The 111,939-nt window shown below is 70.3% G+C and carries 104 protein-coding genes, 2 tRNA genes, 2 pseudogenes and 1 riboswitch (1 of these 109 cut by a window edge); of the genes and pseudogenes, 45 read left to right on the top strand and 63 right to left on the bottom strand.

What is annotated here, in order from left to right; translation table 11 throughout:
• Positions 1-40 precede the first annotated feature (40 nt).
• From ACFV7R_RS20435 to ACFV7R_RS20420, 4 genes are all read left to right on the top strand, one after another.
• Positions 41-718, top strand: a complete 678-nt coding sequence (locus ACFV7R_RS20435; protein WP_385265175.1) for a spermidine synthase — start codon at positions 41-43, stop codon at positions 716-718.
• Between the two features lie 113 nt (positions 719-831).
• Positions 832-1,572, top strand: a complete 741-nt coding sequence (locus ACFV7R_RS20430; protein WP_129800686.1) for a response regulator transcription factor — start codon at positions 832-834, stop codon at positions 1,570-1,572.
• Positions 1,569-2,678, top strand: coding sequence for an ATP-binding protein (locus ACFV7R_RS20425; protein WP_385265172.1), 1,110 nt, complete (start codon positions 1,569-1,571; stop codon positions 2,676-2,678). Before ACFV7R_RS20430 ends, ACFV7R_RS20425 begins: the two co-directional genes overlap by 4 nt.
• Before the next feature lie 281 nt (positions 2,679-2,959).
• Positions 2,960-6,763, top strand: a complete 3,804-nt coding sequence (locus ACFV7R_RS20420; RefSeq protein ID WP_385265169.1) for a multifunctional oxoglutarate decarboxylase/oxoglutarate dehydrogenase thiamine pyrophosphate-binding subunit/dihydrolipoyllysine-residue succinyltransferase subunit — start codon at positions 2,960-2,962, stop codon at positions 6,761-6,763.
• A gap of 62 nt (positions 6,764-6,825) precedes the next feature.
• Here the strand turns inward: ACFV7R_RS20420 and fxsT are convergent, their stop codons facing one another.
• From fxsT to ACFV7R_RS20385, 7 genes and pseudogenes are all read right to left on the bottom strand, one after another.
• On the bottom strand, positions 6,826-9,789 hold the full coding sequence (fxsT, locus tag ACFV7R_RS20415) for an FxSxx-COOH system tetratricopeptide repeat protein (protein ID WP_385265166.1): 2,964 nt from the start codon (positions 9,787-9,789) through the stop codon (positions 6,826-6,828).
• Between the two features lie 100 nt (positions 9,790-9,889).
• A pseudogene (locus ACFV7R_RS20410) lies at positions 9,890-11,093 on the bottom strand (FxsB family cyclophane-forming radical SAM/SPASM peptide maturase).
• Positions 11,090-11,242 (bottom strand): hypothetical protein, encoded by a 153-nt coding sequence (locus ACFV7R_RS20405; RefSeq protein WP_165396591.1) that lies wholly within the window; start codon positions 11,240-11,242, stop codon positions 11,090-11,092. The pseudogene ACFV7R_RS20410 and the gene ACFV7R_RS20405 overlap by 4 nt, the downstream one beginning before the upstream one ends.
• The gene (locus ACFV7R_RS20400; RefSeq protein ID WP_385265163.1) at positions 11,239-14,460 is read right to left on the bottom strand and encodes an SAV_2336 N-terminal domain-related protein; all 3,222 of its coding nucleotides are present in this window, start codon (positions 14,458-14,460) and stop codon (positions 11,239-11,241) included. Before ACFV7R_RS20400 ends, ACFV7R_RS20405 begins: the two co-directional genes overlap by 4 nt.
• 3 nt (positions 14,461-14,463) lie before the next feature.
• On the bottom strand, positions 14,464-15,486 hold the full coding sequence (locus tag ACFV7R_RS20395; RefSeq protein WP_385265161.1) for an AAA family ATPase: 1,023 nt from the start codon (positions 15,484-15,486) through the stop codon (positions 14,464-14,466).
• Positions 15,487-15,634: 148 nt separating this feature from the next.
• Complete coding sequence (locus ACFV7R_RS20390; RefSeq protein WP_385265160.1) at positions 15,635-17,599, bottom strand: trypsin-like peptidase domain-containing protein; 1,965 nt, start codon at positions 17,597-17,599, stop codon at positions 15,635-15,637.
• Positions 17,592-17,954 (bottom strand): CU044_2847 family protein, encoded by a 363-nt coding sequence (locus ACFV7R_RS20385; protein WP_385265157.1) that lies wholly within the window; start codon positions 17,952-17,954, stop codon positions 17,592-17,594. The genes ACFV7R_RS20390 and ACFV7R_RS20385 overlap by 8 nt, the downstream gene beginning before the upstream one ends.
• A 134-nt stretch (positions 17,955-18,088) precedes the next feature.
• On the opposite strand from ACFV7R_RS20385, the gene ACFV7R_RS20380 reads away from it, so the two are divergent.
• On the top strand, positions 18,089-18,268 hold the full coding sequence (locus tag ACFV7R_RS20380; RefSeq protein WP_023586593.1) for a DUF6104 family protein: 180 nt from the start codon (positions 18,089-18,091) through the stop codon (positions 18,266-18,268).
• Positions 18,269-18,324: 56 nt separating this feature from the next.
• Here ACFV7R_RS20380 and ACFV7R_RS20375 read toward each other — a convergent pair whose 3' ends face one another.
• Positions 18,325-19,170, bottom strand: a complete 846-nt coding sequence (locus tag ACFV7R_RS20375; RefSeq protein WP_385265154.1) for a hypothetical protein — start codon at positions 19,168-19,170, stop codon at positions 18,325-18,327.
• A gap of 172 nt (positions 19,171-19,342) precedes the next feature.
• Here ACFV7R_RS20375 and ACFV7R_RS20370 point away from each other — a divergent pair, with 172 nt between their 5' ends.
• Both ACFV7R_RS20370 and ACFV7R_RS20365 read left to right on the top strand, forming a co-directional pair.
• Positions 19,343-20,284 carry a DUF4097 domain-containing protein gene (locus ACFV7R_RS20370; RefSeq protein WP_385265152.1) on the top strand — a complete coding sequence of 314 codons (942 nt, stop codon included), beginning with the start codon at positions 19,343-19,345 and terminating at the stop codon, positions 20,282-20,284.
• A gap of 1 nt (position 20,285) precedes the next feature.
• Complete coding sequence (locus ACFV7R_RS20365) at positions 20,286-21,338, top strand: helix-turn-helix transcriptional regulator (RefSeq protein WP_385265149.1); 1,053 nt, start codon at positions 20,286-20,288, stop codon at positions 21,336-21,338.
• 89 nt (positions 21,339-21,427) lie between these two features.
• Here the strand turns inward: ACFV7R_RS20365 and ACFV7R_RS20360 are convergent, their stop codons facing one another.
• The 4 genes from ACFV7R_RS20360 to ACFV7R_RS20345 all read right to left on the bottom strand — a co-directional run bounded on the left by ACFV7R_RS20360 (position 21,428) and on the right by ACFV7R_RS20345 (position 24,743).
• Complete coding sequence (locus ACFV7R_RS20360; RefSeq protein WP_385265146.1) at positions 21,428-21,991, bottom strand: Clp protease N-terminal domain-containing protein; 564 nt, start codon at positions 21,989-21,991, stop codon at positions 21,428-21,430.
• Complete coding sequence (locus tag ACFV7R_RS20355) at positions 21,991-22,200, bottom strand: helix-turn-helix domain-containing protein (RefSeq protein WP_129802197.1); 210 nt, start codon at positions 22,198-22,200, stop codon at positions 21,991-21,993. Before ACFV7R_RS20355 ends, ACFV7R_RS20360 begins: the two co-directional genes overlap by 1 nt.
• A gap of 101 nt (positions 22,201-22,301) precedes the next feature.
• On the bottom strand, positions 22,302-23,267 hold the full coding sequence (locus ACFV7R_RS20350; protein WP_129802198.1) for a zinc-binding dehydrogenase: 966 nt from the start codon (positions 23,265-23,267) through the stop codon (positions 22,302-22,304).
• A 252-nt stretch (positions 23,268-23,519) separates the two neighbouring features.
• Positions 23,520-24,743, bottom strand: coding sequence for an NADP-dependent malic enzyme (locus tag ACFV7R_RS20345; RefSeq protein ID WP_385265142.1), 1,224 nt, complete (start codon positions 24,741-24,743; stop codon positions 23,520-23,522).
• A 552-nt stretch (positions 24,744-25,295) separates the two neighbouring features.
• On the opposite strand from ACFV7R_RS20345, the gene ACFV7R_RS20340 reads away from it, so the two are divergent.
• Genes ACFV7R_RS20340 through ACFV7R_RS20330 form a run of 3 tightly spaced genes read left to right on the top strand, consistent with a single transcriptional unit; the run spans position 25,296 to position 28,041 of the window.
• A complete protein-coding gene (locus tag ACFV7R_RS20340) occupies positions 25,296-26,258 on the top strand; it encodes an ABC transporter substrate-binding protein (RefSeq protein ID WP_385265139.1) in 963 nt (320 codons plus the stop codon).
• Positions 26,259-26,299: 41 nt separating this feature from the next.
• A complete protein-coding gene (locus ACFV7R_RS20335; protein ID WP_385265136.1) occupies positions 26,300-27,238 on the top strand; it encodes an amino acid ABC transporter permease in 939 nt (312 codons plus the stop codon).
• Between the two features lie 50 nt (positions 27,239-27,288).
• Positions 27,289-28,041, top strand: a complete 753-nt coding sequence (locus ACFV7R_RS20330) for an amino acid ABC transporter ATP-binding protein (protein ID WP_385265322.1) — start codon at positions 27,289-27,291, stop codon at positions 28,039-28,041.
• A gap of 60 nt (positions 28,042-28,101) precedes the next feature.
• Here the strand turns inward: ACFV7R_RS20330 and ACFV7R_RS20325 are convergent, their stop codons facing one another.
• The gene (locus ACFV7R_RS20325; RefSeq protein ID WP_385265133.1) at positions 28,102-28,872 is read right to left on the bottom strand and encodes a methyltransferase domain-containing protein; all 771 of its coding nucleotides are present in this window, start codon (positions 28,870-28,872) and stop codon (positions 28,102-28,104) included.
• Between the two features lie 112 nt (positions 28,873-28,984).
• Here ACFV7R_RS20325 and ACFV7R_RS20320 point away from each other — a divergent pair, with 112 nt between their 5' ends.
• Positions 28,985-29,614: a CGNR zinc finger domain-containing protein gene (locus ACFV7R_RS20320; protein ID WP_385265130.1), complete on the top strand. Its 630-nt coding sequence runs from the start codon at positions 28,985-28,987 to the stop codon at positions 29,612-29,614.
• Here ACFV7R_RS20320 and sodX read toward each other — a convergent pair.
• On the bottom strand, positions 29,518-29,952 hold the full coding sequence (gene sodX / locus ACFV7R_RS20315; RefSeq protein WP_385265127.1) for a nickel-type superoxide dismutase maturation protease: 435 nt from the start codon (positions 29,950-29,952) through the stop codon (positions 29,518-29,520). The two genes, ACFV7R_RS20320 and sodX, sit on opposite strands and share 97 nt — an antisense overlap.
• 145 nt (positions 29,953-30,097) lie before the next feature.
• Here sodX and sodN point away from each other — a divergent pair, with 145 nt between their 5' ends.
• Complete coding sequence (gene sodN / locus ACFV7R_RS20310; protein WP_141312035.1) at positions 30,098-30,493, top strand: superoxide dismutase, Ni; 396 nt, start codon at positions 30,098-30,100, stop codon at positions 30,491-30,493.
• Positions 30,494-30,697: 204 nt separating this feature from the next.
• Here sodN and ACFV7R_RS20305 read toward each other — a convergent pair whose 3' ends face one another.
• Positions 30,698-31,207 (bottom strand): GNAT family N-acetyltransferase, encoded by a 510-nt coding sequence (locus ACFV7R_RS20305; RefSeq protein WP_129802281.1) that lies wholly within the window; start codon positions 31,205-31,207, stop codon positions 30,698-30,700.
• A 102-nt stretch (positions 31,208-31,309) separates the two neighbouring features.
• On the opposite strand from ACFV7R_RS20305, the gene ACFV7R_RS20300 reads away from it, so the two are divergent.
• Together ACFV7R_RS20300 and ACFV7R_RS20295 are read left to right on the top strand one after the other, a co-directional pair.
• Positions 31,310-31,933 carry a LysE family translocator gene (locus ACFV7R_RS20300; RefSeq protein ID WP_385265124.1) on the top strand — a complete coding sequence of 208 codons (624 nt, stop codon included), beginning with the start codon at positions 31,310-31,312 and terminating at the stop codon, positions 31,931-31,933.
• Between the two features lie 21 nt (positions 31,934-31,954).
• Positions 31,955-32,701 carry a VOC family protein gene (locus ACFV7R_RS20295; RefSeq protein WP_385265121.1) on the top strand — a complete coding sequence of 249 codons (747 nt, stop codon included), beginning with the start codon at positions 31,955-31,957 and terminating at the stop codon, positions 32,699-32,701.
• A 67-nt stretch (positions 32,702-32,768) separates the two neighbouring features.
• Here ACFV7R_RS20295 and ACFV7R_RS20290 read toward each other — a convergent pair whose 3' ends face one another.
• From ACFV7R_RS20290 to ACFV7R_RS20275, 4 genes are all read right to left on the bottom strand, one after another.
• Positions 32,769-33,995: an RNA polymerase sigma factor gene (locus ACFV7R_RS20290; protein WP_385265118.1), complete on the bottom strand. Its 1,227-nt coding sequence runs from the start codon at positions 33,993-33,995 to the stop codon at positions 32,769-32,771.
• Positions 33,996-34,025: 30 nt separating this feature from the next.
• Positions 34,026-34,439 (bottom strand): YciI family protein, encoded by a 414-nt coding sequence (locus ACFV7R_RS20285; protein ID WP_385265115.1) that lies wholly within the window; start codon positions 34,437-34,439, stop codon positions 34,026-34,028.
• 109 nt (positions 34,440-34,548) lie between these two features.
• A complete protein-coding gene (locus ACFV7R_RS20280; RefSeq protein WP_385265112.1) occupies positions 34,549-34,773 on the bottom strand; it encodes a hypothetical protein in 225 nt (74 codons plus the stop codon).
• A 26-nt stretch (positions 34,774-34,799) separates the two neighbouring features.
• Entirely contained in the window at positions 34,800-35,384 is a 585-nt protein-coding gene (locus ACFV7R_RS20275) for a dihydrofolate reductase family protein (RefSeq protein WP_385265110.1), read from the bottom strand.
• Between the two features lie 118 nt (positions 35,385-35,502).
• Between ACFV7R_RS20275 and ACFV7R_RS20270 the strand changes: the two genes are divergently transcribed.
• Entirely contained in the window at positions 35,503-36,093 is a 591-nt protein-coding gene (locus tag ACFV7R_RS20270) for a TetR/AcrR family transcriptional regulator (protein ID WP_385265107.1), read from the top strand.
• A 171-nt stretch (positions 36,094-36,264) separates the two neighbouring features.
• Here ACFV7R_RS20270 and ACFV7R_RS20265 read toward each other — a convergent pair whose 3' ends face one another.
• Positions 36,265-37,398: a family 2 encapsulin nanocompartment cargo protein polyprenyl transferase gene (locus ACFV7R_RS20265; protein WP_385265105.1), complete on the bottom strand. Its 1,134-nt coding sequence runs from the start codon at positions 37,396-37,398 to the stop codon at positions 36,265-36,267.
• 130 nt (positions 37,399-37,528) lie between these two features.
• A complete protein-coding gene (locus ACFV7R_RS20260; protein WP_385265102.1) occupies positions 37,529-38,935 on the bottom strand; it encodes a family 2B encapsulin nanocompartment shell protein in 1,407 nt (468 codons plus the stop codon).
• Positions 38,936-39,230: 295 nt separating this feature from the next.
• On the opposite strand from ACFV7R_RS20260, the gene ACFV7R_RS20255 reads away from it, so the two are divergent.
• Positions 39,231-39,821 carry an N-acetylmuramoyl-L-alanine amidase gene (locus ACFV7R_RS20255; protein ID WP_385265099.1) on the top strand — a complete coding sequence of 197 codons (591 nt, stop codon included), beginning with the start codon at positions 39,231-39,233 and terminating at the stop codon, positions 39,819-39,821.
• 22 nt (positions 39,822-39,843) lie between these two features.
• A complete protein-coding gene (locus ACFV7R_RS20250) occupies positions 39,844-40,752 on the top strand; it encodes a 1-aminocyclopropane-1-carboxylate deaminase/D-cysteine desulfhydrase (RefSeq protein WP_385265097.1) in 909 nt (302 codons plus the stop codon).
• A 10-nt stretch (positions 40,753-40,762) separates the two neighbouring features.
• Here the strand turns inward: ACFV7R_RS20250 and ACFV7R_RS20245 are convergent, their stop codons facing one another.
• Positions 40,763-42,355, bottom strand: a complete 1,593-nt coding sequence (locus ACFV7R_RS20245) for a Na+/H+ antiporter (RefSeq protein WP_385265094.1) — start codon at positions 42,353-42,355, stop codon at positions 40,763-40,765.
• Between the two features lie 61 nt (positions 42,356-42,416).
• On the opposite strand from ACFV7R_RS20245, the gene ACFV7R_RS20240 reads away from it, so the two are divergent.
• From ACFV7R_RS20240 to ACFV7R_RS20230, 3 genes are all read left to right on the top strand, one after another.
• On the top strand, positions 42,417-42,677 hold the full coding sequence (locus tag ACFV7R_RS20240; protein WP_385265091.1) for a UBP-type zinc finger domain-containing protein: 261 nt from the start codon (positions 42,417-42,419) through the stop codon (positions 42,675-42,677).
• Positions 42,678-42,938: 261 nt separating this feature from the next.
• Positions 42,939-43,352, top strand: coding sequence for an anti-sigma regulatory factor (locus tag ACFV7R_RS20235; RefSeq protein WP_129802215.1), 414 nt, complete (start codon positions 42,939-42,941; stop codon positions 43,350-43,352).
• A 17-nt stretch (positions 43,353-43,369) separates the two neighbouring features.
• A complete protein-coding gene (locus ACFV7R_RS20230; protein ID WP_385265087.1) occupies positions 43,370-44,512 on the top strand; it encodes an RNA polymerase sigma factor SigF in 1,143 nt (380 codons plus the stop codon).
• Positions 44,513-44,515: 3 nt separating this feature from the next.
• Here ACFV7R_RS20230 and ACFV7R_RS20225 read toward each other — a convergent pair whose 3' ends face one another.
• Positions 44,516-44,968: a hypothetical protein gene (locus tag ACFV7R_RS20225; protein WP_129802217.1), complete on the bottom strand. Its 453-nt coding sequence runs from the start codon at positions 44,966-44,968 to the stop codon at positions 44,516-44,518.
• 227 nt (positions 44,969-45,195) lie between these two features.
• On the opposite strand from ACFV7R_RS20225, the gene ACFV7R_RS20220 reads away from it, so the two are divergent.
• Together ACFV7R_RS20220 and ACFV7R_RS20215 are read left to right on the top strand one after the other, a co-directional pair.
• The gene (locus ACFV7R_RS20220) at positions 45,196-46,164 is read left to right on the top strand and encodes a diacylglycerol/lipid kinase family protein (protein WP_385265084.1); all 969 of its coding nucleotides are present in this window, start codon (positions 45,196-45,198) and stop codon (positions 46,162-46,164) included.
• Positions 46,165-46,482: 318 nt separating this feature from the next.
• The gene (locus ACFV7R_RS20215) at positions 46,483-46,740 is read left to right on the top strand and encodes a WhiB family transcriptional regulator (RefSeq protein WP_003992873.1); all 258 of its coding nucleotides are present in this window, start codon (positions 46,483-46,485) and stop codon (positions 46,738-46,740) included.
• A 190-nt stretch (positions 46,741-46,930) separates the two neighbouring features.
• Here ACFV7R_RS20215 and ACFV7R_RS20210 read toward each other — a convergent pair whose 3' ends face one another.
• The 3 genes and pseudogenes from ACFV7R_RS20210 to ACFV7R_RS20200 all read right to left on the bottom strand — a co-directional run bounded on the left by ACFV7R_RS20210 (position 46,931) and on the right by ACFV7R_RS20200 (position 50,004).
• Positions 46,931-48,397: a sensor histidine kinase gene (locus ACFV7R_RS20210; protein ID WP_129802284.1), complete on the bottom strand. Its 1,467-nt coding sequence runs from the start codon at positions 48,395-48,397 to the stop codon at positions 46,931-46,933.
• A 380-nt stretch (positions 48,398-48,777) separates the two neighbouring features.
• Positions 48,778-48,915, bottom strand: a pseudogene (locus tag ACFV7R_RS20205) (TetR/AcrR family transcriptional regulator); the annotation flags it as partial.
• Complete coding sequence (locus ACFV7R_RS20200) at positions 48,916-50,004, bottom strand: SIS domain-containing protein (protein WP_385265081.1); 1,089 nt, start codon at positions 50,002-50,004, stop codon at positions 48,916-48,918. It abuts the pseudogene before it with no gap.
• 280 nt (positions 50,005-50,284) lie between these two features.
• On the opposite strand from ACFV7R_RS20200, the gene nagB reads away from it, so the two are divergent.
• Positions 50,285-51,070: a glucosamine-6-phosphate deaminase gene (gene nagB, locus ACFV7R_RS20195; protein ID WP_385265078.1), complete on the top strand. Its 786-nt coding sequence runs from the start codon at positions 50,285-50,287 to the stop codon at positions 51,068-51,070.
• Between the two features lie 202 nt (positions 51,071-51,272).
• Here nagB and ACFV7R_RS20190 read toward each other — a convergent pair whose 3' ends face one another.
• From ACFV7R_RS20190 to ACFV7R_RS20175, 4 genes are all read right to left on the bottom strand, one after another.
• Positions 51,273-52,754, bottom strand: a complete 1,482-nt coding sequence (locus ACFV7R_RS20190; protein ID WP_385265075.1) for a glycoside hydrolase family 3 protein — start codon at positions 52,752-52,754, stop codon at positions 51,273-51,275.
• Between the two features lie 8 nt (positions 52,755-52,762).
• The gene (locus ACFV7R_RS20185; RefSeq protein ID WP_129802222.1) at positions 52,763-53,593 is read right to left on the bottom strand and encodes a carbohydrate ABC transporter permease; all 831 of its coding nucleotides are present in this window, start codon (positions 53,591-53,593) and stop codon (positions 52,763-52,765) included.
• Positions 53,590-54,564 carry a carbohydrate ABC transporter permease gene (locus tag ACFV7R_RS20180; RefSeq protein ID WP_129802223.1) on the bottom strand — a complete coding sequence of 325 codons (975 nt, stop codon included), beginning with the start codon at positions 54,562-54,564 and terminating at the stop codon, positions 53,590-53,592. The genes ACFV7R_RS20185 and ACFV7R_RS20180 overlap by 4 nt, the downstream gene beginning before the upstream one ends.
• A gap of 109 nt (positions 54,565-54,673) precedes the next feature.
• Positions 54,674-55,948: an extracellular solute-binding protein gene (locus ACFV7R_RS20175; protein ID WP_385265071.1), complete on the bottom strand. Its 1,275-nt coding sequence runs from the start codon at positions 55,946-55,948 to the stop codon at positions 54,674-54,676.
• Between the two features lie 394 nt (positions 55,949-56,342).
• On the opposite strand from ACFV7R_RS20175, the gene ACFV7R_RS20170 reads away from it, so the two are divergent.
• From ACFV7R_RS20170 to ACFV7R_RS20135, 8 genes are all read left to right on the top strand, one after another.
• The gene (locus ACFV7R_RS20170) at positions 56,343-57,107 is read left to right on the top strand and encodes a GntR family transcriptional regulator (protein WP_129802225.1); all 765 of its coding nucleotides are present in this window, start codon (positions 56,343-56,345) and stop codon (positions 57,105-57,107) included.
• Between the two features lie 74 nt (positions 57,108-57,181).
• The gene (locus ACFV7R_RS20165) at positions 57,182-59,326 is read left to right on the top strand and encodes a carbon starvation CstA family protein (protein ID WP_385265068.1); all 2,145 of its coding nucleotides are present in this window, start codon (positions 57,182-57,184) and stop codon (positions 59,324-59,326) included.
• Positions 59,292-59,498, top strand: a complete 207-nt coding sequence (locus tag ACFV7R_RS20160) for a YbdD/YjiX family protein (protein WP_385265065.1) — start codon at positions 59,292-59,294, stop codon at positions 59,496-59,498. The genes ACFV7R_RS20165 and ACFV7R_RS20160 overlap by 35 nt, the downstream gene beginning before the upstream one ends.
• A gap of 98 nt (positions 59,499-59,596) precedes the next feature.
• On the top strand, positions 59,597-59,860 hold the full coding sequence (locus ACFV7R_RS20155) for a DUF3311 domain-containing protein (protein WP_129802228.1): 264 nt from the start codon (positions 59,597-59,599) through the stop codon (positions 59,858-59,860).
• Positions 59,857-61,467, top strand: coding sequence for a monocarboxylate uptake permease MctP (mctP, locus tag ACFV7R_RS20150; RefSeq protein ID WP_385265062.1), 1,611 nt, complete (start codon positions 59,857-59,859; stop codon positions 61,465-61,467). Before ACFV7R_RS20155 ends, mctP begins: the two co-directional genes overlap by 4 nt.
• Before the next feature lie 80 nt (positions 61,468-61,547).
• On the top strand, positions 61,548-62,054 hold the full coding sequence (locus tag ACFV7R_RS20145) for a GNAT family N-acetyltransferase (protein ID WP_385265059.1): 507 nt from the start codon (positions 61,548-61,550) through the stop codon (positions 62,052-62,054).
• 6 nt (positions 62,055-62,060) lie between these two features.
• Positions 62,061-62,244: riboswitch (cobalamin riboswitch) on the top strand.
• 122 nt (positions 62,245-62,366) lie between these two features.
• Complete coding sequence (locus ACFV7R_RS20140; protein WP_385265056.1) at positions 62,367-64,724, top strand: ribonucleoside-diphosphate reductase subunit alpha; 2,358 nt, start codon at positions 62,367-62,369, stop codon at positions 64,722-64,724.
• Positions 64,724-65,737, top strand: coding sequence for a ribonucleotide-diphosphate reductase subunit beta (locus tag ACFV7R_RS20135; RefSeq protein WP_385265053.1), 1,014 nt, complete (start codon positions 64,724-64,726; stop codon positions 65,735-65,737). Before ACFV7R_RS20140 ends, ACFV7R_RS20135 begins: the two co-directional genes overlap by 1 nt.
• Here the strand turns inward: ACFV7R_RS20135 and ACFV7R_RS20130 are convergent.
• Positions 65,650-65,892 carry a hypothetical protein gene (locus ACFV7R_RS20130; protein WP_385265050.1) on the bottom strand — a complete coding sequence of 81 codons (243 nt, stop codon included), beginning with the start codon at positions 65,890-65,892 and terminating at the stop codon, positions 65,650-65,652. The genes ACFV7R_RS20135 and ACFV7R_RS20130 overlap by 88 nt on opposite strands.
• 94 nt (positions 65,893-65,986) lie before the next feature.
• On the opposite strand from ACFV7R_RS20130, the gene ACFV7R_RS20125 reads away from it, so the two are divergent.
• Positions 65,987-66,949 carry a GlxA family transcriptional regulator gene (locus ACFV7R_RS20125; RefSeq protein ID WP_385265048.1) on the top strand — a complete coding sequence of 321 codons (963 nt, stop codon included), beginning with the start codon at positions 65,987-65,989 and terminating at the stop codon, positions 66,947-66,949.
• A 15-nt stretch (positions 66,950-66,964) separates the two neighbouring features.
• On the opposite strand, the gene ACFV7R_RS20120 is transcribed toward ACFV7R_RS20125, so the two are convergent.
• The 10 genes from ACFV7R_RS20120 to ACFV7R_RS20075 form a co-directional block, all read right to left on the bottom strand.
• Positions 66,965-68,338 (bottom strand): cytochrome P450, encoded by a 1,374-nt coding sequence (locus tag ACFV7R_RS20120; RefSeq protein ID WP_129802234.1) that lies wholly within the window; start codon positions 68,336-68,338, stop codon positions 66,965-66,967.
• The gene (gene cyc1 / locus ACFV7R_RS20115; RefSeq protein ID WP_385265045.1) at positions 68,335-69,420 is read right to left on the bottom strand and encodes an epi-isozizaene synthase; all 1,086 of its coding nucleotides are present in this window, start codon (positions 69,418-69,420) and stop codon (positions 68,335-68,337) included. Before cyc1 ends, ACFV7R_RS20120 begins: the two co-directional genes overlap by 4 nt.
• A 281-nt stretch (positions 69,421-69,701) precedes the next feature.
• Positions 69,702-70,352, bottom strand: a complete 651-nt coding sequence (def, locus tag ACFV7R_RS20110) for a peptide deformylase (protein WP_385265043.1) — start codon at positions 70,350-70,352, stop codon at positions 69,702-69,704.
• A 63-nt stretch (positions 70,353-70,415) separates the two neighbouring features.
• The gene (locus ACFV7R_RS20105; RefSeq protein WP_129802236.1) at positions 70,416-71,396 is read right to left on the bottom strand and encodes a hypothetical protein; all 981 of its coding nucleotides are present in this window, start codon (positions 71,394-71,396) and stop codon (positions 70,416-70,418) included.
• Between the two features lie 178 nt (positions 71,397-71,574).
• Entirely contained in the window at positions 71,575-72,831 is a 1,257-nt protein-coding gene (locus ACFV7R_RS20100) for an HD-GYP domain-containing protein (RefSeq protein ID WP_385265040.1), read from the bottom strand.
• Positions 72,828-74,141 carry an HD-GYP domain-containing protein gene (locus ACFV7R_RS20095; protein ID WP_385265038.1) on the bottom strand — a complete coding sequence of 438 codons (1,314 nt, stop codon included), beginning with the start codon at positions 74,139-74,141 and terminating at the stop codon, positions 72,828-72,830. Before ACFV7R_RS20095 ends, ACFV7R_RS20100 begins: the two co-directional genes overlap by 4 nt.
• A gap of 157 nt (positions 74,142-74,298) precedes the next feature.
• Complete coding sequence (gene rsrA / locus ACFV7R_RS20090) at positions 74,299-74,613, bottom strand: mycothiol system anti-sigma-R factor (protein ID WP_129802239.1); 315 nt, start codon at positions 74,611-74,613, stop codon at positions 74,299-74,301.
• Entirely contained in the window at positions 74,610-75,305 is a 696-nt protein-coding gene (sigR, locus tag ACFV7R_RS20085) for an RNA polymerase sigma factor SigR (RefSeq protein WP_224736785.1), read from the bottom strand. The genes rsrA and sigR overlap by 4 nt, the downstream gene beginning before the upstream one ends.
• A gap of 256 nt (positions 75,306-75,561) precedes the next feature.
• Positions 75,562-76,188 carry an alpha/beta family hydrolase gene (locus ACFV7R_RS20080; RefSeq protein WP_385265035.1) on the bottom strand — a complete coding sequence of 209 codons (627 nt, stop codon included), beginning with the start codon at positions 76,186-76,188 and terminating at the stop codon, positions 75,562-75,564.
• Between the two features lies 1 nt (position 76,189).
• A complete protein-coding gene (locus ACFV7R_RS20075; RefSeq protein ID WP_385265032.1) occupies positions 76,190-77,005 on the bottom strand; it encodes an SOS response-associated peptidase in 816 nt (271 codons plus the stop codon).
• Between the two features lie 49 nt (positions 77,006-77,054).
• Between ACFV7R_RS20075 and ACFV7R_RS20070 the strand changes: the two genes are divergently transcribed.
• From ACFV7R_RS20070 to ACFV7R_RS20055, 4 genes are all read left to right on the top strand, one after another.
• Positions 77,055-77,768, top strand: coding sequence for a M50 family metallopeptidase (locus tag ACFV7R_RS20070; protein WP_385265029.1), 714 nt, complete (start codon positions 77,055-77,057; stop codon positions 77,766-77,768).
• Between the two features lie 87 nt (positions 77,769-77,855).
• Positions 77,856-79,172 carry a 3-phosphoshikimate 1-carboxyvinyltransferase gene (gene aroA, locus ACFV7R_RS20065; RefSeq protein WP_385265026.1) on the top strand — a complete coding sequence of 439 codons (1,317 nt, stop codon included), beginning with the start codon at positions 77,856-77,858 and terminating at the stop codon, positions 79,170-79,172.
• 16 nt (positions 79,173-79,188) lie between these two features.
• Positions 79,189-80,199: a ribosome small subunit-dependent GTPase A gene (gene rsgA / locus ACFV7R_RS20060; protein ID WP_385265023.1), complete on the top strand. Its 1,011-nt coding sequence runs from the start codon at positions 79,189-79,191 to the stop codon at positions 80,197-80,199.
• A 136-nt stretch (positions 80,200-80,335) separates the two neighbouring features.
• Positions 80,336-80,659 (top strand): multidrug efflux SMR transporter, encoded by a 324-nt coding sequence (locus ACFV7R_RS20055; RefSeq protein ID WP_129802245.1) that lies wholly within the window; start codon positions 80,336-80,338, stop codon positions 80,657-80,659.
• Between the two features lie 9 nt (positions 80,660-80,668).
• On the opposite strand, the gene ACFV7R_RS20050 is transcribed toward ACFV7R_RS20055, so the two are convergent.
• Complete coding sequence (locus tag ACFV7R_RS20050) at positions 80,669-81,277, bottom strand: TetR/AcrR family transcriptional regulator (RefSeq protein ID WP_385265020.1); 609 nt, start codon at positions 81,275-81,277, stop codon at positions 80,669-80,671.
• A gap of 150 nt (positions 81,278-81,427) precedes the next feature.
• Here ACFV7R_RS20050 and hisN point away from each other — a divergent pair, with 150 nt between their 5' ends.
• Entirely contained in the window at positions 81,428-82,228 is an 801-nt protein-coding gene (hisN, locus tag ACFV7R_RS20045) for a histidinol-phosphatase (RefSeq protein ID WP_129802247.1), read from the top strand.
• Positions 82,229-82,352: 124 nt separating this feature from the next.
• A complete protein-coding gene (locus ACFV7R_RS20040) occupies positions 82,353-82,745 on the top strand; it encodes a cyclic nucleotide-binding/CBS domain-containing protein (protein ID WP_385265017.1) in 393 nt (130 codons plus the stop codon).
• A gap of 74 nt (positions 82,746-82,819) precedes the next feature.
• Here ACFV7R_RS20040 and ACFV7R_RS20035 read toward each other — a convergent pair whose 3' ends face one another.
• On the bottom strand, positions 82,820-84,292 hold the full coding sequence (locus ACFV7R_RS20035; protein ID WP_385265014.1) for a catalase: 1,473 nt from the start codon (positions 84,290-84,292) through the stop codon (positions 82,820-82,822).
• A 125-nt stretch (positions 84,293-84,417) separates the two neighbouring features.
• Between ACFV7R_RS20035 and ACFV7R_RS20030 the strand changes: the two genes are divergently transcribed.
• Positions 84,418-84,834 (top strand): Fur family transcriptional regulator, encoded by a 417-nt coding sequence (locus tag ACFV7R_RS20030; protein WP_129802250.1) that lies wholly within the window; start codon positions 84,418-84,420, stop codon positions 84,832-84,834.
• Between the two features lie 116 nt (positions 84,835-84,950).
• On the opposite strand, the gene ACFV7R_RS20025 is transcribed toward ACFV7R_RS20030, so the two are convergent.
• The 4 genes from ACFV7R_RS20025 to ACFV7R_RS20010 form a co-directional block, all read right to left on the bottom strand.
• Positions 84,951-85,024 (bottom strand) — tRNA-Met (locus ACFV7R_RS20025).
• Positions 85,025-85,214: 190 nt separating this feature from the next.
• A complete protein-coding gene (locus ACFV7R_RS20020; RefSeq protein WP_385265011.1) occupies positions 85,215-87,032 on the bottom strand; it encodes a sel1 repeat family protein in 1,818 nt (605 codons plus the stop codon).
• A gap of 205 nt (positions 87,033-87,237) precedes the next feature.
• Positions 87,238-87,311, bottom strand: a tRNA-Met gene (locus tag ACFV7R_RS20015).
• A gap of 57 nt (positions 87,312-87,368) precedes the next feature.
• Positions 87,369-90,332 carry a UPF0182 family protein gene (locus ACFV7R_RS20010; RefSeq protein ID WP_385265318.1) on the bottom strand — a complete coding sequence of 988 codons (2,964 nt, stop codon included), beginning with the start codon at positions 90,330-90,332 and terminating at the stop codon, positions 87,369-87,371.
• Positions 90,333-90,495: 163 nt separating this feature from the next.
• On the opposite strand from ACFV7R_RS20010, the gene ACFV7R_RS20005 reads away from it, so the two are divergent.
• A complete protein-coding gene (locus ACFV7R_RS20005; RefSeq protein WP_129802251.1) occupies positions 90,496-91,038 on the top strand; it encodes a PPA1309 family protein in 543 nt (180 codons plus the stop codon).
• A 70-nt stretch (positions 91,039-91,108) separates the two neighbouring features.
• Here ACFV7R_RS20005 and ACFV7R_RS20000 read toward each other — a convergent pair whose 3' ends face one another.
• The 4 genes from ACFV7R_RS20000 to ACFV7R_RS19985 all read right to left on the bottom strand — a co-directional run bounded on the left by ACFV7R_RS20000 (position 91,109) and on the right by ACFV7R_RS19985 (position 94,256).
• Positions 91,109-92,206 carry a PDZ domain-containing protein gene (locus ACFV7R_RS20000; protein ID WP_385265008.1) on the bottom strand — a complete coding sequence of 366 codons (1,098 nt, stop codon included), beginning with the start codon at positions 92,204-92,206 and terminating at the stop codon, positions 91,109-91,111.
• Positions 92,207-92,259: 53 nt separating this feature from the next.
• Positions 92,260-92,424 (bottom strand): hypothetical protein, encoded by a 165-nt coding sequence (locus ACFV7R_RS19995; protein WP_165396464.1) that lies wholly within the window; start codon positions 92,422-92,424, stop codon positions 92,260-92,262.
• Between the two features lie 180 nt (positions 92,425-92,604).
• The gene (locus tag ACFV7R_RS19990; protein ID WP_385265005.1) at positions 92,605-93,063 is read right to left on the bottom strand and encodes a molybdenum cofactor biosynthesis protein MoaE; all 459 of its coding nucleotides are present in this window, start codon (positions 93,061-93,063) and stop codon (positions 92,605-92,607) included.
• 80 nt (positions 93,064-93,143) lie between these two features.
• The gene (locus ACFV7R_RS19985; RefSeq protein ID WP_385265002.1) at positions 93,144-94,256 is read right to left on the bottom strand and encodes an SDR family oxidoreductase; all 1,113 of its coding nucleotides are present in this window, start codon (positions 94,254-94,256) and stop codon (positions 93,144-93,146) included.
• 193 nt (positions 94,257-94,449) lie between these two features.
• Here ACFV7R_RS19985 and ACFV7R_RS19980 point away from each other — a divergent pair, with 193 nt between their 5' ends.
• Complete coding sequence (locus ACFV7R_RS19980) at positions 94,450-95,889, top strand: zinc-dependent metalloprotease (RefSeq protein ID WP_385265000.1); 1,440 nt, start codon at positions 94,450-94,452, stop codon at positions 95,887-95,889.
• A complete protein-coding gene (locus ACFV7R_RS19975; protein WP_385264997.1) occupies positions 95,886-96,407 on the top strand; it encodes an NUDIX hydrolase in 522 nt (173 codons plus the stop codon). Before ACFV7R_RS19980 ends, ACFV7R_RS19975 begins: the two co-directional genes overlap by 4 nt.
• Before the next feature lie 54 nt (positions 96,408-96,461).
• Here ACFV7R_RS19975 and ACFV7R_RS19970 read toward each other — a convergent pair whose 3' ends face one another.
• The 4 genes from ACFV7R_RS19970 to ACFV7R_RS19955 form a co-directional block, all read right to left on the bottom strand.
• Positions 96,462-97,217: an AIM24 family protein gene (locus ACFV7R_RS19970; protein WP_385264995.1), complete on the bottom strand. Its 756-nt coding sequence runs from the start codon at positions 97,215-97,217 to the stop codon at positions 96,462-96,464.
• 16 nt (positions 97,218-97,233) lie between these two features.
• The gene (locus tag ACFV7R_RS19965; RefSeq protein WP_129802257.1) at positions 97,234-97,914 is read right to left on the bottom strand and encodes an AIM24 family protein; all 681 of its coding nucleotides are present in this window, start codon (positions 97,912-97,914) and stop codon (positions 97,234-97,236) included.
• Positions 97,915-97,927: 13 nt separating this feature from the next.
• Positions 97,928-99,667 carry a TerD family protein gene (locus ACFV7R_RS19960; protein ID WP_385264992.1) on the bottom strand — a complete coding sequence of 580 codons (1,740 nt, stop codon included), beginning with the start codon at positions 99,665-99,667 and terminating at the stop codon, positions 97,928-97,930.
• A gap of 146 nt (positions 99,668-99,813) precedes the next feature.
• On the bottom strand, positions 99,814-100,410 hold the full coding sequence (locus ACFV7R_RS19955) for a M48 family metallopeptidase (protein ID WP_385264990.1): 597 nt from the start codon (positions 100,408-100,410) through the stop codon (positions 99,814-99,816).
• A gap of 280 nt (positions 100,411-100,690) precedes the next feature.
• Here ACFV7R_RS19955 and ACFV7R_RS19950 point away from each other — a divergent pair, with 280 nt between their 5' ends.
• Positions 100,691-101,905, top strand: coding sequence for a TOMM precursor leader peptide-binding protein (locus ACFV7R_RS19950; protein ID WP_385264988.1), 1,215 nt, complete (start codon positions 100,691-100,693; stop codon positions 101,903-101,905).
• Positions 101,898-103,286: an ABC1 kinase family protein gene (locus tag ACFV7R_RS19945; RefSeq protein WP_385264985.1), complete on the top strand. Its 1,389-nt coding sequence runs from the start codon at positions 101,898-101,900 to the stop codon at positions 103,284-103,286. Before ACFV7R_RS19950 ends, ACFV7R_RS19945 begins: the two co-directional genes overlap by 8 nt.
• Positions 103,287-103,375: 89 nt before the next feature.
• Here ACFV7R_RS19945 and ACFV7R_RS19940 read toward each other — a convergent pair whose 3' ends face one another.
• The 5 genes from ACFV7R_RS19940 to ACFV7R_RS19920 all read right to left on the bottom strand — a co-directional run bounded on the left by ACFV7R_RS19940 (position 103,376) and on the right by ACFV7R_RS19920 (position 107,303).
• Entirely contained in the window at positions 103,376-103,585 is a 210-nt protein-coding gene (locus ACFV7R_RS19940; protein ID WP_129802261.1) for a hypothetical protein, read from the bottom strand.
• A gap of 136 nt (positions 103,586-103,721) precedes the next feature.
• Complete coding sequence (locus ACFV7R_RS19935) at positions 103,722-104,045, bottom strand: hypothetical protein (protein ID WP_129802262.1); 324 nt, start codon at positions 104,043-104,045, stop codon at positions 103,722-103,724.
• Positions 104,042-104,410 carry a WhiB family transcriptional regulator gene (locus ACFV7R_RS19930; RefSeq protein WP_019072119.1) on the bottom strand — a complete coding sequence of 123 codons (369 nt, stop codon included), beginning with the start codon at positions 104,408-104,410 and terminating at the stop codon, positions 104,042-104,044. The genes ACFV7R_RS19935 and ACFV7R_RS19930 overlap by 4 nt, the downstream gene beginning before the upstream one ends.
• 175 nt (positions 104,411-104,585) lie before the next feature.
• On the bottom strand, positions 104,586-104,909 hold the full coding sequence (locus ACFV7R_RS19925; protein WP_129802263.1) for a hypothetical protein: 324 nt from the start codon (positions 104,907-104,909) through the stop codon (positions 104,586-104,588).
• Positions 104,910-105,074: 165 nt separating this feature from the next.
• Positions 105,075-107,303, bottom strand: a complete 2,229-nt coding sequence (locus ACFV7R_RS19920) for an ATP-dependent DNA helicase UvrD2 (RefSeq protein ID WP_385264981.1) — start codon at positions 107,301-107,303, stop codon at positions 105,075-105,077.
• A gap of 183 nt (positions 107,304-107,486) precedes the next feature.
• Here ACFV7R_RS19920 and ACFV7R_RS19915 point away from each other — a divergent pair, with 183 nt between their 5' ends.
• A complete protein-coding gene (locus ACFV7R_RS19915) occupies positions 107,487-107,729 on the top strand; it encodes a mycoredoxin (protein WP_129802290.1) in 243 nt (80 codons plus the stop codon).
• 60 nt (positions 107,730-107,789) lie between these two features.
• Here ACFV7R_RS19915 and nudC read toward each other — a convergent pair whose 3' ends face one another.
• From nudC to ACFV7R_RS19900, 3 genes are all read right to left on the bottom strand, one after another.
• Positions 107,790-108,734: an NAD(+) diphosphatase gene (nudC, locus tag ACFV7R_RS19910; protein ID WP_165396465.1), complete on the bottom strand. Its 945-nt coding sequence runs from the start codon at positions 108,732-108,734 to the stop codon at positions 107,790-107,792.
• Positions 108,735-108,888: 154 nt separating this feature from the next.
• Positions 108,889-110,292, bottom strand: a complete 1,404-nt coding sequence (locus ACFV7R_RS19905; protein ID WP_385264978.1) for a dipeptidase — start codon at positions 110,290-110,292, stop codon at positions 108,889-108,891.
• A gap of 10 nt (positions 110,293-110,302) precedes the next feature.
• On the bottom strand, positions 110,303-111,939 hold the 3' end of the coding sequence (locus ACFV7R_RS19900; RefSeq protein WP_385264975.1) for an ATP-dependent helicase. It continues 1,921 nt past the right edge of the window; 1,637 of the gene's 3,558 nt are visible here — the last part of the coding sequence; its start codon lies off the right edge, out of view; the stop codon is at positions 110,303-110,305.

Genomic DNA, 111,939 nt, shown 5'->3' with positions numbered 1-111,939 from the left:
TTCCGGCAACATGCCGTCAGAGAAGTGCCAGGATGGGCAGATGGCCACCACCTACGACATCCCCGAAGTCCTGGACCGTCGTGAGGGCCCCTCGGGCGAGGTCGTGCTGCGCCGGCACGGCGCCCTGCTGCAGATCATCGTCAACGGCTGTTTCCTGATGGACACCTCCGACGGACGATCGGAGCGACGGCTGGTCGACGCGGCCCTGAACGCCCTGGACGGCCGGGCGGCGCCCGCGGTGCTGATCGGCGGTCTCGGCGTCGGATTCTCGCTCGCACACGCCGCCGCGAACCCGCACTGGGGCCGGATCACGGTGATCGAGCGCGAGCGTGCCGTCATCGACTGGCACCGCGACGGACCGCTCGCCGAGCTGTCCCGCGAGGCCCTCGCCGACAGCCGTACGGAGATCGTCGAAGCGGATCTGATCGACTTCGTCAATGAGACTTCCGCCACGTTCGACGCGCTGTGCCTGGACATCGACAACGGGCCCGGCTGGACCGTCACGGAGAGGAACGACGGGCTGTACTCCGCGGCCGGACTGGCAAGCTGCGCAAGGGTGTTGAGACCCGGCGGCGTGCTCGCCGTGTGGTCGGCGCAGCCCTCCCCGGAATTTGAAGGATCCTTGCGGAATGCCGGTTTCCGGTGTGTGCGTACCGAAGAGATCCCCGTTGCCCGGGGCGTTCCGGACGCCGTGCATCTCGGCGTACGACCTGGATAGCCGAGCTGCGGTGACTCCCCGTACGCTGCATCCCTGACGCCGATCATTCAAGCGTCAATCGCAGTCATGGGATCACCCCACGGATTCCGGAAAGCACACTTCAGGGGCGGGCGATGGAGCAGACACACACCTCCCACAACGGCACGGCGGCGACCACCCCGGGCGCACAGCGCCGGGTGCTGGTGGTCGAGGACGACGCGACGATCGTCGACGCCATCGCGGCCCGCCTGCGCGCCGAGGGATTTCTCGTACAGACGGCCAGTGACGGCCCGGCCGCCGTCGACACGGCCGAGGCCTGGCAGCCCGACCTGCTGATTCTCGACATCATGCTGCCGGGCTTCGACGGCCTGGAGGTCTGCCGACGGGTGCAGGCCCAGCGGCCGGTGCCGGTACTGATGCTCACCGCGCGCGACGACGAGACCGACATGCTGGTGGGTCTCGGCGTCGGCGCCGACGACTACATGACCAAGCCGTTCTCGATCCGGGAGCTGGCCGCGCGCGTGCATGTGCTGCTGCGCCGGGTCGAGCGGGCCGCGGTCGCGGCCGCCACTCCGCGCACCGGCATCCTGCGCCTGGGCGAGCTGGAGATCGACCACGCACAGCGCCGGGTCCGGGTGCGCAGCGAGGACGTGCATCTGACGCCCACCGAGTTCGACCTGCTGGTCTGCCTGGCGAACACGCCGCGCGCGGTGCTCTCGCGTGAGCAGCTGCTGGCCGAGGTGTGGGACTGGGCGGACGCCTCCGGCACCCGTACCGTCGACAGCCACATCAAGGCGCTGCGGCGGAAGATCGGCGCCGAGCGGATCCGCACGGTGCACGGCGTGGGCTACGCCCTGGAGACACCGACGCCATGAGCGAGGGGCGGCCGGCCGCACGGAGGAGCCCCGGGGAGCCCTGGGGCGGCGTACGCCCGTTCTCGATCAAGACCAAGTTGGGTGCGCTGGTCGTCATCTCGGTGCTGATCACCACCGGGCTGCTGATGATCGCGGTGCGCACCGAGACCGAGCTGCGCTTCATCACGGTCTTCTCGATGATCGCCACCCTGCTGATCACGCAGTTCGTGGCGCATTCGCTCACCGCACCGCTGGACGAGATGAACGCGGTGGCCCGCTCCATCTCGCACGGCGACTACACCCGGCGGGTCCGTGAGAACCGGTGGGACGAGCTGGGCGACCTGGCCGTCACGATCAACCGCATGGCCGACGACCTGGAGGCCCAGGACAACCAGCGCAAGGAGCTGGTCGCCAACGTCTCGCACGAGCTGCGCACACCGATCGCCGGGTTGCGCGCGGTCCTGGAGAACATCGTGGACGGCGTCACGGAGGCCGACCCGGAGACCATGCGGACGGCCCTGAAACAGACGGAGCGGCTGGGACGTCTCGTGGAGACGCTCCTCGACCTGTCGCGTCTGGACAACGGCGTCGTACCGCTGAAGATGCGGCGGTTCGAGGTGTGGCCGTATCTGTCCGGGGTGCTGAAGGAGGCCAACATGGTCGCCTCCGCGCGGGCGGGCATCGCCTCCGGCTCCGGCAGTCACACCCGTACGGACGTCCATCTGCACCTCGACGTGTCCCCGCCGGAGCTGACCGCGCACGCCGACCCGGAGCGGATCCACCAGGTCGTCGCCAACCTGATCGACAACGCGGTCAAGCACAGCCCGCCGCACGGCCGGGTCACGGTGAAGGCGCGGCGCGGGGCGCTGCCCCAGTCGCTGGAGCTCGAGGTCCTGGACGAGGGTCCGGGCATTCCGCGGTCGGAGTGGCACCGGGTCTTCGAGCGGTTCAACCGGGGTGCCGTCAACCGGCCGCACGGTCCGGGCAGCGACGGCGGCACGGGCCTCGGCCTGGCGATCGCCCGCTGGGCGGTGGATCTGCACGGCGGCAAGATCGGTGTGGCCGAATCCGAGCGGGGCTGCCGGATCCTCATCACCCTTCCGGGACTGCCATCCGTGCCAAGTTGACGTAAAGTTCGAAGCGGAGCCACAAGATCCACAGGCGTCCGCACTGCAGGACACGTGTGATCAGGCGAAGGCCCGCGTCTCGTATGCGCCGGGCCCGGGTCAGTGCACCCCTTTCACACCGGAACCACGCTTGTTTCCCGCCATTTCCATCCCCGAAACACCTGCTCAGATGTGACTTACGCGACGATGAACGGGCCCGGCCTGACCTTCTCGGTCATGGAGGCGTAGCCTTGATTCCCGCTGTCCATCACCTTGTGAAGCGGAAGAGGGCGGTTGCCGCCGTGTCGCCACAGTCCCCCAGTAACGCATCGAGCATCTCGACCGACGCCGATCAAGCGGGCAAGAACCCCGCTGCCGCGTTCGGTCCCAACGAGTGGCTCGTCGACGAGATCTATCAGCAGTACCTCCAGGACCCGAATTCGGTAGACCGCGCCTGGTGGGACTTCTTCGCCGACTACAAGCCGGGGGCCCCGTCCGCCCCGGCTCCGGCGGGTACCGCGGCTGCGGAGACCACCACCACGGCTCAGACGCCGGCCCCGGCCCAGGCAGCTCCCGCGGCCCCGGTCCAGCAGGCAGCTCCGGCCGCCCCGGCCGCTCCCGCCGCCCCGAAGCCGGCCGCCGCGCCCGCCCCGGCTCCGGCGAAGGCCGCGGCCCCGGCCCCGGCCGCCAAGCCGAAGGCAAAGGCCGAGCCCGCCGCCGCGCCGACGGCGCCGGAGGGCCCCGAGCTGATCACGCTGCGCGGCCCTGCCGCGGCCGTCGCGAAGAACATGAACGCCTCCCTGGAGCTGCCCACGGCCACGTCCGTGCGCGCGGTCCCGGTGAAGCTGCTCTTCGACAACCGCATCGTCATCAACAACCACCTCAAGCGGGCCCGGGGCGGGAAGATCTCCTTCACGCACCTGATCGGCTACGCGATGGTGCAGGCCATCAAGGCCATGCCGTCGATGAACTGGTCGTTCGGCGAGAAGGACGGCAAGCCGACCCTCGTCAAGCCGCCGCACATCAACCTCGGCCTCGCCATCGACCTGGTCAAGCCCAACGGCGACCGCCAGCTGGTCGTCGCGGCGATCAAGAAGGCCGAGACGCTGAACTTCTTCGAGTTCTGGCAGGCCTACGAGGACATCGTCCGCCGCGCCCGCGACAACAAGCTGACGATGGACGACTTCACCGGCGTCACGGTCTCCCTGACCAACCCGGGCGGCCTCGGCACCGTGCACTCGGTCCCGCGTCTGATGCCCGGCCAGTCGGTCATCATGGGCGTCGGCTCGATGGACTACCCGGCGGAGTTCCAGGGCACGTCCCAGGACACGCTCAACAAGCTGGGCATCTCCAAGGTCATGACGCTCACGTCGACGTACGACCACCGGGTGATCCAGGGCGCCGCCTCCGGCGAGTTCCTCCGCCAGGTCGCGAACCTGCTCCTCGGCGAGAACGGCTTCTACGACGACATCTTCGAGGCCCTGCGCATCCCCTACGAGCCGGTCCGCTGGCTCAAGGACATCGACGCCAGCCACGACGACGACGTCACCAAGGCCGCCCGCGTCTTCGAGCTGATCCACTCCTACCGGGTCCGCGGCCACGTCATGGCCGACACCGACCCGCTGGAGTACCGCCAGCGCAAGCACCCCGACCTGGACATCACCGAGCACGGCCTCACCCTGTGGGACCTGGAGCGCGAGTTCGCCGTCGGCGGCTTCTCCGGCAAGTCCCTGATGAAGCTGCGCGACATCCTCGGCGTCCTGCGCGACTCGTACTGCCGCACCACCGGCATCGAGTACATGCACATCCAGGACCCCAAGCAGCGCAAGTGGATCCAGGACCGGGTGGAGCGCCCGCACGCCAAGCCGGAGCGCGAGGAGCAGCTGCGCATCCTGCGCCGGCTGAACGCCGCGGAGGCTTTCGAGACCTTCCTGCAGACGAAGTACGTCGGCCAGAAGCGCTTCTCCCTCGAGGGCGGCGAGTCGGTCATCCCGCTGCTGGACGCGGTCCTGGACAGCGCGGCCGAGTCCCGCCTCGACGAGGTCGTCATCGGCATGGCCCACCGCGGCCGGCTGAACGTCCTCGCCAACATCGTCGGCAAGTCGTACGCGCAGATCTTCCGCGAGTTCGAGGGCAACCTCGACCCGAAGTCGATGCACGGCTCCGGCGACGTCAAGTACCACCTGGGCGCCGAGGGCACCTTCACCGGCCTGGACGGCGAGCAGATCAAGGTCTCGCTGGCCGCCAACCCCTCGCACCTGGAGGCGGTCGACCCGATCCTCGAGGGCATCGCCCGCGCCAAGCAGGACATCATCAACAAGGGCGGCACGGACTTCACCGTCCTGCCGGTCGCCCTGCACGGTGACGCGGCCTTCGCGGGCCAGGGCGTGGTGGCCGAGACCCTGAACATGTCGCAGCTGCGCGGCTACCGCACCGGCGGCACGGTCCACGTGGTCATCAACAACCAGGTCGGCTTCACCGCGGCCCCCGAGTCCGCGCGCTCCTCGATGTACGCGACGGACGTGGCCCGCATGATCGAGGCCCCGATCTTCCACGTGAACGGCGACGACCCGGAGGCCGTGGTCCGTGTCGCGCGGCTGGCCTTCGAGTTCCGCCAGGCGTTCAACAAGGACGTGGTGATCGACCTCATCTGCTACCGCCGCCGCGGTCACAACGAGTCGGACAACCCGGCCTTCACCCAGCCGCTGATGTACGACCTGATCGACAAGAAGCGCTCGGTGCGCAAGCTGTACACCGAGTCCCTCATCGGTCGCGGCGACATCACCCTGGAAGAGGCCGAGCAGGCCCTGCAGGACTACCAGGGCCAGCTGGAGAAGGTCTTCACGGAGGTCCGCGAGGCCACCGCGCAGCCGGCGACGGTCCAGACGCCCGACGCGCAGGCCGAGTTCCCGGTCGCCGTGAACACCGCGGTCTCCACGGAGATCGTCAAGCGGATCGCCGAGTCCCAGGTCAACATCCCCGACCACATCACCGTCCACCCGCGTCTGCTGCCGCAGCTGCAGCGCCGGGCGTCGATGGTCGAGGACGGCACGATCGACTGGGGCATGGGCGAGACCCTCGCCATCGGCTCCCTCCTCCTGGACGGCACCCCGGTCCGCCTGGCCGGCCAGGACTCGCAGCGCGGTACGTTCGGCCAGCGCCACGCGGTGATCATCGACCGCAGCACCGGCGAGGAGTACACGCCGCTGCAGTACCTCTCCGAGGACCAGGCACGGCTGAACGTCTACAACTCCCTGCTCTCCGAGTACGCGGCGATGGGCTTCGAGTACGGCTACTCGCTGGCCCGCCCGGACGCGCTGGTGATGTGGGAGGCCCAGTTCGGCGACTTCGTCAACGGCGCGCAGACGGTCGTGGACGAGTTCATCTCGTCGGCGGAGCAGAAGTGGGCCCAGACGTCCGGCGTGGTCCTGCTCCTCCCGCACGGCTACGAGGGCCAGGGCCCGGACCACTCGTCCGCCCGCCCGGAGCGGTTCCTGCAGCTGTGCGCGCAGAACAACATGACGGTCGCCATGCCGACCTCCCCGTCGAACTACTTCCACCTCCTGCGGTGGCAGGTGCACAACCCGCACCACAAGCCGCTGGTCGTCTTCACGCCGAAGTCGATGCTGCGCCTCAAGGCCGCCGCGTCGAAGGCGGAGGAGTTCACCACGGGCCAGTTCCAGCCGGTCATCGGCGACGCGACGGTCACGGACCCGGCCGCGGTGAAGAAGGTCGTCTTCTGCGCCGGCAAGGTCTACTACGACCTGGAGGCCGAGCGTCAGAAGCGCGGTGCCACGGACACGGCGATCATCCGTATCGAGCGCCTGTACCCGCTGCCGGGTGCCGAGCTCCAGGCGGAGATCGCCAAGTACCCGAACGCCGAGAAGTACCTGTGGGCGCAGGAGGAGCCGGCGAACCAGGGTGCCTGGCCGTTCATCGCCCTCAACCTGATCGACCACCTGGACCTGGCGGTCGGCGCCGACGTCCCGCACGGCGAGCGCCTGCGCCGTATCTCCCGCCCGCACTCGTCGTCGCCGGCGGTGGGTTCCGCCAAGCGGCACCAGGCGGAGCAGGAGCAGCTGGTGCGTGAGGTGTTCGAGGCCTAGGCCCTACGGCACCGAGGGCCCGGTCCCGAGTCGCTGTGACTCGGGGCCGGGCCCTCGCCGTTTCAGATCGGCTGGGGCTCGAAGTCCCAGTAGGGGCGGTGGCGTTCGAGGATGTAGTGGGTCTGGGGGTGGTCGGGGCCGAGGACCGTGGTGAGCCGGGTGACGGCGTCCCGGTGCAGGGTCTCGGCCTCCTCGACCTCGCCCAGCTCGGCGAGGTCGAGGGCGAGACCGGCCCGCAGGCTGATGGTGAGGACATGGCTCTCGCCCAGCGCCCGGGCGGAGCGTTCGGCGGCGTCGCGGCCGAGCGCGGCCGCGGACTCGGTCTCCCCGGCGGCGGCGAGCGCGGCCACCCCGTTCTTGGCGCAGCCGATCGCCCACGGATGCTCCCGGCCGACCGCCTGCTCCATCTCCTGAACGGTCCGCAGGGACAGCTCCAGCGCGCTGCGGGTCTCTCCCATGTCCCGCATGACGGTGGCGACGTTGTCCCGCGCCCCGATCGCGTAGGGGTGGCCCTCGCCGAGCTGGGCCGCGTACTGCGCGGCGGTGAGCTCGGCGAGTTCCCTGGCCTCCGCGGTCCGCTCCAGCTGGCGCAGCAGCATCGCGTAGTCGCAGGAGACCATCAGGGTCTCCGGGTGCAGGGCACCGCGCCGGCGCAGCAGCTTCTCCCGGACGCCGCGCATCATGACGTGCGCGAACTGCAGGTCCCCGTCCCGGCGGGCGCACAGGGCGAGGTTGTGCTCGGCGTGCAGGGTCTGGCTGTGGTTGCGGTCCAGCACCTGACTGTGGACGCGGGAGTTGTGGCCCTGGATGGCCAGCGCCTCCCGGTAGCGGCCGAGCAGTCTCAGCATCCAGGCGCTGCGCAGCGCCGAGTTGAGCGTGGCCGCGTCCTTGCCGCCCAGCAGTTCGACCCGGGCCTCGAAGATCCGGCGGTGCTGGACGAGCGATTCGGCGTAGTGGCCCTGCAGACCGACGGCGACGGCGAGGTTGCTGCGGATGCTGAGGGTGCGCGGGACGTTCTCGCCGCCGAGTTCCTCCGCGGCGCTCGCGGCGGCCTCCTCGAACAGGGTGCGCGCCTCGGTGTACCGGCTGAGGGCCATCAGCGTCCCGCCGAGTCCGTCCTTGGCGCGGATCAGCTCGATGGGCCGGACCTGCCCGGCGCCGCTCAGCCGCCGCAGGTTCTCCCGGCCCACCTCCTCCGCCTCGGCGTACCGGCCCAGCCGGCGCAGCATGTTGGCGAGCTGGTGGACCGCGACGAGCACGGAACGGTCGGTGTCGCCGAACTTGGGCCGCCAGTTGTCCACGGCCAGCCGGCTCAGCCACCAGCCGTCGTGGTACTCGCCACGCATCCGCAGGTACTCGACGCAGTTGAGCACCAGGTCACGTACGTCGTCGTCGGCCGACTGCAGCGCGCCGGACGGCTCCAGGTGCGGGATGATCTCGGCGTAGCGCGCCCAGTTGCCGGCCTGGGCGGAGTCCCGCGGGTCGGCGGAGACCAGGACCCTGCGGGCGGCGGCCGAATAGCGTTCGGCGTCGTCGGGCGCCTGTACGGAGCGGACGTAGCGGTGGAAGAGGCGGTGCATGCGCAGGGTGCCGACGGTCTGGGTGTCCAGGCGGCGGGGGCCCTGCTCGTACTCGATGCGCATGGAGGTGATCTCGGAGAGCTTGCGCAGCGCCGTGTTCCAGCTGCTGGGCTCGCTGATCAGCTCGGCCAGTTCGGGCGGCAGGTCACCGTGCCGGGCCGTCTGCAGCAGTCGTACCGGGACGACGTCGGGTGAGAAGCAGACGAGCAGGTTCAGCAACTGCCAGGCCGGTTCGGACCCTTCGCGCAGGGAGTTGATGAGCTTGGCCCAGGCGACCTCGAACTTCGGGTACTGGCCGGAGGCCATGACGCCGAACCGGTCCGGCCGGCCCTCCCGGATGTCGCGTACGTAGTCGTTCACCGACACCGTCGGGTTCAGATCCAGCCAGGCAGCCATCTGGTCGAGGAGCAGCGGCATGTCCTCCACGGCCTCGGCGAGCCGCTGCGCCTGGTCGTCGGTGAGCCGGGCCGCGCGGCGCCGGAGGAACGCGACGCTCTCCCGGCGTTCGAAGGGCGGCACCTCGATGGTCTCGGCGTGCGCGGCCCACTCGCCACGATGGGTGGTGACCAGGACGTGCCCACGGCCCTCCGGGACGAGGTCGCGCAGCGGCTCGGGGTCGCCGGCACCGTCCAGCACGAGCAGCCAGGGGCGTGCGGTGTCGTCGAGTTCACGCCGTACGGCCTTGATGGTGGCCGCCAGGTCCCCGGCGTCCGTCAGGCCCATCTCGGGTGCGAGCTCGGCGAACTGCTGGCGGGCGGTGACGCGCTGGGCGGCGCTGATCCACCAGACGATGTCGTACTCGCCCGCGAACCGGTGCACGTACTCCGCGGCGAGCTGGGTCTTGCCGAAGCCGCCCGGCCCGCGCAGGGCCACGGTGGCTCCGTCGCGGCCTGCGGCGGACAGCGTCGCGTACACCTGCTCCAGCAGCTCGGTGCGTCCGATGAACCGGCGGTTGCGGCGCGGCACCCGGCGCCACACCTCCGGCGGGTCGTCCGGGAAGCGGGGGCCGCGGCGCAGGTCGATCAGGGCGCCGGGGGCCGGTACTCCCGCGCATTCCAGGACGCGGCTGCGGGCCACCTCGGGCCTGAGGCCGCGCAGTTCGACGGGGGCCAGCGCGATGACGGCATCGGGCATCGGCTGGGCCGTGACGCTGACGGCGGCGATCCGGTCCCGGTACTCCGGCAGCGTCTGGCGCAGGACGCCGGCCCAGGCGTCGAACCGGCTGCGTTCCAGGCGCTCGTACCAGTCGTCTATGACGAGCAGTATCCGGCCCGGGGCGCTCATCAGGTTGCCGAGGGCCTGCACGGTGGGCGGGCGGCGCAGCGGGTTCCAGCGCACCAGTGTCGTGCGGCGTCCCGCGGCCCGGATCTGGTGGTCGATCCACTTGGCCCAGGATTCGCTCTGCCCGGCGAAGACCACCGTGACGTGTTCGAGCTGCGCCGTCATCCTGCAGTCCCCTCACTGAACCTGTCACGACTGTGCACAGGTTAGTCAATTGTGCGTCAAAACGGCTTTGTGGGTGTCCAGTTGGGCGAGAGCACCGGCATCACGTTCCGTCCCGCGTCGTTCCGCGCGCCGTCCGGTCGAGCCGGCCGGCGACATGCCGGACGAGTCGCTCCAGGTCGGCGCAGTAGACACTGGGGTGCCGGAAGCCGGTGCCGGGCGCGTACCGGTGCACGTAGTTGCCGCCACCGCACACCCGGCCGACCGGACAGTCCAGGCACTCCGGGGCCAGCGCCCGCTCTCCGACCTGCCGGGCGGCGATCCCGGGATGGCGCAGGGCCCGGTCGAAGGAGTGCCGGAAGACGTCGAGACCGGTCTCGGCGGCGCCCGCGTAGGCCGACCTGAGCGAGTCGACCTGCTCGATGCCGCCGTCCGTCTCCACGACGACCGCGGCCATCGGCGAGAGTCCGACGGCCTCGGCGCTGCTGGGGGCGCCGAGGAGCAGGGCGGCGATCTCCTGGAAGAGCCGCACCCGGGTGCGCAGCCGCCCCGCCCCCACCCCGTACGGCGGCGAGCCAGTCGCCGTACGGGGTGGGGGCGGGGCGGTGCCGGGCCGGGCGCCGGGACGGGAGTCCCAGGGGCGGGTGGGCCCAGTTGGCGTGCGGGAGCAGGAAGTCCACGCCGGGGGGGTCCAGGTCGAGCAGGGACCGGTAGACGTCGTGCGGATCGGTGGCCGGGTCGATGGTGCAGAGGATGCCGGCGTACGTCTCCGGGCGGGCGGCGAGCCGCCGGGCGGCGGCCCGGGCGGCGGGCCAGGCCGGGCGGCCGGCGTGGTCGACGCGGCGGGCGTTGTGCGCGGCCCGTCCCCCGTCGAGGCTGAGGCCGACCCGGACGCCGGCCCCGGCCAGGCGGTCCAGCGCGGCGGCCGTGAGCCGGGTGCCGTTGGTCTGGACGGTGGCGGTGACCCGGCAGTCGGCGGGGACGGCCTCCCGTACCGCGCGCACGTAGGCGAGGACAGGCTCGGGGCCGGTGAGGAGGGGTTCACCGCCGTGGAGTTCGACCCGGATGCGGTCGAGGCCGTGTTCCCGGACGTGCTCGGCGATCCGGGCCGCGGTGCGGCGCATCGTCGGCTCCGGCGTACGGGGCGGACGCTCGCGCCAGCCGTCGTCCCGGCCCCGGTAGACGTAGCAGTAGGAGCAGTCCAGGTTGCAGCGGCCGTGCACCTTCAGCACGAACTGACGGAAGGGCGTCGGGCGGTGCGCCGTCGGGTCCAGGACGGCGTGCGGCCACTGGGGGTGTGTGGTCATGGGGCGTCTTCGTAGTGGGCGACGACGGTGGACTCCCCGTCCCGGGTGCGTAGTTCGGCGAGGATCGCCGCGAGAACCGGGTGGTCGGTCCGGTCCGGCCTGGGGATGTCGGGGAGGGGTGTGCGGGTGTCCTCCGGGCGTGCGGTCACTCGGGGGCCGTTTCGGGGTCCGGGCGGGTGGTGGGGGTGCGGGCCGGCCCGGACCTCAGGGTGCGGAGCTGCTCCCGCAGCTGCTCTCGGGTCTGCAGCGCCGTGGCCAGCAACTCGTCCATGCCTTCCTCCCGCGCCAGCTCGACGGCCTGCCCGTAGCACTCGATCGCCCGGTGCAGATGCGTGAGCGTGGCCGTCCTGGAGTAGAGGGACGTGAGCATGGCACCGCGGGTGGTCCAGCAGCGTACGAGGAACTCGGGCTGATCGGCGCAGCGGATGGCTTCGCCCAGCAGCCACTCGGCCTCGTACAGGTCGGACAGCACCTCCTGGAGCTCGTACCGCCTGTAGTGGGCGAGGCTCAGGTTCTGCCAGCGCACCGGGATGTCCGGATGCGCCATGGGCGTCTCCTCCACGGCCGAGCGCAGCACCATGACGGCCCGGCTCGCGGTGGCGGGGGCGTCCTGGAGCTGAGCCTGCTCGAGCAGGGCGGCACCGAAGGCGGCCAGCACGTCCGGCCGGTCGGGGTGGTCCTCGCCCAGCAGCCGTTCGGCCTGCGTCCACGCCCCGAGGGCGGCTGCCAACTGGTGTTCGTGGCGCTCGTGCTGGTAACCGCTCCAGGACATGCGTGCGATCAGCAGGAGGCATTCGAGGCGCAGTGCTTCGTCCTGGCCCGCGGCGTCCAGCGCCTCTTGCAAGGCGTCCACCAGCGGGGCACCCGCGTCAGAACCGCTCACCGACGCGGCGAGCTCGGCGGCCGACGCCACCGCCAGCCAGGCCCGGCAGCGCTCCGCGCCCGAAAGGACCGGTTCGCCCGTGAGCGCGGCCAGGAAGTCCTCCCTGGCCTGCCGTACCGACTCCGCCGCTCGCTCCGGCACGGGCGAGTGCCGTGCCAGGTCGAGCCACAGACCTCCCCGGACGAGCAGGGCGTGTTCCCGTTCCGGGTACATGAGCCGAATGTCGGCCGCCGAGACGGCCCGTTGCAGATGTGCCGGATACCAGTGCCCGGGATCCACCGCCTGGTAGGGGCCCGCCCCGGCGTACTCCCGTCCCGCCTCCGCGATCGCCCGCCGCACGTGCATCAGCGTCTCGGAGGCGACCATCGCGTCGGGAGTGTCCGCCCGATCCCGCATCGCCAGACCGAGGTCCCGGTCCGCCAGATACAGCAGCACCGCCCGGGCAGCGACCTCCTTGCCGGACGCCGTCCTCCTCGTCCAGTCCCGCAGACTGTCGGGAATCCCCTCGAAGTCGAGCCCCCGACTGCTCAGCTCACCGGCCAGCACCCAGCACACCAGGCCCCGCACCAGCCGCCCCCGCGCACCGACCTCCTCCGGCTCGCCCACCGCCTCCCACGCATCGCGGAGGTCCTCCCCCACCCCCTTCACCCGCCACCGCGTCAGCAACGCGTCGGCCAGCTCCACGGACGCCGACTCCCGCTCGGCACCCGTCCGCGACACCTCCACCGCCTGCTGCAAGTACCGCACCGCAGCGTCGAGTTCGCGGGTCAGCCCCTCCCCCTCGAACCGCCCGATCGCCTCCCACGCCTTGTCGACCAGCTCCTGAGCGCCCAGCTCGGGCAGTACCGCCGCGACCGGGATCCGTGCGCCGATCTCCCGCAGCACATCCGCCGACACCTCGGCGAACGCCCGCAGCCCGGCCGGCTCCTCCGCCCCCGGGCCGGCCGGCGGCGACGCACCGGCCGCCCCCGGATCCACCGCCCCGCGCAGGAACGCCGCCGCCAGCGCCGGGAAGTTGCGCACACTGCGCCCGAACTTCCGCTCCACGTACGCGGAGCAGTGCTTGAACAGCAGCTCGACGTCCTCCACGGCCAGCCGGGTGCGCAGCTCGCCCCCCACACCCGGCAGGAACTCGTACCGCACGGCCCGCGGGTCGTCCGGGTCCTCCCGGCGCCGGAGCAGCCCGCTGAGCAGCACCTCGGACAGCGCCTCGGGCCCGCTCCCGGCGAGCATGGCGTGCTGCACGAGCTGCATCACCGGCAGGTACAGCGGCACCGCGGACAGATACACCGCGAGCCGGCGCGCCTCCGGGGAGGCGGAACGCCAGAAGGCCCGCACCCGTTCCGTACCGCTCAGGTCCTCCTGGGCCCGCACCCGCGCACGGGAGGGGGCGTGGTCGGCGCGTACCCAGCCGGCCGCGGTGGCCAGCGACCCTCCCGTGGCGCCCGACACCAGCCGCGCCCAGCCCTCCACCGAGCCGCGGCGCAGCGCCAGCACCGGGACGGGCAGCGCCTGCCCTTCGACGGGCCCCTTGTCCGGCAGGAACTCCAGCGTTCCGGCGGGCCCTTCGCGCCGCCGCAGCAGTCCGCGCCGGGCCGGCAGATGGGTGCGCAGCCACATGCGCTGCGGCAGCGGCTGGACGACGGCCACGGGCGCCGTCGCGGCCCAGCCGTGCAGCAGCCGCTGGATACGGCCGCTGCGCCACATGGGGCCCGCGCAGTCGCTGAGGACGAGCGTCAGCCGGCGTCCGGTCGGGTCGCTGAGCTGTCCGGGCGCGTGCAGCGGGCCGGTGTGCTCCGGCGTGGCGGCGTAGCCGGGCCGCCCGTGGGTGTCCTCGTGCAGGTACTGCACCTGCACCTCGCGGAAGGCGCCGGCGCGCTCGCAGACCTGGCGCAGCTCGTCGAGGGCCTGCTGCCACACCACGGTCGACGTGGAGACGTCCATCAGGAGCAGCAGGCGTGCCTCGCGGCGCCGCTCGGTGCGCAGGACGGGCAGGACGAGCCCGGATTCGGCGGCCTGTTCGGCGGTGGCCCGCTCATCGAGGGTGCGCGGCACGGGGCGTACGGGTGCGCGGTACCGCTGGAGGGGGCGTAGTCCGCGTTGCAGGGCGAGGGGTTCGGGCAGGGCGGGGGCGGCGGGGACGCGGACGGGGGTCATCCGGGCGCCGGTCTCCTCACCTCCGGAGCCCGGGGCGAACATCCGGACGCTGTCGGGCCGTTGCTCCTCGGGCGTACCGGTCGGGGTGGGCGGGGCGGCCGGCAGGGACGGGAGGGCGTCCGCGGGCCCGTGGGGTGTGCCGGGTGCGGTGGGTGTCGTGCGGTCCGGCTCCTGCCGCGCCGGTGCCGGCAGCCGGCGGGCCAGCCACAGTGCGTCCGCCAGCTCCTCGACGTCCGGGGCGAGGCCCGCGTCGCGCAGACGCGCGACCAGCGCCGTGAGCACCTCGCTCACGGCGCCGGCCGGGGTGCCGGGAGCCGGTGCGGACATCGGCTACCTGGGCCCGCGGTCCAGGGGCTGCATCAGCAGCGCAGAGATCTCCTCGCGCCGGACCGCGTCCCGGGCGGCGTGCACGGCGAGGAAGATGGCGTTGAGGAGCTGGTCGGTGGGGCGCAGCGCACCGTCCGCCTCGGCCTCGACGAACTGGTCGAGGATGTCGCGGTGGATTTCGTGCGCGTTCTCACCGAAGTGCGCCTGGACGAGCGCGGCGAGGCCCTCGTTGCGCGGGGCCTGGAGATCGAGCGGGATGCAGCGGCGCAGCAGGGGCGCGGGGAACTCGCGCTCCCGGTTGCTGGTCAGCACGACGAACGGAAAGGCGCGGCAGCGCACCTGACCGCCCGTCACGGCGACCTTGCGTCCGTCGTCGGTGAGCACCTCCACCACCGGTGTCCGGTCGGCGATCCGCTCCAGCTCGGGGATGGCGAACCTGCCTTCCTCCAGCACGTTCAGCAGGTCGTTCGGCAGGTCGATGTCGCTCTTGTCCAGCTCGTCGATGAGCAGGACGCGGGGGCGGTCGGCGGCGAGCAGCGCGGTGCCGAGCGGACCGAGTTTGATGTACCGGCCGATGTCCTCGGACTCCGGTCCGGACCCCGTGGCCCCGGCCTGAGCGGCACGCCGGAGCTGGGCGTCCTGGAGGCGGCCGATGGCGTCGTACGTGTAGAGCCCGTCGCGCAGTTCGCTGCGGCTCACGATGGGCCACTCCAGGACCCGGCCGAGTCCGAGTTCGTACGCGACGGAGTGCGCCAGCGTCGACTTGCCCACGCCGGGCTCGCCGGTGACGAGCAGGGGGCGCCTCAGGTAGAGAGCGGCGTTGACGAGTTCGAGAGTCCTGTCGCCCTGGACGGGCAGGGGTACGGCGCCGGCGCCGAGCCTGCGGCGGGTGGAGGAGTCGAGAGCCGGGACGTCGTACGACACGACCGGGGCGTCGAAGTTGCGCCACGGGGGCGGTGCCGGGAGCCGGTCGATCCTGGCCGGATCCGGGCGGCCGTTGCCCTGGTAGACGAACCACTCGCTCATGGTGCGCTCCTCGTCGACGGTCGGTGGTGATCCACGTCCTGGCCGACGGGGGCGTTGTGCACCCACAACGGGCCCCTGGAAATGTACCCAGGACAGGCCTGCCACACGGGTGTTTTCGGCCATCCGCCGCGGATGTTCTCCGGGGTGCTCACAGGGGTGCGTCCAGGGTCTCGGTCTCCTCCGCGGGCAGTGGACGCCGCGGGTCGTCGTACAGGAGTGCGAGCGGCTCGGCCCAGGCGCGGTCCGCGCAGTGCTCGCTGATGTCCTGCCGGAGGTGGCGCAGCCGGTCGGGGAGTTCGGCCAGCGAGCCGAGGGTGCCGAGGAGTTCCTCCGCCTTGGCGTGGAGGGTGTCGCACGCCTCGGCGCAGGTGCGGGTGGCGTGGCCGTCGATGTGCCAGAGGGCCACGCCGTGCCCGTTGTCCAGGGCGAGCTTCATCGCGGTCCGGCCCGGTCCGCGCCCGGCGGGGCGGCACATCACGGGGATGTGGTCGAAGGCCGCGTCGCGATAGCTGCCGGCGCTGGACGCGACGCCGCGTTGCGGGGTGCGCCAGCCGGTGAAGTGCTGCTGGGCGGTCATGGCCTGCCAGCGTTCGGCCCACAGCTTGTCCGGTTCTCCCCGGCGTGCAAGGGAGCGCAGCACCACCCGGCGGCGGGCGCCGAGGTGTGCGGCATCGTCGAGCTGGGCGATGTCGTCGAACCGCCAGCGGTGCACGGCGGTGTCGAAGTACTCGGCGGGCAGGGCGACTTCGAGCGGCACGGGCAGGCCGGCGCGGTCCTTGGCGCGCAGCAGTTCGCTCAGCGGGCCGCGCAGAGCCTGGACGAGTTCGCCGGGGAGGTGGCCGTGGACGGAGTCGTCCGTCTGCCACAGCTCCGGTTCGTCGGACCCGTCACCGTCGTCGAACCAGATCTGCCAGAAGAAGCGGGTGGGCTGCGAGCCGATCACCGGGTCGAGCAGCACGGCGACCGTGGGGCCCTCGCCCGGGCCGGGATAGGGGATCACGATGCGCTCCGGTCCGTCCGCCACGGTGGGCCGGACCGCTTCGGGGAGCGTTGCGTCCCGGACGAAGTCGTGCATGTCCCGGCGTGGGTCCCGGCGCAGCCGCCGGTCGATCCAGTCGGCGAGCTGCGAACAGTCCCCGCCCCGGCAGCGTATGTACGCCTCGACGAACTTCAGATAGCGCAGGAAGGTGAGTGAGTCGAGCGGATGCGGGCCTTCGTAGAGCAGGCCGTGACCGTCGCGCCAGGTCTGCAGTTCGGGGGCCCGCCCCGGCCACCTCCGGCCGCTGCGGGCGCGGCTCGCGAGGACCTCCACGGTGGGCGCGTCGGGCGGGGCGGGCAGTGCGGCGAGCAGACGCAGCGCGGTGCGCCGGTCGTCCGGCGTCCACCGCTCACCGCCGTCGGCGGCGGGACCGGACTGCAGGTCGATCCAGTTGTCCCCGCTCTCGGAGAGCGGCTCGGTGCCGTGCCACCGGTCGTGGGCGGCGATGACGGTGCGGTACGTCTGTCCGAAGCGGCGCAGCGCCGATATGGCGACCGCCTTCCCGCCGTCCTGCTGCCGGCGACGGGACTTGACCAGTCCGACCACGGCTCCGGTGTCCGGATCGAGCAGCGGACCGCCGGAGACTCCGGCCGGGAAGTCGATGTCGGGCTTGATGATCAGCCCGTAGCCGTCCTCGTGGCCGTTGATCTCGGCGTCCACCGCGCGGGCGTGGGTGTGCGGCGGCTCCGGGTAGTAGCCGTACACCTTGACGGCGCCGGAGTGCCGTACGTCCCGGTCGGCGAGCCACACGCACTCGTGCTGGTGCTCGTCGGCGTCGCCCGCGAGCCGCACCAGGGCCAGGTCCTCCTCCAGCGGTACGACGGGCCGCTCCGGATGCGTGAGCAGCCAGGCCTCGAGCCGGGCCTCGGCGTCGACGCCCTCACCGCACACCCGGAACGTCAGGTCGCGACGGGCGGCGAGGTACGGGCGCACCACATGGGCGGCGGTCAGCACCCAGCCCGGGGCGACGAGGAATCCGCTGCCCCACAGCGGCTTGTCGTCGCCCTCGGCGGACAGCAGGTGGACGGTGGCGGCCTTGGCCAGGGCGTGCAGGCGTTCGGTGCGCTCAGTCATGCGCGGCCGGGTCCGGCGCGGCGGGGGCCTCGGCGGGCTGCCGGTCGAACTGCCACGTCAGCGTGACCTGCAGCGAGGCCTTGGCCTCTCCCCTGGCGAGCACGGCGACCGCGAGCCCCTCCTTGGCGGTCAGCTCCACCCCGAAGCTGATGGCGGCCTCGTCGGGCCGGGCCGAGCGCGCGGCGTCGAGCACGGTGCCGCCGACGGCCTTGATCAGCTCCTGGAGCTGTTCGACCTTGGCGAGGGCGGCGTCGGTGAAGCCGACGTCCTCCTGCTCCCCGTAGGCGTCCGCGCTGCCGATCCGGGCGGTGACGACCGTGCCGTCGGGCAGTTCGATGTCCTGGATGTGACTCATGCCGCTCCCCCGTCGAGCTTGCGTCCCGTCCAACCGGCCGCAGCCGGACCACACTTGAGCTGCGACGAGGCTAGCCGTACCGACGGTTCCGGTGCGAGTCCCCCGACCGGCCGAGTGGCGCATATTCTGAGGACATGTACTTCACCGACCGAGGCATCGAAGAACTGGAGAAGCGGCGCGGCGAGGAAGAGGTCACGTTCGAGTGGCTCGCCGAGCAACTGCGGACCTTCGTCGACCTGAACCCCGACTTCGAGGTACCGGTGGAGCGGCTGGCGACGTGGCTGGCGCGGCTGGACGACGAGGACGAGGAGTAGGTCCGGCCGGGGTTTGCCTGTGCGGGGCGCCTCGTTTGTGTGCGCCCGCTCGGCCGTCAGTCGCGCGGTCGGCCCAGCTCGTACGCCAGGCCCAGGGTGCCGTGGGCCAGGAGGAGCGCCCCCGCTGTGGTCCAGCCGCCGCTGTGATGGCGTAGGCCCCAGGCGGTGAGGGGGAGGCCCGCGGCGAGCTGGGCGAGGGCGAGCGCGCGGGCCCTGGGGTCGCCGGACCAGGGGAGGTACGGGCCGAGGCGGCCGTCCCCGACGTCGGGTTCCGTGCGGGACGCCGCGGGCCGGTCCGTCCCCTCGACCGTGCGGGCGTCCGGCTGGGCGCGGGCGGCCGCGCGGAGGCGGTCGGCGGATTCGCCGGGGCCGAGGCCTGCCGGCAGACGGACTCCCGCGCGCGTGAGCACGGCGAGCAGACCGCGCAGGCGGGCCGGGGCGTCGGCCGAGGGGTCGGGTTTCGTCAGGCGGTCCAGGGACCGCATGTCGAGGGCCGGGTCCAGGCCGAGGCACGCGGCGAAGGTGTGCATGGCCTCGTCCTCGCCGACCGGGGTGCCGCCCGAGAGCCAGACGTAGCCGACCGGGCGCCGGAAACCGGACGCGAGTGTGCAACCGGCGCGGTCCGCGTCCCACCACAGGGCGAGTACGGGCCAGGGGGCGCCGACGGCGAGAGCGGTGGCCCAGCCGGTGAGCACCCGGTCGACGGGCTCGGTGCCGTCCAGCCAGGGCCCGCCCTCCGGGACGAGGACGCTCCAGTTCTCGCCGGCCCGGGTGAGCACCATCCGGGCCCGCAGCAGACGGGCGGCGGGGGCCACGGCACGGGGGTGCGCCCGGCAGAGCAGCAGGGCGCCGGGAGCCACGGGATCGGCCCGGCCGTCGGCCCGGAACTCTTCCGTCGACATGCTCACACGCTAGGGCATTTGTCCCGGTTCGGAGACGGGCTGGTCACCAGAACGAGTGTCTTGACTTCCCGCGCCCACGATATATCGTGTTTTACGGAAGACGCGATATGGCGTGTCGAGGTCCGTCCGTCCGGTCCCGCGTGCGGCCCGGCAGGTCGAGGAGGTCAGCACCATGTCCGAGTGGTCCGTCGCCGAGCCGAGCAAGCTCACCTTCGACGACCCCGTGCGCGAACTTCACGTACGCATCGTCGACGGAACGGTGAACGTGGTGGGGACGGACGAAGGTTCCGCCCGCCTGGAGGTCAGTGAGATCGAGGGACCGCCCCTGGTGGTCACCCAGCAGGGCGGCACGCTCACCGTGGCGTACGAGGATCTGCCCTGGAAGGGCTTCCTGAAGTGGCTCGACCGCAAGGGCTGGCGCCGCAGCGCCGTCGTCTCGCTGGCGGTGCCGGTGAGCACGCGCGTCGAGGTGGGCGTGGTCAGCGCCGCCGCCGTGGTCTCCGGCGTCGAGGGGCGCGCGGAGGTGAAGGGCGTCTCCGGGGACACGACACTCGTGGGGCTGGCGGGCCCGGTCCGCGCGGACACCGTCTCCGGGAACGTGGAGGCCCAGGCCCTCTCCGGCGACCTGCGCTTCAACTCCGTCTCCGGTGACCTCACCGTCGTCGAGGGCGCCGGCTCCTCCGTCAAGGCGGACTCGGTGAGCGGATCGATGATCGTCGACCTCGACCCGGCGGGCAGCCCCACCGACGTCAGCCTGACCAGCGTCTCCGGCGAGATCGCCATCCGGCTGCCGCATCCGGCGGACGCGGAGGTGGAGGCCAACACCGCGAGCGGAGCGGTCTCCAACGCCTTCGAGGACCTCCGGGTCACCGGCCAGTGGGGCGCCAAGCGCATCACCGGCCGCCTCGGCACGGGCAGCGGCCGGCTGAAGGCCACGACCGTCTCCGGCTCCATCGCCCTGCTGCGCCGCCCGCCGGTGGAGGACGGGCCGTGGGACGGGCCGGCGGGCGGTCCACAGGACGACTCGGGGGACAATTCGGCGTCCGGCCGGAGCGAGGACACGACCCCGTCCAGCGCCCCGGCCGACGGTTCGACCGACAAGAAGGTGCTCTGACATGCCCCCCGTCTTCGCTCATGGCCGCCTCCGCCTCTACCTGCTGAAGCTGCTCGACGAGGCCCCACGCCACGGCTACGAAGTGATCCGCCTCCTCGAAGAACGCTTCCAGGGGCTGTACGCACCGTCGGCGGGCACGGTGTACCCGCGCCTGGCCAAGCTGGAGGCCGAGGGCCTGGTCACGCACACCACCGAGGGCGGCCGCAAGGTGTACGCCATCACGGACGCGGGCCGTGCCGAACTGGCCGACCGCAGCGGCGAACTGGCCGACCTGGAGCTGGAGATCCGCGAGTCGGTGGCGGAACTGGCCGCCGAGATCCAGGCCGATGTACGCGGCGCGGCGGGCGACCTGCGGCGCGAGATGCGGGCGGCGGCGACCGAGGCCCGCAAGGGCACCCAGGGCCGCGGCGCCGCCGGGGACTTCGGCGACTACGGTGACTACGGCGAGAAGGAAGCCTGGCGCCTCGCCAAGGAGGAGATGCGCCGGGTCAAGCAGGAGTGGAAGGAACAGGCCCGGCGCGCCAAGGACGAGAGCCGCAGGGCGCGCGAGGAGGCCCAGCGGGCCCGCCGCCAGGCCAAGGAGGCGCAGGACCAGGCCCGGGCGCAGGCGCAGGAGGAGGTGCAGCGCATCGCCCAGCGGGTCCAGGAGCAGGTGCAGGACCACTTCGCCCGGGGCGACTGGCCGACGGGGGTGCGCGAGGGCCTGACGGAACTGGCCAAGGAGTTCGGCGAGTTCGGCAAGGACTTCGGCATGGAGTTCGGCAAGGACCTCGGCTTCGGCCGCGGCAACGCCGCCAAGTCGACCGCGGGGCCGGAGCACTCGACGACACCGGAGGACTTCCCGGCCGGCTACGAGCCGACCTGGGCCCACGACACAGCCCCCACCGGCGACCCGGTCCGCGATCTGGACCGTCTCCTCGACCGCTTCCGGGACGACATCCGCGACACGGCCCGCGACCACGGCGTCACCGCGGACCAACTCCGCGAGGCCCGCCGCCATCTGTCGACGGCGGCGGCACACATCGGGGCGCTGCTGAGGACACCGAAGCGGTAGGCACAACCACAGCCGAAGGGCGGGGCCACCACCCCAACGCGCCCCGCCGCAGGCAAGCCGTCGTCCACCCTGAGGGCAACCGCCCCGGTTCAGCCCGTCCGGGTCTCTCCCCCGCCGTAGAGCACCCGCGTCACCGACTCGTACGTGACCCCGTGGTCGGCGAGGACCTCCGCTGCGACGCCCGGGCGGGACGTGAGCGCGAGCAGGATGTGCTCGTCGCCGATGCTCCGGTCCCGGCGGGCGACGGCGACACGCAGGGACTTCACGAGCACGTCCTTGGCGTCCGGGCCGAAGGAACGGTGCCCGCCCCACCACCCCCTGTCCTTCCGGTCCCCGGACATGGCACCCACGCCATGCGCCTCCTCCACCCGCGAAACGATCTCCGAGACATCGATCCCCAGCCCGGCCAGCGCATCGGTCTCGGCCTGCGACAGTCCCGCGCGACGCCGGGCCTCCTCCAGCGCCCCCGCCACCGACTCCGCACGCTCGGCGAGCCCCAGAGCGGCCAGCGCGAACGCACCCTTGCCGGCGCCCCGCTCCATCAGCGCGAGCAGCAGGTGCTCGGCATCGACGGTCTGCGCCCCCGACCTCTCGCACTGCTCGACGGCCCCCTTGACCACCGAACGGGCGTCCTCCGTAAACCGTTCGAACATCATCGCCTCCCGTACTTCTTGTGCACGGCCTGCCTGCTCACACCGAGTTCCGCGGCGATCTCCTGCCACGACCAGCCCTGGTTGCGCGCGCTGCGCACCTGGACGGCCTCCAACTGCTCCAGCAGCCTGCGCAGCGCGGCGACGGCCCGCAGCCCGACCCGCGGATCGCGGTCACCCGCTCGCTCGGCGAGTTCCGTAGCTTCGGTCATGATGTCAACCTAAATTGACACACACTCGCTCGTCAACCCCGGTTGACAACACAAACGACCGGCCCGAGACCCGGACCGGCCGTTGCAGTACCCGCACACCGTCAGCTGTTGGTGAGCACGATCTTCCCGAACTGCTCGCCCGACTCCATCCGTTCGAAGCCCTCGCGGGCCCGGTCCATCGGCAGCACCTCGTCGATGACGGGCCGCACCCCGGTGGCGGCACAGAAGGACAGCAGGTCCTCCAGTTCCTCCTTGGTGCCCATCGTCGAGCCGACGACCTTCAGCTCCAGGAAGAAGATCCGGGTCAGTTCGGCATGGGAGGGCCGGTCACCGCTCGTGGCGCCGGAAATGACCAGCGTGCCGCCGGGACGCAGGGACTTCACCGAGTGCGACCAGGTGGCCGCCCCCACCGTCTCGATCACGGCGTCCACCCGCTGCGGCAGCCGCGCCCCCGGCTCCACCGCCTCCACGGCCCCCAGCTCCAGGGCACGCTTGCGCTTGGCCTCGTCCCGGCTGGTCGCGAAGACCCGCAGCCCCGCGGCCTTGCCGAGCACGATCGCGGCCGTGGCGACACCACCACCGGCGCCCTGCACCAGCACCGAGTCACCGGGCCGTACCCCGGCGTTGGTGAACAGCATCCGATACGCCGTCAGCCAGGCCGTGGGCAGACAGGCGGCCTCCTCGAAGGACAGCTCCTTGGGCTTGGGCAGAACGTTCCACGTCGGTACGGCGACCCGCTCGGCGAACGTGCCCTGGTAGCGCTCGGTCAGGATGGACCGGGGTTCCTTCGGGCCGACGCCATGGCCGGTCTGGCCGATGACGGAGTGCAGGACGACCTCGTTGCCGTCCTCGTCGACACCGGCGGCGTCGCAGCCGAGGATCATCGGCAGCCGGTCCTCCGGGAGGCCCACGCCGCGCAGGGACCAGAGGTCGTGGTGGTTGAGGGAAGCGGCCCTGACATCGACGACACTCCAGCCGGGCCGGGCCTCGGGGGCCGGGCGCTCCCCCAACTCCAGGCCTGCGAGCGGCTGGTCACGATCGATTCGGGCGGCGTAGACAGCGAACATGAGCCCGACGATAGGTTCCCACTCCCCCCAACGGAACCGTACGCCCCTGTGACACACACCCACTTGCCAGAAACCGCCCACGACGCCCCAGCCACACCCGCACCCGCACCCGCACCCGCACCCGCACCCGCACCCGCCGACGGCGCCCAGCCCCCACAAGCGACGTCCACCCCTCAACGATCCGAACGGGTGGGCGGGTGGGAAAAGAAAAGAAAAATGGCCCCGCCCAACCGGACGGGGCCATAAAAACCCTCAGCGCCGAGCCACACCCTCCGCCCGCGCCGCCGCCGCAACCGCCGCGGTCACCGCGGGAGCGACCCGCTCGTCGAACGGCGACGGAATGACGTAGTCCGCAGCGAGGTCGTCCCCCACCACCCCCGCCAACGCCTCGGCCGCCGCGATCTTCATCCCCTCGGTGATCCGCGACGCCCGCACCTGCAGCGCACCCGCGAAGATCCCCGGGAACGCCAGCACGTTGTTGATCTGGTTGGGGAAGTCCGACCGCCCGGTCGCCACGACCGCCGCGTACTTGTGCGCCACATCGGGGTGCACCTCGGGATTCGGGTTGGCCATCGCGAACACGAACGCGCCCTCGGCCATGGAGGCGACCGCCTCCTCCGGCACCGTACCGCCGGAGACCCCGATGAAGACGTCCGCGCCCGCCAGGGCCGCCTCCAGCGACCCGGAGAGCCCCGCCTTGTTCGTGAAGGAGGCCAGCTCCCGCTTGACCGGCGTCAGGTCGTCCCGATCGGCCGACACGACACCCTTGCGGTCCGCGACCGCGACATCGCCGATGCCGGCCTCGATCAGCATCTTCGCGATGGCGACCCCCGCCGCGCCGGCGCCCGAGATGACGGCCCTGAGCTCCCCGAGCTCCTTCCCGCTCAGCCGCGCCGCGTTCCGCAGCGCGGCCAGCGTCACGACCGCCGTACCGTGCTGGTCGTCGTGGAAGACCGGGATGTCCAGCCGCTCCTGGAGCCTGCGCTCGATCTCGAAGCACCGCGGTGCCGAGATGTCCTCGAGGTTCACACCGCCGAAGGACGGGGCGAGCCGGACCACGGTCTCGATGATCTCGTCCACGTCGGTGCACGCCAACGCGATCGGCACGGCGTCCACGCCGCCGAACTGCTTGAACAGAATCGCCTTGCCCTCCATCACCGGGAGGGAGGCCTCGGGCCCGATGTCACCGAGCCCGAGCACGGCCGTGCCGTCGGTCACGACGGCGACGACGGACGACTTCCACGTGTAGTCGTGGACGAGGTCCGGCTGCTCGGCGATCGCGGTGCACACCTTCGCGACGCCGGGCGTGTACGCCAGGGACAGGTCGTCCTTGTCCCGGACCGGCACGGTGGCCTGCACGGCCATCTTGCCGCCGCGGTGCAGCGCGAACGCCGGATCGAAGGAATCGAGGGGCTCTGCCCCGCCCTCCTGCTCCGTATTGCTGTCGCTGCGAGGATTGACGATCTCCGCTGCCACTTTGTTTTACCCCTTAAGTCTTCATGGTTTGAGGGTTGACCACTCCTGGTGAGGGGTGGGCGGGCACCGCGTACGGCCCTGGGGAGTGATGCGTACGGGCACATACGCGACGGGCGCGCCGCACACGCGCCCTGAGCCCCGGATGAGGGGTGTAAAGAACCTTCTTACCTGACGGAGGGTGTCGTCGACGAGTCGATAGCGCGAAGCTCACATGCCAGTGACATGACTCATGCCCGAATATGGGGACAAGGCCTCGACAAACCGCCGACAACCACTCAACGGACACAGGACACCGGCTATCGAACAGCCGCATCCTGAGACACACCGAAGATCTTCCTGCCGGAACCGGGGATTCCCGTAGAAGATCCGGTCGGGATGTCCCGGAGTGGTCCGGTTCGAGGGACACTCGTTATCCGATTTTGACATCGCGGGTCACCTGAATGGTCCAGTCCGAATGGCAAGATGCGGTAATCACACGAGGTCGCGACACCCGAAGCTGTGTGTTCTCGTCGACCCATCGGCAACTCCACCCATCCGCCGGAGGAACCCACAATGACCGCCAGCTCCACCCGTCGTACGACCGCCGCGCGTTCCCGGCTAGCCGCGGTCGGTGCGATCGCGGTCGCAGGTGCCCTGCTGCTCACCGGCTGCGGTGACCAGACGGAGAACGGCGGCGGCTCGGACAGCACGGACGCGACGACCGTGGCCGCCCCGCTGGCCGACAAGCTGCCCAAGGAGATCCGCGACAAGGGCGTCATCAAGGTCGGTTCGGACATCGCGTACGCGCCGGTCGAGTTCAAGGACAGCTCCGGCAAGACGGTCGGTATCGACCCCGACATCGCCGCCGCCATGGGCAAGCAGCTCGGCGTGACGTTCCAGTTCGAGAACGGCACGTTCGACACCCTCATCACCGGTCTGCGCTCCAAGCGCTACGACATTGCCATGTCCGCGATGACCGACACCAAGGACCGCCAGGAGGGCATCGACTCCGACACCGGCAAGAAGGTCGGTGAGGGCGTCGACTTCGTGGACTACTTCACCGCCGGTGTCTCGATCTACACCAAGAAGGGCGACGACCAGGGCATCAAGACCTGGTCCGACCTGTGCGGCAAGAAGATCGTGGTGCAGCGCGGCACGGTCTCCGAGGACCTCGCCAAGGCCGAGGCGAAGAACTGCCCGAAGGGCAAGAAGCTCTCCATCGAGGCCTTCGACAACGACCAGCAGGCCCAGACCCGCCTGCGCGCGGGCGGCGCCGACGCCGGCTCCTCCGACTTCCCGGTCGCCGCGTACGCGGTGCAGACCTCCGGCGGCGGCAAGGACTTCCAGCTCGTCGGCGAGCAGGTCGAGGCCGCCCCGTACGGCATCGCGGTCGCCAAGAACAACACCCAGCTGCGGGACGCCCTGCAGGCGGCCCTGGATGCGATCATCGCGAACGGCGAGTACGACAAGATCATAAAGAAGTGGGGCGTCGAGGACGGCGCCGTCGACAAGGCCGCCATCAACGGCGGCAAGTGATCGCTCGGTCGGCGACCAGCGACCACTGAAAGGCAACACCCGTGACTGTTGACATCGACAAGACGACGGGTCCGGCCGACACGCCCCCGGCCGGACCGGAGGCCATCAAGGCCATCCCGGTCCGGCACTACGGGCGGTACGTCTCCGCCGTCGTCGCGATCGCACTGCTCGGTGCGGTCGTGTACGCGTTCTCCCAGGGCAAGATCAACTGGGACGCGATCCCGGACTACTTCTTCGACGACCGCGTCCTCAGCGGTGTGGGCAAGACGCTGCTGCTGACCGCCCTGTCCATGGCGATCGGCATCGTCGGCGGCATCCTGCTCGCCGTGATGCGGCTGTCGAAGAACCCCGTGACCTCCGCCATCGCGTGGTTCTACATCTGGTTCTTCCGCGGCACCCCGGTCCTGGTCCAGCTCATCGTCTGGTTCAACCTGGGCCTGGTCTTCGAGTACATCAACCTCGGTCCGGTCTACCGGGACGAGTGGTCGGACTTCATGACCCCGTTCCTGACCGCGCTGCTCGGCCTGGGTCTCAACGAGGCCGCGTACATGGCCGAGATCTGCCGCGCCGGTCTGCTCGCGGTCGACGAGGGCCAGACCGAGGCGGCGCACGCGCTGGGCATGAGCCACGCCAAGACGCTGCGCAGGATCGTCATCCCGCAGGCGATGCGCGTGATCGTGCCGCCGACGGGCAACGAGGTCATCAACATGCTGAAGACGACCTCGCTGGTCTCGGTCGTCCAGTACTCCGAACTGCTCCGCGTGGCCCAGGACATCGGCCAGACGTCCGGTGCCCCGGCCGAGATGCTGTTCCTCGCCGCGGCCTGGTACCTCCTGCTGACCTCGGTGTTCAGCGTCGGCCAGTACTACCTTGAGAGGTACTACGCCCGGGGCTCCAGCCGGCAGCTGCCGCCCACGCCGTGGCAGAAGATCAAGAAGAACGTGCTCTCCCTGTCGAGCCGGAAGGGAGTCACGGCATGACCGAGAACGTGAGCAAGACGGACACCTCCGCGGAGCACTCCGTCGTCCCGATGGTCAAGGCCGAGGGCGTCCACAAGTCCTTCGGCCACGTCGAGGTCCTCAAGGGCATCGACCTGGAGGTGAAGACCGGCGAGGTGTTCTGCCTCATCGGCCCCTCCGGCTCCGGCAAGTCGACGTTCCTCAGGTGCATCAACCACCTGGAGAAGATCAACGCCGGGCGCCTGTACGTCGACGGGGAGCTGGTCGGCTACCGCCAGAAGGGCGACAAGCTGTACGAGCTCAGGGACAGCGAGGTCGCACTGAAGCGCCGGGACATCGGCATGGTCTTCCAGCGCTTCAACCTGTTCCCGCACATGACGGCGCTGGAGAACGTCATGGAGGCCCCGATCCAGGTCAAGGGCACCAGCAAGGCCCAGGCCAGGGAGCGGGCGGCACAGCTCCTGGACCGGGTGGGCCTGGCCGACAAGGCCGGGAACTACCCGTCGCAGCTCTCCGGCGGCCAGCAGCAGCGCGTGGCGATCGCCCGGGCCCTCGCGATGGACCCGAAGCTGATGCTGTTCGACGAGCCGACCTCGGCGTTGGACCCGGAGCTGGTCGGTGACGTCCTCGACGTCATGCGCGACCTGGCCGAGTCCGGTATGACGATGGTCGTCGTCACCCACGAGATGGGCTTCGCCCGCGAGGTGGGCGACAGCCTGGTCTTCATGGACGGCGGTGTGGTCGTCGAGTCCGGCAACCCGCGCGACGTCCTGACCGACCCGCAGCACGAGCGCACGAAGGCGTTCCTGTCGAAGGTGCTCTGACGGTAGGCAGCAGAAGGGGCGGTACGGAGACTTCCGTACCGCCCCTTCTCCTGTCCGGCCTTACTTGAGCGCCAGCAACAGCGTGTCCGACGGCGAGCACCACACCGGACGCGCCTCCGCGAAGCCCTTGTCGCGCAGTACGCGCGCGTGCCAGGCGGCGGACGGCATGTCGCCGTCGGCGTGGTCGCCGTAGATCTCGAAGCGGCGGGCGGTGGGCGCGGCGAGGACCGGATCCTTGGCGGCGAGCTGCCACCATTCGGCCCAGTCGAGGGCGCCGGCCTTCTGCGCCTGGTCCATGCGGGCGTGCCGCAGGGTGCGCTCGGCCGCGTTGATACGGGGCGTGGTGTCGTCGATCATGTGGTCGGCGTTCATGAAGACGCCGCCGTGCCGGACGAGCCCGGCGATCCGGCCGTAGAGCGCCTCGAGGGGTTCGGCGTGCAACCAGTGCAGCGCAGTGGCGGTGAGGACGGCGTCGTACGTGTCGTACGGCAGCCGGGCGGGCCAGTCCGGGTCCTTGAGGTCCGCCTCGACGAAGGTGACACGGTCGTCGCCGTCGAAGGTGCCGCGGGCGATGGCGAGCAGCGCGGGGTCGAGGTCGATGCCGGTGCTGGTGGCCTTGGGGAAGCGGTCGAACAGGCGGGCGGTGATGCTGCCCGTGCCGCAGGCGAGGTCGAGGACGCGCGGCTCGTCGCCGGTGAAGGCCTCGACCATGTCCAGCATGACCCGGAAGCGTTCTTCCCGGTCGGGCATGTACCACTCCTGTTGCCGGTCCCAGCTGCGCTGCCAGGCCTGCCAGTCGGTACCGGTGGCAGTGGTCTCCATGTCCGTCATTGGCACCCCTCCGTCACGCTCGTCGCGCGACACGACGCGTAATACCCTGGAAGCACGATCGTCTATTACGCGACCGCACCACGACCATAGAGCCCCTTCGTAAGGACTACAAGTGGAACTGGCCTATTACTCGGATTACGCCGTACGTCTCGTCAACAGCGAGGAACCGGCCCGGGGCAAGGACTCACTGACCTCGGTCGAGGCCGTCCGCGACCTGTTCGGCGGCAACCAGTCGGCGGCCCGCCGCGCCACCGACGCGGACGTGACGCGGTTCCGCTCGGTCCGGGCCCGGCTGCGTGCGGTCTTCGAGGCGGCCGACAGCGGTGACGAGACGCTCGCGGTGGACCTGCTGAACTCCCTGCTCCTTGAGTTCCCGGTGAGCCCGCAGATCTCCGGGCACGACTTCCGCGACGACGACGGCCGCCCGCTGTGGCACATGCACCTCGCGGACCACCCGTCGAACGCCACCGCGGGCTACGCGGCGATCGCGGCGATGGGCCTGGCCTTCCACCTCACGGAGTACGGCGTGGACCGCCTGGGCCTGTGCGAGGCGACCCCGTGCCGCAACGCCTACCTCGACACCTCCACCAACCGCTCCCGGCGCTACTGCTCCGACCGCTGCGCCACCCGTGCCAACGTGGCCGCCTACCGCGCCCGCAAACGCCTGGAGGCCGACCGGTCGGAGAAGACGGGCCGGGCCGCCGACAGCGCCCAGCGCAGCACCGCGAGCAGCGAACGCTGATCGGCCCGCCGCGGCCGGTACCGGAACCGCACCCGCCCCAGCACCAGCTCCTCCGGCACGGTGCCGTAATCCGTACTGTCGCCACCGGCGTACGCGTTGTCCCCGAGCACCCACCAGCCGCCCTCGCGGCGCTCCGCGGCCCGCTTGACCACCAGCAGGTCCTGCTGGAACGGATGACGCAGGACGACGACGTCGCCAGGCCGGATCCGAGCGCCGTAGCGCACCACGAGCCGGTCCCCGTGGAACAGCGTCGGCACCATGGAGGGACCGGTCACCTCGGCCGCCCCGAAGGGCAGCAGCGTCCCCCTGCACTCGCTCTCCTCCGACAGTTCCGGCATCCCCGGCACCTCCCCTGTTCGACGCTCCACCAGTCTCAGTCTCACCCCGGACTTTTGTCCTAAGCCCATGGGGGCACTCGCGAAATCCCGTCCCTCAGGGAGTAATGTCCCACCTGAGAAGACGATCACGAGGAAGGAATGCTCCATGCTTTCCCGCCTGTTTGCCCCCAAGGTCAAGGTCAGCGCACACTGCGACCTGCCCTGCGGTGTGTACGACCCGGCCCAGGCCCGCATCGAGGCGGAGTCGGTGAAGGCCATCCAGGAGAAGATGGCCGGCAACGACGACCCGCACTTCCAGGCTCGCGCCACCACCATCAAGGAACAGCGCGCCGAACTGGCCAAGCACCACGTCTCCGTGCTGTGGAGCGACTACTTCAAGCCCCCGCACTTCGAGAAGTACCCCGAGCTGCACCAGCTGGTCAACGACACCCTGAAGGCCCTCTCGGCCGCCAAGGCGTCCACCGACCCGGCCACCGGCCAGAAGGCGCTGGACTACATCGCCCAGATCGACAAGATCTTCTGGGAGACCAAGAAGGCCTGACCTTCGATCATGCCACTTGACCTGCGATTTCCTTGGTCGCCTGGTCTCCCTCCCCGCACCCGGCCCGCAGGCCGCCGAACACGGCGTGCATGACGGTCCGGGTGCGGTCTTGTTCGCCCTGCCGCCGACGAGCGTAGACAGGCAGCGTTCTCGGCCCCGCCACGCCCGATGGCGTCAGCGACGGAGGTCGCATACCGCTCCGTCCTACAGGGCGGAGGTCTGGTTGAGGACAGCTGGGGCCTGGTCAGCGAGTTCCCTGAGGGGTTCACCGCTCAGCCGGCATACCGTCCACTCGTCCAGAAACTCCACGCCGAGCGACTTGTAGAAGTCGATCGTCGGCTCGTTCCAGGCCAGGACCCACCATTCGAAGCGCTCGTAGCCGTGTCGCTCGCAGATCGCGGCCAGGGAGGCGAGCAGGGCCTTGCCGTGACCCCCGCCTCGGGCGTGCGGTCGTACGTAGAGGTCCTCCAGGTGCACGCCGCGCGTGCCGGTCCAGGTCGAAAAGCGCGGGAACCACAGGGCATAACCCACGGTCTCGCCCGTCCCGTCATCCTCGGCGATCAGTGCGAAGGCGGCGGGATGCTCGCCGAACAGCGCCTCGCGGAGCTGTTCCTCGGTCGCACGGGCCTGCTCAACAGCCCGTTCGTACTCGGCTAGTTCGCGGATCATCGCGCGGATCTCCGCGACGTCGTTCACAGTGGCGGCCCGGATCATGGCGAAGATCATCGGTCACCGTGCCGAGCCGTGTCCATCCCATTCGGCGCCCTTCCGAGAAAGGCCTTGTGGGGCATCAACAAGCTTGGCGATGCTGCCCCGATGATGACTTCCGTCGTTGCGTTCGTCGGTGCGGCCTTCCTGATCGCCATGGTGCCGGGGCCGAGCACGGTCGTGATCCTGCGTCGGGCGGTGGTGAACGGCCGCAGGACCGGCACGGCCACGGTCCTGGGCAACGAGTGCGGGGTGCTGGTGTGGGGCCTTGCCGCAGCCTTCGGTCTCTCGGCCCTGCTGCTGGCCTCTGAGGTCGCCTACGACGTCATCCGGATCGTCGGCGCCGCGGTGCTGGTGTGGATGGGAGCGCGTGCCTTGTGGCAGGCGCGGCGGGCCGCGGGGCCGGCTGAGGGACCGGCGGAATCAGCCGCGGTGTCGCTTCGGAGGGCGTACTGGCAGGGTCTGGTCACCAACTTCGCCAATCCCAAAGCCGGCGTGTTCGCCGTCTCCTTCCTGCCGCAGTTCGTTCCGCACGAAGCCCCTGTACTTCCGGCACTGCTCGCCTTCTCGGTGATCTGGGCCCTCGTCGACCTGATCTGGTATCTACCGCTGGTCTGGCTGGCCGGGCGGGTGGGAGGAGTGCTTCAGCGACAGTCCGTTCGGCGCCGTATGGAACAGGTCTGCGGGACGGTCCTCGTCGGGCTGGGGGTGCGCCTGGCCACCGAGTCCTGACGGCCCTTTACGATCGCGGCCATGACCATCCGCTGGACCTACGCCTTCATCGACCGCCCCGCCGATCTCCTCGACCGGGCCCACGACTTCTGGACTGCCGTCACCGACACCCGGTTGTCCGAACCCCGGGGTGAGAAGGAGGAGTTCGCGACTCTTCTGCCGGTTCGGGGGACCGCGGACGCGTGCGTGAAGACGCAGGGTGTCGAGTCCGGGACCGGCGGCGCACATCTCGACTTCGCCGTCGACGACGTACGGGAGTTCGTCGCGTCGGCGCTGCGGCTCGGGGCGGAGGAAGTCGTCGAGCACGAGGGGTGGGCCGTACTGCGGTCGCCTGCGGGGCAGTTGTTCTGTGCCGTGCCGTGGCACGGGGAGTCGGTGCGGCCGCTCGTGGTGCGTGGCAGTCGGCTCGATCAGGTGTGCATCGACGTCCCGCCTTCGTCGTACAACACGGAGGTCGCCTTCTGGGGTGGGCTGCTGGGCGATTGGGAGTCCCTGCCGGGTGCCCTGCCCGAGTTCCATGTGGTCAAGCCGCCGCCCGGACTGCCGGTGCGGATGCTGTTGCAGCGGCTGGGCACCGAACGGCCGGTCTCCGCCCATCTCGACCTCGCCTGCGCCGACATCGAGGCGACCCGCGCCGAGCACGAGCGGCTCGGCGCACGGCTGATGCACCGTGGCGCCCACTGGGCGGTGATGCGCGACCCGGCGGGCGGCACGTACTGCCTGACGGGGCGGGACCCGGACACGGGCGGGCTGCCCAGCCTGCCTTGAAGACGCAGGCGTAGGCGTACGCGCCGTCCTCATCGGGTGGGGCGTGGGCCTCGGGCATGGGGCAACGTCACGGCCTCAGTCGCGCGGCCCGCGCCTGCAGGTACCGCTGCTCCGGCAGGCTCAGCGTTCTGGCGGCCGCCGACTCGTAGGCGGCGCGGGCGGCCTCGTACTCCCCGGTCCGCTCCAGGAGGTGGGCGCGCACGGCGTCCAGGCGGTGACTCGCGCTCAAGTCGGGCTCCAGCGCGTCCAGTTCCGCGAGACCGGCGCGCGGTCCGTCGGCCATCGCGACGGCGACGGCACGGTTGAGGCGCTCGACGGGGCCGGGCACCAGCCGTACCAGGATGTCGTACAGGCCGAGGATCTCCCGCCAGTCGGTCGCCTCGGCGGACGGGGCCTCGTCGTGCACCGCCGCGATCGCGGCGCGCAGTTGGTACGGGCCCGGGCGTCCGCCGGCCAGCGCCCGGGTGACCAGGGCGACACCCTCCTCGATCGCCGCCTTGTCCCAGCGGTCGCGGTCCTGTTCGTCGAGCGGGACGAGCTCGCCGTGCGGGCCGGTACGCGCGTCCCGGCGGGCGTCGGTGAGCAGCATCAGGGCCAGCAGGCCGGCCACCTCGCCGTCGTCGGGGAGCAGACGGTGGACCGTGCGGGTGAGCCGGATCGCCTCGCCCGCCAGTTCGTGCCGCTGGAGCGCCGCGCCGGAGGTCGCCGTGTAGCCCTCGTTGAAGATGAGGTAGAGGGTGTGCAGGACGGCGGGCAGGCGTTCCGCCCAGTTGTCCGGCCGTCCGAAGCGCACGCCCCGTACCTTCTGCTTGGCCCGGCTGATCCTCTGCGCCATGGTCGCCTCCGGAACCAGGCAGGCGCGGGCGATCTCCGCCGTCGTCAGACCACCGACCGCCCGCAGGGTGAGCGCGAGCTGCGAGGGCGGGGTCAGGTCCGGGTGGCAGCACAGGAAGAGCAGGGTGAGGGTGTCGTCCTCGCGCGGGGCGCGGTCCGCGCCCGGCGGCGGGGCGATGAAGGTGTCGGGCGGGGTGAGCGCCGCCGCCCGCTCTTCGCGCCGGCGCCGCGCCTCCTCGCTGCGCAGCGTGTCGGTCAGCCGACGTGAGGCGACCCTGATGAGCCAGCCGCGCGGATTGTCCGGGACACCGTCCGACGGCCAGCGGTCGGCAGCCGCGAGGAGTGCCTCCTGTACGGCGTCCTCGGCGGCGTCGAAGTGCCCGTACCGCCGTACGACGGCACCGAGGACCTGCGGCGCGTGCCGGCGCAGCAGGCCCTCGATCTCGTGGGTGCGGTTCATCGAAGGCTCGGACGGCCGTGGTCCGAGGGCTCAGATGTCCCCGGCGCCGTCCATGATGGGCCGGATCACCACCGGATAGTTGGGGGCACCGGCCGGTTGGGGGCACCGGGTCACCCGCTCGGCGATCTCCGTGACCCGCTCCAGGCTCGCGCACTCCAGGACCCAGTAACCGGCCAGCAGCTCCTTGGTCTCGCTGTACGGTCCGTCCGTGATCACGGCCTTTCCGTCCTCACCCAGCGTGACCAGCCGGGTCCGGGCAGGCTCGGCGAGACCTTGGCCGTCGACGAGCTCGCCGGACTCGGAGAGGTCGTTGTTGATCGCGTTCATGTAGGCGTACATGGCCTGGAGCTCCTCCTCGCTCCAGGCCGGGGACTGCGCGGAGGCCCTGCCCCGCATCGCCTCGTAGTCCACCTGTGTGCCCTGCACCATGACCAGGTACTTCATGAGTCCGCTCCTTCGGCTCGGCCACCCTCCATGGGCGGCTCTCGTACGGGACGTCGGAGCCGACCACGGATTCTCGACACGGCTTCCGGAATTTTTTCGGCAGTCCGGTTCAGGGCTTCTTGGCTTGACTCAGGGGATGGGGTTCCTTCGCCTCGGGCGGGCCGGGCCGCCGCTCGGTGACGTGCTCGGCGTCGCCTCCGGCGTATGCCTCGCACTTGGGGTTCCGGCACGGGCCGGCAACCCACGTCGGCACCCATGCGCCCAGCGTCTTGTGGCGCCGGACGACCGTTTCGACTGGCTGTCCGCAGACGGGACAGGCTTTTTCGCTGTCCATGTCCTCAGGGTAGGGCGGACGGCGGCTCAGCGCTTCCTGCTGTACGTCCTTACCAGGGCTCCGTTGCCGAACGTGCGCGTCGACTCCAGCGCGAACTCGTGGACAGCGGTGCCGGAGCCGAACATCGGCATGCCGCTGCCCAGCACGATCGGGTACGTCTTGACGACCAGTTCGTCGATCTCGTCGATCAGCTCGCCCGCGAGCTGCGAGCCGCCGCACAGGTAGATGTCGAACTCGCCGGCCTCAGCCTTCAGTTCGCGGACCTTGCCGACCAGGTCCTCGGTGATGATCTCGACGTTGGGGTCGGGTGACTCCTTCAGGGTGCGCGAGGCGACGTACTCGCGCAGATGGGCGTACGGACTGGTGATGCCCTCCTTCAGCGCCAGGTCGTAGCTGCTGCGGCCCTGGACGATGGTGTCGAACTGCTGGTTCGGCAGGTCGTCGATGCCGAGGGAGCGACGGCCGTGGGTCGGCAGGGTGTCCGGGTATTCCGTCGTGAGGTACTCGAGGAACTCCGGGTCGAGGAAGGACAGCATGGAGGAGGCGTCGCCGCTCGGGTCGCCGATGAAGCCGTCGATCGAGCAGGCGATGTAGTACACGAGCTTTCGCAAGCTGGTCTCTTTTCGTAGGCTGCGTTCGTTCCCTTGACCACTGCAGTTGTAGTACTTCAACTGTAGTGGTTGCAAGGGTGTTTCCGAGGCGTGGCTCAAGTGGGAGAGGGGATTCCGTATGGCCGGCAATCCGGAGCGCCGGGCGGCCCTGGTCGACGCCGGGATCGAGGTACTGGCGCGGGAGGGGGCACGCGGGCTGACGTTCCGGGCGGTGGACGCCGAGGCGGGGGTGCCCGTGGGCACCGCCTCCAACTACTTCACCGCCCGGGACGACCTGCTGCGCCAGATCGACGACCGGCTGCACCTGCGCCTCGCCCCCGACCCCGACGTGCTCGACGAGCTGATGAAGGCGCCGAAGGACCGCGCCCTGGTCGTCGCCCTCATGCACGACCTGATCAACCGCGTGACCCGCGACCGCACCGGCTACCTGGCCCTCCTGGAGCTGCGCCTCGAAGCCACCCGGCGCCCCGGCCTGCGCGAGTCGTACACCAAGTCGGTACGCGGGGACCTGGAGGACGGCATGCGGTTCCACCGCGAGGCCGGGCTGCCCGGCGGTGACGAGACCGTCGCCGTGCTCTATCTCGCGATGCTCGGCCTGATCATCGAGCACCTGACCCTGCCGGGAGTACTGGAGGGCGTACTGCCGGGGGTGGGGGTGCCGGAAGGGCTGGTGGAGCGGATCGTACGGGTGGTGGTGCCGGAGGACTGACGGCTCAGCGGCTCGCGTCACATGGGCAGTTGGAGCTTGTCGGCCGGCACTGACAGAGGGCGGGCCCCGCGCACCGTGGAGATGTGCGGGACCCGCCGGGGCCGGAGCCGACCGGGGCGTGCGGGGTCAGGAGCCGCACGCCCCGGTGGCTCCGGGGTTCGGTTCGGGCGCTCAGCCGGTCCGCCGCGTCACGAACTCCGCGAGGGCGAGCAGGCCGCCCGCCGCCTCCGGGTCCGGGATCGCGCGGGACAGTTCCTGCATCGCCCGCGCCATCCGGTCGGACGCCTGACCCTGCGCCCAGTCGCGTCCGCCGGCCCGCTCCACGGCCAGCACCGTCGGCTCCAGGTCCCCGCCGTCGTACGGGACTTCGTACAGCTCGGCGAGTTCGACGGCGGCCGGTGTGCCGGAGGTCAGCGCGGCGACCACCGGCAGTGACTTCTTGCGGGCGGCGAGGTCCGCACCGGCCGGCTTGCCGGTACGGCTCGGATCGCCCCATATGCCGATGACGTCGTCGATGAGCTGGAAGGCGAGCCCGGCCTCACGGCCGAACGCGTCCACGGCCTCGGCATCGGGCGCCGACGCCCCGGCGTACAGCGCGCCCATGGCGCAGGCACAGCCCAGCAGCGCCCCCGTCTTGGCCTCGGCCATGGCGAGCACCTCCCCGAGGGTGACCTCCGCGGGGCCGCGGCCCTCCATCGCCGTGTCGGCCTGCTGGCCCTCGCACAGCTCCACGACGCAGGCCGCGAGCCGGGCGGCGGCGGCCGCGGACGCCGGGTGCGGATCCTCTGCTAGCAGCCGCAGGGCCAGCGCCTGAAGGGCGTCCCCGGCGAGGATCGCGTCGGTGTCGCCGAACACCGTCCATGCGGTGGGCCGGTGCCTGCGTGTGGTGTCCCGGTCCATCACGTCGTCGTGCAGCAGCGTGAAGTTGTGGACCAGTTCCACCGCCGCGGCTGCCCGTACGGCCGCCGCCCGTGCCCCTGGTCCGCCGAGCGCGGCGGCCGTCGTCAGAACCAGCGCCGGGCGGATCGCCTTGCCCGCGTTGCCCGCCGCGGGCGTGCCGTCGGCGTGCTCCCAGCCGAAGTGGTAGCGCGCGATCCGGCGCATCGAGCCGGGCAGCGACTCGATCGCCGCGCGCAGTTCGGGGTCGACTGACGCCCGCGCACGCTCCAGGATCGCCACGGCCTCGTGGCCGTCGAACGGCCCTGTCCGGCTGTCCGTGTCGGTCGCGATGGAACTCCCTCTCTCGAGCGCCCCGGCGGGCCGCTGATCGGCCTCCGTCAAGGACGCGGTCGTGGACTCGGTCATGGACTCGGGCATGGAACCGGGATCCCCCCTCGGAGAGTCCGCGGACGGTGGCGCTTCCGTTCCGGTCGGACGCATACCCGGAGGTGTACCCGCCCTGACGGGCGGGGACACGACGGGTCTGCGAGCTGGGTCACCGCCAGCGGCCGATCTCGACGTTCTCCAGTACGCCGAGCGCGTCCGGGACGAGGACCGCCGCCGAGTAGTAGGCCGTCACCAGGTACTTGATGATCGCCTGTTCGTTGATGCCCATGAACCGCACCGACAGGCTCGGCTCGATCTCGTCCGGCAGGCCGGACTGCCGCAGACCGATGACGCCCTGGTCGGCCTCGCCGAGGCGCATGGCGATGATGGAGCTCGTCCGGGCCTCGGTGACCGGGATCTTGTTGCAGGGGTAGATGGGGACACCGCGCCAGGTGGGGATGCGGTTGCCGCCGACGTCGATCGTCTCCGGCACCAGCCCCCGCCTGCTCAGTTCACGGCCGAACGCGGCGATAGCGCGCGGGTGGGCGAGGAACATCTTGGTGCTGCGGCGCCGGCTGAGCAGCTCGTCCATGTCGTCGGGGCCGGGCACACCGTCGTGCGGCTGGATCCGCTGGTCGTACTCGCAGTTGTGCAGCAGACCGAACTCGCGGTTGTTGATCAGCTCGTGCTCCTGGCGTTCTTTCAACGCCTCCACAGTGAGCCTCAGTTGCTGCTCGGTCTGGTTCATCGGCTGGTTGTAGAGGTCGGCCACGCGCGTGTGGATGCGCAGCACGGTCTGGGCGACGCTCAGTTCGTACTCGCGGGGCCGGGCCTCGTAGTCGACGAAGGTGTGCGGGATGTCCGGCTCGCCGGAGTGGCCGGCGGCCAGGTCGATCTCCTTCTCGCCGTACTTGTTGGTGCGCTGCGGTGGGATCGTCCGCCGCTGCTGAAGGTGCTCGCGCAGCGAGTCGGCGCGCTCCGCGACCTGCTCGACGTCCCGCCGGGACAGGACGAGCACCGTGCAGGCCGTGATCGCGCGGGCCGTGTACTCCCAGATGGCGTCCGGGTCGAGCAGCACTTGGTCGCCGAGGTACGCCCCGTCGGCGAGGACGCCGAGGCTCTCGTCCTCGCCGTACGGACCCGTGCCGATCTTCTCCACCCTGCCGTGCGCCAGCAGGTACACCTCGTCGGTCTGGTTGCCGAAGCCGGCGATCACCTCCCCCGCGGCGATCTCGCGCTGCACACAGCGCCGGGCCAGATCCGTCAGGACCTCCTCGTCCTCGTACGACCGCAGCGCCGGCAACTCGCCCAGCTCCGCGGGGATCACCTCGACGCGGTCGCCGGTCTGCACGAAGGTGATGCGTCCGTCACCCACGGCGTAACTCAACCGCCGGTTCACGCGGTACGTGCCGCCCTGCACGTCCACCCACGGCAGCATACGCAGCAGCCAGCGTGAGCTGATCTCCTGCATCTGGGGTACGGACTTGGTCGTGGTGGCCAGGTTCCGCGCGGCCGCCGTACCGAGGCTCTGCTGCGGCCTGGTCTGCTCGGTGCGGACCTCTTCGCCTACCGACATAAGGAATTGCCCTCCCGGTCATGCCCTGGCAGCGGTGTGCGCCGGGCACCGATCTCGCGAGCAACACTTCCATCACGCACCGTGTTCGTGCCATTACCCGAAAGAGCGGGAATGGATCATTGCCGGACGGGCACACATGGGGATCCTGTCGAGCGGCGCGCAGTGCCCGCGGCGCTGACCGAATCCGCTCGCACGCTGTGCGAACGAATGGTTCCGCTTGTCGTCGCTTCGGTACAAGCAGCGGTACGAGGCGGCCGCGACGGGCGGTCGTCGCACCGTACCGAAGGAGGCGCCCATGTCCTCACCGATGTCCGCGGACAGGTTTCTGCAGTGCCTGCGCGCGGAAGGCGTCAGGGTCGTCGAAGTGGGTGACTGGAGACATCACAACCGCAATCACAAGGGCCCCTGGGGCCCCGTCCACGGTGTGATGATCCATCACACGGTGACCCAGGGCAGCGAGCGGACCGTGCAGCTCTGCCGGGACGGCTACGCGGGCCTGCCGGGGCCGCTGTGCCACGGCGTCATCACCAAGGACGGCACCGTCCATCTGGTCGGCTACGGGCGCGCCAACCACGCCGGTCTGGGCGACGACGACGTCCTGCGCGCGGTGATCGCGGAGCGGGCGCTCCCGCCGGACAACGAGGCGAACACCGACGGCAACCGCCACTTCTACGGTTTCGAGTGCGAGAACCTCGGCGACGGCGAGGATCCCTGGCCCGCGGTGCAGCTGGAGGCCGTCGAGCGGGCGGCCGCCGCGGTGTGCCGGCAGCACGGCTGGAACGAGCGGTCGGTCATCGGCCACCTCGAGTGGCAGCCGGGGAAGGTGGATCCGCGCGGATTCACGATGGCCTCGATGCGGGAGCGCATCCGCGACCGGCTGAAATAGGACACCGGGCGACAATGGCCGGGTGACCGGCCACGACGTCCCCGACCTCGCCGTCCTGCACCCGCGGCTCCCCTCCCCCGTGCAGGAAGTGAACGACGACCGCCTCACCCGGCGGGGCGTCCGCCTCCTCGTCAAGCGCGACGACCTGATCCACCCCGGCCTCATCGGCAACAAGTGGCGCAAACTCGCGCCCCACCTCACTGCGGCGGCGGGCCGCCCGATCCTCACCTTCGGCGGTGCCTACTCCAACCATCTGCGCGCCACCGCCGCCGCGGGCCGTCTCCTCGGCCTGACCACCATCGGCGTGGTCCGCGGCCAGGAACTGTCCGACCGCCCCCTCAACCCCTCCCTGGCCCGGTGCGCGGCCGACGGCATGCGTCTGCACTTCGTCGACAGGTCGACGTATCGCCACAAGACCGACCCGGAGACCCTCGCCGCCGTCCTGCGCGCCGCCGACGCCGAGGACGCGTACGTCGTCCCCGAGGGCGGCAGCAGCCCCCTCGCCGTACGCGGCTGCCGGGCCCTCGGCGGGGAACTGCACGGCCGGGCCGACATCGTCGCCCTTGCCTGCGGAACCGGCGGCACCCTGGCCGGCCTCGCGGCGGGACTGACCCCCGGTCAGCGTGCACTGGGCTTCCCGGTCCTCAAGGGCGGCTTCCTCGACTCCGACATACGTTCCCTCCAGGAAGCGGCCTTCGGCGGCCCGCGCGGCGACTGGCAGCTGGACGACCGCTTCCACTTCGGCGGCTACGCCCGCACCACCCCCGAACTCCACTCCTTCGCCGACGACTTCGAAAGCCGCCACGGACTGCCCGTCGAACGTCTCTATGTCGCCAAGATGCTGTACGGACTCATCGCCCTGACGCAGGAGGGCGCGTTCCCGCGCGGGACGACGCTGGCGGCGGTGATCACCGGCCGGCCGTTCCCGTGAACGGCCCCGGCTAGGTTGCCTCCCGATAGGCAGCCGCTTCCTCGAGGTCGAGTCTGCGCAGCAGGGTGCGGAGCATCTCGTCGTCGATGTAGCGGCCGTTGCGGAGTTTCACGAAGACCTCGCGCTCGGCGCTGATCATTTCACCGGCGAGACGGCGGTAGGTGTCGTCGGCGGTCTCGCCGGTGATGGGGTTGGGCTGGCCGAGGCGCTCCCAGACGGCGTTGCGGCGGCGTTCCAGAACCGCGCGCAGGCGGTCGGCGAGCGGCCCGGGCAGCGCGTTGCGTTCGTCGGAGAGGAGCTCGTCCAGGCGGCGCTCGGCGGCCCGGGAGGCCTGCGCCTGGGCATTGGCCTCGGCGAGCGTCTCGGCCTGGAGGTCGCGGCCGGGCAGCTTGAGGAGCCGGATGAGCGGGGGCAGGGTGAGGCCCTGGATGACGAGCGTGCCGATCACTGTCGTGAAGGTGAGGAAGAGGATCAGGTTGCGGCCGGGGAAGGGCTCCCCGCCGTGCACGGTCGGGATCGAGAAGGCGATGGCGAGCGAGACCACGCCCCGCATACCGGCCCAGGAGATGATGAACGCGCTCTTTCCGCTCGGACTCCCCTCCCGTTCCCGGATGCGCGCCGACAGCATGCCGGGCAGGAAGGTCGCCGGATACACCCACACGAACCGGGTCACGACGACGGCCAGGAAGATGGCGACCGCATACCAGGCGGCGTCCAGACCCTCGTACTCCCCGAGCCCTCTGAGGACCACCGGCAGCTGCAGTCCGATGAGCGCGAAAACCGTTGATTCCAGAACAAAGGCAACCATCTTCCACACCGCCGTCTCCTGGAGCCGGGTGGCGAAATCGACCTCCCACGCGCGGTGTCCGAGGTAGAGGGCGACCACGACGACCGCGAGGACGCCGGAGGCGTGCACCTGCTCGGCGACGGCGTACGCGACGAACGGGATCAGCAGGGAGAGGGTGTTCTGGAGCAGCGGCTCCTTCAGGTGGGTGCGCAGCCAGTGGATCGGCACCATCAGCATCAGTCCGACGCCGATGCCGCCGATCGCCGCGATCAGGAACGCGCCGATTCCACCGGCCCAGGTGGCACCCTCGCCGATGACGGCCGCGAGAGCCACGCGGTAGGCGGTGATCGCGGTGGCGTCGTTCACCAGGGACTCGCCCTGCAGGATCGTCGTGATCCGGGAGGGCAGTCCCACCCGGCGCGCGATCGCCGTGGCCGCGACGGCGTCCGGCGGCGCCACCACCGCGCCCAGCACCAGGGCCGCGGTCAGCGGCAGGCCCGGCACGATCAGATAGGCGGCCCAGCCGACGGCGCAGGTCGCGAAGAGCACATAGCCCACCGACAGCAGCGCGACGGGCCGCAGCTGCGCCCGCAGGTCGAGGTAGGAGCTGTCGGTGGCCGCGGTGTGCAGCAGGGGCGGCAGGATGAGGGGCAGGACGACATGCGGGTCCAGGGCGTATTCCGGGACCCCTGGGACATACGAGACCGCCAGCCCGACCGCCACCAGCAACAGCGGCGCCGGTACGGGGGTCCGCCGTCCGGCCGCCGCGATCGCGGCGCTGCCCGCCACCAGCAGCAACAGTGGCATCACGTCCATGAAATTCGCCCGCCCTCATTTTCCGCGCGGTCTTCCGCACAGCCGTCGTAACCTGGCAATCATGAAACAGTGCACGCATGCCGACGCACTGCCGCACCCGGAGCCCGGTCCCATGACCGAGACCTGCCCGGAGTGCCTGGCGGACGGCACGCACCCGGTACAGCTGCGACTGTGCCTCACCTGCGGTCACGTCGGCTGCTGCGACTCCTCGCCGGGTCGGCACGCGACGGAGCACCACAACACGTCCGGTCACCCGGTGATGCGGACCTTCGAACCCGGGGAGAGCTGGCGGTGGTGCTTCGTCGACCACGTCCTCGCATGAGGTGCGCCGACGATCCGGAACCGGACGGTTCGACCGTCTGACGTCTGGGTACGTCAATCCGGCGCGCGCTCTTCCCAATTGGGGCCGCCCACCCTCTAGCCACTGTGCGTATTCATGTGTTTACTATGAGTGACAGCAAGGGGCTGGGTCCCGGGGACAGGACACTGGGGAGCGCGGTAGCGTCACCGCTGAACCACACATCGCGTTATCCCGAGGGGCGACCCTCGGCCCCGTAAAGCTTGTACCACCTTGGAGGTGAGGGTGTCCCAGATCGCAGGCGAGCCCGCGACCCAGGACTTCGTGGAAGTCCGGCTGCCGGCTGCGGGTGCCTACCTGTCGGTGCTGCGGACGGCCACGGCCGGCCTCGCGGCCCGTTTGGACTTCACCCTCGACGAGATCGAGGACCTGCGCATCGCGGTCGACGAGGCCTGCGCGATCCTGCTCCAGCAGGCCGTGCCCGGCTCGGTGCTCAGCTGTGTCTTCCGGCTCGTCGACGACTCGCTCGAGGTCACCGTCTCGGCGCCGACCACGGACGGTCACGCCCCTTCGCGGGACACCTTCGCCTGGACCGTCCTGTCCGCCCTGGCGGGCAAGGTCTCCTCCGCCGTGGACGACGACAAGACCGTTTCGATCAGCCTCTACAAACAGCGCGGCGCGGGACCCGGGCCGACGTGAGGGACGGGGACGGGCCGGTGCGGGACGAAGAGCGCAGCACACGGGAGCTGCCGGCCGAGGACAGCAGTCCGGGCGGTTCCCGACGCATGGACGGCATCGACGGCATCCCTGAGCAGGCCCGGCCGCACCCGGAGGACGACTCCGACGGCACGGCGGAGGCCGGCTTCCCGGACGAGGGGCAACGGGCTCAGGAAGGTGCCGTGCAGAGCGCGCCTCTGGAACGGCGGATCGGGGTGCCCCCTGCCCATGGGGGTCCCCCCACTCGAGGAAAGTCGAGAGTGGGGGAGGAGGCGAGGGCTCGGGGAAGGGCGACGGGCGGGACGATGAGCGAGCACGAGCGATACTCCGAGCATGATGCGCCGGCCACGCAGGGCGCGCAGGCCACTCAGGCCACGCAGCACGATCCTCAGGACCGCAGCGGGGCGCGCGCCATGTTCGTCGAGCTGCGCAAGCTGAAGGAGGGCAGCCCGGAGTACGCGGAACTGCGCAACCAGCTGGTCCGTATGCACCTGCCGCTCGTCGAGCACCTCGCGCGCCGCTTCCGCAACCGGGGCGAGCCGCTGGACGACCTCACCCAGGTCGCCACCATCGGCCTGATCAAATCGGTCGACCGCTTCGACCCGGACCGCGGCGTCGAGTTCTCCACGTATGCGACCCCGACGGTCGTCGGCGAGATCAAGCGGCACTTCCGCGACAAGGGCTGGGCCGTGCGCGTCCCGCGCCGGCTGCAGGAGCTGCGACTGTCGCTGACCACCGCGACGGCCGAGCTCTCGCAGCTGCACGGCCGCTCCCCCACGGTCCACGAGCTCGCCGAGAAGCTGTCCATCTCGGAGGAGGAGGTCCTGGAGGGCCTGGAGTCCGCCAACGCGTACTCCACGCTGTCCCTGGACGTCCCCGACACGGACGACGAGTCTCCGGCCGTCGCCGACACGCTCGGCGCGGAGGACGAGGCGCTGGAGGGCGTCGAGTACCGGGAGTCGCTCAAGCCGCTTCTGGAGGACCTTCCGCCCCGCGAGAAGCGAATCCTGCTGCTCCGCTTCTTCGGCAACATGACCCAGTCGCAGATCGCGCAGGAGGTCGGCATCTCGCAGATGCACGTGTCGCGACTGCTGGCACGGACGCTGGCGCAGCTGCGGGAGAAGCTGCTCGTGGAGGAGTAGCGGCTACTTCTGGTCCTGCGCGTTGCCGGGCCCCCGGATCCCGAGGGCCCGGGTCGTCTCGGCGTTGATCAGCAGGACGAGCGCCGCTACGGCGACGACCGCCAGTGCGATGCCCGCCGGGATGGCCATGCTGTCGGCCTGGAGCAGGTTGTAGGCCACGGGCAGCGCGATGATCTGTGTGATCAGTGCCGGGCCGCGGCTCCAGCTGCGCCGGCCCAGCAGACCACGGGCGGCGAGCAGCGGCAGCAGCGCGAGCACGATCAGGGTGACGCCTCCGGTCACGGCCTGCTGCCGGTCGTCCGGGTGCCCGGTGAGCCCGAGTACGGCGACCCAGGCACCGCCGACCACCAGCGCCAGCCCCTCCAGCGCGGTCAGCGCCGCGGCTGCGGTCAGCCGGACGGGACGGGGACCCGCCTCTTCGGCGGCTTCGGACGCGGGGTTCTGCGGAGAGCTCACCCCTGAAGGGTAGCCCTCGCCACGGAGGGCCCCGCGTGGAGGCTCGGGGGCGACGAGGAGGGGGCGGAGGCCGAGGGCCGCGGCGTGCCGCCCGCGCCGGCGCGGGCGCCCGAGGCGGAGTCACGGCTGCGGCAGGAAGCCGCCGTGGCCAGGCTCACGCCTCGATCTCCCGCTGGATCCCCCCTCCGGTCTGGGCCCGGTACCCCCCAGTAGGTACCCTGCCAGTCATGCGTGCACTTCTCGTGGTCAATCCGGCGGCAACCACCACAAGCGCACGTACGCGCGATGTCCTGATTCATGCACTCGCCAGCGAGATGAAGCTGGAGGCGGTCACCACCGAGTACCGCGGGCATGCGCGCGACCTGGGCCGGCAGGCGGCGGAGAGCGACGACATCGACCTCGTCGTGGCCCTCGGCGGCGACGGCACGGTCAACGAGGTCGTCAACGGCCTCCTGCACGCCGGCCCCGCCCCGGACCACCTGCCGGGCCTCGCCGTGGTCCCCGGCGGTTCCACCAACGTCTTCGCCCGCGCCCTGGGCCTGCCCAACGACGCCGTCGAGGCCACCGGCGCACTGCTGGACGCTCTGCGCCAGGGCAGCGAGCGGACCGTCGGACTGGGGCTGACCTCGGGTCCGCCCGGCACCGGGGACGAGGCGGTGCCGTCCCGCTGGTTCACCTTCAACGCCGGGCTCGGCTTCGACGCGGGCGTGGTCGGGCGGGTCGAGCAGCAGCGCGAGCGCGGCAAGAAGTCGACCCACGCGCTCTACGTCCGCCAGGTGATGCGCCAGCTGCTGGGCGAGCCCAGCCGGCGGAAGGGCACGATCACACTGGAGCGGGCCGGTGAGGATCCGGTGACGGATCTGCTCGTGTGCATAGCGTCGAACACGACCCCTTGGACGTTTCTCGGCAATCGCCCGATGTACGCGTCGCCTAAGGCCTCGTTCGACACCGGGCTCGACGTGTTCGGCCTCAGCCGTATGTCCACGGGCGCGGTTGCCCGGTATGGCACCCAGTTGCTCACTTCGTCCCCCGAGCGCGGACCCCATGGCAAGCACGCCGTGTCCCTGCACGACCTGAGTGAGTTCACCTTGCATTCGAAGGCGCCGCTGCCCCTTCAGATGGACGGCGACCACCTGGGACTGCGTACGAGCGTGACGTTCACAGGCGTACGCCGTGCACTGCGTGTGATTGTGTGAGCAGAAGGGGCTAAAGTCCTTTCACTCGAACGTTTAGGCCAGGATCCACCCCATGGAAGTACGGCTGTGACCTAGTCGACACCGAGGAATCAAAAAAAACTTTCCGGAAGGGGTTGTATCCGCCGCCGAGGTTTGCGAGTCTCTACATGGCGATCGGGACGGCCCGCAACACCAGCCTCCACAGGTCACCGGAACCCCTCTTCAAACCACAGGACCACGCCAGGGAACCTGGCGGTCGGCCCTTCACTTGTTGAGGGATTCGTGAAAGCGTTCACATTCACAAGCAACCTGCACGTAATTCAAGGAGAGGTAGCAGCCATGGACTGGCGTCACAACGCCGTTTGCCGCGAGGAAGACCCCGAGCTCTTCTTCCCCATCGGCAACACCGGTCCTGCGCTGCTGCAGATCGAGGAAGCCAAGGCCGTCTGCCGTCGCTGCCCGGTTATCGAGCAGTGCCTGCAGTGGGCGCTCGAGTCCGGTCAGGACTCCGGCGTCTGGGGTGGTCTCAGCGAGGACGAGCGCCGCGCCATGAAGCGCCGCGCCGCCCGCAACCGGGCCCGTCAGGCCTCCGCCTGACACACCCACCCCGCTGACAGCCTGAGCTTGGCGGCGCGTACAGCGAGTACGTAACTCCCGCCCCCGAGCCGCAGCGCGCAGTACCCCCGATGCGCTTAGCAGCAGCAACGAGCACTGGCCTCGGACCACAAGGTCCGGGGCTTTTTGCTGTGTTGATCACGTCGCCGTGTTCATCGCTTCGCTGTGCTGATCACTTCTGCGCCCGCACCGGGATGTCCAGGATCACCTGCGTGCCGCGCTCCGGAGCCGGGACCATGTCGAAGGTCCCGCCCAACTCGCCCTCCACCAGCGTCCGTACGATCTGCAGGCCGAGGTTGCCGGAGGTGTGCGGGTCGAAGCCCTCGGGCAGGCCGACCCCGTCGTCCTGGACGGTGACCAGGAGGCGGGACTCCTTCGTCGTACCGCCGCGGACGGCCGAGACCTCGACCGTGCCGGTGTCGCCCTCGCGGAATCCGTGCTCGAGGGCGTTCTGCAGCACCTCGGTCAGCACCATCGACAGCGGGGTCGCGACCTCGGCGTCGAGGATGCCGAAGCGGCCGGTCCGCCGGCCTGCGACCTTGCCCGGTGAGATCTCGGCGACCATCGCCAGCACCCGGTCGGCGATCTCGTCGAACTCCACGCGCTCGTCCAGGTTCTGGGAGAGCGTCTCGTGCACGATCGCGATCGAGCCGACCCGCCGCACCGCCTCTTCGAGGGCCGCGCGGCCCCGCTCGGACTCGATACGCCGGGCCTGGAGGCGCAGCAGGGCAGCCACCGTCTGGAGGTTGTTCTTCACCCGGTGGTGGATCTCCCGGATGGTCGCGTCCTTGGTGATCAACTCCCGCTCTCGGCGCCGAAGTTCGGTGACGTCCCGGAGCAGGACCAGCGAACCGATGCGGGTGCCCTTGGGCTTGAGCGGGATCGCGCGGAACTGGATCACGCCGTCATTGGCCTCGATCTCGAACTCGCGCGGCGCCCATCCGCTGGCCACCTTGGCGAGCGCCTCGTCCACCGGCCCGCGGGAGGGGGCGAGTTCGGCGGTCGTCCGGCCCAGGTGATGGCCGACGAGGTCGGCGGCGAGGCCCATGCGGTGGTAGGCGGAGAGGGCGTTCGGGGAGGCGTACTGGACGATGCCGTCCGCGTCGAGCCGGATCAGTCCGTCGCCCACGCGGGGCGAGGCGTCCATGTCGACCTGCTGGTTCGCGAAGGGGAAAGCGCCGGCCGCGATCATCTGGGCGAGGTCCGAGGCGCTCTGGAGGTAGGTCAACTCCAGGCGGCTCGGGGTGCGGACGGTGAGGAGGTTGGTGTTGCGGGCGATGACGCCGAGGACGCGGCCGTCCCGTCGTACCGGAATCGACTCGACCCGGACCGGGACCTCCTCGCGCCACTCCGGGTCGCCCTCGCGCACGATGCGGCCCTCGTCGAGCGCGGCGTCCAGCATGGGGCGGCGGCCGCGCGGGACGAGGTGGCCGACCATGTCGTCCTGGTAGGAGGTGGGGCCGGTGTTGGGCCGCATCTGGGCGACGGAGACATAGCGGGTGCCGTCGCGGGTGGGGACCCACAGGACGAGGTCGGCGAAGGAGAGGTCGGAGAGCAGCTGCCACTCCGAGACCAGCAGATGGAGCCACTCGAGGTCGGAGTCGTCGAGGGCGGTGTGCTGGCGGACCAGTTCGTTCATGGAGGGCACGTTGCGAGCGTACCTGGGGGTTTGTGCAGGTCCTAAAAGCGCCCGGAGTCCGCAAGAGGCCGTGAAACACCCGCGGGCCGCGGCGCCTGAGAGGGACCCTCAACCCTCCCGGCACCGCAGCCCGGAGCAACATCGGCCGCGGGGTGTGCGGTCCCGGTCGGCCGAAGATGAGGAGCCGGGGCAGTCAGGGCAGAGAGCTCCGGTCCCTCGATCCGCCTTCCTGTGCGGGGAAGACGGAGGCTTTTTCTGGTCCCCAGCGCATGGTGGACCCCTGCCCATTGTGGACTAGACCACTGTGCGTGTCCATGGAGCGGGGCAGTTGTTGTTGAAGGCTGTGTGGTGTTGGCGCTTCGAAGCCTAACCCGCTTGGCTCAGCTGCGGGGCCAGATGGCCATGGCAATTTCCGCGAGCGCTTCCGGTTCCGCCCGGCTCGCGCCGTTGCGCGCCTGTTGTGACATGCCCTGGATCCTCGCGCCCGTGTGGCGGGCGAGCCGTTCAGCGGGCCGCCCTCACCGGGTCTCCGTCACCTTCGCCAGGGCGCGCGGGGCGTCCGGGTCCTGGCCGCGGGCGATGGTGATCTCGTAGGCCAGGAGTTGGAGGGGGATGATCTCCAGGACGGGCTGGACCTCCTCGGCCACACCGTCGGTGGGCAGGACGAAGCCCACTGCGGCGCGCTCGACCTGGCTTCGGGGGCCGATGACGCACAGATCGGCGCCCCGGCCGCGCAATCGGTCGAGGACGGGCTGGAGGGCCTCCCCTCCCTTGCCGTCGGTCACGACCGCGATGACCGGGGAGACGTTGTCGACCATGGCGAGGGGGCCGTGCAGCAGGTCGGCGCCGGAATAGGAGAGGGCGGGGATGTAGCTGGTCTCCATCAGCTTGAGGGCGGCCTCCTTGGCCGTGGGATAGCCGTAGCCGCGCGAGGTGATCACCATGCGCTCGGCGAAGCGGTAGCGGGCGGCGAGGGCGCGGACCTCGTCCTGCCGGGCGAGCAGCTGTGCGGCGAGGTCCGGCAGCACCTTCGCGGGGGCGCCGTCGCCGCCGCGCAGGCCCTCGACGAAGAGATAGAGCGCGAGGAGGGAGGCGGTGTAGGTCTTGGTGGCGGGGAGCGCTCTCTCGGGTCCGGCCAGGATGTCGATGTGGTACTCGGAGACGCCGGCCAGCGCGGAGTCCGGGTTGTTGGTCACCGCGAGGGTGATCGCGCCCGCCTCGCGGGCGGCGCGGGTGGAGGCCACGAGGTCCGGGGAGCCGCCGGACTGGCTGACGGTGACGAGGAGGACGTCGGTGAGGTCGGGGCGGGCGCCGTAGGCCGTCGTGGTGGACATCGAGCTGAGACCACAGGGCAGGCCCAGGCGGATCTCGAGAAGGTACTTGGCGTACAGCGCGGCGTTGTCGGAGGTGCCACGGGCGGAGAGCAGGACGAAACGGGGTGTTCGGGCGGCGATCTCCCGGGCCACCTGGCGGATGGCCGGGGCGCCCTCGTCCAGGATCCGCCTGAGTACGGCGGGCTGTTGGGCCATCTCGCGGGCCATGATCCGGCCCGGGACATCGGTGTGGGGCGCGTGGGGGTCGTGAGGGTACGGGGTCGTGGCGGTCATGGGGTCCTCCGCTTTTCGCCCTGCCGTTGTCCTGGCCGCTCTGTCCTGACGGCTCTCTGCTGACGTTCCCATTCCACTCCCCGGCGCCGGGCGGCGCCTGCTCAGGTCCGTCGGGTCGGCCCTGCGGCGGGGCGATACGCGTCTGTGGGGCAGTTGTCGTGCCGGGCCGGCCGGTGGGCTCGTACACACCTGGGACGGGAGGCCGAGCCCTGCTAGATTGGTCTAAACCACCTACCCTTTCGGGTGCCCTTCGCGTCCTCTCCAGATCGGCAGGCCCAGCGTGGAAGTTGTCATCGTTCCCGACGCCGAGGCGGGCGGCGAGCTGATCGCCGAGGCCATGGCGCAGCTGCTCAGGCGCAAGCCCGACGCCCTGCTCGGCGTGGCCACCGGCTCGACCCCGCTGCCCGTCTACCAGGCGCTGGCGGCCAAGGTGCGCTCCGGCGCCGCCGACGTCTCGCGGGCGCGGATCGCGCAGCTCGACGAGTACGTGGGGCTGCCGGCCGAGCATCCGGAGTCGTACCGCTCGGTGCTGCGACGCGAGGTGCTGGAGCCGCTCGGCATCGGGATGGGCGCGTTCATGGGACCGGACGGTACGGCCGAGGACGTGCCGGGGGCCTGTGCGGCGTACGACAGGGCGCTGGGCGAGGCCGGCGGGGTGGACCTCCAACTGCTCGGGATCGGCACCGACGGGCACATCGGGTTCAACGAGCCCTGCTCGTCGCTCGCCTCGCGCACCCGGATCAAGACGCTGACCGAGCAGACCCGGATCGACAACGCCCGCTTCTTCGACGGCGACATCGACCAGGTGCCGCATCACGTCATCACGCAGGGCATTGGGACGATTCTGGAGGCGCGGCACCTGGTGCTGCTCGCGACCGGCGAGGGCAAGGCGGACGCGGTCACCGCGACGGTCGAGGGGCCGGTGGCCGCGGTGTGCCCGGCCTCTGCGCTTCAGCTTCATCCGCATGCGACGGTTGTCGTCGACGAGGGGGCTGCGTCCAAGTTGAAGCTCGCCGACTATTTTCGGCATACGTATGCCAACAAGCCGGAGTGGCAGGGGATCTGACGCTGTCGAACTGGAACACGTGAAGGTGCCGGCCGCCCCAGTGATGGGGGGCCGGCACCTTTTGGTACGGGTCGGCCGGTGTGGGCGGGGGTTCGCTCGCCCCGCGCCGGCGGGGTGCCGCTGCGCCCACCCGTGCCGCCCCTGGGGGCACCTCCCAGGCCCTTAAGGCACTGGGGGAGGCACGACTGCCCGCAGCTGCGCGCTACGTGCCCGCGATGAGTTCCGCCGCTGCTCGGCCGCTTGCGCGGGATGCGCCGTGGGTGGCTATGTGGAGGGCGCCTCGGGGAGCCGCCTGGGGGACGCCCATCTCGACCACGATCGTGTCGGGGCGTGCCGTGAGGAGGGTGTCGAGGGCAGCTGCCATCCACGGGTGGCGGTGTTCGTCGCGGACGACGGCCACGATGCGGCGGGGGCCGGCTGCCTCGAGGGCCGCGGGTCCCGCCTCCTCCCCCGCGAAGGTGCCGGCCTCGGTGCCGGGCAGCAGAGCCGCCAGCTCCGCGGTCACGCCCCAGGGGGTCTCGTCGCCGACAGCGATGTTGGCGACGGGGGTGAGGGCGGCGACATAGGGGGGCGCGGTGAGCGGGGTGAAGGGGCCCGCGCCGGTCACCTTCAGCGCGCGGCGGGCCGCACGCAGGCCCACCTCGCTGTCGGCACCGTCCGCCTTCGCGGCCGACGTCGCCGTCCACCGCGCCAGTTTGCGCACTCGTTCCGCCGCGTCCGCGAGCCGCTCCTCGGGGAGTTCACCGGCGCGCACCCCCGCCACCAGGGCGTCGCGCAACCGCCGTACCGTCTCGTCGTCGGCCAGGCCGCCGCCCACGCAGATCGCGTCGGCGCCGGCCGCGACGGCGAGGACGCTGCCGCGTTCGATGCCGTACGTGCCCGAGATGGCCCGCATTTCCATGCCGTCGGTGACGATCAGGCCGTCGTAGCCGAGGTCGCGGCGCAGCAGGTCCGTCAGGACCGTGCCCGACAGGGTTGCCGGGCGGTCCGGGTCCAGGGCCGGGACCAGGATGTGGGCGCTCATCACCGCCTTCGTACCGGCGGCTATGGCGGCGCGGAACGGGGCCAGTTCGCGGTCGCCGAGCACGGTGGCGTCCGCGTCGATGCGGGGCAGGGCGTGGTGGGAGTCGACGGCCGTGTCGCCGTGGCCGGGGAAGTGCTTGGTGCAGGCGGCGACGCCGGCGGACTGCAGGCCGGTGACGTAGGCGGCGGTGTGCCGGGCGACCAGGGCGGGGTCGGCGCCGAAGGAGCGGACCCCGATGACCGGGTTGCCGGGGTTGGAGTTGACGTCCGCCGACGGGGCCCAGTTGAAGTTGACCCCGCAGGCTGCCAGTCGGCGTCCGAGCTCGGCAGCCACCTCCGTCGTCAGGTCCACGTCGTCCACCGCGCCGAGGGCGTGGTTGCCGGGGAAGGAGGAGCCGGTACGGACCTCCAGGCGGGTGACGTCGCCGCCCTCCTCGTCGACGGCGACCAGGACGTCGTCGCGTTCGGCGCGCAACTGGGCGGTCAGGGCGGCGAGTTGCTCGGGCGATGCGATGTTGCGGCCGAACAGACCGACGGAGGCGAGGCCCTCGCCGATGCGGCGCAGCAGCCAGTCGGGGGCCGCGGTGCCGGTGAAGCCGGGCTGGAGGACCGTCAGCGCGTCACGGGTGAGCGTGTCGGTATCGCTGGCGAATGTCGTCATGGAGGGCGTTATCCCTTCACGGCGCCGGCGGTCAGACCACTGACGGCCTTGCGCTGCAGGAAGACGAAGAGGATCAGGATCGGGATGGCGAAGAGGGACGAGGCGGCCATGGTCGCGCCCCAGTCGTTGCCGAAGACGCTCTGGAAGCTGGTGAGCCACAGCGGCAGCGTCTGCGCCTCGGCCTCCTTGTTGACGACCAGGACGAGCGGGAGCTCGTTCCAGGCGGTGATGAAGCCGAACATCGAGGTGGCCATCAGGCCGGGCGCGAGCAGCGGGAAGATGACCTTGCGGAAGGCCTGGCCGCGGGTGCAGCCGTCGACCATCGCCGACTCCTCCAGCTCCCGGGGCACTGCGGCGACGAAGCCGCGCAGCGTCAGGATGGTGAAGGGCAGGATCATCATCGTGTAGAAGAGCGTCAGCGGAACCAGGCTGTTCAGCATCGACGCGTCCCGCACGATCATGTAGATCGCGATGACCATGACTTCCCACGGCGCCATCTGCGCCATCATGAAGCCGACGATGAAGCCGCGCCGTCCCTTGAACCGCATACGGGCCAGGGCGAAGGCCCCGGCGAGCGCGATGAGCAGCGAGAAGACGACCGCGAGCACCGTGACGACCAGCGAGTTGGTGACGAACGTCCAGAAGTTGTCGGCGTCGGTCGCGGTCTTGAAGTGCTCGAAGGTGGCATCGGTGGGGAACCAGACCGGGTCCTCCGAGATGATGTCGCCGGTCGGCTTGAACGCCGTCGCGAACATCCAGTACACGGGGAAGACGAAACCGATGAACAGCACGACGGCCGTGACGTTGGGCCACAGGCGGCCGAAGAGCGAGCGCTTCACAGCTCGTCCTCCTCTTGCTTGAGCACGATCCGCAGGTAGTACGCGGTCAGAGCGAGCAGGATCAGGATGGTCAGGACGGCGATCGCCGCGCCCCTGCCGTAGTGCTGGTTGCCGACGCCCTCGATGTAGGCGTAGACGGGCAGGATCTCCGTCAGCCGGTCGGGGCCGCCACCGTTGAAGGCGTAGACCTGCACGAACGCCTTGAAGACCCAGATGATCTCCAGGAACGTGGTGGCGTAGAGGAACGGACGCAGGAACGGGAACGTGACGGTGGTGAAGCTCCGCCAGGCACCGGCCCCGTCGAGGGCGGCGGCCTCGTAGAGCTCGTCCGGGATGGTGGTGGTCGCGGCGTAGAGGTTGAGCGCGACGAAGGGGATCGACATCCAGACGATCAGCACGGTGACGACGAAGAACGTCGACATCTGGCTGCTGGTCCAGCTGTAGTCGGCCATGGAGTGCCAGCCGAGCTTGTCGAGCACCCAGTTGACGACGCCGAAGCGCTGGGCGAACAGCCACTGGTAGACGGTGGTCGCGGCGACCACGGGCATCGCCCAGGCCAGCACCAGCCCGATCATCAGCGTGACCCGCATCCGCTTGCCCAGGCGGGCGAGCAACAGGCCGATCAGGGCGCCGAAGATCATGATCAGGACGACGTTCACCGCCGTGAACAGGATCGAGCGCAGGGTGACCCGCCAGAAGTCCCCTCCGGTGAGGGTCTCCTTGTAGTTGTCGATTCCGTTCCACTCGGTGACGTGCTGGATCAGCTGCGCCATGTTGAGGTTCTGGAACGACAGCAGTACGTCCTTCAGCAGCGGCCAGCCCAGCAGCAGCACGGTGGCCACGCAGGCCGGCAGCAGCAACAGATACGGGGCGAGGGCGCCGCCGCGCTGCGGAGGCCTGCGGGGTTCCCGGTCGTCCGGCTTGTGGACATCGACCGGACCGGAGGGCGGCCGTTCGGTCTGCACGGTCATGCTCGCGATCTCTCTTCTCGACCTACGGTGTCCCGTCAGCGGGAGCAGGAGCGGGAACGGGGGCCGTACGGCGCACGCGCGGCCCCCGCCCCGGCATGAGCACCGGCGCTCAGCTCTCCTGTGACAGCCGCTTGTTGAACTCGTCCTCGACCTGCGCCGCGGCCTCGGCCGGGGACTTGCCGTTGAGGACGGCGGTCATGTAGGTCTTGATCGGGTTGGGCGCGTTCTCGACGGCGGCCCACTCCGGGATCAGCGGCGTGGTGCCACCGCCCGCGGCGGCCGGCGCGGCTGCCTCGGCGGGGGCGTTGCCCGCCAGGTTGGACTGGAGCGACTCCTTGTTCGGGATGACGCCGTTGAGCTTGGCCAGCTGGCCCTCGTACTTGTCCGACAGGGCGATCTTCAGGAACTCCTGGGCGAGCTCCTGCTTCTCGCTGCCCGCGGCGACCGCGAGGTTGGAGCCACCGAGGAAGACGCCCTCGGGCTTGTCGGCCGTGTCACCGGGGATGGTGAAGTAGCCGATCTCCTTCTCGATCTTGGGGTTGGCCTCGACCGCGATGCCGGCCTCCCAGCCCATCGCGATGACGGCGCCGACGTTGCCCTTGGCGAAGACCTCGCCCTGCTGCGGGGTGGCCTCGTCCTTGTCCTTGGGCGCCTTGGAGAGGGCCTGGAACTTCTTGTACGTCTCCATGGCGGCGGCGACCTTCGGGTCGTCGAGGTTGGAGACGTACTTGTCGCCTTCCTTCTTGACCAGTTCACCGCCCTCGCCGACGACGAGGCCGACGAAGTGGTACCAGTTCTGGCCGGGCAGGTAGATCGGCTCGGCGTCGGTCTTGTCGCCGATGGTCTTCAGGGCGTCGTAGAACTCGTCGCGGGTCTTGGGCGTGTCCTTGATGCCGGCGTCGGCCCAGACCTTCTTGTTGTACATGACGACGCGGTTGGCGAAGTACCACGGCGCCGCGTACTGCTTGCCCTCGTAGACCGAGGAGTTGTTCAGGGCCTCGGTCCAGTCGGCGCCGATCTCCGACTTGAGGTCGGCGAGGTCGGCGAGGCCGCCGGTCTTGGCGTAGGCCGGGGTCTGGGTGTTGCCGATCTCGAAGACGTCCGGCGGGTTCTCCTCGGACAGGGCGGTGGTCAGCTTCTGCTGGATGCCGTTCCACTGCTGGACCTCGAACTTGACCTTCGCCTTGGTCTTCTTCTCGAAGGCCGCGGCGACGTCCTTCTGCCACTGGTCGGGCGAGGAGCCGTCCATCACCCACACGGTGAGCGTCTGGCCCGCGTAGCCGTCCGCTCCGGTCTTGCCCTCGTCGCCGTTGTCGCCCCCGCACGCCGCAATGGAGACCATCATTGCCGCGACACCGATCGCGGATATCAGCTTGCGCTTCACGCCACCCTCCTCAGGGATGCCACAAACCCCCCTCGTCCCCGCGGTGACTGACGTACCGCCCTGGGGCCGGGACCTGGACCAATGGTGTAGACCAGTACGGGGAGCTTGGCCCAGACCATAGGGCGTGTCAAGGGTCTCGTGTAGGGCCCGACCAGCCGTTATGGGACCTACATATGCAGGAACCTTTAAGTAAGAACCCGTCGAAAACAGCGACTCCACGCGGCACACTTCGGGTAGACCACTTGGACGTGGTGGACTAGACCAACGGAGGCGTCGACGGTATACAAGGGGATCACGGAACGTGCGGGGAACCTCTCGCGCGCAGCCGTGCCACGATGTGAGCCGTGACCGACGGACGTCCGTCGTGTCGGTACAGGAGCCGGGAAGGCGGAGCATGAGCACTGACGTCAGCAGTGCGGAGAACGAGAACGGGGCGCCCGTCCGTACGGCGCGCGTGCCCAAGTACTACCGCCTGAAGAAGCACCTGCTCGACATGACGGAGACACTGCCGCCCGGCACACCGGTCCCGCCCGAGCGCACCCTGGCCGCGGAGTTCGACACCTCCCGCACCACCGTGCGGCAGGCGCTGCAGGAGCTGGTGGTCGAGGGCCGGCTGGAGCGCATCCAGGGCAAGGGCACGTTCGTCGCCAAGCCGAAGGTGTCCCAGGCGCTGCAACTCACCTCGTACACCGAGGACATGCGCGCGCAGGGCCTGGAGCCGACCTCACAGCTGCTGGACATCGGCTACATCACCGCGGACGACACCCTCGCCGGCCTCCTCGACATCTCCCCCGGCGGACGCGTGCTGCGCATCGAGCGGCTGCGCATGGCCAACGGCGAGCCGATGGCCATCGAGACGACCCACCTGAGCGCGAAGCGCTTTCCGGCGCTGCGCCGCAGCCTCGTCAAGTACACGTCCCTCTACACCGCCCTCGCCGAGGTGTACGACGTCCATCTCGCGGAGGCCGAGGAGACCATCGAGACGTCGCTGGCGACTCCGCGGGAGGCGGGACTGCTCGGCACCGACGTGGGGCTGCCCATGCTGATGCTGTCCCGGCACTCGCTGGACCGGGACGGGAAGCCGGTGGAGTGGGTGCGGTCGGTGTATCGCGGCGACCGCTACAAGTTCGTGGCGAGGTTGAAGCGTCCACAGGAGTAGCGCTCAGGGTGTAGCGCAGATCACATTCCTGCCCTACGGTCCTCCCGTCATCGCATACGTCGGGAGGACCGCCCGTGCGCACAGCGAATGCCCGAACCATCGTCATCTGGACCCTCGTTGCACTGGTCGGCGCCGCCGGCTGGACCGTGCTCGCGCTCTCGCGCGGGGAGGAGGTCTCGGCGGCGTGGATGGTCGCCGCCGCCCTCGGCACGTACGCGATCGCCTACCGCTTCTACGCCAAGTTCATCGCGTACAAGGTCCTCAAGGTCGACAAGACCCGCGCCACCCCGGCCGAACGCCTCGACAACGGCATCGACTTCCACCCCACCGACCGCCGTGTCCTGCTCGGCCACCACTTCGCGGCGATCGCCGGCGCCGGCCCGCTCGTCGGCCCCGTGCTCGCCGCGCAGATGGGATATCTCCCCGGCACGATCTGGATCATCGTCGGCGTCATCTTCGCGGGCGCGGTGCAGGACATGGTGGTGCTGTTCTTCTCCACCCGGCGCGACGGACGGTCGCTGGGCCAGATGGCACGCGAGGAGATCGGCCCGTTCGGCGGCGCCGCCGCACTGCTCGCCGCGTTCGCCATCATGATCATCCTGCTCGGCGTGCTGGCGCTGGTCGTCGTCAACGCCCTCGCGGCCTCCCCGTGGGGCACCTTCTCCATCGCGATGACCATCCCGATCGCGCTGCTGATGGGCTTCTACCTGCGGGTCCTCAGGCCGGGCCGGGTCGCCGAGGTCTCCCTCATCGGCGTCGCACTGCTGCTGCTCGCACTGGTCGCGGGCCGCTGGGTCGCCGAGTCCTCCTGGGCCGACACCTTCACCCTCGCCCCTTCCACGCTGGTGATCTGGCTGGTGGCGTACGGCTTCATCGCCTCGATCCTGCCGGTGTGGATGCTGCTCGCACCCCGCGACTATCTGTCCACCTTCATGAAGATCGGCACGATCGTGCTGCTCGCCCTCGGTGTCGTCATGGCGCTGCCGACGCTGAAGATGGACGCGGTCACCGACTTCGCCTCGCGCGGCGACGGCCCGGTCTTCGCGGGCTCGCTCTTCCCGTTCGTCTTCATCACCATCGCCTGCGGTGCGCTCTCCGGCTTCCACTCGCTGATCTCCTCCGGTACGACGCCGAAGATGATCCAGAAGGAGACGCAGGTCCGGATGATCGGCTACGGCTCCATGCTGATGGAGTCGTCGGTCGCCGTGATGGCGCTGGTCGCGGCCAGCATCATCGATCCGGGCCTGTACTTCGCGATGAACGCGCCCTCCGGTGTCATCGGTACGACGGTCGAGAACGCCTCGCAGGTGGTGGGCAGTTGGGGTTACCAGATATCCCCCGCCGACCTCGCCGAGGCCGCGGAGAGCGTCGAGGAGTCGACCCTGCTGTCCCGCACCGGCGGTGCGCCCACCCTCGCCGTGGGCGTCTCGCAGATCTTCTCCGAGGTGACCGGCGGAGGCCTCAAGGCGTTCTGGTATCACTTCGCGATCATGTTCGAGGCGCTGTTCATCCTGACCGCGCTGGACGCCGGCACCCGCGTGGGCCGCTTCATGCTCCAGGACACCCTCGGCAACGTCTACAAGCCCTTCAAGAACGTCAGCTGGAAGCCGGGCCTGGTCATCACCAGCGCGATCGTCTGCGGTCTGTGGGGCTACTTCCTCTGGGTGGGCGTCCACGAACCGCTCGGCGGCATCAACCAGCTGTTCCCGATCTTCGGCATCTCCAACCAGCTGCTGGCGGCGGTCGCCCTCGCCGTCTGCACCACCCTGCTGGTGAAGTCCGGCCGCCTCAAGTGGGCCTGGATCACCGGCATTCCGCTCGCCTGGGACGCGACGGTCACCCTGACCGCCAGCTGGCAGAAGGTGTTCTCCAGTGACCCCAAGGTCGGCTTCTTCAAGCAGCGTCAGGTGTTCCAGGACGCCATCGACCGCGGGGAGATCCTGCCGCCGGCCAAGACCATGGACGACATGCACACCGTCGTCACCAACTCCACGGTGGACGGCGTCCTGTCCGCCGTACTCGCCCTCCTGATCGTCGTCGTGATCGTGGACGCGACCCGGGTCTGCGTCCGGCACGTCCGGCGCCCCGCGCTGTCCACGCTCAGCGAGGCGCCGTACGTGGAGTCGAAGATCGTCGCGCCGGCCGGGCTGTTCCCCACCCGGGAGGAGAAGGAGGAGGAGCGCCATGCGGCCCTCGGCACTGCTGCGCCGCGTGATTAGCGGGGTGCACTGGTACGTGCGGGAGCTGACCGACGAGTCGGCCTACGACCGCTATGTCGCGCACCTCCGCAAGGACCGTCCGGAGGCGGAGGTGCTGTCCCGACGGGAATTCGAGCGAATGCGGACATATCGGCGGGAAAGGGACCCACGGCAAGGCTTCCGATGCTGCTGAGTACCGATATGTGAACGAGGGGTTCCGAATGTGCGACACCGTGACCTAGATTGCCTGCGCATTACCCAGGTGATCAGTGAGGGGACGGAGTCCACCAGATGTCACAAGCCCCAGAAGTGAACAGAGCGGCGGTGGTGACGCCGGTGCGCGTCGTCATCGCCCTCTGCCTCATAGCGCCCTTTGTGGCGATGCTGTGGGTCGGTTCGTACGCCAAGACCGACCCGGCCTTCATCGGCATCCCGTTCTTCTACTGGTACCAGATGGCCTGGGTGATCATCTCCACGGTCCTGACGATGATCGCGTACCAGCTGTGGCAGCGTGACCAGCGCGCCCGCAAGTCCGAGAGGGGTGCCGGCTCATGAAGGACGGTGTGAACGGCGTCGCACTCGCCGTCTTCATCCTCTTCTTCGTCGCCGTGACGGTCATGGGTTTCCTGGCCGCACGCTGGCGCAAGGCGGAGAACGAGCACAGCCTCGACGAATGGGGTCTGGGTGGCCGGTCGTTCGGCACCTGGATCACCTGGTTCCTGCTCGGCGGTGACCTCTACACCGCCTATACGTTCGTGGCGGTCCCGGCGGCGATCTACGCGGCGGGCGCGGCCGGCTTCTTCGCCGTGCCCTACACGATCCTCATCTACCCGATGATGTTCGTCTTCCTGCCGCGGCTGTGGTCGGTCTCGCACAAGCACGGGTACGTCACCACCTCGGACTTCGTCCGCGGCCGCTTCGGCTCCAAGAGCCTGTCGCTGGCGGTGGCGGTGACCGGCATCCTCGCCACGATGCCGTACATCGCGCTCCAGCTGGTCGGCATCCAGGCCGTGCTGGACGTCCTGGGCGTCGGCGGCGGCGAGAACACGCACTGGTTCATCAAGGACCTGCCGCTGCTGATCGCCTTCGGTGTGCTGGCCGCCTACACGTACTCGTCGGGTCTGCGCGCGCCGGCCCTGATCGCGTTCGTGAAGGACACGCTGATCTACCTCGTCATCGCCGTCGCGATCATCTACATCCCGATCAAGCTGGGCGGCTTCGACGACATCTTCGCCGCGGCGAGCGACAAGTACACGGAAGCGGGCGCGGGCGGACTCGTCCCGGCCGGCGGCTCGCAGTGGACGTACGCCACCCTGGCGCTGGGCTCGGCGCTCGCGCTGTTCATGTACCCGCACAGCGTGACGGCCGTGCTGTCCAGCCGCAGCCGGGACGTCATCCGCCGCAACTCCACGATCCTGCCGCTGTACTCGCTGATGCTCGGCCTGCTCGGCCTGCTCGGTTTCATGGCGATCGCGGCCGGCATCAAGGTGGAGAACGGCCAGCTGGCGATCCCCCAGCTCTTCGAGAACATGTTCCCGGACTGGTTCACGGGCGTCGCCTTCGCGGCGATCGGCATCGGCGCGCTGGTGCCGGCGGCGATCATGTCGATCGCGGCGGCCAACCTCTTCACCCGGAACATCTACAAGGACTTCCTGAAGCCGGACGCCACGCCCGCACAGGAGACCAAGGTCTCCAAGCTGGTGTCCCTGCTGGTGAAGGTGGGCGCGCTGATCTTCGTCCTCGGCATGGACAAGACCGTCGCGATCAACTTCCAGCTCCTGGGCGGCATCTGGATCCTGCAGACCTTCCCGGCCCTGGTCGGCGGCCTGTTCACCCGCTGGTTCCACCGCTGGGCACTGCTCGCCGGCTGGGCGGTCGGCATGATCTACGGCACGGTCGCCGCGTACGGTGTGGCCTCGCCGACGCAGAAGCACTTCGGCGGCTCGTCGGCGGAGATCCCGGGGATCGGGGAGATCGGGTACATCGGCCTGACGGCGTTCGTCCTGAACCTGGTCGTGACGGTGGTCCTCACCTTCGCCCTGAAGGCGGCGAACGCCCCCGAGGGCGTGGACGAGACCAGCCCGGAGGACTACACGGGTGAGGCGGGCGACCCGGGGGTGAAGGTGGAGCTGCCGCCGGCAACTGCCGGTTCCGCTCACTGACCACACGAAACCCCCAGCGGGCCGCCGAGAGCAAGAAACTCGGCGGCCCGCTGTCGTACCCCTCCGGCACACTCGCCTTCATGGACATCACGATCCGGCAGGCAGTGCCCGACGAGTACGAGCTCATCGGCGAAATCACCGCCCAGGCCTACCTCCAGGACGGCCTCCTCGACTTCGGCGAGAGCGACGAATACCTCGTCGAACTGAGAGACGTGGCCAAGCGAGCCGCCGCCGCAGACGTCCTGGTCGCCGTGGCGGACGGGCACGTCCTGGGCGGCGTGACCTTCGTACCGTCCGGCGGCCCCATGGCCGACATCGCGGGCCCCGGCGAAGCCGAGATACGCATGCTGGCCGTGGCTCAGGAGGCGCGAGGCCGCGGCGCCGGCGAGGCCCTCGTCCGCACCTGCACAGCCCGCGCACGGGCCACCGACGGCTGCACCCGCATCGTCCTGTCGACCCAGCGCACCATGCACACCGCCCACCGGATCTACGAACGCCTCGGCTTCGTCCGTACACCAGAGCGGGACTGGAATCCGGTCCCGCACCTGGACGACATCACTCTCCTCACCTACCAGTTGACGCTCTGAAACCAGCGAGACACAACATCTGGTGGTGCTCCGCGAACCCGGCACAAGATGTATGCTCATGCTCGCTGTCGCCGCAGGGGAATCCGGTGCGAATCCGGAACTGTCCCGCAACGGTGTACTCGTACACGTATGCCCGCATGCCGTCGTACGAGAGTCAGTCCGAGGACCTGCCGACAGTGCGCCCGGCCATCCGGCCCGGGTGCCATGACGTCCGGGCCTCGTGGAATGGGCCGGTGGACGCGACGCCGTGTGCGCTCGTGAGCTGCCCCCTGCCCTCCGCAAGGCCCTGTGCCGAGCGAGGGAGAGCCCCACGTGACCATCGCGCCAGCCGAACCGGCCTCAGCGACTCCGGCGGAGACCGACGGTCCCGGAGCCGCACTGCTGCGGACCCTGACCGAGCTGACCGCCGACCTCCCCGACGCCGACCCCGGACGGGTCGCCGCCGCCGCGCTGCGCGGCCGGTCCTCCCGGGCGGACGACACGGAGTTGCGCGAGCTGGCCACCGAGGCGGCCGCCGGCCTCATCTCCGAGGACCCCGCCTACTCCCGGCTGGCCGCCCGCCTGCTGACGATCAGCATCGCCGCCGAGGCCGCCTCCCAGGGCGTCACGTCCTTCACCGAGTCCGTCGCCGTCGGACACCGCGAGGGCCTGATCGCCGACCGCACCGCCGAGTTCGTGCGCATCCACGCCGACCGCCTCGACGCTCTCGTCGACCCCGAAGCCGACGACCGCTTCGGCTACTTCGGCCTGCGCACCCTGCACAGCCGCTATCTCCTCCGGCACCCCCACACGCGCAAGGTCGTCGAGACGCCCCAGCACTTCCTGCTGCGCGTCGCCGCCGGCCTCGCCGAGGACGACACGATCCGCTCCGTGGACGAAGTCGCCGCGCTCTACCGGCTCATGAGCCGCCTCGACTACCTCCCGTCCTCCCCCACGCTCTTCAACTCCGGTACGCGACACCCCCAGATGTCGTCCTGCTACCTCCTCGACTCCCCCAAGGACGAGCTGGACTCCATCTACGACCGCTACCACCAGGTCGCCCGCCTCTCCAAGCACGCCGGCGGCATCGGCATCGCGTACTCCCGCATCCGCTCCCGCGGCTCCCTGATCCGCGGCACGAACGGCCACTCCAACGGCATCGTCCCGTTCCTGAAGACCCTCGACGCCTCGGTCGCCGCGGTGAACCAGGGCGGGCGGCGCAAGGGCGCGGCGGCGGTCTACCTGGAGACCTGGCACTCCGACATCGAGGAGTTCCTGGAGCTGCGTGACAACACCGGCGAGGACGCCCGGCGCACCCACAACCTCAACCTCGCGCACTGGATCCCGGACGAGTTCATGCGCCGGGTCGACGCCGACGAGCAGTGGTCGCTGTTCTCGCCGTCCGACGTGCCCGAGCTGGTCGACCTGTGGGGCGAGGAGTTCGACGCGGCGTACCGCAGGGCGGAGGCGGCAGGCCTCGCCAAGAAGACCATCCCGGCCCGTGACCTCTACGGCCGGATGATGCGCACCCTCGCGCAGACCGGCAACGGCTGGATGACCTTCAAGGACGCCGCCAACCGCACCGCCAACCAGACCGCCGAGCCGGGTCACGTGGTCCACTCCTCCAACCTCTGCACGGAGATCCTGGAGGTCACCGACGACGGGGAGACGGCGGTCTGCAACCTGGGTTCGGTCAACCTGGGCGCCTTCGCCGATCCGGCGACCGGCGGCATCGACTGGGAGCGGCTGGATGCCACCGTCCGTACCGCCGTCACCTTCCTCGACCGCGTCGTGGACATCAACTTCTACCCGACCGAGCAGGCGGGCCGGTCCAACGCCGAGTGGCGTCCGGTCGGCCTCGGCGCGATGGGCCTGCAGGACGTCTTCTTCAAGCTGCGCCTGCCCTTCGACTCACCCGAGGCCAAGGCCCTCTCCACCCGCATCGCCGAGCGCATCATGCTCGCCGCGTACGAGGCCTCCGCCGACCTGGCCGAGCGGAGCGGCCCGCTGCCGGCCTGGCAGAAGACCCGTACCGCGAAGGGTGTTCTGCACCCCGACCACTACGGCGTCGAGCCGGCCTGGCCGGAGCGCTGGGCGGCGCTGCGGGCGCGTATCGCCGAAACGGGCCTGCGCAACTCCCTGCTCCTGGCGATCGCGCCCACCGCCACGATCGCCTCGATCGCCGGTGTGTACGAGTGCATCGAGCCGCAGGTGTCGAACCTCTTCAAGCGCGAGACGCTGTCCGGCGAGTTCCTCCAGGTCAACTCGTATCTGGTGCAGGACCTCAAGGACCTCGGCGTCTGGGACGCCCGCAGCCGTGAGGCGCTGCGCGAGGCGAACGGCTCGGTGCAGGACTTCGCCTGGATCCCCGAGGACGTACGGCGGCTCTACCGCACGGCGTGGGAGATCCCGCAGCGCGGCCTGATCGACATGGCGGCCGCCCGCACGCCGTTCCTGGACCAGTCCCAGTCGCTGAACCTGTTCATGGAGACGCCGACCATCGGCAAACTCTCCTCGATGTACGCGTACGCCTGGAAGCAGGGCCTGAAGACGACGTACTACCTCCGCTCCCGCCCGGCGACCCGCATCGCCCGCGCAGCGCAAGCCACCACCCCTGTACAGCAGCCGACCCCCGACGAGGCGGTCGCCTGCTCCCTGGAAAACCCCGAGTCCTGCGAGGCCTGTCAGTGATGTCCACCCGTAACCAGAATCTCCTCGACCCGGGCTTCGAGCTGACCCTGCGCCCCATGCGCTACCCGGACTTCTACGAGCGCTACCGGGACGCCATCAAGAACACCTGGACCGTGGAGGAGGTCGACCTCCATTCGGACGTGTCGGATCTCGCCAAACTGTCACAGGGTGAGCAGCACCTGATCGGCCGTCTGGTCGCCTTCTTCGCGACGGGCGACTCGATCGTGGCCAACAACCTGGTGCTGACGCTCTACAAGCACATCAACTCCCCCGAGGCCCGGCTGTACCTGAGCCGTCAGCTCTTCGAGGAGGCCGTCCACGTCCAGTTCTACCTGACGCTGCTGGACACCTACCTCCCCGACCCGGAGGACCGCGCGGCGGCCTTCGCTGCGGTCGAGAACATCCCCTCCATCCGCGAGAAGGCCGAGTTCTGCTTCAAGTGGATGGACTCGGTGGAGTCGATCGACCGCCTGGAGACCCAGGCCGACCGCCGCCGCTTCCTGCTCAACCTCATCTGCTTCGCCGCGTGCATCGAGGGCCTGTTCTTCTACGGCGCCTTCGCCTACGTCTACTGGTTCCGCAGCCGGGGCCTGCTGCACGGCCTGGCCACCGGCACCAACTGGGTGTTCCGTGACGAGACGATGCACATGAGCTTCGCCTTCGACATCGTGGACACCGTCCGCAAGGAGGAGCCGGAGCTGTTCGACGACGCGCTCCAGCAGCAGGTCACCGACATGCTGCGGGAGGCCGTCGAGGCCGAGCTGCAGTTCGCGCGCGACCTGTGCGGTGACGGCCTCCCGGGCATGAACACCGACTCGATGCGGCAGTACCTGGAGTGCGTCGCCGACCAGCGCCTCACGCGCCTCGGCTTCGCCCCGGTGTACGGCTCCGAGAACCCCTTCTCCTTCATGGAGCTCCAGGGGGTTCAGGAGCTCACCAACTTCTTCGAGCGGCGTCCCTCGGCGTACCAGGTGGCGGTGGAGGGCACCGTCGACCTGGACGAGGACTTCTGATCCTCCTTCTCCCTGTCGTGGTCCTGGGCCTCCCTGAGCTGTCGGTCGACGCGCCGGTCGTGGGCGATGCCGATCAGTGCGGGGAGGACCATGATCGCGAAGAGTGCGAGGACGGCCAGCATTCCGATCAGGGCTTCGATCTGGTTCGCGTTCATGGACACCACTGTCGCGCCGGATACTCCTTACCAACAGTGGCAGGTCTGCCGTAGAACCTCGAATTACTGCCACTCCTGAGGCACACTGGGGAGCATGCTGCAGAACGTGGCCGCCGTCCTCGTCGACGGCGTGAATCCCTTCGAACTCGGCGTCATCTGCGAGGTCTTCGGCATCGACCGCAGCGACGACGGACTGCCCGTGTACGACTTCGCGGTCGCCTCGGCCGAGGGGCCGGTGCTGCGCTCCAACGCCGGCTTCTCGATGCAGGTCGAGCACGGACTGGAGCGGCTGGAGACGGCCGATCTGATCGCCGTACCGGCCGGGGCGGGGTACGAGTCCCGGACCTTCCCACCGGAGCTGCTCGATACCCTGAGCCGGGCCGTGGACCGGGGTGCGCGGGTGCTGAGCGTGTGCTCCGGCGTCTTCGTACTGGGCGCCGCGGGGCTGCTGGACGGGCGGCGCTGTGCCGTGCACTGGCGGCACGCGGCCGAGCTGTCCCGGCAGTATCCGCGGGCGGCCGTCGAACCGGACGTGCTCTACGTCGACGAGGACCCGGTGATCACCTCGGCCGGCACCGCCGCCGGCATCGACGCCTGTCTGCACATCGTGCGCAAGGAGCAGGGGCCGGAGGTCGCCAACCGGATCGCCCGGCGGATGGTCGTGCCGCCGCACCGCGACGGGGGCCAGGCCCAGTACATCGAGCGGCCGCTGCCCGCCTCCGAGTGCGACACGGTCGCCGAGGTGCTGGTGTGGATGGAGCGCAACCTCGACCAGGAGGTGACCGTCGAGCAGCTCGCCGCCCGCGCCCTGATGTCCCCGCGCACCTTCGCCCGCCGCTTCCAGCAGGAGACGGGGACGACTCCGTACCGCTGGATCCTGCGCCAACGGGTGCTGCTGGCCCAGCGGTTGCTGGAGGCGACGGACGAGACGGTGGACGCGATCGCGGGCCGCACGGGGTTCGGGACCGCGGCCGCGCTGCGCCATCAGTTCGTACGGGCGCTGGGAACGACCCCGAACGCCTACCGGCGCACGTTCAGAGGGCCTCAGGCCGCCTGAACGCGCGCCCGGCCGTCACCTCGGTACCGGCCTGAGCAGCAGCTGGTGCGGGCGCAGCGTGATGCCCACCCGGGTCGTGTCGTTGGACCCGGCCACCTGCTCGAAGCGGTACCTGGTCGCCACCGCCGCCGTGATCAGCGACAGCTGGGCCATCGAGAAGTGGTCGCTCGGGCACTTGCGGTTGCCCACGCTGAACGGGCTCATGGCGTATTTCGGTACGTCCTTGACGCGTTCCGGAAGCCACCGGTCGGGGTCGAACTTCAGGTTGTCCGCATACGAACGCGGATCGCGCTGGATCGCATACGGACTGTAGATGATGTCCGCACCGGCCGGAATGCGATAGCCGCCGAGTTCCGTGTCGGTGACGGCGCGCCGCGTCAGTATCCATACGGCCGGACGCAAACGCATCGCCTCGACGACGACATTGTTCGTGTGCGTGAGCCGCCGGACGTCCTCGAATGCGACGGGCCGCCCGCCGGTCACGGATTCAACTTCGTCCCGGACCTTGTCCGCGTGTTCCGGATGCTCGGCGAGCACCTGGAGCAGCCACATGATCGTGGATGCCACCGTTTCGCTTCCGGGGGTGAGTATCGCGACGACCTGGTCGTGGATCTCCTGTTCCCCGATGGGGTCGCCATTGTCGTCCTTCGCCTCCAGCAACGCCGTCAGCAAATCGTCCGGCTTTTGACCGGATGCCCGGCGCTCGGCCACGATCTCGTCGACCAGGAGATGCAAATCGGCCAGTGCCCGGTTGAATTCCCGGTTGGCAGGGAGCGGCAGTTTGTACAGCGGTCCGAGCGGCATGACCATGCGCTGGTACATACCGCGGAACACGGTGGCGAGCGCGACGCACAGCCGCTCGGCCCGCTCGTCCATGTACTCGCCGCGCAGCAGGCACCGGGCCGCGATGCGCACGGCGACCCGGAAGGACTCGGAGGTGCAGTCGATGGTCTCGCCGGGCTTCCAGCGCTCGGTCAGCGCATGCGCCTCCTCCTCCATGATCGGCCCGTACGCCGGGATGGCGTCGAGCCGGAAGGCGGGCTGGATGGTGCGCCGCTGGCGCCGGTGGGTGGGCCCGTTGGCGGTGGCCACGCCCTCCTTGCCGAGCAGGCCTTCCAGGGACTCCCACAGCGGGCCGTCGATCTTGTAGTCGGGGCTCAGCGCCAGGGCCCCGGTGAGGGCCGGGGTGGTGACGGCGTACACCGTCTTCGGGCCGAGCTTCAGCCGGACGACGTCGCCGTCGTCGCGCAGCCGGGACATGAAGGCCAGCGGGTCGCGGACCAGCTTCCAGCCGTGGCCGAGGAGCGGGACACCGCCGCCCGCGAGGGGCGGTTCGCGCAGTTCCGACGCGTGGGCCGGGGCGTCGGGCTTCACAGACTCGACGGTCATTTCTCACCTGCCGCTTCGTTGTTGACGTACGGGGGCGTGGACCGGTCGTCCCAGCTGTCGACCATGTAACGGCCGGATTCGTGGTGGAACCAGTAGACGGAACTGAACCAGTTCCGCATATTCGTGAGGCAGGCGCGCACGGCAATGCTCAGTTCCTTGCCGTGCAGCGTTCCGTCGTCGAGGCCGTCGGCGAACCGCATGGCCTCCCGTTCGGCGACGAGGAATTCGGTGATGCATTCCTCGACCCGCCGCCGTACTTCCGCCACTGCCTCTTCCAGCGTCAGCCCCTCATGGGTGACGAGACTGATTCCGAGATTGTGGACCTCATCGCCCGCGATTTCCTTGGGCAGCGAACAGAGGTCGTTGTACCAGGCGGCGAATTCCTGACTCAGCAGCGCCGCCCTCCGATATGCCGGATGTTTCCGCACGCCGTCCGGGAGTTCCTGTCCGGCGCTCGGCTCCAGCAGGTCGGTCCAGATCCAGTGCGCGAACGTGAGCCGGCGCAGCGCGAGATACTCCTCGACCGTGGGCACAATTCCCTCGGTGCGGTTGCGGAATTCCCGGTCGTACGCCTCGATCACCTCGTGGAAGTGCCGGGCGAACCGCTCGTTCCAGGTGCGGGGCAGGAACGAGTACAGCCGCAGCACACTGTCCGCGAGCCCCGCGACCACGGGATCCTCGTGGTGCAGATGGTTCCGGGGAGAATCGAGCGCCTCGTGCAAGCGGCCGCGCAGCCGGCGCCAGGCCGCCGGCCGGCGGTGGACGATGTCACGGTCGTGGCGGTCGTCCCAGACGAAGAACCACGCGCTGTAGTCCGCTATCGCCTGGAGCACCTCGTCCGGGGCACCCAGGTAGTACCCCGCCATGAGATCGGTGTAGCACAGGCCGTCGGCATATTCCTCAACCTTGTCCGCCGGCATGAGCCGTTTTTCCAGGAGCCAGGTGCGGGTCTTCTCCTGGAGCCTGGGCCAATACGGGTGCAATTGCCTGGGAAACGCTGCCTCGATCATCGGGAGAGACAGCGACGGTGGGACGGCGATCGCTGTTGCGGTCGATGTGGTGCTGTGTGGGAAAGCAGGCACGAACAAACCCCTCTCAGCCGCCAGTTGGGCACGCCCCTCCCGCTGTGCCGGGCGTGCGCCGTTGCATATCCCCGCACTTCCATTCAGCACTACAACTGACCGTTCTGGGAACGGATTTGCTTCATTCGCTACCCCACAGTGCCGAGATGCTCCTCTCTCCTGACTGATTCTGGATCACCGGCAGACCGTATGCGCTCGAACGTGCGACGGACAGACGAACGGCGCCTGATCGGGGAGGGAACCCTGATCAGACGCCGTGCGCAGGAGAGTGGTGAGGTCGGTCAGCCGTTCGCGACCACGGGATAGCGGGGCTCGTTCTCGGCCATCTGCCGCAGCGCGTCCTTGCGTTCACGCTTGGAGAGCCGGTCGATGTAGAGGTATCCGTACAGGTGGTCCGTCTCGTGCTGCAGACACCGAGCGAAGTAGCCGGTGCCGCGCACCTTGATCGGGTTGCCCCGCTCGTCCTGTCCGGTCACCTCGGCGTAGTCCGGCCGCGCGAGCGGCGCGTACGCGGTGGGCACCGACAGACAGCCCTCGTTGCTGTCGTCCAGCCGGCGCTTTTCGGCGGGCAGCTCCACCAGCTCGGGGTTGCACACGACGCCGACGTGCCGGACGCCCGCGTCGTCCTGGCAGTCGTAGACGAAGACCTTCAGATCGACGCCGATCTGGTTGGCGGCGAGGCCCACGCCCTCGGCGGTGCGCTGGCTGGCGAACATGTCGTCGACCAGCTTCAGCAGTTCGCCGTCGAAGGTGGTGACGTCCTTGCACTCCTTGTGCAGGACCGGGTTGCCCACGACCGTGATGGGGCGCGAGGTGCCGCGCGCGCGGTATGCCTGCTCGCGCTCCTCGCAGTCCTCCGTGTCGATGACGAAGCCCTCGTCGTCCACGGGGAGCACGCCCGCGTGCTGCTGATCGGTGTCCTGCTGCGCCATGACCGACGTACGCCTTCCTCGGAAAATCAGGGGGGTGATGCTGATACAGGGTACGGGGACCGCTCAGCAGACCTCTTCCAGATCCCGCCAGTCCCTGGAGTCCGGGCTGTCCGCAACCCACCCGTCCAGCAGCCCCCTCACCAGCGAAGCCGGCGCAGCCACCCCGCACTCGCGCTCGGGCACCCACAGCTGCCCGTCCGTGCGATGGCCGAGCGGCCCCGGATGACCGGGCTCGCTGTGATCGTGCGGATCCAGGTGCTCCCCGTCTCCCTCGTCCGCCGGCATCCGCGACTCCGAGCACAGCCGGCACAGCAGCCGCACGGACGACGACCAGTCCTCCGCGGCGAACCCGGCGTCGGCCGCCAGCTGCTCCAGGGCGTCCCGGTCGGCCTCGGTGTCGGCCTCCAGGAGGACCACCCAGGTCGGCACCGGCGAGGGAGCCCACAGCTCGATCTCGTCGAAGACCGGATAGGAGTGCCCCGCGGCTGTCGTCCGCTCTCCGTGCGGCACGCCGTCGTGCAGTACGACCTCGCCCCAGCGCCGCCCGGAGGACGGCAGTGGAATGGACTGCACCTCGATCCGCGCGGGATCCAGCCGCTTCCCCCACACCACCTCGGCCTCGCCCTCCGGCGACAGCCGTACGGCCGCGCTGCCGAGGTCCATGCCGACGGGCTCGCCGGACGCCGTGGCACCGCCGGGCACATGCAGCCCGTAGGCCTGCCAGGCGCGCCGGGCCAGCGGCCAGTCCTGCAGGGCGGTGGCGGCGATGCCGACGTTCCACCAGTCGGGTGCGCCGGTCTCCCGGTCGAGCAGGGCCACAGCCCTGAGGCCCGCCGCCCTGGCCTGCTCCCAGTCGTGCCGGAACTTGTGCAGCAGGGCGAGGTTGAACCAGGACTCCGACAGCCAGGGCTCCAGGTCCGCGGCCCGGGTCAGCAGCGCGCCCGCGTCCTCGTACCGGCCGTCCCCGATCAGCGTGAACGCGCGGTCGGTGGCCTGCCGCCAGGAGGCGGAGGGCCGGTGCCGTCCCTTGCCGAAGATCCTCACGATTCCCGCCTGCCAGTTCCGTTCGGTGGGCTGGCCTGTGCCCCCGGACACCCTTCCCTTCGCATCCAACCACGTGCGGCTGGAAGGACGCTCATTACCCATGGGTTACCCAGCCACAGGGAGGGTCAGACCATCCCGCCCGTCGCCCGCCACCACCCTGCCTGAGGCTCCCCCGGAGCTAAACACCCGGGGGGACCTCCATCGCGCCGCCCCTCTGGTTCCACAGCACCCGGGCCAGCGCCTCGACGACGTCGGGAGCGTAGTCCCCGGCGGTCCCCAGCCGCAGCTCCTCCAGCGCCGTCAGGGGTCCGCCGGGCCCGGCGTCGCGCACCTTCTCCTCGTACGCGTTCACGGCCCGTACGATCCGGGCGGCGACCGGCTGCTCCGGGTAGGGGTCGGCCTGCCGCTCCACGACGACCGCGACCGAGGGGTCGACCCCGGTCTGCCGTACCACGGCCCCGCCCAGCAGCGCGATCCGCCGCTGCTCGGCGGCGGGCAGCGCGGCCGTGGCCCCGGCCGGCACCGGATCGACCAGGCTGAGCTGCCCGATGTCGTGCATGAGGGCCGCGTACTCGAGCACGGTGAGCTCGGGCTCGCTCAGCCCCAGGTCCCGCCCGACGGCCCGGCTGAGCGCGGCCACCCTGCGAGCATGCCCGGCCGGCGTGTACCCCGCTATCTCGGTGGCCCGGGCGAGGGAGGCGATGGTCTGCCGGTAGGTGGTCCGCACGGCCGCGTACCGCCGCAGGGACACCTGCGCGAGCAGCAGCGGCAGACAGAACACGGGCAGCGCCCACAGCCCGACGACGGCGACCGCGAGCGCCATCACCGCCCCGGTCGCGCACACGGCCGACCCGATGCCGGGCATGGCCCGCAGCTCGTCCCGCAGCAGCGGCCCGAACGGCCACCCGGTACGGGAGTGCGCCAGTGCCGCGGCGAGCATGGCGTCGCACAGCACGCTCACCGTGAGCAGGGCGATCAGCAGCAGCGCATAGGCGGGCCCGCTCCAGTCCCCGAACAGCCCCTGCTGGTACAGGGGTTGGAAACACAGGGCGGCGAACCCCACGGTGAGTACCCGCCGGGCCAGATGATCGACCACGGGCCCCCGCCCGCGCGCGATGTGCGGCACGCATCCGACCAGTGAGGCGGCGAGCACGACACTGACGACCTGGGCGACGCCGTGTGCGGTGGGGCTCCCGGCGTCCTCGCCGAGCAGGGCGTACGACAGCGCTCCCGCGGCCCCGAGTGGCGCCGCCTCCCTGACCTGCGGTCCCGTCCATCGGGCCAGCTCCCCGACGGTGACGAGCACCCCGAAGGCAAGGGCGACACCGCGTTCTTCGAGGCCGGTCCAGAGGGTGAGAAGAAGGCAGGCGCAGGCGAGGAGGGCTGCGGAGGCGTGGATGAGGGTGAGGAGGAAGCGCGGACGGGGAGAGGTCAACGGTGCGCCCCTGTCCGACTGGAAACAGGCGGAGCGGGTGGATGAACGCGACGGGACTGCACGCCGTCAGCCGTTACCGCCGGGTGCCACCCCCACCGCTCGATCCCTCGCAGCAACGCCGCAACCATCCGAGGATCGAACTGCGTTCCCGCACACCGCTGGAGTTCCTCCAGCGCGGCCGCAACAGGCCGCCCCCGCCGATAGGACCGCGTGGACGTCATCGCATCAAACGCATCCGCCACGGCAACCACCCGAGCGGACTCAGGAATCTGGCTCCCCATGAGCCCGTACGGATACCCGCTCCCGTCCAACCGCTCGTGATGGTGCAGTACGGCCGCCCGGGCCTCCCCCAGAAACGAGATCCCCCGCACTATCTCGTGCCCGTACTCGGGATGCAGCTCGATCACCCGCCGCTCCTCGGGCGTCAACGGCCCGTCCTTGCGCAGCAGCCGCGTGGAAACCCCCAGCTTCCCCACGTCGTGCAGAATCCCGGCGAACCGCAGGACCTCCACCCGCTCGTCGTCCATGCCCAGTTCGCGCGCGATCATCATCGAGGCCTGCCCGACGCGCTCGCTGTGCCCGCGTGTGTACTCGTCCTTGATGTCGACGGCCTGCACCAGCGCACGGATCGTCGCCTGGTGGGCCCCCCGCTCCCGGTGGTACTGCGCGAATGCCCACCAGGACACGCACATGGGCAGCAGGACGAGCAGGGAGGCGGGCGGCCCGTACGGGCTGCGCCACAGCATGGCCATCATCAGCCCGGCGAGGCCGTGCACCGCGAGCGGCGCCAGTGACCGGAGGAAGAGCCCCCGCCAGGCGGCCCGCACGGGCACATGCTCGGCGAGCGCGAGAATCCCCCCGTCCAGCACGGTCAGCACCAGGCAGAACGCCAGCACGGCGGCCCCGGCCGGCACCAGGGCGTAGGGGAAGTCGGGCGCCACCACGGCGTCCCGCCCGCCGAGCGCACCATGGACACGGGCGGCGGCCCACACCGCGAGGGCGAGCTGGGCGGCCCGCCAGATCCGCCGCAGCCCCGCAGGACGCCGCTCCACCGGCGACAGCAGCGCCCCCGGCAGGGCGACGAGCGCGGCGGCGGCCGGCGGCAACAGGAACGCCCCGGCGAGCAGGACGGGGTGGAAGGCGCCGGCGATGCGTCTGCGGGCGAGCCGCTCACCACCGGCGTACAGAACGGCCAGCAGGGTCGTCGCCCACCACGACGCACGTACCGTCGGCAGCGGCAGCAGGCAGACCAGGGCACCGAGGACGACGCAGGCGACGTACACACGTGCGCGCGCCGGAACCGTCTCCATGACGACGCCCCTCCCCCGGTCCCCCGACCGTGCCTGTCCAGGCTCCGGAGCTTAGGACGGTGAGGGGGAGAGCGCGGCCGACGGACGGCCGATTAGCACGTTCGGGTGACGGGACCCCCGTAGCGGAATCCCGTAGTGGAATCCCGCACCCGGAGTTTCAGGATTCCTGCGGGGTCGCCTGGGGCGTGGCCGTCACGTCGTGCTCGGGCACGGTCTGCCCGGAGCGGATCAGATCGATCCGCCCCATGACCTTGGCCCGCAGGTCGGTGGGCACGTCGTCATGCCCGCAGCACCGCTTGACCAGCTTCTTCACGGCCTGCTCCAGGCCGTACTTCTCCAGGCACGGCGAGCATTCCTCGAAGTGGTGCTGGATCTTCTCGCGATCGATGTCCGGCATCTCACTGTCGAGGAACTCGTACAGATGGTCCAGGACTTCACTGCAGTCCGTCTCGTGCGGCTCTCCGCAGCTCATGAGCCCGAGCCTTTCGCTTCGTTCGACTCTCCGGCGCCCGCCGGGACCAGCCCCCGCTCACGGGCGTAGTCCTCGAGCATGCCGCGCAGTTGACGGCGGCCCCGGTGCAGCCGGGACATCACCGTACCGATGGGTGTCCCCATGATGTCCGCGATCTCCTTGTACGCAAAGCCCTCTACGTCCGCGAGATAGACGGCGATGCGGAATTCCTCGGGGATCGCCTGCAACGCTTCCTTCACGTCCGAGTCGGGCAGGTGGTCGAGCGCCTGCGACTCCGCGGAGCGCAAGCCCGTCGACATGTGCGACTCGGCACGGGCGAGCTGCCAGTCCTCGATCTCCTCGGCCGCGCTGCGCTGGGGTTCGCGCTGCTTCTTGCGGTACGAGTTGATGAAGGTGTTGGTGAGGATCCGGTACAGCCACGCCTTCAGGTTGGTGCCCTCGCGGAACTGGTGGAAGGACGCGTACGCCTTGGCGTACGTCTCCTGCACCAGGTCCTCGGCATCGGCCGGGTTGCGCGTCATACGCAGCGCGGCCGAGTACATCTGGTCGAGGAATTCGAGCGCGTCCCGCTCGAAGCGCGCACTGCGCTGAGCGGTCGACTCCGTGCTCGAGTCCGCGCTGATGCCCTGGCCCTCGGGCAGCTCCGCCTGGCCGTTGTCGGTCCCTGCGTCGGTACCGGTGACCGGACCCACCTCCTCAAGATTCCGGGCGAGACCGAATGCGGTCCCACCAGAATCGGAGGATAGACGACGATCCGCCCCCGCCGCCGCTCGAAAAGGAGCGACCTTGGCCGCGTGCAGCACCGTCCAGTCCAGGTCAGTGCGGCTGCTGCGGCTCGGGCAGTAGATCGAACCCATGCGGCGGACTTCCTCTCCTACGACGTCGGTGCTGGTCATCAGCACTTCTGTCCGCCTCAACAGTGGTCGGGGCCCTGACATTCCCGAAGCTTTACCCGAGTGACCCGGTCCACTGCACCACCGCGTCCGTGAGGACCCCCAGAGCCTGCTCCTGCGTGATCTCCGCCCGCTTCGGCACGGCGAAGCCATGATCGCCGTACGGCACCTCGACCAGCTCGTGGGAACCCTCGGGGAACTCCGCGGGCTTGCCCCACGGGTCGTTCCCGCCCTGGACGACGAGGGTCGGCACCCCGGCCCCGAGCAGCTCCTCGGCGCGGGACTTCTCCGGCTTGCCCGGCGGGTGGAGCGGGAAGGCGAGGGCGAGGACCGCCGCCGCTCCGAGCTCCGTCGCCGTACGGCAGGCGACCCGGGCGCCCGCGCTGCGCCCGCCCGCGACGACCGGCAGTCCGGGCTTGGCCAGGGCCGGCCAGATCCCGCGCCAGCCCGCGTCCAGCGTCTTCGGCGCGGGGGCCATCTTCTTCCCGGCGACCCGCCAGGGCTGCTCGACGCGGGCGACGCTCACCCCGTGCCTGGGCAGCACGTCCGCGACCGCCTCGAGGTCGCGCGCCTCGATGCCACCGCCGGCGCCGTGGCCGAGGGCCAGAACGAGCCTGGCCCCCCGCGCCTTGTGCCAGGTGATGCGGGCGGTACCGGCGTCCGTCTCGATGATCTCGCTCACATCAGAAGAGTGTGCCCTCTTCGGGGCCTTCGAGCTCCTCGAGCAACTCCGGCCCGTTGTTGCGGACGCTGCTGACGGCCGTGGTCACGGGGTAGGCGCGCATCAGGCCGGGCGGGGGCGGGGCGAGCAGCTCCCGCAGGTCGTCGGGGTCGGTGCGGGAGGGGTCGAGCCAGGCGTCCCAGCGGTCCGGGGTGAGCATCAGCGGCATCCGGGGGTGGATGTCGGCGAGGGTGTACGGGCCGTCGGCGGGGGCCACCGCCAGCGGGCTCTTCTCGGCCTCCGTGGTGATGACGGAGCAGGTGACCCACCAGGCCTGCGGGTGATCGTCGGGCAGCGTCCGGTCCCGCCAGAACTCGTACAGCCCGGCCATCGCGAACACCGACCCGTCGGCGGGGAGCACGAAGTACGGCTGCTTGCGCGGCCGCTTCTTCTTGCCCTCGACCTCCAGGTCCCGCTCCTGCTTGCCGGTGACCCACTCGTAATAGCCGTCGGCGGGCAGGATGCAGCGCCGGGTGGTGAAGGCGCGGCGGTAGGCCGGCTTCTCGTGGACCGTCTCCGCGCGCGCGTTGATCATCCGGGCGCCGCCCTCGGGCGTCTTGGCCCAGGACGGGACCAGTCCCCACTTCAGCTTGCGCAGCTGGCGAACCGGGCGCCGGTCGTCGACGTCCTTCAGAGGACGGTCGAGGACCGCGTGGACCTCTTTGGTCGGCGCCACGTTGTAGTCGGGCTCCAGGGTCTCCTCGGACTCCCACTTCTCGATCTCGAAGATTCCTGCGAGATCCTCGGGCCCACGACTCGATGCATACCGTCCGCACATACGTGCCACACTGCCAGACTCCGCCGACCAGAGGGAGCGCCCCACAAACATGGACAGCACTACAGCCACCTCTCTGTGGGACGAGCTCATCGGCACCCAGCCCGACCCCGACGTGTGGGTGGTGATCGCCACCCTGGTCGCCGCCCTCGCGGTGATCGTCCCGCACGGCCTGTGGCGCGTCTTCCGCAACGCCATCACCATCGCCCACGAGGGCGGCCACGGCCTGGTCGCCCTGCTGACCGGCCGGACCCTGACCGGCATACGGCTGCACTCCGACACCAGCGGCCTCACCGTCAGCCGCGGCAAGCCGTACGGCCTCGGCATGATCCTCACGGCCGCCGCCGGCTACACCGCTCCCCCGCTGCTCGGCCTCGGCGGCGCCGCGCTGCTCGCCACGGGCCGCATCACACTGCTGCTGTGGCTGGCCACGGCACTGCTGGTGGCCATGCTGGTGATGATCCGCAACGCGTACGGGGCACTCACCGTGATCCTGACCGGCGGCCTGTTCCTGATGGTGTCCTGGCTGACCGGGCCACAGGTGCAGGCGGCGTTCGCGTACGCGGTGGTGTGGTTCCTGCTGCTGGGAGGCGTACGCCCGGCGTTCGAACTCCAGGCGAAGCGCTCACGCGGAGGCGCGGGAGACTCGGACGCGGACCAGCTGTCCCGCCTGACACACGCCCCGGCAGGCCTGTGGCTTTTCCTGTTTCATGCGGTGTCCTTTTCCTCACTGATAGGCGGGGGCCGCTGGCTACTGGGGGTATGACCAGCCGCCCTAAGGGGCGCGGGGAACTGCGCGACCAGCCACGACGCAGCCGCACCCGAACGACGGCCTCCCACTAGAGTGGGGCCCATGGCCCCGAACGACGCACACACCACCCTCTGGCCCGCCCCGCACGCGAGCGGAGCCGTCGATGCCACGGTCCACGTGCCCGGGTCCAAGTCGGTCACCAATCGCGCCCTGGTGCTCGCCGCCCTCGCCTCCGAGCCCGGCTGGCTGCGCCGTCCGCTGCGTTCCCGTGACACGCTCCTGATGGCGGGTGCCCTGCGTGCGATGGGCGTCGCTGTCGAGGAGGGCGTGGGTCCGGACGGCACCGGCGAGGCCTGGCGGGTGCTCCCGGCCGGTCTGCGCGGCCCGGCCACGGTCGACGTCGGAAACGCCGGCACGGTGATGCGGTTCCTGCCGCCGGTCGCCGCGCTCGCCGACGGCCCCATCCGCTTCGACGGGGACCCGAGGTCGTACGAGCGCCCGCTGAACGGCGTGATCGACGCCCTGCGCGTCCTCGGCGCCCGGATCGACGACGACGGTCGCGGTTCGCTGCCGCTGACGGTGCACGGCGGGGGCGCCCTGGACGGCGGCCCGGTCGAGGTCGACGCCTCCTCCTCGTCCCAGTTCGTGTCGGCCCTGCTGCTGTCCGGCCCGCGTTTCAACCAGGGCGTCGAGGTCCGCCACACCGGCTCGACGCTCCCCTCGATGCCGCACATCCGCATGACCGTCGACATGCTGCGCGCGGTCGGCGCCCAGGTCGACACCCCGGAGTCGGGCGGCGAGCCGAACGTCTGGCGGGTCACGCCGGGCGCCCTGCTCGGCCGTGACCTGACCATCGAGCCGGATCTGTCCAACGCGCAGCCGTTCCTGGCGGCGGCGCTGGTGACCGGCGGCAAGGTGCTGATCCCGGACTGGCCGTCGCGCACCACCCAGCCCGGCGACCGGCTGCGCGAGATCTTCACCGAGATGGGCGGTTCCTGCGAACTGACCGACTACGGCCTGGAGTTCACCGGCTCGGGCTCGGTCCACGGCATCGACGTGGACCTCGGCGACGTGGGCGAGCTGACCCCCGGCATCGCGGCGGTCGCCGCCCTCGCCGACTCCCCGTCCACCCTGCGCGGGGTGGCCCATCTGCGCCTGCACGAGACGGACCGGCTGGCCGCCCTCACCAAGGAGATCAACGAACTGGGCGGTGACGTGACGGAGACGGCCGACGGCCTGCACATCCGCCCGCGCCCCCTGCACGGCGGGATCTTCCACACGTACGAGGACCACCGGATGGCCACCGCCGGCGCGGTCATCGGCCTCGCGGTGGAGGGCGTGCAGATCGAGAACGTGGCGACGACGGCGAAGACCCTGCCGGACTTCCCCGACCTGTGGACCGGGATGCTAGGGGACTGACGGGCGGACCAGGATCATGCGCCGCTACGGCAAGCACACCGACGAGGACGACATCCGCTCCCGCCCCAACCGCAAGGGCAACCGGCCGCGGACGAACATCCGGCCCAAGCACGAGGACGCCGCCGAGGGCATGGTCCTCACCGTCGACCGCGGCCGGCTCACCTGCCTCGTCGAGGACCGGATCGTGCTGGCGATGAAGGCCCGCGAACTGGGGCGCAAGGCGGCGGTGGTCGGCGACCGGGTGGCCCTCGTCGGTGATCTGTCCGGCATGAAGGACACGCTCGCCCGGATCGTGCGCATCGAGGAGCGTACGTCGGTGCTGCGCCGCACCGCGGACGACGACGACCCGTACGAGCGGGTGGTCGTCGCCAACGCCGACCAGCTGGCCATCGTCACCGCCCTCGCCGACCCCGAGCCGCGGCCCCGCCTGATCGACCGCTGTCTGGTGGCGGCGTACGACGGCGGCCTCGAACCGCTCCTGGTCATGACCAAGTCGGACCTCGCCCCGCCCGACAAGCTCCTGGAGCTCTACGGTCACCTGGACATCCCGTACGTCGTCACCAGCCGCGAGGAACTGGACAGCGGCGAGGCGGCGGACCGCGTACGGGGCCAGCTGGACGGCAAGATCACGGCCTTCGTCGGCCACTCCGGCGTCGGCAAGACGACCCTGGTCAACGCGCTGGTGCCCAAGGAGCGCCGCCGCCTGACCGGGCATGTGAACGTGGTGACGGGCCGCGGCCGGCACACCACGACGTCGGCCCTGGCGCTCCCGCTGTCCGGCACGGACGGCTGGGTGATCGACACCCCGGGCGTACGGTCCTTCGGCCTCGCCCACGTCGACCCGTCCCGGGTGATCCACGCCTTCCCCGACCTGGAACCGGGCACGGAGGGCTGCCCGCGCGCGTGCAGTCACGACGAGCCGGACTGTGCGCTGGACGCCTGGGTGGCCGAGGGCCATGCCGACCCCGCCCGCCTGTACTCGCTGCGCCGGCTGCTGGCCACGCGGGAGCGCAAGGAAGGCGACTGACCCGCGCGTTGTTTCTCTTCACGCGGGGTTTGCCTCCCGGCGGGTCCGGTAAGGGCATAATCGCTAGGCCAGATCCCAAGGGTGAGCAGAGCCTGACAAGCGGTCACTGGACGTGGACGTACGGGGAGGACAGCACATGGCGTGGCTGCTGGTCATCGTGGCCGGGTTGCTCGAAACCGGCTTCGCCGTCTGCCTGAAGCTGTCCCACGGTTTCACGCGGCTGTGGCCGACCGTCGCCTTCTGCATCTTCGCACTGGGCAGCTTCGGCCTGCTGACACTGTCCCTGAAAAAGCTCGACGTGGGCCCCGCCTACGCGGTGTGGACCGGCATCGGCGCGGCCGGCACCGCCATCTACGGCATGATCTTCCTCGGCGACATCGTGTCCACATTGAAGATCGTCTCGATCAGCCTGGTGATCATCGGCATCATCGGCCTCCAGCTGTCCGGCTCGGCCCACTGAGCCGAGGGCTCACACCGGCTGCCGGTACAGGGCCCCGCGCACCAGGTCGGCGACCCCGCCCTCGACAGGCGGTGCGGCCACGCAGGACAGCGCGAGGCGGACGACCAGTTCGCAGGAGCGGGCCAGATCGGCGGTGTCCGTCTGCTGCGCGCCGGGACCGGCCAGCACCCCCACCGCGCGGTCGCGGACGAGCGCCACGAAGTCGCCGGGCGAGGGCAGCGGCCCGTCGGCGCGCCGCTGCGCGGGTACGGCGGAGGAGGACGGCACCGCCGACAGCCTCGGTGCGGGCAGCCGTTCGTTCCAGCAGCCGGTGAGCATGGCCCGTACCAGCGCGTTCTGCCGGGCGGCCGACGTGGTCCACTCCGCGGTGGCGGTGAGCCGCTCACGGGCGTCGCTGTGGGTGGCCAGCGCGCGTTCGACGCCGGCGAGATACCCGTCGGCCTCCCTGCGTACCAGCGCCCGGGCCAGCCCCTCCTTGCTGCCGAACTCGTTGTACAGCGTCTGCCGGGACACCCCGGCCGCCGCGGCCACGTCCACCATCCGCACCGCGGCCCACGGCCGACGGGCGAGCGCCGTGTAAGCGGCATCCAGCAGGGACTCCCGCGCTGCAGGCATCATCGCCTCCCGGGACAACGAATTCCTGCCCAGATTTGACGCGCCCGGGGGCACTGTCAAGGGTTCGCACAGGCGCGGAGGGGGCGCACCAGGGCACCCCTCCCACGCCGCCCCCCATAGCCCCGTACCGACAGATCCAGATACCGTTCGCCCATGCCCGACTATCTCGACGACCTGCGTCTCGCCCACGTCCTCGCGGACGCCGCCGACGCCGCGACGACGGACCGCTTCAAGGCCCTCGATCTCAAGGTGGAGACGAAGCCCGACATGACGCCGGTGTCCGAGGCCGACCGGGCGGCCGAGGAGCTCATCCGCGGCCAGCTGCAACGCGCCCGCCCCCGCGACGCGATCCTCGGCGAGGAGTACGGCATCGAGGGCACCGGCCCGCGCCGCTGGGTCATCGACCCGATCGACGGCACCAAGAACTACGTCCGCGGCGTCCCCGTCTGGGCCACCCTCATCTCGCTGATGGAGGCGGCGGAAGGCGGCTACCAGCCCGTCGTGGGCGTCGTCTCCGCCCCCGCCCTGAACCGCCGCTGGTGGGCCGCGAAGGGCCACGGCGCCTTCACCGGGCGCAGCCTGTCCTCCGCCACCCGGCTGCACGTCTCCCGGGTCTCCAAGCTGTCGGACGCCTCGTTCGCGTACTCCTCCCTGTCCGGCTGGGAGGAGCAGGACCGTCTGAACGGTTTCCTGGATCTCACCCGCGAGGTCTGGCGCACGCGCGCGTACGGCGATTTCTGGCCGTACATGATGGTCGCCGAGGGCTCGGTCGACATGTGTGCCGAGCCCGAGCTGTCGCTCTGGGACATGGCCGCGAACGCGATCATCGTGACGGAGGCCGGCGGCACCTTCACGGGTCTCGACGGCCGTCCGGGCCCGCACAGCGGCAACGCGGCCGCGTCGAACGGCCTGCTCCACGACGAGTTGCTCGGCTACCTCAACCAGCGCTACTGAACGCCCCCTTGTTGACCCTCTCTTTGCCTGTCACTCTGAGAATCCCCGGCCTTGTGAACTTGTGAAACGGTGAACAAAGTGCGATGACCGAAGCCGGGGCTCCCTCAGGAGGTGGCTCCATCCCATGCTCGTCCGCGACGCCATGAGCACGGTGGTCCTCACCATCGGCCCCACCCACACGCTTCGCCAGGCAGCCGCCCTGATGTCCGCCCGCAAGGTCGGCGCGGCCGTGGTCCTCGACCCCGACGCCGGCGGCATCGGCATCCTCACCGAGCGGGACATCCTCAACTCCGTGGGCCTGGGCCAGGACCCGGACACGGAGCTGTCCCACGCCCACACGACCACCGACGTCGTCTTCGCCGCCCCGGCCTGGACCCTTCAGGAGGCGGCCCGTGCCATGACGCACGGCGGTTTCCGCCATCTCATCGTCCTCGACCGCCGCGAACCCGTCGGCATCGTCTCGGTCCGCGACATCATCCGCTGCTGGGTACCGGTCCGGCAGCAGGTACCGGCCTAGCAGCGCCGAACGGGCCGGGCTCCCGAGGGAACCCGGCCCGTCGCCACGACAAGCGATCCAGTGCTGGTGGGTGGTCAGCCGCGCAGGGCCTGGACTGCGGCTTCCAGCCGCTTGCCGAAGTCACCGTCCGCCTGGCGGAAGTTGTTGATCGCCCGCTCGGCGATGTCGTCGCGCGACACCCCGGCGATGCTGCCCGCCAGGTTGTTGATCAGGCGCTCCTTCTCGTCCTCGGACATCAGGCGGTAGAGGTTGCCCGCCTGGACGAAGTCGTTGTCCTCGGCGTGCACCGGCGCCGGGTGGTTGCCCGTACCGGCCGTGAAGTCCGAGGTGGAGGCCCACAGCGGCCGGTCCGTCTGGAACGGGCCGCCGAAGCTGTTCGGCTCGTAGTTCTTCGCGCCCTTGTGGCGGCCGTCGTACAGATAGCCGTCACGGGAGTTGGTGCGCGCCTCGGTGGCGTGCGGGCGGTTCACCGGCAGGTGGTCGGCGTTGATGCCGACGCGGTAGCGGTGGGCGTCGCCGTATGCGAAGAGGCGGCCCTGGAGCATCTTGTCCGGCGACGGGCCGATGCCGGGCACGAAGTGCGCCGGGGAGAAGATCGACTGCTCGACCTCGGCGAAGATGTTCTCCGGGTTGCGGTTGAGCTCCAGCTTCCCGATCTCGATCGGCGGGTAGTCCTCGTGCGGCCACACCTTGGTGAGGTCGAACGGGTTGAAGCGGTACGTCGCCGCGTCCGCCGCCGGCATGATCTGCACCTGGACGGTCCAGCTCGGGAACTCGCCGCGCTCGATGGCCTCGCGCAGGTCGCGCTGGTGCGAGTCGGGGTCCTTGCCCGCCAGGATCTCCGCCTCCTCGGCGGTCAGGTTCTTGATGCCCTGGTCGGTCTTGAAGTGGTACTTGACCCAGAAGGCCTCGCCGGCCTCGTTGTTCCACTGGAACGTGTGCGAGCCGTAACCGTTCATGTGGCGGTACGAGGCGGGGATGCCGCGGTCGCCGAACAGCCAGGTCACCTGGTGGGTGCTCTCCGGGCTGAGCCCCCAGAAGTCCCACACGTTGTCGGCTTCCTGCGAGCCGGTGTACGGGTCGCGCTTCTGGGTGTGGATGAAGTCGGGGAACTTGATGGCGTCCTTGATGAAGAACACCGGGGTGTTGTTGCCGACGAGGTCGTAGTTGCCCTCCTCGGTGTAGAACTTCAGCGCGAAGCCACGCGGGTCACGGACGGCGTCCGCCGCACCCAGGTTGCCGGCCACGGTCGAGAAGCGCAGGAAGACCTCGGTCTGCTTGCCGATCTCGGAGAGGAACCCGGCCCGGGTGTACTTGGTCACATCGGCGGTCACCGTGAAGGTGCCGTAGGCACCGGCGCCGCGGGCGTGCACGACCCGCTCCGGGATGCGCTCACGGTTGAAGTGGGCGAGCTTCTCGAGCAGGAGCTGGTCCTGGACGAGCACCGGGCCGCCGACGCCCGCGGTTTCGCTGTTCTGGTTGTCGGCGACCGGAGCACCGGCCTCCGTCGTAAGCGGTCCCTGCGTCACGTGCGCCTCCTGCGTCATTCCTGACCGTTCCTGTTCCTCGGCCAAAGCCAGGCTCGATCCTACAATGGACATTGTCTAAGTCAAGCAGAGCTCCAAAGCCACACCTATTCGTAAACTGGTTACCAGCTGCTAAGCTGAGCTTTATGAGTGACCTTCTGGAACGACTGCGCGGACGTGGATGGCGGATGACCGCGCAGCGGCGTGTCGTGGCCGAGGTCCTCGACGGCGAACACGTCCACCTGACGGCCGACGAGGTCCACGCGCGGGCTGTCGCCAAGCTGCCCGAGATCTCCCGGGCGACCGTCTACAACACACTGGGCGAGCTGGTGTCCCTGGGTGAGGTGCTCGAGGTCGCCACCGACAAGCGCGCCAAGCGGTACGACCCGAACGCCCACCGGCCCCACCACCACCTGGTGTGCGCCCAGTGCGGCGCGATCCGCGACGTCCATCCGAACGGCAACCCGCTGGCCGATCTCCCGGACTCGGAGCGCTTCGGCTTCACGGTCTCGGACGTCGAGGTGACGTACCGCGGCGTCTGCCCGAACTGCGCGAGCGCGTAACGACAGCCTTCCAGTCAGCCCCGGCATCGATACGGTGCCGGGGTTTTCTGCTGCGTACGGGCACTCAAACGCACTGAAGGGCTCGGATCGAATGATCCGAGCCCTTCAGTCTTCAGTAGCGGGGACAGGATTTGAACCTGCGACCTCTGGGTTATGAGCCCAGCGAGCTACCGAGCTGCTCCACCCCGCGTCGATGAACGCAACGTTACGTCAAGGACGAGGAAGGAAGCAAATCAGTTACCCGCACCGACGTGGGGCGGCACGGGTGGGCGCTGGGGTCCCCCTCTGGGGGAGGCACCCCGTCACGCCGGGCTGCGCTCCCGACCGGCCTCAGCCGCGACGCCGGGCACCCGCCGGACCAGCTCCAGCGCGGGCCGGCGTCACGCCGACAGCTCCTCCCGCAAGGCATCCCGCAACCGTGCCGCCCGCTCCGCAACCTCCGCCGGCCCCAGGTTCACGGCACGGTCGGCCCACCGCTGCCCCTCCGCCAGCTCCCCCCGACGCGCGTAGACGAGGGCCAGCCGCAGCGCCGCCCGCCCGTGCCCCGCGTCAGCGGCCCGCGTCCACCACACGGCAGCCTCCGGCTCACTCCCCTCCCGAGCCAGCAGCAGCCCAAGATTGAACGCTCCGTTCCGCGATCCGGCCTCGGCCGCCTCCCGGTACCACCGAGCCGCCTCGACCACATCACCGCGCGCCGCGGCCAGCATCCCGACCCGCACCTGCGCTCTGCGATGCCCTTGATGAGCCGCCCGCTCGTACCACTCCTCGCACTCGGACTTCTCATGCACCGACTCCCCCAGCTCGTGCTGAGGAGCCGGCGGCCGCCGAGCGTCGAGCAGGGCCGCCAGCCGGTAGGCGGCTTCCGCGCTCCCGCCACCGGCCGCGCGCCGAAGATGCCGCTCGGCGTCCAGCTCGTCCCCGTCCCGCAGTCGCGCGATCCCGACCTGCAGCGCGGCTTCGATGTGCCCGGCGGCAGCAGCCCGCTCGTACCACCGCAGCGCGGCCGCGTCCTCGCCGCGTCCGGCATACAGAATCCCCAGGTTGAACGCGGCGTCCACGCTTCCCGCCTCCGCGGCCTTGGAGAACCACGGCTCGGCCCCGGTCTGGTCCCCGCCCTGGAGCAGCAGGATCGCCAGCGCGTTCGCCGCCTCCCGATGCCCGGCGTACGCCGCGCGCCGGTACCACTGCTCGGCCTGTGTGGTCCGCCCTTGCTCGGCGCAGAGCAGCCCGAGGTTGTAGGCCCCGTTGACGTCCCCGGCGTCCATCGCGGCCCGGTACCAGCGCTCGGCGGTCTGGGTCTGGCCGCGCTCGGCGTGCAGCGCGCCCAGTGCGTTGGCCGCGTTGCCGTCGCCCTCCTGCGCGGCGCGCAGCCACCAGACGGCGGCGCTCTCCTCGTCCCCGGCGTCCCGGAGCAGGAACCCGAGCGCGCAGGCAGCGCGCGCCTCGCCGTCCTTGGCGGACGTCAGATACCAGCGCCCGGCCTCCTTCAGCTCGCCGCGCTTCTCGAGAATCGCCCCGAGGTGCAGCGCGGCCCGGCGGTGGCCGCGTGCGGCGGCCTGCCGGTACCACTGTTCGGCCTCCGCCTCCACAGGCGGCTCGACACCGTTGTCAGACCCGGCCCCGCCCTCCTGTGCCGCCCGGCGATCAAGCGTGCGCGCCAGCCGGTACGCCGCTTCCCGGTGGCCCCGCTCGGCGGCGACCCGCATCCACTGCTCGGCGTCGGCGTCGGCGCGGTGCTCCAGCAGGTCGGCGAGGGCGTAGGCGCCCAGGACGTGTCCCTGTTCGGCGGACTGGCGCAACCAGTACTCGGCGGCGGGTTCGTCACCGCGTTCGCGGTGGTGCCGTCCGAGGGCGTGCGCGGCGGCCGCGCTGCCGGCGACGGCGGCGATCCGCCACCACCCGGCGGCTTCGTCGGCGTACCCACGCTGGTGCAGCAGGACGCCCAGGTTGTTGGCGGCGGCGCGGTCGCCCTCGGCGGTCGCGGCGCGCAGATGGGGTTCGGCTCCGTCGAGATCGCCGCGGCGCAGCAGCATGGCGCCGAGGACGCTCATCGCCTCGACGTCACCGGCCTCGGCGGCGAGCCGCTGACGCGCCTCCTCGGCCGCTTCGCCGGTTTCGTCCCGGGTCTCCTCCTGGCCGGAAGGCTGCACAAATCGCCCTGTCTCGAACAGAGTCGCCTTGTCCCCCATAACGTCCATCGTCGCACCACCTGCAACCTGGGTACACCTGGTATACCGCAGCCAGTGAGGTCACTTCAGCGTTTTGTCGACATGCCCACAGAGAGATAAGTCAAACACAGTTCTGCCAACTCCCCACGGCGGCACGGCGATATGGCACATCGGCACATGCGTTCGCACACCACGAAGGCCCGGATCCTTGGAGGATCCGGGCCTTCGACTTCAGTAGCGGGGACAGGATTTGAACCTGCGACCTCTGGGTTATGAGCCCAGCGAGCTACCGAGCTGCTCCACCCCGCGTCGTTGTTCTGCAACAGTATCACGACGCGGGGAGAGCTTTTCGATCAGCTGCTTCGATCAGCTGCTGTTCGGACTGCTGGTGGGGCTGGGACTGCCAGTGGGGCTGGGACTCTTGGTGGGCTTGGGGCTGCTGTTGCCACCGCCACCGCCCGTTTCACCGGCCTGCGACTGCGCCTCCTCGGCCCGCTTCAGCGCCTCCTCCAGGTCCTCCTGAGCCCTGCCGTAGGCCTCCCAGTCGTTGTTCTTCAGGGCTTCCTGGCCGGCCTCGAAGGCCTTCTGGGCGTCGCTGAGCGCTTCCTGGACCGTGGGGTTGTCCGCTGTCGGCGGCGGTGTCGTGTCCTCACCCTCGCCCTCGTCCGGTGGTGTCGGGGCCGAACCCTCCGCTCCGAAGACCTTGTTGAGGGCCTGGTCGAGAGTGTCCTCGAAGGCGGTGTTGCCGCCGTAGGACACCAACACCTTGCGCAGCAGCGGGTACTTCAGTCCGCCACCGCGTACGTAGACCGGCTCCACGTACAGCAGTCCGCCGTTCAGTGGCACCGTCAGCAGGTTGCCGTACTCCACTTCCGAGTCGCCGCCTCTCAGCAGCCGGATGGACTCGGCGATGTCCTGTTCGGAGTTGAACTGGCTCTGGACCTGTTTGGGTCCGTTGACCGTCGTACTGGTGGGCAGTTTCAGGATTCTGATCTTGCCGTAGCCGCCGGTGCCCGCCTCGGCGTCGACCGACATGAACGCGCTGAGGTTGTCACGGCCGTTGGGCGTGAACGTCGTCGTCAGCGAGAACGCCTGTTCCTTCTGGTCGGGCATCTTCATGCTCAGGTAGTACGGCGGCACCGCGTCGCCCGACTTGTTGGTCGGGTCGTCCGGCACCTGCCACACCTCGCTGCCGCTGAGGAACGTGTCGGCGTCCTTGACGTGGTAGCGGGTGAGCAGCTCGCGCTGGACCTTGAACAGGTCCTGCGGGTAGCGGAGATGGGCCATCAGCGAGTTGCTGATCTCGCTCCGCGGCTCCACCGTGTCGGGGAACGCCTTCATCCAGGTCTTCAGGACCGGGTCCTGGGTGTCCCACTGGTAGAGCTTGACCTCGCCGGTGTACGCGTCGACGGTCGCCTTCACCGAGTTGCGGATGTAGTTGACCTGGTTCTGCTGGGCCACCACCGCGCGCTGGTCGTTGGTCGCGGTCAGCGAGTCCGCCGTGGTGGTACCGAGGGTCGTACGGGAGGCGTACGGGTATCCGTTCGTCGTCGTGTACGCGTCGACGATCCACTGGATCTTGCCGTCCACCACCGCCGGGTAGGCGTCGCCGTCGATGGTCAGCCACGGGGCGACCGCCTCGACACGCTCCTTCGGGGTGCGGTTGTACAGGATCCGCGAACCCTCGCCGATCGCCCCGGAGTACAGGATCTGCGGCTCGTTGAGCGCCACCGCGTACGCGGCCCGGTTTATCGGGTTGGCGAGGTTGATCCCGCCCTTGCCCTCGTAGCTGTAGGTCTTCTCACCGCTGTCGTCGGAGTAGTCGATCTCCTTCTGGGGACCGCCGACGATCGAGTAGGTGTTGGTCTTCTCGCCGTAGTAGATCCGCTGCTGGTAGGTGCCCAGCTGGCCCTTGGACGGCAGGTCGGACTCGGTGAAGACCGGGCGGCCCTCGGAGTCGGCGGTGGTGCCCTTGGCGGCGACCACGCCGTATCCGTGGGTGTAGCGGAAGTGGTTGTTGATCCAGTTCTGCTTGTCGATGCCCGCGTAGTTCAGCTCGCGCAGACCGATGACCGTGTCCTGGTCCTTGCCTTCCGCGCTGTAGCGGTCGACGTCCAGATTGGTCGGGAACGCGTAGTACTTCCGCATCTGTTGGAGCTGCTGGAACGTCGGCGAGACGATGTTCGGGTCCATGATGCGGATGCTGGCCGTGGAGTCGACGTCGTTGCGCAGCTTGGCCGCGTCCTCGGTGTTGCTCGTGCCCGAGTAGTCGGTGACCTGGGTGCCCTCGATGCCGTACGCGTCACGCGTCGCCTTGAGGTTCTTCGCGACGTACGGGGCTTCCTTGGCCTGCTCGTTCGGCTGGACCTGGAACTTCTGCACGATCGCCGGGTACAGCCCGCCGATGAGGATCGCGGAGAGCACCAACAGGCCGAAGCCGATGAGGGGCAGCTGCCAGGTGCGCCGCCAGATGGTGGCGAAGAACAGCAGAGCGCAGATGACGGCGATGCAGAACAGGATCGTCTTGGCCGGCAGATAGGCGTTGGCGTCGACGTACCGCAGGCCCGTCCAGTTGTCCGTCGCCTTGAAGTCGCTGGACTTGACCGCGAGGCCGTACCGGTCGAGCCAGTACGCGACCGCCTTCAGGGCGACGAAGATGCCGATGAGCACCGACAGGTGTCCGGTCGCGGCAGCCGTGGCGCGCGCGCCGGGGCTGGTGATGCGCAGCCCGCCGTACAGGTAGTGGGTGAGCGCGGCGGCGATCACGGAGAGGATCGTGGCGGCGAAGCCGAAGCCGAGCAGGAACCGGTACCAGGGCAGGTCGAAGGCGTAGAAGGCGACGTCCAGCTGGAACTGGGGGTCCTTCTGCCCGAAGGGCACGCCGTTGACCCACATCAGCCAGGTGCGCCACTGGCTCGACGCGGACGCGCCCGCGATCAGACCCACCAGGGCGGTGATCCCGAACAGCAGCCACTTCTTGTAGGGCGCGATGCCCATCCGGTAGCGGTCGAGGCTCTGCTGCTCCATCGACATCGCGCTCAGCGGCGGGCGCAGCCGGTGGGCCAGCCAGATGTTGAATCCGACGGCGACGGCCATGAGCAGGCCGAAGACGAAGAAGAGTCCGATCTTGGTCCACAAGGTGGTGGTGAAGACGGACGAGTAGTTCACCGACCGGTACCAGAGCCAGTCAGTCCAGAAGCCCGCGAACATGGTGAACGCCATGCCGAGTACGGCAAGGACGCCCAGTGTCATGAGCAGGGTCCGGACTCGCCGGGACGGGCGGCCCACTCTGATCCGTGGCCCCGTCGGGCCTCCGCCGCGGTCCGGCATCTGGAAAGCCAAGGTGGCACCTCGAAAAATCGCTGTTTGTCTGTCAGGCCCCCGTTGTCGCGGGCCGTCCGTGGGCCCCGTGATCGTAGGCCCTCACCTATGCAACTTACTCACGCTTTACTCGGTTCCCGATTCCGGGCGGGAACGAGGCAGGATTGTGACCATGTCCAACACACCCATGGCGGCGAGCCCGCTCACCCGGGCCGTACTCGAGATCGACGAGTACGCCTCCGGCCTCGGCTGGGACCAGCCCGCCCGCCTCTTCGCCCTCGTAGACACCGCGCAGCTGCGGGCCCAGGAACCCGCGCTGGCGGCGCAGCTCGGCCTGGGGGACGAGCAGGAGGCCGCCGGTCTCACCCCGATCGAGCAGGACGAGGTTCCAACGGACAAGCCGCTGGATGAGTTCCTCGGCACGATCGCCTGGCCCGATGCGGTGGCCGGCTGTGCGCTGACGGTGGAGCGGCTGATGCTGCCGCCGTCCGCGGAGGCGCAGGTTCCGGAGGACCTGGACGAGGCCGCGCTCACGAAGTGGGTGGCGCGGCACCCGGAGCGCCAGGAGGTCCGGATGACGGTCGCCGTCCTGCGGGACGGCGCGCGGGAGTCGGCGCTGCGGCTGCGGGAGAAGGACTCGCCGACGGAGGTCCTCACCGGCTCGGAGCTGGTGCCGGGTCTGGCGCAGGCGCTGGCGGCGACGTTCGAGGACTGAGGTCTGCCTGTACGGCACTGGGGCGCCCTTGACCGTGCGGGCGCCCCCGGCCGCGCGTGATCCCTGTTGCTCAGCCCTTGGTGGTGCACTTCGGCAGGTCGGCGGTGTCGCCGCTGCGGATGTCCTCGAGGGCGTCGAGCGCGTCGTCGATGGTGTTCACCTTGACGAGCGTGAGACCGCTGGGGGTGTCCTTGGCGGCGGACGCGCAGTTGTCGGCGGGCGTCAGGAAGTACTGGGCGCCCTTGCTGCGTGCGCCGACGGTCTTCATCTCGATGCCGCCGATGGGGCCCACCTCGCCTTCGTCGTCGATGGTGCCGGTGCCGGCGACGAACGAGCCGCCGGTGAGGCTGCCCGGGGTGAGCTTGTCGTAGATGCCGAGCGCGAACATCAGGCCGGCGCTGGGGCCGCCGACGTCGGCGAGCTTGATGTCGATGGTGAACGGGAACGTGTGGTCCGTGCCCGCGGAGATGCCGACGATGGCGCGCTTCTCGCCGGTGTCGTCGGAGGTCGTGGTGGTGATCGTGACCTTCTCGGTCTTCGTCGCCGTCCGGTTCTCCTTCTCGGCGGCGGCCTGCTCCTTGGCGGGCACGATCGTGAAGACGACGTCCTCGCCGGGCTTGTGCCTGGTCACCAGTTCGGCGACGTCGGCGGGCGCCTTCACCGTCGTACTGTCGACGGCCTTGATCACGTCACCGGCGTGCAGTCTGCCCTCGGCCGGGGAGTCCTTGACCACGGTGGAGACGATCACCCATGACTTCACCGGTACGTCCAGTTCCTTCAGGGCGGCGACCTTGGCGCTCTCCTGGGACTGGCTGAACTCCTCGGCGTTCTCCTGGGTGGACTGCTCCTCGGTCTTGCCGTCCGGGTAGAGCGTGTCGTGCGGGACGACCTTGTTGTCGTGCGCGAGCCAGCCGTAGACGGCCTCGACGAGGTTCATACGGTAGTCGGCGCTGGTGACGCGGACGGTGGTCATGTTGAGGTTGCCGCTCGTCGGATAGGTCTTGCGACCGGAGATCTGCAGCACCGGCTCGCCGTCGTGGTCCCCGAGGGTGTTCACCGTGGGCCCCGGGGACATCTCCGAGTACGGCACGGGGATGAGTACTCCCGCGCACAGGAGCGCGATCAGCATCAGGGTGGAGGCGAGCATCGTCGCGGTGCGGCGTGGCATGGAACGACAGTACGGGACGTTTCTGTCAGCGCACCGTCAGGGCAGCCCGGCGGTCACGGGCTGGTGCGGGACTTCTCCATGGCCTCACGGAAGCGCGCGTACCCGTCCAGCTCGGGGCCGTCGCTTCGCGCCCTGCGGGTCCGGTTGGCCCAACTGCCCCACAAGCCTGCGGCGATCGCAGCCACAAGCGGAATCAGCAACCAGGCGAGCGCCGCCATGCCGACCTCCCAACCCGATGAGCGTCTGCGACTGACCGATCAGCAGATTAACCGTCTGCACCGACAACGCTCACGTCAGGGGTGCGGTTACGCAACCGGAAGGGTTAACGGAGCCCCACAGATTTCAGCAGGCGCCCACCCGCCCACCCGTCGCCCGACCACCACCCCTCAACGACGGCGCTACGCGCCGACCCATTCTTCGGTCCCGTCCGAGAACTTCTGGTGCTTCCAGATCGGCACCTCGTGCTTGAGGTCGTCGATGAGCTTGCGGCAGGCCTCGAAGGCCTCCCCGCGGTGCGGACACGACACGCCGACGACGACGGCGAGGTCCCCGACCTTCAGATCCCCCACACGGTGCACGGCCGCCAGCGCCCGCACCGGGAACTCGGCGACGACCTTCTCGGCGATCCGCCGCATCTCGGCCTCGGCCGTCGGGTGGCAGGAGTATCCGAGCTCGTCCACGTCGGCTCCCCCGTCGTGGTCCCGCACGGTCCCCACGAACAGCGCGGTCCCGCCGGCGGCGTCGTCCCCGACGGCTCGGAAGACCTCGTCGAGGGAGAGCGGTGTCTCACGGATACCGATCAGCTTGATGGGATCCTGCGCGCCCTGCTCACCGGGATGATCGTTCATGGCAGCCATGGCTCCATCGTGCCTCACGCGTCGGACACCGGGAAACGGGGATTGCACCCGGCCAGCGCCGGGCTGCGTACTCCCACGCCTCAGATCCGCCGCCGAGCCTTCCGAGCCCGCCGCACCACGGCCGCCGCACCCAGCAGCGCCACCGTCGCGCCCGCAGCCCCCGCCGCAGTGGCGTCCTTGCGCCCCAGCCGCCGTCCGACCACGGTGTGCCGCCCGGAAACCTCCTCCAGCAGTTCCGCAAGCACCTCCTCATTGGTCCACTGCGGCCGCCACCCGGCGTCATGCAGCCGGCTCCCGCTCACCACCCACGGGTACATCGTGTACGCCAGATCCCCCGCCGGAGACGGTGTGAGCCCGATCCGGTGCAGCCGGGCCGCCGCCCCGAGCGCGACCGCCGAGGGCAGTTCCATGCGCCGGATCCCGCTCAGCTCCTCGACCTCCTCCTGCTCCAGCCACCCGTCACAGCCGACGGCCAGTTCCCCGTCGACCTTCTCCAGGACGGTGTACTCCAGAGCACTGCACAGGTCCTCGACGTGGCAGAACTGCCAGGCGGGCCGCGAACCGGCGACGACCAGCAGTCGAGGGGACTCGAAGTACCTGGTCAGCGCGGTATCGGTGCCGCCGACCAGCACCCCGGGCCGTACCACGGTCACATTGAGTCCCGGATGTGCCCGCGGAGCGCGCCGCGCGAGCCGCTCGATCTCCAGCAGGTCCCCCACCCCCGTGGCCTCCGCGGTGGCGCGCAGTTCGGCGTCCTCGGACAGCGGCAGCTCGTTGTCCGGCAGCGCTCCGTAGACCATCGCCGATGTGCAGAGCACGGCCCGGTGGACCCCGGCCGCGGCGGCAGCGGTCAGCACGGTCTGCGTGCCGCGCACGTTGTACGCCGTCCGGGCGGCCGCGTCGGTCTCCAGGTCGAGGTCGAGCGCCAGGTGCACCACCACGTCCGCGCCCCGCAGCTTCTCCGCGATCGCCGGATCGCGCACGTCGAGGATGTGCCACTGCGCCGCCGCGCACTCGCCGCGCCGCTCGTCGATGGCGATGACCTGCTTGATCTCCTCAGACGCGGCCAGCCGCGCGGTGAGCAGCGCGCCGACGCCGGACGCGGCGCCGGTGACCGCGACGACGGGCCCGCGCGGGGCCGACGGGGTTGAGTGGTTTCGCGCTGCGCGAACCTGCGGATCTGGGGAACTCACCGGGTGTCTCCAGCGGTTGTCTTCACATACGAGCGCGAGTGACGCGTACGTACCAGGTGGCATCCATCCTGCCGCAGGCCGTGAGTCGGCGGAGCACCGAGGCCCGAACCGCCCCGGGTGTCTACGCTGGGTGGTGTTGTCGGGCAGTCGTGCCGTCGGAAAGAACCGGCGGCCTTACCAGCCGAGGATTCCCGTGAGTGACACCCCATTCGGATTCGGCCTTCCGCCGGAGGAGCCGGAGAACGGCGACGAGGGCAAGAAGAAGGACGACCAGCAGAGCGGTGGTGGGCAGGGACCGGCCAACCCGTTCGGTTTCGGGCTGCCCGGCGCCGGAGGCTTTGGCGGCCCCGGTGCGGACAATCCGCTCGCTGCCATGTTCGGTTCGCTGAACCCCACCGATCTGGGCGCCGCGTTCCAGCAGCTGGGCCAGATGCTCTCCTACGAGGGCGGCCCGGTGAACTGGGACATGGCCAAGCAGATCGCCCGCCAGACGGTCTCCCAGGGCACGTCGGACGGCTCGAAGGACGCGAGCGTCGGCCCCGCCGAGCGCACCGCGGTCCAGGAGGCCGTCCGCCTGGCCGACCTGTGGCTGGACGATGCCACGTCCCTGCCGTCGGGCGCCGCCTCCGCGGTGGCCTGGAGCCGCGCGGAGTGGGTCGAGGCGACCCTGCCCGCGTGGCAGGAGCTCGTCGACCCGGTCGCCGAGCGCGTCGGCGCGGCCATGGGCGATGTCCTGCCGGAGGAGATGCAGGCCATGGCGGGCCCGCTGATCGGCATGATGCGCTCGATGGGCGGCGCGATGTTCGGTACGCAGATCGGGCAGGCCGTGGGCGTGCTCGCGGGCGAGGTGGTCGGCTCGACCGACATCGGCCTGCCGCTCGGCCCGTCCGGCAAGGCCGCGCTGCTGCCGGTGAACATCGAGGCGTTCGGCAAGGACCTGGGCGTACCGAAGGAGGAGGTGCGGCTGTATCTCGCCCTGCGTGAGGCCGCCCACCAGCGCCTGTTCGCGCATGTGCCGTGGCTGCGCTCGCACCTGTTCGGCGCGGTCGACGGGTACGCGCGCGGGATCAAGGTCGACACGGCCAAGCTGGAGGACGTGGTCGGCCAGTTCGACCCGCAGAACCCCGAGCAGCTGCAGGACGCCCTCCAGCAGGGCATGTTCCAGCCGGAGGACACCCCGGAGCAGAAGGCCGCCCTGGCCCGTCTGGAGACCGCTCTGGCGCTCGTGGAGGGCTGGGTGGACGCGGTGGTCCACGCGGCGGCGAAGCCGCGTCTGTCGTCCGCCGACGCCCTGCGTGAGACGCTGCGTCGCCGGCGCGCCTCGGGTGGCCCGGCCGAGCAGACCTTCGCCACGCTGATCGGCCTGGAGCTGCGCCCGCGCCGGCTGCGCGACGCCTCCCGTCTGTGGGCGTCCCTCACGGACGCGCGCGGTGTCGACGGCCGGGACGCCCTGTGGGCCCACCCGGACATGCTGCCGACGGCCTCCGACCTGGACGACCCGGACGGCTTCGTGCACCGGGAGCAGATCGACTTCTCCGAGCTGGACAAGATGCTCGGCGAGGCGGCGGATGGCTCCGCCGGGAAGCCGAACCTGAAGAAGGACGACGACTCCAAGGGCGACGACACCGAGTGAGCCTGTACGACAACGCGGTCCTCACACTGAAGGAGTACGAGGACCAGGAAGAGTTGCGCCAGGCCTACCTGGACCACCTCGCGGAGCACCCGGACGGCATGTGGAAGGCGTGCCAGGACGGGCACATCACAGCGAGCGCCCTGGTGATCGACCCCTCACGCGGGCGTGTGCTGCTGACCCTGCACAAGAAACTGCGGATGTGGCTGCAGATGGGCGGCCACTGCGAGCCGGGCGACGCCACCCTGGCGGCTGCGGCCCTGCGCGAGGCCACGGAGGAGTCCGGCGTCGACGGGCTGGCGCTGCTGCCGGGCGGCCCTGTGCGGCTCGACCGGCATCCGATCCCGCCCCCGTGCCACTGCCACTTCGACGTCCAGTACGCGGTCCTGGCCCCGCCGGACGCGGTGCACGAGGTCAGTGACGAGTCCCTCGACGTGCGCTGGTTCGCCTACGACGAGGTGCCGAAGGTCGCCGACGAGTCTGTCGTACGACTGCTGGAGGCGACCCGCGCCAGGCTGTGAACGCGTAAGGGGTGACCGCGTTTGCGGTCACCCCTTACCGATCGTCACGTCGGCTCAGCCCCAGACGTTCCCCTGGTTCTGCCCGCGCGCCCCGTGCTGCCCCATGCCGAACTGCGCGGCCGCACCCTGCCCGATCTGGGCGTTCTGCGGCGGCAGCAGTTCGCTGGGCTGGATCAGCGCGTAGCCGGTGCCCATGAAGCTGAGCTCCCAGCCCTCTCCGGTGTTGCCGCGGCGCCGCCACACGCCGGAGGAGTGCGTCTGTGCCTGCATCTGCACGCGCAGCCCGGTGGACCAGGCGACGATCGCGTCGGCGTCGCAGTTGACGTACTTGTCCGGGGTGACCTGCATCAGCAGCGGCGCGCCCGAGGTCATGAGGGCGACCTGGCCGCGGCCGGTGATGTTGAGCTGGTACTTCCCGGACCCGGAGATGCCGTACAGGCTGTCGACGGCGATGACCTCGTGGTGCAGCGAGGAGTCCATCGCCAGCACGTAGCTGCTGTCGACGGTGAGGCCCTCCTGGTCCACCTCCATCACATGGATGTGCTGGGCGAGGTTGGCGAAGTAGACCGTGCCCTGCCCGTGGCAGCGCATCAGGTCCAGGCCCTCGCCGGTGTGCGCACGCGCGCGTGACTGGCTGTTGCCCTGGTACTCGGCGTCGAACTCGACGAGCCCCTGATAGGCGACCATGGTGCCCTTGCGGGCCAGGATGTCGTCGTGGCCCTCCAGGGCGACGCGCAGCATCTGCTTGTTCTGCAGGCTCCAGCGTTCCTGGGTCTGCTGGTCGTTGTGGGCGAAAAGCGGACTCTGCATGGTGTGGTGCTCCCCCTCAGCCCCGGACCCGGAGACGGTCGGTGCTGTCCTCGCTGGGCTGGACGACGACGATGCCCTGGCCGGAGAAGGCCATCTGGTAGGCCTCACCGCTGCCGCGGCCGATGAGCGACTGCGCCCTGAAGCTGCGCTTGCCCTTCACCTTGAGGTTCGGCGACCAGGCGACGAGCGCGTCCGGGTCGACGTAGGTCTCGTCCTCGCCACCGCCGCAGTCGACGACGATCGGCTTGCCCCGGGAGGTCAGCGCGACCCACCCCTGCCCGGAGATCCTGGTGTTCCACAGGCCCTGTCCGGCGAACTTCGCCAGCCCCTTGACCCGCTCCACGCCCCACGTGAGGTGCGCGTCGAAGGCGAGCAGGTTGGTGGCGTTGACGGAGATCCCGTCGCCGTTGAGGTTGATCACGACGACGTTGGCGCCGTAGTCGGCGAGGTAGAGCAGGCCGTCCCCGGAGCACTTCATCAGGGGCGCGCCCTCACCGGTGAGCCAGTCCTTCGCGATCTGCCGGACGGCCGGCGGGTTGGGCTCGTACTGGACGAAGCCTTCGTAGGCGACCATCGACCCCACGCGCGCGAGGAGATCGTTTCCGGTCTGCATGGCGACCTTCAGCATGTGGTTGCCGTGGTTCTCCATGCGGGCGGTGACGGGTGCGGGAGCGTAGCCCGCGAGCGGCTGGTTCATGACGGGCTCTCCCTCAGATCTCGTACGGCTGGACGACGATGAAGTTTCCGGGCGCGCCCCGGAACTGGAGGTTGACGCTCTCTCCGGTGTCGCCGGGGTAGGAGTTGCGGCGCATCCGGACCTGGCTGGAGACGACCACCTGGGAGGCGGCCGACCAGGCGACCACGGCGTTGCAGTCGGCGAACGTGGTCGGCGTGACCGGCAGCACGACGGGCGTGCCGTGCGTCTTGACGACGATCGTGCCGGTGCCGGTGAACTGCATCGTGAACAGCGCGCCGCCCGGGATGCCGTGCCCCTCGATGCGGCGGACCTCGTACTGCAGGCTCTCGTCGAAGGCGAGGACGTTCTCGGCGGAGACGCAGATCCCGTCGCCCTGGAGCTCGATGGGGTGCAGCATCGTGGAGTTCTCGGCGAGGAACACCTGGCCCTGGCCGGTACAGCGCATCAGCTGCATCTCCTGGCCGGTCGCGTTGCCCACGATCCGGCCGGCGAATCCGGCGCCCTTGTAGCTGAAGTCGACCTTGCCCTGGTAGAGCACCATGCTGCCCTGCCGGGCAAGCACGGGCTGGCCGCCGATGCCGAGGTCGACGCGGACGAGCTTCCTGTTCTGCTGCGTCCAGCGCTGCCCGGTGGGCGTCTCCTTGAACTGCTGGAGTGCGCCGGCCACACCGGGCGCCTGCGGGGCGCCGCCCTGGGGGACGCCGTAGGGGGCCGTCGGCTGACCGGGGACCTGCCCGGCGGGGGGCTGCTGCCCGTAGCCCGGGGGCGGGGTCGGCTGTCCGTAACCGGGGGGCGGCGTGGGGGCCTGCGGGGCCTGCGGGGCCTGCGGCTGTGCGTAGCCGGGGGGCAGCGGGGCGCTCTGGCCGTACGAGGTCTGGGGCGGCTGCTGGCCCGGCTGGCCGTACGCGGGTTGCTGCTGACCGGGCTGGCCGTAGGGCGGCGCGGGCGCCGGGGCGGGCGGTGGTACGGCGCCGCCGGGCGGGGTCATGGGCGCGACGACGGTCGGCGCGGTGTGTACCTGAGGTGCGGGCGCCGGGGGCGGGGTGGCTCCCGCGGGGGGCGCGAATCCCTGCGCTGCGGGCTGCGGCGTGGGAGCCGGGGCGGGTGCCGGGGTGGACGCGGGTGCAGCCGGGGCTCCGAACGCGGGCGGCGCGGCGGCCTGGGCGGGCGGGGCGAACCCGGGAGCGGCACCGGCGGGCGGCTGAGGCTCGGCCGGCGCCTCCTCCTCGGCGACCTCACCACCGAAGTTCTTCAGCAGCGCGTCCAGCCCGCCGTCGAAACCCTGTCCGACGGCCGCGAACCGCCACACGTCCTTCAGGTAGAAGTCGCCCAGCATGACGGCCCGTTCGGTGGAGAACTCCGAGCCGTTGAACGAGTACCGGGCCACCTCCTCACCGCCCGCGACGATGCGGATGTATCCGGGGTTGATCTGCGACATCTGCCCGGCGCCGTCGATCGTCGCCGTGAACGACAGCTTCTGGATCTGCGGCGGGATCCGGTCGAGCGTGACCCGGAAGGACTCCGTGTCGCCCGCCTGGGCACCGAGCAGCTGAAGGGACTCCTCGGGAGACTTCGGCTGGTTGAAGAAGACGAAGTACCGGTCGTCCGACAGCCGTTCGTCGGCGTCCAGACCGAAGCAACTGATGTCGAAGCTCAGTCCGGGACCCGAGATCTGCACGCCTACGTACAGATCCGTGCCCGCGGTGAGGTCACTGATCCTGGCCTTGTGGCCGCGTTGGAATTCCCTGGCCATGCGTAACGACCGTCCCCCATCCGGAATGCGAGTGCGTCGCGCCAGGCTAACGGCAAACGCGGACACCGGACGAAGTCGGTACAGACCCGGTACAGAACCACTGCTCAGCGGTGGCTGAGGGCAGGTCAGCCCGTTGCAGGGCGGGGTCACTCACCGCGCGCGCCGGGCAGATGCGGCAACCGCTCGGCGGCGACCACGCCTTCCAGGTAGCCCCGCGCCCGCTCGGTGCGCGGATACGCCTCCAGCAGCCGCCAGAAGCGGGGCCCGTGTCCGGGCACCAGCAGATGCGCCAACTCGTGGAGGAGTACGTAGTCGAGGACGTAGTCGGGCATGCCCTGCAGACGGTGCGACAGCCGGATGCTGCCCTCGGACGGGGTGCACGAGCCCCAGCGCGTGTTCTGGTTGGTGACCCAGCGCACCGAGGCGGGCCGGGCACGGCCGTCGAAGTACTGGGCGGACAGTCGCTCGGCACGCTCGGCCAGTTCGGCGTCGCCGAGCACCCGCTTGCTCTCCTGGGCGGCCAGTTTGTCGAGCATGACGGTCACCCAGCGCTGCTCCTCAGCCTCGGACATCCGGGCCGGGATGAGCACGACGGTGCGATCGCCCTCGCGGTACGCGGAGACCGTCCTGCGTCGACGGGCACTCCGGCGCACCTCGATCGGGCTCGCCCCCGAGCCGCTCGACGGCGGACTCGTCGTGCTGCGCTGTGGCTTTCCGGCGCGGTGCAGTGGGTCGGCGGACACGCCCCGACGTTACCCGCTGCACACGGGGGAAGTCCCGACTCCGGGACGGTTCGATTCCGATCCCCCACCGAGCGTTTGATTTGTACGACAAACATGCCCCGCCTGTGGACAACTTTCGGCACCGAACGGCCGCGCCAGGCATGCTGGCACTCGTCGGCGGAGCACAGACCACCTCCACCGACGAACCGCAGCAAAGAGCAACAAACGGGACAAGAAGAGGCAGGACAGGGACCAAGACCGGGACCTGACCGCGACCTTCCAGGGGCTACGGGGGCCTGACATGCATCCGAAAGTGAAGCCCGCGCTCAGGCGCGGCTGGCGCGACCTCAACACCGTGCAGTTCGGCATGACACCGGCGCACGCGATGACGCTGGGTCCGATGGATTCGGCCACGGGACACTTCCTCGAACTGCTCAACGGCACTCGCGGCCTGCCGCTCCTGCGCGAAGAGGGACGGCGCATGGACCTGCCGGACGGCCATGTCGACGCGCTGGTCGAGCGGCTGGCCCGGTCCGGACTGCTCGACGACGCCAAGGGAGGCAGCCCGGCCGCCGACACACTACGCACAAAGAAAGAGGTCCTCGACCGGCTCCGCCCCGACCTGGCCTCGCTGTCCCTGACCACCTCCCGACCCGGCGACGCGATCAGCCGCCTGGCCGCCCGTCGCTCCCTCCGCGTACAGGTGCGCGGAGCCGGCCGGGTGGGCACCGTCCTGGCCTCCCTGCTGTCGGGCGCCGGAGTCGGCGAGGTGGACGTGCGCGACTGCGGCCAGGTCGAACCGTGGGACATCGCGCCGGGCGGACTGCCCGCCGAGTCCGTCGGCGAGCGCCGCGACGAAGCCGCCCGCCGTGCCGTGCGCCGCGCCGCACCGGACCGCCCACCCCGCCGCGGCCCCAGACCACGACTCGAGGCGGCCGACCCCGGCTACTCACTGGTGATCCTCGCCCCACGCGACGATGTCGCCGTGCACGCCCCCGCCCCGGACACCGCAGAACCACTCATCACTTCGGGTACGCCCCACCTGTATGCCGGAGTCGTCGAGGGAACCGGCGTGGTCGGCCCGCTCGTCCTGCCCGGCGAGACGGGCTGCGCCCGCTGTCTGCACGAGGACCGCACCGACCGGGACCCGACCTGGCCCCGCCTGGTCGCCCAGTGGCGCTCGGGCAGACAGCCCCATGTCCGCCCCTGCGACCTGGCCCTGGCCATCACCGTCGCCGGGCTGGCGGCCGCGCACACACTCGCCTTCCTGGACGGCCAGGTGCCCTCCAGCACGGGCGCACGCTGGGAGGTCTCGCTGCCGGGTCTTCAGTGGCATGCGCGGCCGGTCTGGGCCCATCCCGCATGCCCGTGCGGGGCTGCGGAGAGAGGAAAGGGGGAACGCGCTTCGGAGGATGCGGAGGCACACGAGACAATGGCGGTGGAACGGTCGCCGAGGGAGTTACGCCGTACGGCGGGCGCGGCGCGACCGGCTGGGACCTGGAGGGCGCATGTCTGATCTTCCCCGCAAGGCGGTCACCCGTACCGCCAAGCTCGCCGCGCTCCCGCTCGGCTTCGCCGGGCGGGCCACCTGGGGCCTGGGCAAGCGGATCGTCGGCGAATCCGCGGAGATAGTCGGCCGCGAACTGCAGCAGCGGACGGCCGAACAGCTCTTCAAAGTACTCGGAGAGCTCAAGGGCGGCGCGATGAAGTTCGGGCAGGCCCTGTCCGTCTTCGAGTCGGCCCTGCCCGAGGAGATCGCCGGCCCCTACCGGGTGGCCCTCACCAAGCTCCAGGAAGCGGCGCCCCCGATGCCGACGCGCACCGTACACACCGTGCTCGGCGAGCGGCTCGGCGAGGACTGGCGGGAGCTGTTCCTGGAGTTCGAGGACAAGCCGTCCGCGGCGGCCTCGATCGGCCAGGTGCACCGGGGCGTGTGGCACGACGGACGTGAGGTCGCGGTCAAAGTGCAGTACCCGGGAGCAGGCGAGGCCCTGCTGTCCGACCTGAACCAACTGAGCCGTTTCTCCCGCCTGTTGGGTCCCCTCATTCCCGGCATGGACATCAAACCGCTGATCGCGGAGCTGAGGGACCGCGTCTCCGAGGAGCTGGACTACGGCCTGGAAGCTCAGGCCCAGCAAACCCACGCAGAGGAGTTCGCCGACGACCCGGACGTCCTGGTGCCGGCCGTGGTCCACCAGTGCGACGAGGTCCTGATCACCGAGTGGATCGACGGCATTCCGATGTCAGAGATCATCAGGGACGGCACCCAGGAACAGCGCGACCGGGCCGGTCAGCTCCTCGCCCGTTTCCTCTTCTCCGGCCCGGCCCGCACCGGCCTCCTGCACGCCGACCCGCACCCTGGCAACTTCCGCCTCCTGCCCGGCGGGCCGGGCGGGGACAACGACTGGCGCCTCGGAGTCCTGGACTTCGGCACGGTCGACCGCCTCCAGGGCGGCCTGCCCACACCCATAGGCCACTCCCTGCGGATGACCCTCGACGGCGACGCACAGGCCGTCTACGAGCTGCTCTGTGAGGAGGGCTTCGTCAAACAGTCCATCGAGCTGGACCCCGACGCGGTCCTCGACTACCTGCTGCCCATCATCGAGCCCGCCCAGGTCGAGGAGTTCACCTTCACCCGCGGCTGGATGCGCAGCCAGGCAGCCCGCGTCGCCGACCCCCGCTCCCCCGCCTACCAGCTCGGCAAGCAGCTCAACCTGCCGCCCGCGTACCTCCTGATACACCGGGTGACCCTCAGCACCATCGGGGTGCTGTGCCAACTGGGCGCGACGGTAAGGCTGCGCGAGGAACTGGAGGAGTGGCTGCCGGGGTTCTTGGCGGAGGAAGGCGTGGACGAGGAGGACGGCATGGGCGAGGAGGAGGCTGCGGCGGAGGCGTGAGCCGGGCTGTCGGGCTGCCGTTTTCGGCTTCTTGAAGGGGGTGGTGGGGTGGGGGGAGGGGGAGGGCCCCAGAAAGGGCCCAGAGCCCCCTACCACCACGCCGAGTCCAACCGCCCCTCAATCGCCCTGAGGTTCTCCCGCGAGCAGAAGTCGCAGAAATAGCGGCGAGTGCCGTGCTCCACAGAGCACGTCCAGGTGGGCTGCGGGCCGCGGGCCTGGGCACCGCAGCGGGCGCAGACGATGGGTCGGGGCTCCGGGGCGGAGCCGCCGTCGTCACTGCCTCCGGGAAGACTCGTCACCCGGCGACGATATCGCCGTACCCGACGGTTCGCCGGACACAACGCACCGCGGGGACCGGTCCGCTCGGACGAACCGGCCCCCGCCGGGAGCTCTTGCCTCCTCAGCTCGGGAGGCCACCGCTTCAGGTGTTCCGGGTTACTGCATGACGGCCATGGCGAGCGCGCGGCGGGCGCGCCTCGATGCCCGCTCGGCCCGGCGCTGCATCCGGCGAGCAGCCACCAGGCGCAGGGCCCGGCGCTCCTGGTGCGCCTCGTGCAGCCGGTCGTGCATATGCGCACGGGCCAGGGCTTCTGGGATGAGTTGCATCTCGCGGGTCCTGTTCTGGCGCGAGTCGTTCGCGCCGGTGGTGGTGACGTCTGGTGTCGCGGAGCCGGTGGGCTCGTTGGTGGACGGCTTCATCGGGGCCTGCTTCTGAGGGTCGTGCGTGAGGGGGCGGTCGATCGTTCCTGCGGTGTTCATGCCGTGACCGGGTTCTTGCGCGGGCGGCCACGCGGCCGCTTCCGGGCGACGACGACACCCTGGACGAACAGCTCGCCACCCCAGACGCCCCAGGGCTCACGCCGTTCCTTGGCGCCGGCGAGGCAGGCCTCGATCAGCGGGCAGGTACGGCAGAGAGACTTGGCGTACTCCACGTCCGCCGGCGACTCGGCGAAGAAGACCTCCGGGTCGTAGGAGCGGCAGGGGACGGGGACGCCGAGGTTCTCGATGGCGTCGTCGAGCGCGGTGAGCGCAGTGAGCGGGGTCAAGGTGGAGTCCTCCGTGAGGCCGGGCGGGGGGATCGTTTCGGAAGGCGGTACGGACGGGGCGTGCGCTTCGAGTTGCACGGTGTCGTCTTCCTCGTCTGGTCGTTCCGGTCCTGTTGGACCGGGTAGCGGCTGGTACCGGGTTCTTTTCTTGTCCCGAGGCCCCTTCGCTCTGTCATCCCGTTCGGGACAAACAGAAGGGCCGCGGATCCCGAGTGGGGTTCCGCGGCCCTGAAGGCGCCGGCCTGATCGCCGATCAGGCTGGATCACTCCAGGGTTCTGGCCCACGGAAGGCCCACATCAGGTGGTGCTGCGTCGTCTGCTTCCGGAATCCGGCACCGGTCGCCGTAAAGGCATAGGCCTTGGCCTGTGCCACTACTGCCGCTTCCAGTGCCTTGGTCGGTCGCTCATTGCGCTCGCGGACGGGAAGTCCCGCGAGAGACAGGGAGGACGCCGGACGGACGGCACGAATGCCGGACAGACCGGTGCCCAGGTTGGAGACGCCGAGCATGCACACGGAGGCGACCGAGCGATCGGTCATTTTGACGATGCTGGTGGTGCTGTTCTTGATGCTGATCACTGGACTCGCCTCCTCTCGGCGTCTCGGGGGACTGGGGTGAGCCAGTCCGACGGATATGCAAGTACAACACGGAATCAGGGCCTCCGAGAAGGCCGCTGTTCCCGTGGCTAAGAACCTATGGGGATTGCTGGGGCATGCGCAAACTATTTTTTCGACGAGTTGGTATCAGTCCCCGTCTTCCTCTCCCTCTGGCTCGTGGCCTGCACAGATGGCCAGGACGTCGGTCCCGTAGCGGTTGAGCTTGCGCACTCCGACCCCCGGGATTCGAGCCAGTTCGCCCTCGTCGTCAGGGGCGGCCTCGGCGATCGCCATCAGCGTCTTGTCGGTGAAGACGCAGAACGCCGGCTGGCCGCTGCGCCGTGCCTGGACCTCGCGCCACTGCCGCAGCCGCTCGTAGAGCCCCTCGTCCATGTCGGAGGGGCACTCCTCACAGCGCATCAGCTTCATCTCGCCGGCGTCGGTGAGGGTGCGTCCGCAGACCCGGCAGCGGGCCGGGGTGCGCTGGGTCCGTCTCGGCGCGACGGGACCTGTGCCGCTGCCGCCGTGACCGCGCTCGATGCCCCCAGAGGCCCCGGCGCCGCTGCGGCCCCCGGTCGCGGCCGATCCCGGACGCAGTCCGTCGAGGAAACGGCTGGGGCGCCGATTGGGGCGGCCGCCGGGTGAGCGGGCGAGAGACCAGGAGACGTGGAGATGGGAGCGTGCGCGGGTGACGCCGACGTAGAGGAGGCGGCGCTCCTCCTCGATCTGTTCGTCGGTCTTCGCGTAGGTGATCGGCATCATGCCCTCGGCGACTCCGACGAGGAAGACGACCTCCCACTCCAGGCCCTTGGCGGAGTGCAGGGAGGCGAGGGTGACGCCCTGCACGGTGGGTGCGTGCTGGGCGTTCGCACGTTCGTCGAGCTCTGCGACGAGGTCGCTCAGAGTGGCGCCGGGCCGGGCTGCCGCGAAGTCCTGCGCGAGGTTCACGAGCGCGGCGAGGGACTCCCAGCGCTCTCTGACGGCGCCGGATCCGGCGGGGGGCGTGGTCGTCCAGCCCTCGCCGGACAGCACTGCCCGGACCTGGGAGGGCAGGTCGACGGCCTCGTCGAGGAGCGAGTCGTTACCGCCGAAGCGGGCCGCTCCGCGCAGGGCAATGCCTGCCTTGCGCACTTCGGGGCGGTCGAAGAACCGTTCGGCGCCGCGCAGCTGGTAAGGGATCCCCGCGTCGGCGAGGGCCTGCTCGTAGGTCTCGGACTGGGCGTTGGTGCGGAACAGGATGGCGATCTCACCGGCCGGGACGCCGGCGTCGAGGAGCTCGCGGATACGGCGGGCGGCGCCCTCGGCCTCGGCGGGCTCGTCGGTGTGTTCGGTGTAGACAGGCTCGGGGCCCGGGGGGCGCTGGGAGACGAGTTCCAGCCGGTGGTCGGCGGCGCGGCCGCGGGCCTGGGCGAGCAGTCCGTTGGCGAGATGGACGACCTGGGGTGTGGAGCGGTAGTCGCGGACCAGTTTGACGACGGTGGCGCCGGGGTGGCGGGTGCGGAAGTCGAGCAGGTGGTCGGGGGTTGCTCCGGTGAACGAGTAGATCGTCTGGCTGGCGTCGCCGACGACGCACAGGTTGTCCCGGTCGCCGAGCCAGAGTTCCAGCAGGCGCTGCTGGAGGGGGCTGACGTCCTGGTATTCGTCGACGACGAAGTGCTGGTACTGGGCGCGGACCTGTTCGGCGATGTCGTGCCGGTCCTGAAGGATGGCGACGGTCAGCAGCAGGACGTCCTCGAAGTCGATGACGGCGCGGTCGCGTTTGAGGTCTTCGTAGGTGGAATAGAGCTGGACGATCTCGGCCGGGTCGCGTGAAGCCTCACGGCCGGCCTTCGCGGCTGCGAGCGGGTAGTCGGCGGGGACCGTCTGGGTGACCTTGGACCACTCGATCTCGGCGGTGATGTCCCGCAGCTCGCCCCGGTCGAGGCGGATACGGCAGGCGGCGGCCGCGTCGGCGACGAGTTGGAACTTGCGGTCGACGAGCCGGGGGATGGAGCCACCGACTGCTTTCGGCCAGAAGTACTGGAGCTGGCGCAGTGCGGCCGAGTGGAACGTGCGGGCTTGGACGCCGGTGGCGCCGAGCTGGCGAAGACGGCCGCGCATCTCGCCGGCGGCGCGGTTGGTGAAGGTGACGGCGAGCACGCTGGAGGGCTGCAGGATGCCGGCGCGTACGCCGTAGGCGATGCGGTGGGTGATGGCCCGGGTCTTGCCGGTGCCTGCGCCTGCAAGCACGCACACCGGGCCGTGCAGCGCGGTGGCGACTTCGCGCTGCTCGGGGTCGAGCCCTTCGAGCACCGCGTCGGCTCCGCTCGGCGGAGCCGAGTACTGAGCACTGCCGGGGTGCTGCGAGAAGAGGGTGGAGTGCGTTGCTGCTGTCACACGGCCATGCTGCCAGGTCGCCGGAGGCGGGTGAGCCGGTTGTCCACAGGCGGCTTCCTGCAGTCGTACTAATGCGGCAGGCGTCACGTCCTGCCGTATACCCCCGGCGGGAATGGCGGACCGTTCGCGTACGTTCCCCCTCTGCGACCATCCGTCCCCGACCCGCCGAGGAGCGCGAGAGACATGCCGGGCACTGTGACGATGTACAGCACCACATGGTGCGGCTACTGCCGTCGGCTGAAGAGCCAGCTGGACCGCGAGGGCATCGCGTACACCGAGATCAACATCGAGCAGGACCCGGAGTCCGCGGCGTTCGTGGAGAAGGCGAACGGGGGTAACCAGACGGTGCCGACCATGTTGTTCCCGGACGGGTCGACGTTGACGAACCCGTCGCTGGCGCAGGTCAAGCAGAAGATCGGCGCGTAACCGGCTCACTCGGAGGGGTGGCCGTCCCTCACCGGGGGCGGCCACCCCTTCGTTGTGTGGTCAGAAGGCGGTGCGGGTCGGCAGTGGCTTGCCGTACCAGAGTTCGATCAGGCGGGCCGCGATGGAGATGCCGTAGGGCGGCAGCACTTCTCCGGAGTCGAAGGCGGCGCGCAGTTCGTCGCGGGAGAACCAGCGGGCCTCGTGGATCTCGTCGCCGTCGACGGTGATGTCGGTGGAGGTGGCGCGGGCCATGAAGCCGAGCATGAGGCTGGATGGGAAGGGCCAGGGCTGGCTGGCGACGTACTCGACCTGGCCGACGGTGATGCCGGCCTCTTCGTGGACCTCGCGGCGTACGGACTGCTCGATGGACTCGCCGGGCTCGACGAAGCCGGCGAGCGTGGAGAAGCGGCCTTCGGGCCAGTGGACCTGGCGGCCGAGCAGGATGCGGTCGTCCTCGTCGGTGACGGCCATGATCACGGCGGGGTCGGTGCGGGGGTAGTGCTCGGCGCCGCAGGCAGGGCAGCGGCGGATGTGGCCGGCCGCTGCGATGACGGTGCGTTCGCCGCAGCGGGAGCAGAAGCGGTGTGTGCGCTGCCAGTTCTCCAGGCCGACGGCGTGCACCATGAGGCCGGCGTCGCGGGGGGAGAGCAGCAGGCCGGCCTCGCGCAGGCCGGCGGGGCGCGCGGACTGGTCCATGCGGCCGGGCAGGGCGTCCTTCTGGAGGGCGAAGTAGGAGACGCCGTCTTCGTCTATGCCGAGGAAGTAGCGGTGGGCCTCGGTGAGCGGGGCTTCGAAGGACGGGCTCATGACGAGTTCGGTGCGGCCGTCGGCTGTCTCGTCGATGAGGACCTGACCACCGGAGACCACGAAGCAGCGGGTTGTGGGGTGGCTCCACGCCGCCGCGAGCCAGGCCTCGTCGAGGCGGTGGTGTGCGGCACGGTCGATTCCGCTGGGGGCGGTGAGCGAGATGGGTCGGTCGGCGGTGTGGTCGGTCCAGGTGGTCACAGGTGCTTCCAACTCCCCCGGTGGAACGGTTGATGCGGCGGCGGTTCAGCGGGACGTACGGCAGGAGGCGACCGGGTGCGGCGGGGCTCCGTGGTGCGGCGCGGCTCTTCCAGTGTGCCCCGTGCGGGGTGGGGCTCCGTGCGGCGTGGATCGGTCAGGGCTCATGGCGCCAGTGTTCTGCGAGGTCGCCCCACAGGTATGCGGTGGTCTCGACGCCCTTGAGGAGCAGGTCGAGCTCGACTTTCTCGTTGGGGGCGTGCCAGCCGTCGGAGGGGACGGAGATGCCCAGGAAGAGGACGGGTGCGCGGAGGATTTCCTGGAGGTCCGCGGCGGGTCCGGAGCCGCCTTCGCGGGTGTAGCGGACTGGTTTTTCGAAGGCTCGGTTCATGGCGCGGGCGACGGACTGCAGGGCCGGGTGGTCCAGTGGCGTCAGGCAGGGGCGTGTGGCCGCGGAGAAGGTGATGTCGTGTCGGATGCCGGCGGGGATCTGGTCGGCCGCCCAGGCGCGGACGGCTTTCTCGATGTGGTCGGGGTCCTGGCCCGCGACCAGGCGGAAGGACAGCTTCACCATGGCCGTGGACGGGATGATCGTCTTGCTGCCGGGGCCCTGGTAGCCGCTGCCGATGCCGTTGACCTCGGCCGTGGGGCGGGCCCATATGCGTTCCAGGGTGGTGTATCCGGCCTCGCCCTGGGTGGCGTACGACTTGGCGGTGCGGAGCCACTGCTGCTCGTCGAAGGGCAGTTCGGCGAGGAGTGCGCGCTCCTGGTCGGTGAGGTCGACGACGCCGTCGTAGAAGCCGGGGATCGCCACGCGCGCGTGCTCGTCGTGCAGGGCGGCGACGAGGCGGGCGACCGCGGTCGCCGGGTTGGGGACGGCGCCGCCGAAGGAGCCGGAGTGGATGTCCTGGTCGGGGCCGTGCAGCCGGATCTCGCACTCGGCGAGGCCGCGCATGCCGGTGCACACGGTGGGGGTGTCCTCGGACCACATGCCGGTGTCGGAGACGATCACCGCGTCGGTGGTGAGCCGGTGGGCGTGCTCCTGGACTAGGGCCCGGAAGTGCGGGGAGCCGGACTCCTCCTCGCCTTCGATCAGCAGTTTGAGGTTGACGGCCGGGGTGGTGCGGCCGGTGGCGGCGAGGTGGGCGCGGACGCCGAGTGTGTGGAAGAACACCTGGCCCTTGTCGTCGGCGGCCCCGCGCGCGTAGAGGCGGTTTTCCCGGACGACGGGGTGGAAGGGCTCGCTGTCCCAGCCGTCCTCGCGGGCGGCGGGCTGCACGTCGTGGTGGCCGTAGACGAGGACGGTGGGTGCGGTGGGGTCGTCGGAGGGCCACTCGGCGTAGACGGCGGGTGCGCCCTGCGTCTGCCAGATCTCGGCGGTCGGGAAGCCGGTCTCCTTGAGCTTGCCGGCGAGCCAGTCGGCGCTGCGCCGTACGTCGGGCGCGTGGTGGGGTTGGGCGGACACCGACGGGATGCGCAGCCACTCGGCGAGGTCGTCGAGGAAGGCGCCAGCGTGCTGGTCGATGTACGTGCGGACGGCGCTGTCCGGGGTCTGGCTCATGGTCACGAGCCTATCGGCCCACAGTGACAGTCCGGTCGTGCGGTTCGTCACCGGGCGGCTCGTCCAGCAGCAGTTGTTCCAGTGCGGCGCGGTCCGGGAGGTCGTCGGGGCGTACGACCTCGCCGGTGCGTACGTGCACGAAGGCGGCGGTGACCGATTCCAGGGGCACCCCCTGCTGCTCGGCCCAGGCGAGTCGGTACACGGCGAGCTGGAGGGGGTCGGCGGTCGGGGTGCGGCCGGTCTTCCAGTCGACGATCTCGTACGTCGCCTGCTCGCCGTCGCCGTTCTGGTAGACGGCGTCGATACGGCCCCGTACGACGCGGCCGGCGATGGCGAGCTGGAAGGGGGCTTCGACGCGGGAGGGCGTGCGGTGGGCGTACTCGGTGCGTTCGAAGGCTTCCTTGAGGGCCTCCAGATCGCGTTCGTCGGCGATCTCGGCTTCGGTGCCGGGCAGCTCTTCCGGCTCCAGCATGGGCAGGGTCAGTTCTTCGAAACGTGCCTCGACCCAGGCGTGGAAGCGGGTGCCGCGGCGGGCGGCGGGCTGGGGTGGGTGTGGCATGGGGCGGGCCAGCTCCTGGGCGAAGCCGTCCGGGTCGGCGGCGAGGCGCAGCAGTTGGGTGGTGGTCAGCGATGCCGGCAGGGGGACCTCGGTGACGGACTCGCGCGCGCGGAGGAGTTCTCCGGTGAGGGCGTCGAGGTCGCGGTCCCAGGAGGCGATGGTGCGGGCCTCTTCGGGGGTGAGCGGGCTCGGCTCGGGCTCCGGGGGGTGTGGGCGTGCGCCGTGCGTGGTGTGGAGGTCCGGGGACGTCGCCTGGTGCGGGACGGTCGGACGGTGCTGCTCCGTCGGGCGCTGCGTGTCCGTCGGGCGCTGCGTGGCCCAGGAGTCCCAGTCGGCCGGGTCCTCCTCGGTTTCATCCGCGTATGGGATCTCGTCCTCATAGGGGATCTCGTGTCCATGGGGGATCTCGTCCTCATGGGGGATCTCGTCGTCCGGTGGCGAGGGCCAGTCCGGGTCGTCGTGGGTGTCGGGGTCTTGTACGGCGGCGGGGTGGCCGCTGTTGTGGGAGGCGAGGTCGTCGAGGTGGGCGAGGACCGTCGCGGCGGCCCCGCGGCGTCGGGCCAGTGCCGTGTCGTCCAGGGGCAGTGGCCAGCGCTGCTCGGCGGTGGCCTGGTGCAGGGCCGGGTTCTCCTCGTCCTCGGCGGGTTCCTCCGCCCATGCCTCGATCTCGCCGTGACCGGCGGCGCAGTGGTCGTGGAGGGCTTGGAGGAAGTCGGACGGTCCGCGGGGCTTCTTCTGCGTGGGGCCCCACCAGTGGCCGGAGCCGAGCAGCAGGGAGCGGGGGCGGGTGAAGGTGACGTAACCGAGACGGAGTTCCTCGATGTGCTGGTGGTCCTTCATGGCCTCGTGGAAGGCCTTCATGCCGCGTGAGTCCCAGGTCTGGATGTCGGGCAGTGTGTCGGCGTCGCCGCGCAGTTCGTGGGGCAGCACCTTGGCCTGGGCTGTCCATTTCTCGCGGCCCTGGCTGCTGGGGAAGGTGCCGGTGACCAGGCCGGGCACGGCGACGACGTCCCATTCCAGGCCCTTGGACTTGTGCGCGGTGAGCACCTTGACGGTGTTCTCGCCACCGGGGAGGGCGTTGTCGAGGC

The organism is Streptomyces sp. NPDC059866, from assembly GCF_042731325.1.
Lineage (GTDB): Bacteria > Actinomycetota > Actinomycetes > Streptomycetales > Streptomycetaceae > Streptomyces > Streptomyces flavusporus.
This window is presented reverse-complemented; position numbering and strand designations above follow the sequence as displayed.

Excerpts from the sequence above, each read along its gene's own strand:
- ACFV7R_RS19960 (WP_385264992.1), bottom strand. The coding sequence starts at position 99,667 with ATGGCCAGGGAATTCCAACGCGGCCACAAGGCCAGGATCAGTGACCTC.
- ACFV7R_RS20290 (WP_385265118.1), bottom strand. The coding sequence starts at position 33,995 with ATGAACCGCACCCACGAGATCGAGGGCCTGCTGCGCCGGCACGCGCCG.
- ACFV7R_RS19950 (WP_385264988.1), top strand. The coding sequence starts at position 100,691 with ATGCATCCGAAAGTGAAGCCCGCGCTCAGGCGCGGCTGGCGCGACCTC.
- ACFV7R_RS20220 (WP_385265084.1), top strand. The coding sequence starts at position 45,196 with ATGCGTGCACTTCTCGTGGTCAATCCGGCGGCAACCACCACAAGCGCA.
- ACFV7R_RS20385 (WP_385265157.1), bottom strand. The coding sequence starts at position 17,954 with ATGAGTCACATCCAGGACATCGAACTGCCCGACGGCACGGTCGTCACC.
- ACFV7R_RS20430 (WP_129800686.1), top strand. The coding sequence starts at position 832 with ATGGAGCAGACACACACCTCCCACAACGGCACGGCGGCGACCACCCCG.
- ACFV7R_RS20210 (WP_129802284.1), bottom strand. The coding sequence starts at position 48,397 with ATGAACGAACTGGTCCGCCAGCACACCGCCCTCGACGACTCCGACCTC.
- ACFV7R_RS19935 (WP_129802262.1), bottom strand. The coding sequence starts at position 104,045 with ATGAACACCGCAGGAACGATCGACCGCCCCCTCACGCACGACCCTCAG.
- ACFV7R_RS19995 (WP_165396464.1), bottom strand. The coding sequence starts at position 92,424 with ATGGCGGCGCTCGCCTGGTTGCTGATTCCGCTTGTGGCTGCGATCGCC.
- ACFV7R_RS20280 (WP_385265112.1), bottom strand. The coding sequence starts at position 34,773 with ATGGACAGCGAAAAAGCCTGTCCCGTCTGCGGACAGCCAGTCGAAACG.
- ACFV7R_RS20375 (WP_385265154.1), bottom strand. The coding sequence starts at position 19,170 with ATGTCGACGGAAGAGTTCCGGGCCGACGGCCGGGCCGATCCCGTGGCT.
- ACFV7R_RS20325 (WP_385265133.1), bottom strand. The coding sequence starts at position 28,872 with ATGACGGACATGGAGACCACTGCCACCGGTACCGACTGGCAGGCCTGG.
- ACFV7R_RS20005 (WP_129802251.1), top strand. The coding sequence starts at position 90,496 with ATGTCCAACACACCCATGGCGGCGAGCCCGCTCACCCGGGCCGTACTC.
- ACFV7R_RS20010 (WP_385265318.1), bottom strand. The coding sequence starts at position 90,332 with ATGCCGGACCGCGGCGGAGGCCCGACGGGGCCACGGATCAGAGTGGGC.
- ACFV7R_RS20370 (WP_385265152.1), top strand. The coding sequence starts at position 19,343 with ATGTCCGAGTGGTCCGTCGCCGAGCCGAGCAAGCTCACCTTCGACGAC.
- ACFV7R_RS20255 (WP_385265099.1), top strand. The coding sequence starts at position 39,231 with ATGTCCTCACCGATGTCCGCGGACAGGTTTCTGCAGTGCCTGCGCGCG.
- ACFV7R_RS20260 (WP_385265102.1), bottom strand. The coding sequence starts at position 38,935 with ATGTCGGTAGGCGAAGAGGTCCGCACCGAGCAGACCAGGCCGCAGCAG.
- ACFV7R_RS20030 (WP_129802250.1), top strand. The coding sequence starts at position 84,418 with ATGAGTGACCTTCTGGAACGACTGCGCGGACGTGGATGGCGGATGACC.
- ACFV7R_RS20070 (WP_385265029.1), top strand. The coding sequence starts at position 77,055 with ATGGACAGCACTACAGCCACCTCTCTGTGGGACGAGCTCATCGGCACC.
- ACFV7R_RS20170 (WP_129802225.1), top strand. The coding sequence starts at position 56,343 with ATGAGCACTGACGTCAGCAGTGCGGAGAACGAGAACGGGGCGCCCGTC.
- ACFV7R_RS19905 (WP_385264978.1), bottom strand. The coding sequence starts at position 110,292 with ATGAGCCAGACCCCGGACAGCGCCGTCCGCACGTACATCGACCAGCAC.
- ACFV7R_RS20055 (WP_129802245.1), top strand. The coding sequence starts at position 80,336 with ATGGCGTGGCTGCTGGTCATCGTGGCCGGGTTGCTCGAAACCGGCTTC.
- hisN (WP_129802247.1), top strand. The coding sequence starts at position 81,428 with ATGCCCGACTATCTCGACGACCTGCGTCTCGCCCACGTCCTCGCGGAC.
- ACFV7R_RS20035 (WP_385265014.1), bottom strand. The coding sequence starts at position 84,292 with ATGACGCAGGAGGCGCACGTGACGCAGGGACCGCTTACGACGGAGGCC.
- ACFV7R_RS20265 (WP_385265105.1), bottom strand. The coding sequence starts at position 37,398 with ATGACCGAGTCCACGACCGCGTCCTTGACGGAGGCCGATCAGCGGCCC.
- ACFV7R_RS20155 (WP_129802228.1), top strand. The coding sequence starts at position 59,597 with ATGTCACAAGCCCCAGAAGTGAACAGAGCGGCGGTGGTGACGCCGGTG.
- ACFV7R_RS20400 (WP_385265163.1), bottom strand. The coding sequence starts at position 14,460 with ATGTCCGCACCGGCTCCCGGCACCCCGGCCGGCGCCGTGAGCGAGGTG.
- ACFV7R_RS20075 (WP_385265032.1), bottom strand. The coding sequence starts at position 77,005 with ATGTGCGGACGGTATGCATCGAGTCGTGGGCCCGAGGATCTCGCAGGA.
- ACFV7R_RS20180 (WP_129802223.1), bottom strand. The coding sequence starts at position 54,564 with ATGACCGTGCAGACCGAACGGCCGCCCTCCGGTCCGGTCGATGTCCAC.
- ACFV7R_RS20360 (WP_385265146.1), bottom strand. The coding sequence starts at position 21,991 with ATGTTCGAACGGTTTACGGAGGACGCCCGTTCGGTGGTCAAGGGGGCC.
- ACFV7R_RS20020 (WP_385265011.1), bottom strand. The coding sequence starts at position 87,032 with ATGGACGTTATGGGGGACAAGGCGACTCTGTTCGAGACAGGGCGATTT.
- ACFV7R_RS20295 (WP_385265121.1), top strand. The coding sequence starts at position 31,955 with ATGACCATCCGCTGGACCTACGCCTTCATCGACCGCCCCGCCGATCTC.
- ACFV7R_RS19915 (WP_129802290.1), top strand. The coding sequence starts at position 107,487 with ATGCCGGGCACTGTGACGATGTACAGCACCACATGGTGCGGCTACTGC.
- fxsT (WP_385265166.1), bottom strand. The coding sequence starts at position 9,789 with ATGACGGCGCAGCTCGAACACGTCACGGTGGTCTTCGCCGGGCAGAGC.
- ACFV7R_RS20380 (WP_023586593.1), top strand. The coding sequence starts at position 18,089 with ATGTACTTCACCGACCGAGGCATCGAAGAACTGGAGAAGCGGCGCGGC.
- ACFV7R_RS20145 (WP_385265059.1), top strand. The coding sequence starts at position 61,548 with ATGGACATCACGATCCGGCAGGCAGTGCCCGACGAGTACGAGCTCATC.
- def (WP_385265043.1), bottom strand. The coding sequence starts at position 70,352 with ATGGCGCAGCAGGACACCGATCAGCAGCACGCGGGCGTGCTCCCCGTG.
- ACFV7R_RS19945 (WP_385264985.1), top strand. The coding sequence starts at position 101,898 with ATGTCTGATCTTCCCCGCAAGGCGGTCACCCGTACCGCCAAGCTCGCC.
- ACFV7R_RS19965 (WP_129802257.1), bottom strand. The coding sequence starts at position 97,914 with ATGAACCAGCCGCTCGCGGGCTACGCTCCCGCACCCGTCACCGCCCGC.
- ACFV7R_RS20200 (WP_385265081.1), bottom strand. The coding sequence starts at position 50,004 with ATGACCGCCACGACCCCGTACCCTCACGACCCCCACGCGCCCCACACC.
- ACFV7R_RS20125 (WP_385265048.1), top strand. The coding sequence starts at position 65,987 with ATGCTGCAGAACGTGGCCGCCGTCCTCGTCGACGGCGTGAATCCCTTC.
- ACFV7R_RS20215 (WP_003992873.1), top strand. The coding sequence starts at position 46,483 with ATGGACTGGCGTCACAACGCCGTTTGCCGCGAGGAAGACCCCGAGCTC.
- ACFV7R_RS19990 (WP_385265005.1), bottom strand. The coding sequence starts at position 93,063 with ATGGCTGCCATGAACGATCATCCCGGTGAGCAGGGCGCGCAGGATCCC.
- ACFV7R_RS20355 (WP_129802197.1), bottom strand. The coding sequence starts at position 22,200 with ATGACCGAAGCTACGGAACTCGCCGAGCGAGCGGGTGACCGCGATCCG.
- aroA (WP_385265026.1), top strand. The coding sequence starts at position 77,856 with ATGGCCCCGAACGACGCACACACCACCCTCTGGCCCGCCCCGCACGCG.
- ACFV7R_RS20305 (WP_129802281.1), bottom strand. The coding sequence starts at position 31,207 with ATGATCCGGGCCGCCACTGTGAACGACGTCGCGGAGATCCGCGCGATG.
- ACFV7R_RS20435 (WP_385265175.1), top strand. The coding sequence starts at position 41 with ATGGCCACCACCTACGACATCCCCGAAGTCCTGGACCGTCGTGAGGGC.
- ACFV7R_RS20425 (WP_385265172.1), top strand. The coding sequence starts at position 1,569 with ATGAGCGAGGGGCGGCCGGCCGCACGGAGGAGCCCCGGGGAGCCCTGG.
- ACFV7R_RS20040 (WP_385265017.1), top strand. The coding sequence starts at position 82,353 with ATGCTCGTCCGCGACGCCATGAGCACGGTGGTCCTCACCATCGGCCCC.
- ACFV7R_RS20050 (WP_385265020.1), bottom strand. The coding sequence starts at position 81,277 with ATGATGCCTGCAGCGCGGGAGTCCCTGCTGGATGCCGCTTACACGGCG.
- mctP (WP_385265062.1), top strand. The coding sequence starts at position 59,857 with ATGAAGGACGGTGTGAACGGCGTCGCACTCGCCGTCTTCATCCTCTTC.
- ACFV7R_RS20390 (WP_385265160.1), bottom strand. The coding sequence starts at position 17,599 with ATGACTGAGCGCACCGAACGCCTGCACGCCCTGGCCAAGGCCGCCACC.
- ACFV7R_RS20330 (WP_385265322.1), top strand. The coding sequence starts at position 27,289 with ATGGTCAAGGCCGAGGGCGTCCACAAGTCCTTCGGCCACGTCGAGGTC.
- ACFV7R_RS20245 (WP_385265094.1), bottom strand. The coding sequence starts at position 42,355 with ATGGACGTGATGCCACTGTTGCTGCTGGTGGCGGGCAGCGCCGCGATC.
- ACFV7R_RS20135 (WP_385265053.1), top strand. The coding sequence starts at position 64,724 with ATGTCCACCCGTAACCAGAATCTCCTCGACCCGGGCTTCGAGCTGACC.
- ACFV7R_RS20300 (WP_385265124.1), top strand. The coding sequence starts at position 31,310 with ATGATGACTTCCGTCGTTGCGTTCGTCGGTGCGGCCTTCCTGATCGCC.
- ACFV7R_RS20285 (WP_385265115.1), bottom strand. The coding sequence starts at position 34,439 with ATGAAGTACCTGGTCATGGTGCAGGGCACACAGGTGGACTACGAGGCG.
- ACFV7R_RS20395 (WP_385265161.1), bottom strand. The coding sequence starts at position 15,486 with ATGAGCGAGTGGTTCGTCTACCAGGGCAACGGCCGCCCGGATCCGGCC.
- ACFV7R_RS20130 (WP_385265050.1), bottom strand. The coding sequence starts at position 65,892 with ATGAACGCGAACCAGATCGAAGCCCTGATCGGAATGCTGGCCGTCCTC.
- ACFV7R_RS20095 (WP_385265038.1), bottom strand. The coding sequence starts at position 74,141 with ATGGAGACGGTTCCGGCGCGCGCACGTGTGTACGTCGCCTGCGTCGTC.
- ACFV7R_RS20365 (WP_385265149.1), top strand. The coding sequence starts at position 20,286 with ATGCCCCCCGTCTTCGCTCATGGCCGCCTCCGCCTCTACCTGCTGAAG.
- ACFV7R_RS20270 (WP_385265107.1), top strand. The coding sequence starts at position 35,503 with ATGGCCGGCAATCCGGAGCGCCGGGCGGCCCTGGTCGACGCCGGGATC.
- ACFV7R_RS20160 (WP_385265065.1), top strand. The coding sequence starts at position 59,292 with ATGCGGCCCTCGGCACTGCTGCGCCGCGTGATTAGCGGGGTGCACTGG.
- sodN (WP_141312035.1), top strand. The coding sequence starts at position 30,098 with ATGCTTTCCCGCCTGTTTGCCCCCAAGGTCAAGGTCAGCGCACACTGC.
- ACFV7R_RS20240 (WP_385265091.1), top strand. The coding sequence starts at position 42,417 with ATGAAACAGTGCACGCATGCCGACGCACTGCCGCACCCGGAGCCCGGT.
- ACFV7R_RS20000 (WP_385265008.1), bottom strand. The coding sequence starts at position 92,206 with ATGCCACGCCGCACCGCGACGATGCTCGCCTCCACCCTGATGCTGATC.
- ACFV7R_RS20120 (WP_129802234.1), bottom strand. The coding sequence starts at position 68,338 with ATGACCGTCGAGTCTGTGAAGCCCGACGCCCCGGCCCACGCGTCGGAA.
- ACFV7R_RS19970 (WP_385264995.1), bottom strand. The coding sequence starts at position 97,217 with ATGCAGAGTCCGCTTTTCGCCCACAACGACCAGCAGACCCAGGAACGC.
- rsgA (WP_385265023.1), top strand. The coding sequence starts at position 79,189 with ATGCGCCGCTACGGCAAGCACACCGACGAGGACGACATCCGCTCCCGC.
- ACFV7R_RS20340 (WP_385265139.1), top strand. The coding sequence starts at position 25,296 with ATGACCGCCAGCTCCACCCGTCGTACGACCGCCGCGCGTTCCCGGCTA.
- ACFV7R_RS20190 (WP_385265075.1), bottom strand. The coding sequence starts at position 52,754 with ATGACGACATTCGCCAGCGATACCGACACGCTCACCCGTGACGCGCTG.
- ACFV7R_RS20350 (WP_129802198.1), bottom strand. The coding sequence starts at position 23,267 with ATGTTCGCTGTCTACGCCGCCCGAATCGATCGTGACCAGCCGCTCGCA.
- sodX (WP_385265127.1), bottom strand. The coding sequence starts at position 29,952 with ATGCCGGAACTGTCGGAGGAGAGCGAGTGCAGGGGGACGCTGCTGCCC.
- rsrA (WP_129802239.1), bottom strand. The coding sequence starts at position 74,613 with ATGAGCTGCGGAGAGCCGCACGAGACGGACTGCAGTGAAGTCCTGGAC.